110 protein-coding genes and 1 pseudogene (1 of these 111 only partly in view) are annotated in these 112,662 nt (G+C 72.4%); 63 read left to right on the top strand and 48 right to left on the bottom strand.

Annotation, left to right across the window (positions count from 1 at the left end):
• The 5 genes from JT362_RS13630 to JT362_RS13610 form a co-directional block, all read right to left on the bottom strand.
• Positions 1-329, bottom strand: the start of a protein-coding gene (locus tag JT362_RS13630; protein WP_260191536.1) for a DedA family protein. The gene continues 361 nt to the left of window position 1, outside the view; only the first 329 of its 690 coding nucleotides appear in the window; it begins with the start codon at positions 327-329; its stop codon lies off the left edge, out of view.
• A gap of 118 nt (positions 330-447) precedes the next feature.
• On the bottom strand, positions 448-1,452 hold the full coding sequence (gene lipA / locus JT362_RS13625) for a lipoyl synthase (protein WP_260191535.1): 1,005 nt from the start codon (positions 1,450-1,452) through the stop codon (positions 448-450).
• Positions 1,453-1,498: 46 nt separating this feature from the next.
• Positions 1,499-2,305, bottom strand: a complete 807-nt coding sequence (locus JT362_RS13620) for an SAM-dependent methyltransferase (RefSeq protein WP_260191534.1) — start codon at positions 2,303-2,305, stop codon at positions 1,499-1,501.
• Positions 2,306-2,380: 75 nt separating this feature from the next.
• Positions 2,381-2,968 (bottom strand): TetR/AcrR family transcriptional regulator, encoded by a 588-nt coding sequence (locus JT362_RS13615; protein WP_260191533.1) that lies wholly within the window; start codon positions 2,966-2,968, stop codon positions 2,381-2,383.
• A 48-nt stretch (positions 2,969-3,016) separates the two neighbouring features.
• Entirely contained in the window at positions 3,017-3,490 is a 474-nt protein-coding gene (locus JT362_RS13610; protein WP_260191532.1) for a hypothetical protein, read from the bottom strand.
• A 122-nt stretch (positions 3,491-3,612) separates the two neighbouring features.
• Between JT362_RS13610 and JT362_RS13605 the strand changes: the two genes are divergently transcribed.
• A complete protein-coding gene (locus JT362_RS13605; RefSeq protein ID WP_260191599.1) occupies positions 3,613-4,209 on the top strand; it encodes a TetR/AcrR family transcriptional regulator in 597 nt (198 codons plus the stop codon).
• 1 nt (position 4,210) lies between these two features.
• On the opposite strand, the gene lipB is transcribed toward JT362_RS13605, so the two are convergent.
• Genes lipB through lpdA form a run of 4 tightly spaced genes read right to left on the bottom strand, consistent with a single transcriptional unit; the run spans position 4,211 to position 9,049 of the window.
• Positions 4,211-4,948, bottom strand: a complete 738-nt coding sequence (lipB, locus tag JT362_RS13600) for a lipoyl(octanoyl) transferase LipB (RefSeq protein WP_260191531.1) — start codon at positions 4,946-4,948, stop codon at positions 4,211-4,213.
• 42 nt (positions 4,949-4,990) lie between these two features.
• Positions 4,991-5,875, bottom strand: a complete 885-nt coding sequence (locus JT362_RS13595) for a TIGR01777 family oxidoreductase (protein WP_260191530.1) — start codon at positions 5,873-5,875, stop codon at positions 4,991-4,993.
• Positions 5,876-7,648, bottom strand: a complete 1,773-nt coding sequence (gene sucB, locus JT362_RS13590; protein ID WP_260191529.1) for a 2-oxoglutarate dehydrogenase, E2 component, dihydrolipoamide succinyltransferase — start codon at positions 7,646-7,648, stop codon at positions 5,876-5,878.
• Between the two features lie 30 nt (positions 7,649-7,678).
• A complete protein-coding gene (gene lpdA, locus JT362_RS13585; RefSeq protein WP_260191528.1) occupies positions 7,679-9,049 on the bottom strand; it encodes a dihydrolipoyl dehydrogenase in 1,371 nt (456 codons plus the stop codon).
• A 145-nt stretch (positions 9,050-9,194) separates the two neighbouring features.
• On the opposite strand from lpdA, the gene JT362_RS13580 reads away from it, so the two are divergent.
• Both JT362_RS13580 and JT362_RS13575 read left to right on the top strand, forming a co-directional pair.
• Positions 9,195-9,533, top strand: coding sequence for an oxidoreductase (locus JT362_RS13580; protein WP_260191527.1), 339 nt, complete (start codon positions 9,195-9,197; stop codon positions 9,531-9,533).
• 66 nt (positions 9,534-9,599) lie between these two features.
• Positions 9,600-11,411, top strand: coding sequence for a hypothetical protein (locus tag JT362_RS13575; RefSeq protein ID WP_260191526.1), 1,812 nt, complete (start codon positions 9,600-9,602; stop codon positions 11,409-11,411).
• A gap of 210 nt (positions 11,412-11,621) precedes the next feature.
• Here the strand turns inward: JT362_RS13575 and JT362_RS13570 are convergent, their stop codons facing one another.
• A complete protein-coding gene (locus tag JT362_RS13570) occupies positions 11,622-13,106 on the bottom strand; it encodes a leucyl aminopeptidase (RefSeq protein ID WP_260191525.1) in 1,485 nt (494 codons plus the stop codon).
• Between the two features lie 100 nt (positions 13,107-13,206).
• Here JT362_RS13570 and JT362_RS13565 point away from each other — a divergent pair, with 100 nt between their 5' ends.
• Entirely contained in the window at positions 13,207-14,523 is a 1,317-nt protein-coding gene (locus JT362_RS13565) for a hypothetical protein (protein ID WP_260191524.1), read from the top strand.
• Positions 14,524-14,593: 70 nt separating this feature from the next.
• A complete protein-coding gene (locus JT362_RS13560) occupies positions 14,594-15,694 on the top strand; it encodes a branched-chain amino acid aminotransferase (RefSeq protein WP_260191523.1) in 1,101 nt (366 codons plus the stop codon).
• 21 nt (positions 15,695-15,715) lie between these two features.
• Here the strand turns inward: JT362_RS13560 and cobS are convergent, their stop codons facing one another.
• The 3 genes from cobS to cobU all read right to left on the bottom strand — a co-directional run bounded on the left by cobS (position 15,716) and on the right by cobU (position 18,213).
• Entirely contained in the window at positions 15,716-16,459 is a 744-nt protein-coding gene (cobS, locus tag JT362_RS13555; RefSeq protein ID WP_260191522.1) for an adenosylcobinamide-GDP ribazoletransferase, read from the bottom strand.
• A 4-nt stretch (positions 16,460-16,463) separates the two neighbouring features.
• Complete coding sequence (cobT, locus tag JT362_RS13550) at positions 16,464-17,546, bottom strand: nicotinate-nucleotide--dimethylbenzimidazole phosphoribosyltransferase (protein ID WP_260191521.1); 1,083 nt, start codon at positions 17,544-17,546, stop codon at positions 16,464-16,466.
• Between the two features lie 133 nt (positions 17,547-17,679).
• Positions 17,680-18,213, bottom strand: a complete 534-nt coding sequence (gene cobU / locus JT362_RS13545) for a bifunctional adenosylcobinamide kinase/adenosylcobinamide-phosphate guanylyltransferase (RefSeq protein ID WP_260191520.1) — start codon at positions 18,211-18,213, stop codon at positions 17,680-17,682.
• Between the two features lie 25 nt (positions 18,214-18,238).
• Here cobU and JT362_RS13540 point away from each other — a divergent pair, with 25 nt between their 5' ends.
• On the top strand, positions 18,239-18,433 hold the full coding sequence (locus JT362_RS13540) for a hypothetical protein (protein ID WP_260191519.1): 195 nt from the start codon (positions 18,239-18,241) through the stop codon (positions 18,431-18,433).
• Here JT362_RS13540 and JT362_RS13535 read toward each other — a convergent pair.
• The 3 genes from JT362_RS13535 to JT362_RS13525 all read right to left on the bottom strand — a co-directional run bounded on the left by JT362_RS13535 (position 18,430) and on the right by JT362_RS13525 (position 20,949).
• A complete protein-coding gene (locus JT362_RS13535; RefSeq protein WP_260191518.1) occupies positions 18,430-19,410 on the bottom strand; it encodes an aldo/keto reductase family protein in 981 nt (326 codons plus the stop codon). The two genes, JT362_RS13540 and JT362_RS13535, sit on opposite strands and share 4 nt — an antisense overlap.
• Before the next feature lie 85 nt (positions 19,411-19,495).
• Entirely contained in the window at positions 19,496-20,302 is an 807-nt protein-coding gene (locus JT362_RS13530; RefSeq protein ID WP_260191517.1) for an SDR family oxidoreductase, read from the bottom strand.
• Positions 20,299-20,949: a DUF3043 domain-containing protein gene (locus JT362_RS13525; protein ID WP_260191516.1), complete on the bottom strand. Its 651-nt coding sequence runs from the start codon at positions 20,947-20,949 to the stop codon at positions 20,299-20,301. The genes JT362_RS13530 and JT362_RS13525 overlap by 4 nt, the downstream gene beginning before the upstream one ends.
• Positions 20,950-20,987: 38 nt before the next feature.
• Between JT362_RS13525 and JT362_RS13520 the strand changes: the two genes are divergently transcribed.
• From JT362_RS13520 to JT362_RS13510, 3 genes are all read left to right on the top strand, one after another.
• Positions 20,988-22,097, top strand: coding sequence for a glycerate kinase family protein (locus tag JT362_RS13520; RefSeq protein WP_260191515.1), 1,110 nt, complete (start codon positions 20,988-20,990; stop codon positions 22,095-22,097).
• A gap of 98 nt (positions 22,098-22,195) precedes the next feature.
• Positions 22,196-22,558, top strand: a complete 363-nt coding sequence (locus JT362_RS13515) for a HesB/IscA family protein (RefSeq protein ID WP_260191514.1) — start codon at positions 22,196-22,198, stop codon at positions 22,556-22,558.
• Between the two features lie 169 nt (positions 22,559-22,727).
• Entirely contained in the window at positions 22,728-23,666 is a 939-nt protein-coding gene (locus tag JT362_RS13510; protein WP_260191598.1) for a carbohydrate kinase family protein, read from the top strand.
• 6 nt (positions 23,667-23,672) lie between these two features.
• On the opposite strand, the gene JT362_RS13505 is transcribed toward JT362_RS13510, so the two are convergent.
• Positions 23,673-24,296, bottom strand: coding sequence for a TetR/AcrR family transcriptional regulator (locus tag JT362_RS13505; protein ID WP_260191513.1), 624 nt, complete (start codon positions 24,294-24,296; stop codon positions 23,673-23,675).
• Here JT362_RS13505 and JT362_RS13500 point away from each other — a divergent pair.
• Both JT362_RS13500 and JT362_RS13495 read left to right on the top strand, forming a co-directional pair.
• Positions 24,265-25,185: an alpha/beta hydrolase gene (locus tag JT362_RS13500; RefSeq protein ID WP_260191512.1), complete on the top strand. Its 921-nt coding sequence runs from the start codon at positions 24,265-24,267 to the stop codon at positions 25,183-25,185. The genes JT362_RS13505 and JT362_RS13500 overlap by 32 nt on opposite strands.
• Positions 25,186-25,235: 50 nt before the next feature.
• Positions 25,236-26,072, top strand: coding sequence for a hypothetical protein (locus tag JT362_RS13495; protein WP_260191511.1), 837 nt, complete (start codon positions 25,236-25,238; stop codon positions 26,070-26,072).
• A gap of 8 nt (positions 26,073-26,080) precedes the next feature.
• Here the strand turns inward: JT362_RS13495 and asnB are convergent, their stop codons facing one another.
• Positions 26,081-28,009 carry an asparagine synthase (glutamine-hydrolyzing) gene (asnB, locus tag JT362_RS13490; protein WP_260191510.1) on the bottom strand — a complete coding sequence of 643 codons (1,929 nt, stop codon included), beginning with the start codon at positions 28,007-28,009 and terminating at the stop codon, positions 26,081-26,083.
• Between the two features lie 142 nt (positions 28,010-28,151).
• Between asnB and ctaC the strand changes: the two genes are divergently transcribed.
• Both ctaC and JT362_RS13480 read left to right on the top strand, forming a co-directional pair.
• A complete protein-coding gene (gene ctaC, locus JT362_RS13485) occupies positions 28,152-29,120 on the top strand; it encodes an aa3-type cytochrome oxidase subunit II (RefSeq protein WP_375546491.1) in 969 nt (322 codons plus the stop codon).
• A 30-nt stretch (positions 29,121-29,150) separates the two neighbouring features.
• Complete coding sequence (locus JT362_RS13480; RefSeq protein WP_260191509.1) at positions 29,151-29,552, top strand: cytochrome c oxidase subunit 4; 402 nt, start codon at positions 29,151-29,153, stop codon at positions 29,550-29,552.
• Positions 29,553-29,566: 14 nt separating this feature from the next.
• Here JT362_RS13480 and JT362_RS13475 read toward each other — a convergent pair whose 3' ends face one another.
• The 3 genes from JT362_RS13475 to JT362_RS13465 all read right to left on the bottom strand — a co-directional run bounded on the left by JT362_RS13475 (position 29,567) and on the right by JT362_RS13465 (position 31,899).
• Positions 29,567-30,340: a hypothetical protein gene (locus tag JT362_RS13475; RefSeq protein WP_260191508.1), complete on the bottom strand. Its 774-nt coding sequence runs from the start codon at positions 30,338-30,340 to the stop codon at positions 29,567-29,569.
• 76 nt (positions 30,341-30,416) lie between these two features.
• Entirely contained in the window at positions 30,417-31,484 is a 1,068-nt protein-coding gene (gene trpD, locus JT362_RS13470; RefSeq protein WP_375546490.1) for an anthranilate phosphoribosyltransferase, read from the bottom strand.
• A gap of 7 nt (positions 31,485-31,491) precedes the next feature.
• Positions 31,492-31,899 (bottom strand): hypothetical protein, encoded by a 408-nt coding sequence (locus tag JT362_RS13465; RefSeq protein ID WP_260191507.1) that lies wholly within the window; start codon positions 31,897-31,899, stop codon positions 31,492-31,494.
• A gap of 239 nt (positions 31,900-32,138) precedes the next feature.
• Here JT362_RS13465 and ctaE point away from each other — a divergent pair, with 239 nt between their 5' ends.
• Genes ctaE through qcrB form a run of 4 tightly spaced genes read left to right on the top strand, consistent with a single transcriptional unit; the run spans position 32,139 to position 36,314 of the window.
• Positions 32,139-32,684 carry an aa3-type cytochrome oxidase subunit III gene (gene ctaE / locus JT362_RS13460; protein WP_260191595.1) on the top strand — a complete coding sequence of 182 codons (546 nt, stop codon included), beginning with the start codon at positions 32,139-32,141 and terminating at the stop codon, positions 32,682-32,684.
• The gene (gene qcrC, locus JT362_RS13455) at positions 32,681-33,496 is read left to right on the top strand and encodes a cytochrome bc1 complex diheme cytochrome c subunit (protein ID WP_260191506.1); all 816 of its coding nucleotides are present in this window, start codon (positions 32,681-32,683) and stop codon (positions 33,494-33,496) included. The genes ctaE and qcrC overlap by 4 nt, the downstream gene beginning before the upstream one ends.
• A 2-nt stretch (positions 33,497-33,498) precedes the next feature.
• Positions 33,499-34,635, top strand: a complete 1,137-nt coding sequence (gene qcrA / locus JT362_RS13450; RefSeq protein ID WP_375546489.1) for a cytochrome bc1 complex Rieske iron-sulfur subunit — start codon at positions 33,499-33,501, stop codon at positions 34,633-34,635.
• The gene (gene qcrB, locus JT362_RS13445) at positions 34,632-36,314 is read left to right on the top strand and encodes a cytochrome bc1 complex cytochrome b subunit (RefSeq protein WP_311202701.1); all 1,683 of its coding nucleotides are present in this window, start codon (positions 34,632-34,634) and stop codon (positions 36,312-36,314) included. Before qcrA ends, qcrB begins: the two co-directional genes overlap by 4 nt.
• A gap of 236 nt (positions 36,315-36,550) precedes the next feature.
• Here qcrB and iolB read toward each other — a convergent pair whose 3' ends face one another.
• From iolB to JT362_RS13425, 4 genes are read right to left on the bottom strand one after another with little or no spacing between them, the layout of a single operon-like run.
• The gene (iolB, locus tag JT362_RS13440) at positions 36,551-37,396 is read right to left on the bottom strand and encodes a 5-deoxy-glucuronate isomerase (RefSeq protein ID WP_260191504.1); all 846 of its coding nucleotides are present in this window, start codon (positions 37,394-37,396) and stop codon (positions 36,551-36,553) included.
• Positions 37,393-38,262, bottom strand: a complete 870-nt coding sequence (locus tag JT362_RS13435) for a Cgl0159 family (beta/alpha)8-fold protein (RefSeq protein WP_260191502.1) — start codon at positions 38,260-38,262, stop codon at positions 37,393-37,395. Before JT362_RS13435 ends, iolB begins: the two co-directional genes overlap by 4 nt.
• Complete coding sequence (iolC, locus tag JT362_RS13430; RefSeq protein ID WP_260191501.1) at positions 38,252-39,202, bottom strand: 5-dehydro-2-deoxygluconokinase; 951 nt, start codon at positions 39,200-39,202, stop codon at positions 38,252-38,254. The genes JT362_RS13435 and iolC overlap by 11 nt, the downstream gene beginning before the upstream one ends.
• A complete protein-coding gene (locus JT362_RS13425) occupies positions 39,199-40,908 on the bottom strand; it encodes a DEDD exonuclease domain-containing protein (RefSeq protein WP_260191500.1) in 1,710 nt (569 codons plus the stop codon). The genes iolC and JT362_RS13425 overlap by 4 nt, the downstream gene beginning before the upstream one ends.
• A gap of 73 nt (positions 40,909-40,981) precedes the next feature.
• On the opposite strand from JT362_RS13425, the gene JT362_RS13420 reads away from it, so the two are divergent.
• From JT362_RS13420 to JT362_RS13395, 6 genes are all read left to right on the top strand, one after another.
• Positions 40,982-42,355: an NYN domain-containing protein gene (locus JT362_RS13420; RefSeq protein WP_260191498.1), complete on the top strand. Its 1,374-nt coding sequence runs from the start codon at positions 40,982-40,984 to the stop codon at positions 42,353-42,355.
• 98 nt (positions 42,356-42,453) lie between these two features.
• Positions 42,454-42,675, top strand: coding sequence for a hypothetical protein (locus JT362_RS13415; RefSeq protein ID WP_260191497.1), 222 nt, complete (start codon positions 42,454-42,456; stop codon positions 42,673-42,675).
• A gap of 485 nt (positions 42,676-43,160) precedes the next feature.
• The gene (locus JT362_RS13410; RefSeq protein WP_260191496.1) at positions 43,161-44,162 is read left to right on the top strand and encodes a C40 family peptidase; all 1,002 of its coding nucleotides are present in this window, start codon (positions 43,161-43,163) and stop codon (positions 44,160-44,162) included.
• Between the two features lie 97 nt (positions 44,163-44,259).
• Entirely contained in the window at positions 44,260-45,612 is a 1,353-nt protein-coding gene (locus JT362_RS13405) for a hypothetical protein (RefSeq protein WP_260191495.1), read from the top strand.
• A 9-nt stretch (positions 45,613-45,621) separates the two neighbouring features.
• Complete coding sequence (locus JT362_RS13400) at positions 45,622-46,767, top strand: glycosyltransferase family 4 protein (protein WP_260191494.1); 1,146 nt, start codon at positions 45,622-45,624, stop codon at positions 46,765-46,767.
• 46 nt (positions 46,768-46,813) lie between these two features.
• Positions 46,814-47,803, top strand: a complete 990-nt coding sequence (locus tag JT362_RS13395; protein ID WP_260191493.1) for an NAD(P)/FAD-dependent oxidoreductase — start codon at positions 46,814-46,816, stop codon at positions 47,801-47,803.
• Between the two features lie 3 nt (positions 47,804-47,806).
• Here the strand turns inward: JT362_RS13395 and JT362_RS13390 are convergent, their stop codons facing one another.
• A complete protein-coding gene (locus tag JT362_RS13390) occupies positions 47,807-48,934 on the bottom strand; it encodes an AMP-binding protein (RefSeq protein ID WP_260191491.1) in 1,128 nt (375 codons plus the stop codon).
• Positions 48,935-48,976: 42 nt separating this feature from the next.
• Here JT362_RS13390 and JT362_RS13385 point away from each other — a divergent pair, with 42 nt between their 5' ends.
• The 6 genes from JT362_RS13385 to JT362_RS13360 are packed head-to-tail and all read left to right on the top strand — an operon-like array spanning position 48,977 to position 53,050.
• Positions 48,977-49,360, top strand: a complete 384-nt coding sequence (locus JT362_RS13385) for a polyketide cyclase / dehydrase and lipid transport (RefSeq protein WP_260191489.1) — start codon at positions 48,977-48,979, stop codon at positions 49,358-49,360.
• Between the two features lie 10 nt (positions 49,361-49,370).
• Entirely contained in the window at positions 49,371-50,159 is a 789-nt protein-coding gene (locus tag JT362_RS13380) for a metallophosphoesterase family protein (protein ID WP_260191488.1), read from the top strand.
• 19 nt (positions 50,160-50,178) lie between these two features.
• On the top strand, positions 50,179-50,616 hold the full coding sequence (locus JT362_RS13375) for an SRPBCC family protein (protein WP_260191485.1): 438 nt from the start codon (positions 50,179-50,181) through the stop codon (positions 50,614-50,616).
• Between the two features lie 6 nt (positions 50,617-50,622).
• On the top strand, positions 50,623-51,762 hold the full coding sequence (locus tag JT362_RS13370; protein WP_260191483.1) for an ArsA family ATPase: 1,140 nt from the start codon (positions 50,623-50,625) through the stop codon (positions 51,760-51,762).
• Entirely contained in the window at positions 51,759-52,103 is a 345-nt protein-coding gene (locus tag JT362_RS13365) for a hypothetical protein (protein ID WP_260191481.1), read from the top strand. The genes JT362_RS13370 and JT362_RS13365 overlap by 4 nt, the downstream gene beginning before the upstream one ends.
• Positions 52,100-53,050, top strand: coding sequence for an ROK family protein (locus JT362_RS13360; protein ID WP_260191480.1), 951 nt, complete (start codon positions 52,100-52,102; stop codon positions 53,048-53,050). Before JT362_RS13365 ends, JT362_RS13360 begins: the two co-directional genes overlap by 4 nt.
• A gap of 100 nt (positions 53,051-53,150) precedes the next feature.
• On the opposite strand, the gene JT362_RS13355 is transcribed toward JT362_RS13360, so the two are convergent.
• Positions 53,151-53,636: a hypothetical protein gene (locus JT362_RS13355; RefSeq protein ID WP_260191477.1), complete on the bottom strand. Its 486-nt coding sequence runs from the start codon at positions 53,634-53,636 to the stop codon at positions 53,151-53,153.
• Positions 53,637-53,874: 238 nt separating this feature from the next.
• Here JT362_RS13355 and JT362_RS13350 point away from each other — a divergent pair, with 238 nt between their 5' ends.
• The 4 genes from JT362_RS13350 (at position 53,875) to JT362_RS13335 (ending at position 57,687) form a co-directional block, all read left to right on the top strand.
• A complete protein-coding gene (locus tag JT362_RS13350) occupies positions 53,875-54,642 on the top strand; it encodes a lysophospholipid acyltransferase family protein (protein WP_260191476.1) in 768 nt (255 codons plus the stop codon).
• Positions 54,643-54,664: 22 nt separating this feature from the next.
• Positions 54,665-55,168 carry a polyadenylate-specific 3'-exoribonuclease AS gene (locus JT362_RS13345; RefSeq protein WP_260191475.1) on the top strand — a complete coding sequence of 168 codons (504 nt, stop codon included), beginning with the start codon at positions 54,665-54,667 and terminating at the stop codon, positions 55,166-55,168.
• 97 nt (positions 55,169-55,265) lie between these two features.
• On the top strand, positions 55,266-56,291 hold the full coding sequence (locus JT362_RS13340) for a 6-phosphofructokinase (RefSeq protein WP_260191474.1): 1,026 nt from the start codon (positions 55,266-55,268) through the stop codon (positions 56,289-56,291).
• A 16-nt stretch (positions 56,292-56,307) separates the two neighbouring features.
• Entirely contained in the window at positions 56,308-57,687 is a 1,380-nt protein-coding gene (locus JT362_RS13335; RefSeq protein ID WP_260191473.1) for an amidase family protein, read from the top strand.
• Position 57,688: 1 nt separating this feature from the next.
• Here JT362_RS13335 and JT362_RS13330 read toward each other — a convergent pair whose 3' ends face one another.
• Positions 57,689-59,074, bottom strand: coding sequence for a class II 3-deoxy-7-phosphoheptulonate synthase (locus JT362_RS13330; protein WP_260191472.1), 1,386 nt, complete (start codon positions 59,072-59,074; stop codon positions 57,689-57,691).
• 95 nt (positions 59,075-59,169) lie between these two features.
• On the bottom strand, positions 59,170-61,329 hold the full coding sequence (locus JT362_RS13325; RefSeq protein ID WP_260191471.1) for a PASTA domain-containing protein: 2,160 nt from the start codon (positions 61,327-61,329) through the stop codon (positions 59,170-59,172).
• A gap of 92 nt (positions 61,330-61,421) precedes the next feature.
• On the opposite strand from JT362_RS13325, the gene JT362_RS13320 reads away from it, so the two are divergent.
• Positions 61,422-61,790 (top strand): Rv2175c family DNA-binding protein, encoded by a 369-nt coding sequence (locus JT362_RS13320; protein WP_260191470.1) that lies wholly within the window; start codon positions 61,422-61,424, stop codon positions 61,788-61,790.
• Here the strand turns inward: JT362_RS13320 and JT362_RS13315 are convergent.
• From JT362_RS13315 to JT362_RS13300, 4 genes are read right to left on the bottom strand one after another with little or no spacing between them, the layout of a single operon-like run.
• Positions 61,759-62,679 (bottom strand): phytoene/squalene synthase family protein, encoded by a 921-nt coding sequence (locus JT362_RS13315; protein ID WP_260191469.1) that lies wholly within the window; start codon positions 62,677-62,679, stop codon positions 61,759-61,761. The two genes, JT362_RS13320 and JT362_RS13315, sit on opposite strands and share 32 nt — an antisense overlap.
• Positions 62,664-64,073, bottom strand: a complete 1,410-nt coding sequence (locus tag JT362_RS13310) for a hypothetical protein (protein WP_260191468.1) — start codon at positions 64,071-64,073, stop codon at positions 62,664-62,666. The genes JT362_RS13315 and JT362_RS13310 overlap by 16 nt, the downstream gene beginning before the upstream one ends.
• A gap of 47 nt (positions 64,074-64,120) precedes the next feature.
• Positions 64,121-65,644, bottom strand: coding sequence for a phytoene desaturase family protein (gene crtI / locus JT362_RS13305; protein ID WP_260191467.1), 1,524 nt, complete (start codon positions 65,642-65,644; stop codon positions 64,121-64,123).
• Positions 65,641-66,762, bottom strand: a complete 1,122-nt coding sequence (locus JT362_RS13300) for a polyprenyl synthetase family protein (RefSeq protein WP_260191466.1) — start codon at positions 66,760-66,762, stop codon at positions 65,641-65,643. The genes crtI and JT362_RS13300 overlap by 4 nt, the downstream gene beginning before the upstream one ends.
• Positions 66,763-66,868: 106 nt before the next feature.
• Here JT362_RS13300 and JT362_RS13295 point away from each other — a divergent pair, with 106 nt between their 5' ends.
• Positions 66,869-67,768, top strand: coding sequence for a methylenetetrahydrofolate reductase (locus JT362_RS13295; protein WP_260191465.1), 900 nt, complete (start codon positions 66,869-66,871; stop codon positions 67,766-67,768).
• Between the two features lie 6 nt (positions 67,769-67,774).
• Here JT362_RS13295 and JT362_RS13290 read toward each other — a convergent pair whose 3' ends face one another.
• Complete coding sequence (locus JT362_RS13290) at positions 67,775-68,431, bottom strand: DUF3153 domain-containing protein (RefSeq protein ID WP_260191464.1); 657 nt, start codon at positions 68,429-68,431, stop codon at positions 67,775-67,777.
• Between the two features lie 99 nt (positions 68,432-68,530).
• Here JT362_RS13290 and JT362_RS13285 point away from each other — a divergent pair, with 99 nt between their 5' ends.
• On the top strand, positions 68,531-70,186 hold the full coding sequence (locus tag JT362_RS13285; protein ID WP_260191463.1) for a DUF885 domain-containing protein: 1,656 nt from the start codon (positions 68,531-68,533) through the stop codon (positions 70,184-70,186).
• Between the two features lie 113 nt (positions 70,187-70,299).
• Here JT362_RS13285 and JT362_RS13280 read toward each other — a convergent pair whose 3' ends face one another.
• The 3 genes from JT362_RS13280 to JT362_RS13270 form a co-directional block, all read right to left on the bottom strand.
• Complete coding sequence (locus JT362_RS13280) at positions 70,300-71,031, bottom strand: Calx-beta domain-containing protein (protein WP_260191462.1); 732 nt, start codon at positions 71,029-71,031, stop codon at positions 70,300-70,302.
• Positions 71,032-71,098: 67 nt separating this feature from the next.
• Positions 71,099-71,662: a GNAT family N-acetyltransferase gene (locus JT362_RS13275; RefSeq protein WP_260191461.1), complete on the bottom strand. Its 564-nt coding sequence runs from the start codon at positions 71,660-71,662 to the stop codon at positions 71,099-71,101.
• Positions 71,659-72,180 carry a YbaK/EbsC family protein gene (locus tag JT362_RS13270; protein WP_260191460.1) on the bottom strand — a complete coding sequence of 174 codons (522 nt, stop codon included), beginning with the start codon at positions 72,178-72,180 and terminating at the stop codon, positions 71,659-71,661. Before JT362_RS13270 ends, JT362_RS13275 begins: the two co-directional genes overlap by 4 nt.
• Positions 72,181-72,400: 220 nt before the next feature.
• Here JT362_RS13270 and JT362_RS13265 point away from each other — a divergent pair, with 220 nt between their 5' ends.
• Genes JT362_RS13265 through JT362_RS13255 form a run of 3 tightly spaced genes read left to right on the top strand, consistent with a single transcriptional unit; the run spans position 72,401 to position 74,374 of the window.
• Positions 72,401-72,829, top strand: coding sequence for an SAV_6107 family HEPN domain-containing protein (locus tag JT362_RS13265; protein WP_260191459.1), 429 nt, complete (start codon positions 72,401-72,403; stop codon positions 72,827-72,829).
• A complete protein-coding gene (locus JT362_RS13260) occupies positions 72,826-73,593 on the top strand; it encodes a maleylpyruvate isomerase N-terminal domain-containing protein (protein ID WP_260191458.1) in 768 nt (255 codons plus the stop codon). Before JT362_RS13265 ends, JT362_RS13260 begins: the two co-directional genes overlap by 4 nt.
• 31 nt (positions 73,594-73,624) lie before the next feature.
• Positions 73,625-74,374, top strand: a complete 750-nt coding sequence (locus JT362_RS13255; RefSeq protein ID WP_260191457.1) for a VOC family protein — start codon at positions 73,625-73,627, stop codon at positions 74,372-74,374.
• A 19-nt stretch (positions 74,375-74,393) separates the two neighbouring features.
• Here the strand turns inward: JT362_RS13255 and JT362_RS13250 are convergent, their stop codons facing one another.
• Positions 74,394-74,975 carry a TetR/AcrR family transcriptional regulator gene (locus tag JT362_RS13250; RefSeq protein WP_260191456.1) on the bottom strand — a complete coding sequence of 194 codons (582 nt, stop codon included), beginning with the start codon at positions 74,973-74,975 and terminating at the stop codon, positions 74,394-74,396.
• A 106-nt stretch (positions 74,976-75,081) separates the two neighbouring features.
• Here JT362_RS13250 and JT362_RS13245 point away from each other — a divergent pair, with 106 nt between their 5' ends.
• Positions 75,082-76,650: a carboxylesterase/lipase family protein gene (locus tag JT362_RS13245; protein WP_260191454.1), complete on the top strand. Its 1,569-nt coding sequence runs from the start codon at positions 75,082-75,084 to the stop codon at positions 76,648-76,650.
• Positions 76,651-76,687: 37 nt separating this feature from the next.
• The gene (locus JT362_RS13240; protein WP_260191453.1) at positions 76,688-77,134 is read left to right on the top strand and encodes a GNAT family N-acetyltransferase; all 447 of its coding nucleotides are present in this window, start codon (positions 76,688-76,690) and stop codon (positions 77,132-77,134) included.
• A gap of 3 nt (positions 77,135-77,137) precedes the next feature.
• Here JT362_RS13240 and JT362_RS13235 read toward each other — a convergent pair whose 3' ends face one another.
• The 3 genes and pseudogenes from JT362_RS13235 to JT362_RS35755 form a co-directional block, all read right to left on the bottom strand.
• The gene (locus tag JT362_RS13235; protein ID WP_260191452.1) at positions 77,138-77,491 is read right to left on the bottom strand and encodes a DUF1801 domain-containing protein; all 354 of its coding nucleotides are present in this window, start codon (positions 77,489-77,491) and stop codon (positions 77,138-77,140) included.
• Positions 77,492-77,495: 4 nt separating this feature from the next.
• A complete protein-coding gene (locus JT362_RS35760) occupies positions 77,496-77,957 on the bottom strand; it encodes a Clp protease N-terminal domain-containing protein (RefSeq protein ID WP_260191593.1) in 462 nt (153 codons plus the stop codon).
• Positions 77,958-78,011: 54 nt separating this feature from the next.
• Positions 78,012-78,479 (bottom strand): annotated as a pseudogene (locus tag JT362_RS35755) (Clp protease N-terminal domain-containing protein); the annotation flags it as partial.
• A gap of 61 nt (positions 78,480-78,540) precedes the next feature.
• Here JT362_RS35755 and JT362_RS13220 point away from each other — a divergent pair.
• Positions 78,541-78,912 carry an excisionase gene (locus JT362_RS13220; RefSeq protein WP_260191451.1) on the top strand — a complete coding sequence of 124 codons (372 nt, stop codon included), beginning with the start codon at positions 78,541-78,543 and terminating at the stop codon, positions 78,910-78,912.
• Here JT362_RS13220 and JT362_RS13215 read toward each other — a convergent pair.
• Entirely contained in the window at positions 78,895-83,523 is a 4,629-nt protein-coding gene (locus JT362_RS13215) for an ATP-dependent helicase (RefSeq protein ID WP_260191450.1), read from the bottom strand. The two genes, JT362_RS13220 and JT362_RS13215, sit on opposite strands and share 18 nt — an antisense overlap.
• 159 nt (positions 83,524-83,682) lie before the next feature.
• On the opposite strand from JT362_RS13215, the gene JT362_RS13210 reads away from it, so the two are divergent.
• From JT362_RS13210 to JT362_RS13170, 9 genes are all read left to right on the top strand, one after another.
• Positions 83,683-85,635 carry an Hsp70 family protein gene (locus JT362_RS13210; RefSeq protein ID WP_260191449.1) on the top strand — a complete coding sequence of 651 codons (1,953 nt, stop codon included), beginning with the start codon at positions 83,683-83,685 and terminating at the stop codon, positions 85,633-85,635.
• On the top strand, positions 85,635-87,407 hold the full coding sequence (locus tag JT362_RS13205) for an Hsp70 family protein (RefSeq protein ID WP_260191448.1): 1,773 nt from the start codon (positions 85,635-85,637) through the stop codon (positions 87,405-87,407). The genes JT362_RS13210 and JT362_RS13205 overlap by 1 nt, the downstream gene beginning before the upstream one ends.
• A 1-nt stretch (position 87,408) precedes the next feature.
• Positions 87,409-87,795, top strand: coding sequence for a VOC family protein (locus JT362_RS13200; RefSeq protein ID WP_260191447.1), 387 nt, complete (start codon positions 87,409-87,411; stop codon positions 87,793-87,795).
• 136 nt (positions 87,796-87,931) lie between these two features.
• Complete coding sequence (locus JT362_RS13195; RefSeq protein ID WP_260191446.1) at positions 87,932-88,126, top strand: DUF3046 domain-containing protein; 195 nt, start codon at positions 87,932-87,934, stop codon at positions 88,124-88,126.
• A gap of 197 nt (positions 88,127-88,323) precedes the next feature.
• Positions 88,324-89,373: a recombinase RecA gene (recA, locus tag JT362_RS13190; protein WP_260191445.1), complete on the top strand. Its 1,050-nt coding sequence runs from the start codon at positions 88,324-88,326 to the stop codon at positions 89,371-89,373.
• 4 nt (positions 89,374-89,377) lie between these two features.
• A complete protein-coding gene (locus JT362_RS13185) occupies positions 89,378-89,953 on the top strand; it encodes a regulatory protein RecX (protein ID WP_375546487.1) in 576 nt (191 codons plus the stop codon).
• 439 nt (positions 89,954-90,392) lie between these two features.
• Positions 90,393-91,157, top strand: a complete 765-nt coding sequence (sdhC, locus tag JT362_RS13180) for a succinate dehydrogenase subunit SdhC (RefSeq protein ID WP_260191444.1) — start codon at positions 90,393-90,395, stop codon at positions 91,155-91,157.
• 15 nt (positions 91,158-91,172) lie between these two features.
• The gene (locus JT362_RS13175; RefSeq protein WP_260191443.1) at positions 91,173-93,086 is read left to right on the top strand and encodes a fumarate reductase/succinate dehydrogenase flavoprotein subunit; all 1,914 of its coding nucleotides are present in this window, start codon (positions 91,173-91,175) and stop codon (positions 93,084-93,086) included.
• A complete protein-coding gene (locus JT362_RS13170) occupies positions 93,083-93,844 on the top strand; it encodes a succinate dehydrogenase/fumarate reductase iron-sulfur subunit (RefSeq protein ID WP_260191442.1) in 762 nt (253 codons plus the stop codon). The genes JT362_RS13175 and JT362_RS13170 overlap by 4 nt, the downstream gene beginning before the upstream one ends.
• A 59-nt stretch (positions 93,845-93,903) precedes the next feature.
• Here the strand turns inward: JT362_RS13170 and JT362_RS13165 are convergent, their stop codons facing one another.
• The 4 genes from JT362_RS13165 to JT362_RS13150 form a co-directional block, all read right to left on the bottom strand.
• Complete coding sequence (locus tag JT362_RS13165) at positions 93,904-94,821, bottom strand: amino acid ABC transporter permease (RefSeq protein WP_260191441.1); 918 nt, start codon at positions 94,819-94,821, stop codon at positions 93,904-93,906.
• Positions 94,818-95,486, bottom strand: coding sequence for an amino acid ABC transporter permease (locus tag JT362_RS13160; protein WP_260191440.1), 669 nt, complete (start codon positions 95,484-95,486; stop codon positions 94,818-94,820). The genes JT362_RS13165 and JT362_RS13160 overlap by 4 nt, the downstream gene beginning before the upstream one ends.
• Before the next feature lie 86 nt (positions 95,487-95,572).
• On the bottom strand, positions 95,573-96,427 hold the full coding sequence (locus tag JT362_RS13155) for a glutamate ABC transporter substrate-binding protein (protein WP_260191438.1): 855 nt from the start codon (positions 96,425-96,427) through the stop codon (positions 95,573-95,575).
• Between the two features lie 61 nt (positions 96,428-96,488).
• On the bottom strand, positions 96,489-97,217 hold the full coding sequence (locus JT362_RS13150; RefSeq protein ID WP_260191591.1) for an amino acid ABC transporter ATP-binding protein: 729 nt from the start codon (positions 97,215-97,217) through the stop codon (positions 96,489-96,491).
• 174 nt (positions 97,218-97,391) lie between these two features.
• On the opposite strand from JT362_RS13150, the gene miaB reads away from it, so the two are divergent.
• Together miaB and JT362_RS13140 are read left to right on the top strand one after the other, a co-directional pair.
• Positions 97,392-98,861, top strand: a complete 1,470-nt coding sequence (gene miaB / locus JT362_RS13145) for a tRNA (N6-isopentenyl adenosine(37)-C2)-methylthiotransferase MiaB (protein WP_260191436.1) — start codon at positions 97,392-97,394, stop codon at positions 98,859-98,861.
• The gene (locus tag JT362_RS13140; RefSeq protein ID WP_260191590.1) at positions 98,858-99,334 is read left to right on the top strand and encodes an Rv2732c family membrane protein; all 477 of its coding nucleotides are present in this window, start codon (positions 98,858-98,860) and stop codon (positions 99,332-99,334) included. Before miaB ends, JT362_RS13140 begins: the two co-directional genes overlap by 4 nt.
• A gap of 34 nt (positions 99,335-99,368) precedes the next feature.
• On the opposite strand, the gene JT362_RS13135 is transcribed toward JT362_RS13140, so the two are convergent.
• Positions 99,369-100,772 carry a DUF349 domain-containing protein gene (locus JT362_RS13135; RefSeq protein ID WP_260191434.1) on the bottom strand — a complete coding sequence of 468 codons (1,404 nt, stop codon included), beginning with the start codon at positions 100,770-100,772 and terminating at the stop codon, positions 99,369-99,371.
• A gap of 232 nt (positions 100,773-101,004) precedes the next feature.
• Between JT362_RS13135 and JT362_RS13130 the strand changes: the two genes are divergently transcribed.
• The 7 genes from JT362_RS13130 to JT362_RS13100 all read left to right on the top strand — a co-directional run bounded on the left by JT362_RS13130 (position 101,005) and on the right by JT362_RS13100 (position 107,409).
• A complete protein-coding gene (locus tag JT362_RS13130) occupies positions 101,005-101,736 on the top strand; it encodes a class III extradiol ring-cleavage dioxygenase family protein (protein ID WP_260191433.1) in 732 nt (243 codons plus the stop codon).
• Positions 101,733-102,629, top strand: a complete 897-nt coding sequence (miaA, locus tag JT362_RS13125) for a tRNA (adenosine(37)-N6)-dimethylallyltransferase MiaA (protein ID WP_260191432.1) — start codon at positions 101,733-101,735, stop codon at positions 102,627-102,629. The genes JT362_RS13130 and miaA overlap by 4 nt, the downstream gene beginning before the upstream one ends.
• A complete protein-coding gene (dapF, locus tag JT362_RS13120) occupies positions 102,626-103,441 on the top strand; it encodes a diaminopimelate epimerase (RefSeq protein WP_260191431.1) in 816 nt (271 codons plus the stop codon). The genes miaA and dapF overlap by 4 nt, the downstream gene beginning before the upstream one ends.
• A gap of 113 nt (positions 103,442-103,554) precedes the next feature.
• Positions 103,555-104,967 carry a GTPase HflX gene (hflX, locus tag JT362_RS13115; RefSeq protein ID WP_260191430.1) on the top strand — a complete coding sequence of 471 codons (1,413 nt, stop codon included), beginning with the start codon at positions 103,555-103,557 and terminating at the stop codon, positions 104,965-104,967.
• Positions 104,968-105,110: 143 nt separating this feature from the next.
• Positions 105,111-105,350: a helix-turn-helix domain-containing protein gene (locus tag JT362_RS13110; RefSeq protein ID WP_260191429.1), complete on the top strand. Its 240-nt coding sequence runs from the start codon at positions 105,111-105,113 to the stop codon at positions 105,348-105,350.
• Positions 105,351-105,353: 3 nt separating this feature from the next.
• Positions 105,354-106,307: an RNA-guided endonuclease InsQ/TnpB family protein gene (locus JT362_RS13105; protein WP_260191428.1), complete on the top strand. Its 954-nt coding sequence runs from the start codon at positions 105,354-105,356 to the stop codon at positions 106,305-106,307.
• 94 nt (positions 106,308-106,401) lie between these two features.
• A complete protein-coding gene (locus JT362_RS13100) occupies positions 106,402-107,409 on the top strand; it encodes an SdiA-regulated/phytase-like domain-containing protein (RefSeq protein WP_375546486.1) in 1,008 nt (335 codons plus the stop codon).
• Between the two features lie 9 nt (positions 107,410-107,418).
• Here the strand turns inward: JT362_RS13100 and lexA are convergent, their stop codons facing one another.
• The gene (lexA, locus tag JT362_RS13095) at positions 107,419-108,138 is read right to left on the bottom strand and encodes a transcriptional repressor LexA (protein ID WP_260191588.1); all 720 of its coding nucleotides are present in this window, start codon (positions 108,136-108,138) and stop codon (positions 107,419-107,421) included.
• A gap of 254 nt (positions 108,139-108,392) precedes the next feature.
• Between lexA and JT362_RS13090 the strand changes: the two genes are divergently transcribed.
• The 3 genes from JT362_RS13090 to JT362_RS13080 all read left to right on the top strand — a co-directional run bounded on the left by JT362_RS13090 (position 108,393) and on the right by JT362_RS13080 (position 112,570).
• Positions 108,393-108,866: a LysM peptidoglycan-binding domain-containing protein gene (locus JT362_RS13090; protein ID WP_260191427.1), complete on the top strand. Its 474-nt coding sequence runs from the start codon at positions 108,393-108,395 to the stop codon at positions 108,864-108,866.
• Positions 108,867-109,181: 315 nt separating this feature from the next.
• Positions 109,182-109,649 carry a transcriptional regulator NrdR gene (gene nrdR, locus JT362_RS13085; RefSeq protein WP_260191426.1) on the top strand — a complete coding sequence of 156 codons (468 nt, stop codon included), beginning with the start codon at positions 109,182-109,184 and terminating at the stop codon, positions 109,647-109,649.
• A 119-nt stretch (positions 109,650-109,768) separates the two neighbouring features.
• On the top strand, positions 109,769-112,570 hold the full coding sequence (locus JT362_RS13080) for a vitamin B12-dependent ribonucleotide reductase (RefSeq protein ID WP_260191425.1): 2,802 nt from the start codon (positions 109,769-109,771) through the stop codon (positions 112,568-112,570).
• The last annotated feature ends 92 nt before the right edge of the window (positions 112,571-112,662 follow it).

Genomic DNA, 112,662 nt, shown 5'->3' with positions numbered 1-112,662 from the left:
CGCTTGCGCAGGATGCCGGTCGCCTTGTCCCAGCCTTCTACGCCGTACTTCTGGATCAGCTTCGTCTCGCGCAGGGACGGGCCGAACCGCCTGCCGATGGCGTAGCCGATCGAGTCGCCGATGCCGGCGGCAACCGTCACCACCAGCCACAGCAGGATGCCCTTCGGCACGTTGGTCACCACCACCGCCGACGCGATGAGCAGGCCGCTCTCGCCCGGCGCGATGAACCCGAGACCGATGGTGCACTCGAGGAACACCAGCAACCCCGTTGCGCCGAACAGCGCCGGGTGTGGCAGTTCCCGTAGCCACTCCAGGACATCGGTCAGCACAGCGAGCTCCCCTCGACGAAGATCCACAACCCCCGGACGGGTGAAAGTCTGGCAGTTGGACCAACGCTGACACATCGGGGTTCCCCCGGACATCAACCCAGGGACTGACCCGCCGCACCTACTGGCGGCTGAGGACCGCGCCGATCTCCTGGTTCGCCGGGCCGGTCTCAGTGAGGTGCCGCAGTGCCTCCGGGACCTCCTCGCCGCGGTGCGCGATCGCCTGCGCGTACAGCCGCCCGGCCCGGTACGACGAGCGGACCAGCGGCCCGGCCATCACCCCGGCGAAGCCGATGCGCTCGGCCGACTCCTTGTGCTCCAGGAACTCCTCCGGCTTCACCCAGCGGTCGATCGGGTGGTGGCGCACCGACGGACGCAGGTACTGGGTGATCGTGATGATGTCGCAGCCGGCGTCGTGCAGGTCGCGCAGCGCCTCGGTGACCTCGTCCGGCGTCTCGCCCATGCCCAGGATCAGGTTCGACTTCGTCACCAGGCCGAACTCGCGCGCCCTGGTGATCACCTCGAGGGAGCGCTCGTAGCGGAACGCCGGGCGGATGCGCTTGAAGATCCGCGGCACGGTCTCCAGGTTGTGCGCCAGCACCTCGGGCCGGGAGTCGAACACCTCGGCCAGCTGTGCGGGGTCGGCGTTGAAGTCGGGGATCAGCAGCTCGACGCCGGTACCCGGGTTCATCGTGTGGATGCGGCGCACGGTCTCGGCGTACAGCCACGCGCCGCCGTCGGGGAGGTCGTCGCGGGCGACACCGGTGACCGTCGCGTACCGCAGGCCCATCGCCTGCACCGACTCGGCCACCTTGCGCGGCTCCTCGCGGTCGAGCGCCGCGGGCCGGCCGGTGTCGATCTGGCAGAAGTCACATCGCCGCGTGCACTGCTCGCCCCCGATGAGGAACGTGGCCTCGCGGTCCTCCCAGCACTCGTAGATGTTGGGACAGCCGGCCTCCTCGCACACGGTGTGCAGGCCCTCCCGTCGGACCAGGCCCTTCAGCTCCCGGTACTCGGGACCCATCTTGGCGCGGGTCTTGATCCACGACGGCTTCTTCTCGATCGGGGTCTGGCTGTTGCGTACCTCGAGACGCAGCAGCTTTCGCCCCTCCGGCGCAATGGTCACCTCGCCAGGCTACGCCCCCTCGACCGGACGCCAGCAGGCCCGACGCTCACCTCCCGCCCAGCTCGGCCGCGACGAGCCAGGCGCGGGCCGGCGCGGCTTCCGGTGGGGTGGGGCGGCCGTAGCGGGCGGCGATCTCGGCGACGTCGTGCACCTGGGTGGCCCAGCCGCGGGCGGTGAGCCAGTGTGCGAGGTCCTGGTCGGGGCCACCCTGCCAGAGGTCGACGAGCTCGGCGGCGAGTGCGCCGCGGGCGGTGCGAAGCCTGGCGGAGTCCTCGACGTGGTCGAGCGCGAGCACGCTGCCTGGCGTGGACGCGGCGGTGACCCGGTCGATGAGCAGGTCCGCGGCGGCCGGTGGCAGCGCGTAGAGGATGCCCTCGGCGAGCCACGCGGTCGGGCGGTCCGGATCGTGGCCGGCGACTTGCAGGGTGGTCGGCCAGTCCCCGCGCAGGTCGGCGGCGATCTCGACGCGGCGGCAGCGGGCAGTCGCACCCTGCTGGGCGAGCACGCCGTCGCGAAAGGCCAGTACCTCGGCCAAATCGAGTTCGAGGACCGTGGTCGCGGCGGGCCAGCCGAGCCGGAACGCGCGGGTGTCCACGCCGCAGGCCAGCAGCACGACCTGGTCGATCCCGGCGTGGGTGGCGGCGAGCAGCATGTCGTCGAAGAACCGGGTGCGGACGGCGACCTGGTCGGCCATCAGCGCCAGGAAGTGCGGGTCGGCGGTCCACGGGTCGCCGAGGTGCCGGGCGAAGTGCCCGGCGTAGGGGTCCTCGACGATCCGGTCGGGGCGAGCGCTCTCCCTGGCCCGCAGGAGGGCTACGCCGAGGGCGGTCGCGCCGACACCGGTGAGTTCCATGACGCTCCCTTGTAAAAACGAATGTTCGTTCTTTTATTTCACCAGGTTCGTCCGCACGTCGTCAAGGCAGGACGTTCAGGACAGCAGCGCGCGCAACCCGTTCCGGAACGCGTCGGCATCGGCGTCGCCGTACACCGCGCGGCGCACCAGGAATCCGTGGACCAGGGCGATCAGCACGTCCGCCACCTGCTCAGCCGGAACGTCGGTGGGCAGCAGGCCGCGTTCCCGGTGCCGCTCCGCCCAGCGGCCGAGCATCCCGCGGGTGCTGGCCAGGACCTCGCCGAGTCGTGCCGCCAACGCCGGCGAGCGCAGCGCTTCCGTCCAGATCTGCACCAGCAGCCTGGCCGACTCGGTCGAGGTGGCCAGGGGCGGTGTCTCAGTTCCCAGGACCAGGTCGACGATGCCGTCGAGCGGCGGGAGGTCCGTGTCGTCTGGCGCGTCGAAGGCCGCCGTGACCTCGGCGAGCGCTTCCGCCGCGATGGCGTCGACGATGTCGTCCTTGCCCCGGAAGTAGCGGTACACCGCGCCCGCCGACAGGCCGGCCTCGCCGAGCAGGTCCTGCATGGAGGTGGCGTGGAAGCCGTCGCGGGCGAAGCACCGCCGGGCGGCGTCCAGGATCTGGCGGCGCCGGGCGTCGAGGTGTTCCTGGGGCATGCGGGCCATGTCCCGGAGCGTAGAACGACGTTCCGGCGTGCTTGGAGGTCCTGTCGGCTAAGCGGAGGGGACGAGGCGGCGGAGCAATCGCTCGACCGGGTTGCGGCGCTCGGCCCGGCCCGGCCGGCTGCGCACCAGGGCGAGGAACGCCGCGCCGACCGCGGCCTGCTCGGCCGCGCCGTCGGCCTGCTCGGTGAGCCCGGCGGCGCGGGCGAGCATGGCCTGCTCGGCCAGTGTGACGGCACGCAGGGCGGGGTGCTCGGCGTGCTCGTCGAGCAGGCGGCGCAGGTCCGGCTCGGACTCCGCGGTCGCCCGCCAGGCGGCGCCGACGGCGTCCACCGGGTCGATGTCGGGGTCGCGCTCGATGTCGTGCACGGCGAGGTCCACCCGGCCCGCGAGGCGCATCGACCAGCGGTGGTGCAGCGCCAGGAGCACCTCGTCCTCGCCGTCGAACCCGGCCGGGACGGTGAGCCCGTCCGCGACCACCGTGTCGAGAGCCGCCTTGCGTTCGTAGTACTCGTGCCAGCCCATCGTCGCCCCCTGTGCCGGTGAGGTGGGTCATACCGCAGGTCTTCGACATACCATCGGTATGTTCACCACCATACCACCGGTATGTGGGCCGGGTGTGTCGTACGGTTGTGAGCGTGGTGACAATGCGGTCAAGACGCAGCGACTACACCGAGTCCACCCGGCACGCGCTGGTCGACTCGGCCCTGGAGCTGTTCACCAAGCGCGGCTACGCCGGCACCTCGCTCGACGCGATCGTCAAGCGCGCGCGGGTGACCAAGGGCGCGCTGTACCACCACTTCTCCGGCAAGCAGGCGCTGTTCGAGGCGGCCTTCAACCAGGTCGAGACGGCCGCCATGGACCGGCTGTCGGCCGCCATCGACGGCGACGGGCCGGCCTGGGACCGGGCGATGGCCGGCATCCGCGGCTACGTGCGGGTGTGCCTGGACCCGGCCTACCAGCGCGTCGTCATCCACGAGGCGCCGGTGGTGATGGGCTGGGAGCGGTGGCGCGAGGCCGAGGAGCACTTCAGCTACGGGCTGGTGCGCGGGACCGTCGAGGCGCTCGTGCAGGCTGGCGAGATCGAGCCGTTGCCGGTGGAGGTGACCGCGCGGATCCTGTTCGGCGCGCTGTCCGCGGGCGCGGAGGCGATCGCTGGATCGTCCGACCCGAAGGCGACGGCGGCGGACGTGACCCGCACGATCGTCGCGGTGATGACCGGGATGCGGCGCGCCGCTCCCTGACTCAGCGGTGCTGGGCCAGCTCGAAGCTCACCCCTGGCGAGCTCGGCGACCAGCGGGGCAGCCAGCGGTCCTCCACCGGCAGCGCGCCGTCCAGCGCGGCGAGCACGTGCTTCTCCGCCAGCGGCTGGACCTCGGCCACGGTGACGCGGCGGTCCAGCTCCAGTGACAGCGACGTCACGCCGGCGTCGCGGATGCCGCACGGGACGATGTTGTCGAACGGGGTGAGGTCCGCGTCACAGTTGATCTCGAAGCCGTGCATGGTCACGCCGCGCTGCACCCGGATGCCGATGGCGGCGATCTTGCGCTCCGGACGGTGGTCGGCCGGCAACCACACGCCGCTGCGGCCCTCCACCCGGCCGCTGGTCAGGCCGAGGTCGTCGCACACCGCGATCAGCGCCTGTTCCAGCAGGCGGACGAACCGCACCACGTCCACCGGGTCGGCCAGCTTGACGATCGGGTACCCCACCAGCTGCCCCGGGCCGTGCCAGGTGATCTTGCCGCCGCGGTCGACGTCGATCACCGGGGTGCCGTCCTCGGGACGCTCGTCCGGCTCGGTGCGCTTGCCGGCGGTGTAGACCGACGGGTGCTGCAGCAGCAGGAGCGTGTCCTCGGCGTCGGCTGACCCGGCGCGGGTGGCGACCAGGTCGCGTTGCAGCGACCACGCGGCCTGGTAGTCGATCGTGCCTAGGTCGCGGACGTGCACGGGAGCGCTGGACGCGCGGCAGGAAGCGTGAACCACGATGGCGACACTACGCCTTCGTCATCCGGTCGTCGTCCGTCCTCACTGGAGCGCGGCCCGGAAGGCGTCCTCCAGCTTCGGGTAGCCGAAGACGAACCCGGCCTCGCGCAGTGCCGCCGGCACCGTGCGCTGGCTGTAGAGCACCTCGCCGCCGCCGTCGCCGATGGCCGCGCGCAGGGCGAGACCGGGCACGAACCACGGGGTGGGGCGGCGCATCACCCGGCCGAGGAGCCGGGTGAACTCGCGGTTGGTGACCGGGTTCGGCGAGCACGAGTTGACCGCGCCGGCCAGGGACTCGGTTTCGATGGCGAAGCGGATCGCGGCGACGTGGTCGGACAGGGCGATCCACGGCATGAACTGGCGGCCGTCGCCGAGCCGGCCGCCGAGCAGCAGGAACACCAGCGGGCGCAGCGTGCCGAGCAGCCCGCCCCGGCCGGACAGCACGTGTCCGGTGCGCATCCGGACGACCCGCGTCCCGGCCTCCTCGGCGCGCTGGGTCGCCGCCTCCCAGTGCCCGCACAGCGCGGCCAGGAACCCCCGGCCGCGCGGCGCGCGCTCGTCCAGGACCCGGTCGCCACCGTCGCCGTAGTAGCCGACCGCGGACGCGTTGACCAGCACCTTCACCCCGTGCTCGGCCACCGCCGCGGCCAGCACCTCGGTCGGCTCGACCCGGCTGTCCAGCAGGACCTGCTTGCGGGCGTGGCTCCAGCGGCGGCTGCCGATGCCGGCGCCGCACAGGTTCACCGCGGCGTCGGCGCCGGCCAGGGCGTCGTCGTCGATCCGCCCGGCCGGCGGGTCCCAGGTCCGCTCGTCCGGCGCGGTCGCCGGGCGCCGGACGAGCCGGACGACGTCGTGGCCCGCGGCGCGCAGGCCGCTGACCAGTGCCGTGCCGACCAGGCCGGACGAGCCGGCGACCACGACGCGCATCTACAGGCCCAGGTCGCCCTCGAAGTTCCCCTCCTGCAGGCGGTTCTTGATCGAGGTCAGGAACCGGCCGGCGTCGGCGCCGTCGACCAGGCGGTGGTCGTAGGTCAGCGCCAGGTAGGCCATCGACCGGATCGCGATGGTGTCGTTGCCGTCGGCGTCGGTCACCACGACCGGGCGCTTCACGACCAGGCCGACGCCCAGGATGCCGACCTGGGACTGCGGCTGCGGGATGATCGGCGTGTCGAACAGCGCGCCCTGGCTGCCCAGGTTGGTCAGCGTGAACGTCGCGCCGAACAGCTCGTCCGGGGTGACCTTGTTGGCCCTGGTCCGGTCGGCCAGGTCGGCGATCCGGTGCGCGAGACCGGCGACGCTGAGGTCACCCGCGTTGTGGATGGTCGGCGACAGCAGGCCGCGGTCGGTGTCCACCGCGATGCCGAGGTGCTCGGCGCCGTGGTAGGTCACCTCCTTGGTCTCGTCGTTGATCGACGCGTTCAGCTTCGGGTGCGCCTTGAGTGCCTCGACCGTGGCCTTGGCGAAGAACGGCAGGAACGTCAGCTTCACGCCCTCGCGCTGCTCGAACGCCGACTTGGCTCGCGACCGCAGCTTGGCGACCTTGGTCACGTCGACCTCGACGACCTGGGTGAGCTGCGCGGCGGTCTGCAGCGACTCGACCATTCGCCGGGACACCGTCTGGCGCAGGCGGCTCATCTTCTCGGTCTTGCCGCGCAGATCGGACGCGGGCGCGGGCGCGGCAGGGGCCTTGGCCGGCGCGGAGGCCGCCGGAGCCGGCTGCTTGGCGGCCTCGGCGGCGGCCAGCACGTCCTGCTTGCGGATCCGGCCGCCGACACCGGAGCCGGTGACGGTGGCCAGGTCGACCTTGTGCTCGGCGGCGAGCTTGCGGACCAGCGGGGTCACGTAGGGGGCGTCGCCGCCCGCCCGCGCGGCCGGCTTCGACTCCTGGCGGGGAGCGTCCTGCGGCGCCGGCTGCTTCGGTGCCTCCTGCTTCGGTGCCTCCTGCTTCGGCTCCGGCTCAGGGGCCTCCTGCTTCGGTGCCTCCTGCTTCGGGGGCTCCGGCGCTGGCTCGGGCTGGGGCTCCGGTTCCGGCTGGGGCTCCGGCTCGGACTTGGCGGGCGCGGCGTCGCCGGAACCGACGATCGCGAGCTGGCCGCCGACCTGCACGGTCTCGTCCTCGGCAGCGGTGATCTCCAGCACGGTGCCGGCCACCGGGGAGGGGATCTCGGTGTCGACCTTGTCGGTGGACACCTCCAGCAACGGCTCGTCCACCTCGACGGTGTCGCCGACCTGCTTGAGCCACCGCGTGACGGTGCCCTCGGTGACACTCTCGCCGAGCGCCGGCATCTCCACCGGCGTGCCGCCGCCACCACCGCCGCCGCCACCACCACTGGACGACGGCTGCTCGCGCGCCGGCTCGGGCTCGGCCTGCTGCTGGGGTTCCGGCTCCGGCTCTGGTTCCGGCTCCGCCTGGGCGGACTCGTCGGAGCCGCCGCCGGAGTCACCGGAGTCACCGGACTCGGCGCTGTCGCCGATCACCGCGAGCTCGGCGCCGACCTCGATCGTCTCGTCCTCCTCGGCGACGATCTTCTGCAGCACACCGGCCGCTGGCGACGGGATCTCGGTGTCGACCTTGTCGGTGGACACCTCCAGCAACGGCTCGTCCACCTCGACGGTGTCGCCGACCTGCTTGAGCCACCGCGTGACGGTGCCCTCGGTGACACTCTCGCCGAGCGCCGGCATCTGGACGGAGAAGGCCATGGTTTCGCTGACTCCTTGTTCCTCGTGGCTTCAGCCGTGCACGTGCAGTGGCTTGCCGGCCAAGGCGAGGAAGGCCTCGCCGAGCGCCTCGGTCTGGGTGGGGTGGGCGTGGATGAGCGGCGCCACGTCCTCGGGGTAGGCCTCCCAGTTGTAGATCAACTGGGCCTCGCCGACAAGCTCGCCGACCCGTTCGCCGACCATCGTGACGCCCACCACGGGGCCGTCCGGGGCCTTCACGAGCTTCACGCCGCCCGAGGTCTTGAGGATCTGGCTCTTGCCGTTGCCGCTCAGCGCGTAGGTGTAGGTCTGGGCGTCGCCGTAGCGCTCCTTGGCCTGCGCCTCGGTCAGCCCGACCGACGCGACCTCGGGCTTGCAGTAGGTGACGCGTGGGATGCCGGCCTCGTCGACCGGGCGCGGGTCGCGGCCGGCGATCTCCTCGGCGACGAAGATGCCGTGCTGGAAGCCGCGGTGCGCGAGCTGCAGGCCCGGCACCAGGTCGCCGACGGCGTAGACGTTGTCCAGGTTGGTGCGCAGCCGGTCGTCGGTGAGCACGAAGCCGCGCTCCATGGCGATGCCGGCCTCCTCGTAGCCGTGGCCAGCGCTGTTCGGGCCGCGGCCGACGGCGACCAGAAGGGTCTCGGCCTCGATGGTCTCGCCGGACTCCAGCGAGACCGTGACGTTCGAGCCGTCCTGCTCGGCGCCGGTGAACTTCACCCCGGTCTTGTAGGCGATGCCGCGCTTGCGGAAGGCGCGCTCCAGCTGCTTGGACGCCCACTCGTCCTCGAGCGGGACCAGGCGGGGCAGCGCCTCGACGATGGTGACCTCGGCGCCGAACGACGCCCACACGCTGGCGAACTCGACGCCGATCACGCCGCCGCCGAGCACCACGACGCTGGACGGGACGTAGTCGAGGTTGACCGCCTGGTCGCTGGTGATGATCCGGCCGCCGATCTCCAGGCCGGGCAGCGAGCGCGCGTAGGAGCCGGTGGCGAGCACCACGTCGCGGCCGGTGTACCGCTCGCCGTTCACCTCGACGGTGTTCGGGCCGACGAACGTGCCCTGGCCCTCGACGACGGTGACCTTGTTGGCCTTGGCCAGACCCTGGAGTCCTTTGTAGAGCCCGCCGACGACGCCGTCCTTGTAGGAGTTGACGCCGGCGATGTCGACGCCCTCGAGCGAGGACTTGACGCCGAACTGGTCGCCCTCCCTGGCCAGGTCGGCGACCTCGGCGGCGTGCAGCAGCGCCTTGGTGGGGATGCAACCGCGGTGCAGGCAGGTGCCGCCGAGCTTGTCCTTCTCGACCAGGATCACCGACAGGCCGAGGCCGGCGGCGCGGAACGCACAGGCATAGCCTCCCGACCCGCCACCCAGGATCACCAGGTCAGCGGAGGTATCAGTCACGGGTTCTCCTCGACGTACGGCTGGGTCTTGACAGGGCCATGTCGGCGGCCACCACACATCATCTTGTCACTACGTCCTGCAGGCTTGCGAGGTGGCCGGACAGGCACAATGGAGGGGACGACTTTCCGCTACGGAGGTAGCCGCTGTGGGCGTTTTCGACTCGCTGCGCAGGAAGCGCAAGGGTGGGAAGGGCGGGACGGGCCAGGTCCGGACCGCGAGCAAGCAGGACACCGCACACCTCGACGAGTGGGCGTCGCAGCGCCGTGGGGTGGAGGCGTTCGTCGAACCGCGAACCCATGTGACCGAGACGACGGTCCTACTGGTCGCGCACGACGGCGAATGGACGCGACGGCGCATCTCGAGCCCGGACGCGGCGTTCGAGTTCGCCAAGAAGCGCTCCATGCCGGTGTACGAGGTGGAGCGGGTCGGCTACCCGAAGCGGATGCGGGAGTACCAGGCCCGGCAGAAGCGCGAACGCGGTTGAACCCGCACCGCCGATGCCGCCGTATCTGAAGGTCGGTACGACTTTCCGGAGCGGGAAGGGTGTGGCGTGACCGCTGTCACTGTCGTCGTCGACTTCGGCGGTGCCGACACGGTCGTCGTGGCCACCCCGCCGGAGCGGCTGGTCGCTGTGGAGCCGTCGGTCGTGCTGCTCGACCGCGACGACCGGCTGGTCGCCGGCCACGAGGCGACCAGGGCGGCCGACCCGGCCTTCGCGCCGACCTTCGAGCCGACCACGGTGGCCGACCGGCTCGACGAACGCGAGACGCTGGTCGGCGAGACCGTGCTGCCGGTGAACGCCCTGGTGCGGGCGCTGCTCGCCCGTGCCGTCGGGCCGGTCGACCGGATCGACGAGCTGGTCGTTGCGCACCCGGCCGGCTGGCCGCCCGCACGGGTCGAGGTGCTGGCGAGGGCCGCGAGCGGCCTGGCGCCGCGGGTGTCGACGGTCGCCGCGCCGGTGGCCGCCGCGGCCGGCGCGGACCTGGAGCCGGGGGCGACGCTGCTGGTGGTGTCCTGCGACGCGGCGACGTGCGAGGCGACGGCGGTCCGGCGGACGGAGGCCGGTGAGCTGGAGGTGCTGGCGCACGGCGCGGCGGAGCCGGGCGATTCGGGCTCCCTGGTCGAGCGGGTGGTCGCCGAGACGCCGGTGGACCGGGTGCTGCTGGTCGGAGCCGGCCCGCTGCCGGTGGTCGGCCGGCGGGTGTCGGAAGCGGTCCGCCGCCCCGTACGCCTGGCGGCCGACCCGGAGCAGGCCGTGGCCCGCGGCGCGCTGCGACTGGCCACGCCGGTGCCCGTGTCGGTCGAGGAGTCCGTGCCGGCGGCGCCGCGTCCGCTGCGGCTGCGCCGCCGGGTCGTCGTCGCCGCGGCGCTCCTGGTGATGGCGGTGGCCGCGGCCGCGGTGACGGTCGTCGGGATCGGACCGGGCCGGCTGACCGCGGGTCTGCCGGGTCCCGCCGCCGCGTCGTCGTCGCCGGGCCTGCCGCCGGTGGTCGACGGCCGCGAACTGGTGGCCGACGGCCGACAGCCGTTCGCCGGGGGACGGATGGGGACGCCCGTCCGGCACCGGCACCCGTCGGGGACGACGCTGGAGTTGACGGTGTCCGACGTGCGGGTGGAGTCGCGCGCCCCGGCGCCGCTGGGGGAGGCACCGCTCGGCTACCGCTGGGTGACCGTGGTGCTGCGCGGCGTGCACGTGTCCGGCCCGGCGTGGCGGCAGGACGTCGCCGACACCGTGGCGGCCATGGACGACCGGGGCCAGTGGATCCGGCCGCTGGCGGGTACCCCGGTCGGCTGCGCGTCGCCGCTGCCCGACGTCGTCGAGCCTGCGTCGTCGTTCGACGCCTGCGTGCCGCTGCCCGTGCCCGAGTCGACCCCGGTCACGGCGGTGGTCGTCGGCGCGCCGGGAACCACGCCGCCGGTGCGGTTCCCGGCGTCGGTGCCGTCCGCGTCGGATGCGCCGGCGCCCGCCCGGGACGTCGGCCGGTTGGGCGAGCCCCTGGTGGAGGTGGCGGTCGACGGCGTGGACGTCCGCGCGGGTGCCGACCTGGTGCTGACCCCGTCCGGCTATCTGGGTGACCGGAGTCCCGCGCCGGGTCATCGGTACGTCGTCGTCCGCGCGCGGCTTCCGGCCGAACACCTGTACCTGCGCGACGACCGTGGCGTGTTGACCGGGGCCAGGACCGGCTTCGACACCATGCTGGACTGCCCGTCGTTCACGGCGCCGCCCGAACCGGGCACGGCGGTGTACGCGTGCTTCGTGTACGAACTCGCCGCCGAGGCGACGGTCGCCGGCGTGACCCTGGGCGGCCCGCTGACGACCGGCCGCGACGTCGAGACCTGGCCCACGTGGACGGTCGACTGAGTAGTCCACAGGGTTCGCGCGGTCCTGGTTGTCCACAGGCCCGCGCCTCGACGCCCGGAACCGTCGGAACTGCCGGGTAGCCTGAAAACAGGGGTCCCCCATGGCGGTTGCGCATGCCTGTGGCCACGAGTGTTTGCTATCGCACCCGCCGGCGGTGCTGGTTCACATGGTTGTCCGACGGTGGGTGCTTGGCCGCCTATCCGGCTGTAGTCAGCCGTTGTCGGCGATGTCCGCGAGCAGCGCCGCCAGCGTGCGGACCGGGACGCCGGTGCCGCCCTTGCCGTTGTAGCCCCACGGGCCGCCGTTGTTGTAGGCCGGGCCGGCGATGTCGATGTGCGCCCACGGCAGCCCGTCCGGCACGAACTCGCTCAGGAAGTGGCCCGCGGCGAGCATGCCGCCCCACCGGTGGCCCGTCACGTTGGCCAGGTCGGCCAGCTTGGAGTCCAGGTCGCGGCGGAGTTCGTCGGGTAGCGGCATCGGCCAGCCGCCCTCGCCGGTGGCCTTCGCGATGGCGGCGACGCGGTCGCGGAACTCGTCGGAGCCCATGATGCCGGCGGTGCGCCTGCCCAGCGCCACGACCTGCGCGCCGGTCAGCGTCGCGGTCTCGACCAGGTAGTCCGGGCCGTCCTCGCAGGCGCGCACGATCGCGTCGGCCAGGATCAGGCGGCCTTCGGCGTCGGTGTTGAGGACCTCGACGGTCTTGCCGCCGTACATCGTGAGCACGTCGCCGGGGCGGTAGGCCGCGCCGGAGGGCATGTTCTCCGCCATCGGCACCGTCGCGCTGACCTCCAGCGGGTACTTGAGCTTCGCGGCGAGCACCGCGGTCGCGACGATGGCGGCGGCACCGGACATGTCCGAGGTCATCTCGTCCATGTTGGCGGCCGGCTTGATCGAGATGCCGCCGGTGTCGAACGTGATGCCCTTGCCGACCAGCGCCACCTTCTTGCGGGCCTTCGGGCCGCGGTAGGTCATGCGCAGCACCCGCGGCGGACGGGTGGAGCCCATGCCGACGCCGAGCACGCCCCCGAAGCCGGCCTTGCGCAGCGCCTTCTCGTCGAGGATCTCGACGTCGAGGCCGGCTGCCTTGCCCAGCGCGGCGGCGCGCTCGGCGAACGACGCCGGGTACAGGTCGTTCGGCGGGGTGTTGACGAAGTCACGGGCGGTGTTGACCGCCTCGGCGATCGCGGTGGCCGCCTTGACGGTGGCCCGGTGCTCCTTGGCGGTGCCCTCGCCGGGGGACGCGAGGTCGACCCGGGCGAGCGGGGCGTCGCCGGGCTCGGAGCGGTAGGTGTCGAACCGGTAGGCGCCGAGGATCGTGCCCTCGACCGTAGCCTGGAGGTCCACAGTGGACAGCGTGCTGAGTGCGCGGGTCGTCCCGGCGAGCGCGCGGGCGGCGGCACCGGAGGCGCGCCGGACCCGCTCCGCGGTCGCCTCGCCCGACCCGAGCCCGGCGGCGACGAGCACCGGGGCGGCGAGCCGGCCCATGGTGGGGACCTTGACGACCTCGTCGGTCTTGCCGGTGACGCCCAGCGTGGAGAGCACGTCGACCAGCGACCCGTCGAACGCGGCGGCCACCGCCTCGCTGCCCGGTGCCAGCACGAGGTGCTCACCGTCCTGCCGGGTGCCGATGATCACGGCGTCAACGGTGGCCTCGTCCGCCGAGGTGGCGGTCAGGGACAGCTTCGGGGCGGTCAACGATGTACTCCCGTCGGTCGAGTTGCTGACGCATGCTAACGACTTGCCGCGAGGGTGCCCACCGTCAGGTCGGTCCGGCGCGGTCTGCGACGGTTGACCGGTGGTTGCACGGAGAGTGGACTTCCTCGCCGCCGGAGTGGTGTCGACGTTCGGGGCGGGATTGTTCACCGGGCTCGCGCCGGCCGCGTCGCTGGCAGGGCCGTGGTTGCTCGTGGCGCTCGTGGTGGCCGGCGGGCTGGGGTACCTGACCGTTCTGTCCAGTTGGGAACGTCCACTGGCCACGGCGCCGACGCCGGTGCGGCGCGTGCTGTTCGGCGTGGGGGTACTCGGCCGGCTGGCCGCGGCGGTGGCGATCGCGGGGACGTTCGGGCAGTACCTGACACCGGCGCGGGAACGTCTCGGCGCCGTGGTGCTGGCCGTGCTGGTGACGGTGGTGACGGTCGCGGTGCCGCGGGTGCCGGCGTTGGTCGTGCGAGCCGGGGCGGCGGTGGTGCTGGGGTCGCTGGCGCTGGTGGTGCTGGCGTGCTTCGCGATCGAGCCGGTGTCGCCGGCGGTGGCGCTGGAGCAGGGTGGCAGCGCGCTCGGGCTGGTGGCGAGCGCCGGCTTGTTGACGGTGTGCTTCCTCGGGGTGGGGCCGCCGGCGCGCCCGGGCGAACCGGGGATGTCGCCGTTCGGGACGAGGCTGTCGGCACGCGGAGTGGTCGACGTGCACCTACCGGACTCGCCGCGCGGTGTCGCGACCAGACGCACGGGCGAGGACGGCGACGGTGGTTCGGATGCGGGCTCGGTGGGGGCGTCGTCGGGTGGAGACGAGGACGGTGTGAGCGGTCCGCGTGCGGGCTCGGTGGGGGCGTCGTCGGGTGGAGACGAGGACGGTGTGAGCGGTCCGCGTGCGGGCTCGGTGGGGGCGTCGTCGGGTGGAGACGAGGACGGTGTGAGCGGTCCGCGTGCGGGTTCGGTGGGGATGTCGGCGGGTGGAGACGAGGGTGGTGTGATCGACTCGCGTGGTTCCGGGCGGGTTCGGCGGTTGGGGGTGCTCGCCGTCCTCGCGGTGGTGTTGGTGATGTGTCTCGCGGTGGGGGCGGCGGTGTTGCGGCAGCTCGGCGCGCCTCGGTTGGGGTTGTCGCCGGTGCCGGTGCTCGACGCGCTCGCCGCGGCGGACGCGGGGGCGTTGCGGCCGTTGGTGCTCGTGGGGGTGGCCGTCGCTACGGGGTTCGCGTTGTGGGGGATCGTGCGGGGGCTGGTCGCGTCGGTGGGTGGGGTGCCGAGCCTGCGGGTGGCGATCGCGGTGGGGGGAGTGGTGGCGGTGGGCGCGGCTGTCGTGGAGCCGAGAGTGGCGCTTACCGTGGCTGCGGTACTGCTGCTGGGTGACGCGGCGCTTCGTCTGGTCGCGGTGCGTCACCGGCGCGTCCGGTAGCCGGATGGTTGGACGACAGAAGGTCCGATTGCCGATTCTCTGCGCGCCCCACGACAGCTACCGTGCACCTATGACGTCCACATTGTCGTTCACCAGGACCCCGCACCCGTCACCGGCGACCCCGGAGCGGATCGCGGAGGTATTGGCCAACCCTGGGTTCGGGCAGTTCTTCACCGACCACATGGTGACGGTTCGCCACGACACGACCAGGGGCTGGCACAGCGCGACGGTCGAGCCCTACCGCGCGGTGACGCTCGACCCGGCGGCCATGGTGCTGCACTACGGCCAGGCGATCTTCGAAGGCCTCAAGGCCTACCGCCAGCCGGACGGCACGATCGCGTCCTTTCGGCCCGAGGCGAACGCGGAGCGGTTCCGCCGGTCGGCCCGGCGGCTCGCGATGCCGGAGCTTCCGGACGAGCTGTTCCTCGGCTCGCTGCGTGAGCTCCTCGCCGTCGACGGGCGGTGGGTGCCCGAGCAGGACGAGGAGTCGCTGTACCTGCGGCCGTTCATGATCTCCACCGAGGTGGGGCTCGGCGTGCGTCCGTCGGCCGAGTACCTGTACCTGCTGATCGCCTCGCCGGCGGGGTCGTACTTCGCCGGCGGGATCAAGCCGGTGAGCGTGTGGCTGTCCACGGAGTACGTCCGGGCGGCACCGGGCGGCACCGGGGCGGCCAAGTTCGCCGGCAACTACGCGGCCTCGCTGGTCGCCCAGGCGCAGGCGGCTGAGCAGGGTTGTGAGCAGGTCGTCTGGCTGGACGCGGTGGAACGGCGCTGGGTGGAGGAGATGGGCGGGATGAACCTGTTCTTCGTCTTCGGCTCCGGGAAGGACGCGCGGGTGGTCACGCCGGAGCTGTCCGGCTCGCTGCTCGCCGGCATCACGCGCGACTCGCTGCTCAGGCTCGCGGCCTCGCTCGGCCACACCATCGAGGAACGGCGCGTCTCCACCGAGGAGTGGGAGAAGAAGGCCGAGTCGGGTGAGCTGACCGAGGTGTTCGCGTGCGGCACCGCCGCCGTGATCACACCGGTGGGTTCGGTCAAGCACGCCGACGGCGAGTTCACGGTGAGCGGCGGTGGCACCGGTGAGGTGACCTCGCGCCTGCGTGCCGCGCTGACCGCGATCCAGCGGGGCACCGCACCGGACCCCGAGGGCTGGATGGTTCCGCTCGCCTGACGGGCGACCGGGCCCGCTGAGTCAGACGAGGGTGCAGGTGACCGCCACGACGGTGGTGGTCACCTCGCTCGCGGCACCGAGCACGTCGCCGGTGATGCCGTTCAGGCGGCGGCGGGTGTGGGACACGAACGCGGTCGTCACGCCCGCGCCGGCGAGGACGGCGACCGGGCCGAGCCACGGGTGGTCCAGGTCGACGACGGTCGCCGCCATGGTCAGCATGGCCAGCCACACCACCGGCACGGCCGCGGGCTGGGTGCCGGCTACCAGTGCGCCAAGGCCGTCCGGGCGGGCGGCTTGGATGCCGCGGACGCAGCAGGCGGTGAACGCGGCCCGGCCTGCCGTCACCGCGACGACCACGGCCCACCAGTGGTCGCCGGACAGGGCGTCGAAGGCCGCGGCTTGGGCGCCGATCGTCACGATCAGCGTGACCACGGCGAACGGGCCCGTGCCGCCGTCCCGCATGACGGCCAGGGCGCGTTCTGGCGGGCCGTAGCAGCCAAGACCGTCCGCGGCGTCTGCCAGACCGTCGAGATGCATGCCCCTGGTGAGGACGGCCAGCAGACCGACGGTGAGCAGGCCGGCCAGGAGTCCCGGCATGCGGGTGAGGTCCAGGACGAACAGGACGCCGGCGGCGACCAGACCCAGCAGCAGGCCGACGAACGGCGCCAGCGTGATCGCCCGCGTGGCCAGGGCGCGGTCCACCTCGGACTGCCGCACCGGCAGCACCGTGAGCCAGGACAGCGCCAGGCGCGCGCCGGCGAGCACGGGGTCAGGGCCCGGTCGGGCCGCTGATGCCGGCTTCGTCGAACGTCGCCATCTCCGCGAGCACGCGCACCGACATGGACAGCAGCGGGATCGCGGCGGTCGCGCCGGTGCCCTCGCCGAGGCGCATGGCCATGTCGAGCAGCGGGTCCAGGTCGAGCTGCTCGAGCACCAGGGCGTGCGCCGGCTCGGGCGAACGGTGACCGGCGACCCACCACGCGCGGGCGCCCGGCACCAGTTCCTCGGCGACCAGCGCGGCGGCACCGGACACGACGCCGTCGAGCACCACCGGGGTGCGGCGAACGGCGGCCTGGGCGAGGAACCCGGCCATCGCGGTGATGTCCGCGCCCGCGACCGTGCGGAGCAGCGCCACCGGCTCGGCGGTCACCGGCTTGGCGCGCCGCAGGGCGTCCCGGATCGCGGCGGTCTTGCGCATCCAGGTCGCGTCGTCGATCCCGGTGCCCCGCCCGACCACGGCCACCGGCTCGGTGCCGGTCAGCGCGGCGACCAGCACCGCGGCCGCGGTGGTGTTGCCGATGCCCATGTCGCCGGCGACCAGCAGGTCGGCGCCCGCGTCGACCTCCTCGTCCGCGATCGCCCGGCCGGCGGCGAGCGCCGCGTGGGTCTCGTCGTCGGTGAGCGCGTCCTCGGCGTCGATCGAGCCGGAGGAGCGGCGTACCCGGTACGCCGAGCCGGCGGTGTCACCGGCGTCCGCGGCATCCGCGTCCGCGGCATCCGAGTCGACGGCCAGGTCGACGACCCGGACCTGCGCGCCCACGCTCGCGGCGAGGACGTTGATGGCCGCGCCGCCGGCTCGGAAGTTCGCCACCATCTGGGCGGTGACCTCGCTGGGGTAGGCGGACACCCCGCGCGCGGCCACGCCGTGGTCGCCGGCGAACACCACGATTCGCGCGCGCTCCAGCGGCCTCGGCGGGCACTGGCCCTGGCAGGCCGCCAGCCACGCACCGAGCCGCTCCAGCCGGCCGAGCGAGCCCCGTGGCTTGGTGAGCCGCTCGTGCCGGGTGAGCGCGGCCTCGCGGGACGGCTCGTCGGGCGGGCTGACGGTGTCGAACTCGACCGGGTCGGTCATCCGGCTACCTCCTGCGCGACTGATCGCCGAAAGCCTGCCAGAGCGGCTCCCGGTCGCGACGGAGAGGCCGCCGGACAGCCGTGGCGCTGACGATGTTCGGTTGTCCAACCGGCCGCGGGGATCGGACCCACGGTCAGCGCAGGCGCAGCGGGATGCCCGCCACCAGGAGGAACACCTCGGCGCACTGCTCGGCCAGCGCGGCGTTGAGGGAACCAAGCTGATCGCGGAACAGCCGGCCGGCGCGGGTGGCCGGAACCACGCCGAGGCCGACTTCCGCCGACACCAGGACGACCTCCGCGCGGCAGGCGCCCACCGCGGCCGCCAGGCGTTCGCACTCGTCCCGGACCGGGTCCAGGGAGCCGTCCGCCCAGGCGTCGGTGTCGTCGAGCAGAGTCGCGAGCCAGGTGGCGATGTCGTCCACGAGGATGGGGGCAGCTGTCTCGGGTACCTCCTTCAGCAGTCGGGTCAGGTCGTGCGGGGTGGCGAGCTCGATCGTCCGCCAGCCAGGCGGGCGGCGGGCGGCGTGAGTGGCGATGCGGGCCTGCCACTCCGGGTCGGTGGGGTCGGCTCGGGCCGTCGCCACGTAGGTCGCGCGCTCGGCCGGAAGGAGGCCCTCGGCGTGGGCCGACTTGCCGGAGCGGGCGCCGCCGAGCACCAGGGTTGCCACGGCGCGCACGCTATCGTGAACGACCGTGGGATACCGCTGGAGCTGCGACGACAGCCCGTCCTTCGGCGACCAGGGCGACGCCGAGGACTGGCTGCGCGACAACTGGGCGGACCTGCTGGCCCGCGGCGTCGACGACGTCACCCTCGTCCGCGATGGTGATCGCGATGGCGGAGACGGCGAAGTCGTCTACGGGCCGATGAGCCTGCACCCACCCGATTAGCCGCCTAAGCGGGGATCGGTCACGATCGCGCCGTCCAGGACCTTGTCGATCGCGGCCAGGACGTCGGCGTCGAGCGTGACGCCGGCCGCCTTGACGTTCTCGGTGACCTGCTCGGGACGGGTGGCGCCGATGATCGCCGAGGCGACGTTCCGGTTCTGCAGCACCCAGGCCACCGCCAGCTGTGCCATCGACAGGCCGACCTCGTCGGCGATCGGCCGGAGGCCCTGGACCTTCTCCAGCACGTCGTCGCGAAGCAACCGGGAGATGAAGTTCCGGCCGGACTCGTCGGTGGCGCGGGAGCCGGCCGGCACCGGCTGACCGGGCAGGTACTTGCCGGTCAGCACGCCCTGCGCGACCGGCGACCACACGATCTGGCCGATGCCCTCCGCCTCGCTCGCCGGCACCACGTCCGACTCGATGACCCGCCACAGCATCGAGTACTGCGGCTGGTTGGAGATGAACGGGACGTTCAGCTCCCGCGCCAGCTCGGCGCCGCGGCGGATCTGGTCGGCGTTCCACTCCGACACCCCGATGTAGAGGACCTTGCCCTGCCGCACCAGGTCGGCGAAGGCCAGGAACGTCTCCTCCAACGGCACCGACTTGTCGAACCGGTGTGCCTGGTAGAGGTCGACGTAGTCGGTGCGCAGCCGCTTCAGCGACGCGTTCGCCGACTCCATGATGTGCTTGCGGCCGAGCCCGCGGTCGTTCGGGCCGGCGGGGCCGGTCGGGAAGAACACCTTGGTGAAGATCTCCAGGCTCTCCCGGCGTTGGCCCTCGAGCGCGCGACCCAGGACGGACTCCGCCGCGGTGTTCGCGTAGACGTCGGCGGTGTCGAAGGACGTGATGCCGGCGTCCAGTGCGGCACGGACGCAGGCGCGCGCCTGTTCCTCCTCGATCTGGGAGCCGTGGGTGAGCCAGTTGCCGTACGAGATCTCACTGATGTTCAGGCCGCTGCGGCCGAGTCGACGAAATTCCATGGCTCGAAGATATCCATGGAGCGGGTTCGGACCGGGCCAGTGACGTGAGTTGTCCACAGTCGGGTCGGTTGTGGACAACTCGCGGTCACCAGCGCCGGAAGCCACCCTCGGTGTTGACGACCTGCCCGGTGATCCACCTGGCCTCGTCGGTCGCGAGCCAGGCCACCAACCGCGCCGGATCGTCCGGCATGCCCCACTCGCCACCCGGGAAACGCCTGGCCACGGCCTCCCGCACGGCCGGCGGAGCGTAGCCGGTGTCGACCGGCCCCGGGTTGACCGTGTTGACGCCTATACCAGAATCCGCGAGCTCGTCGGCCAGGGTCGCGGTGATCGCGGTGATCGCGCCCTTGCTCGCCGCGTACGCCACCTCGTCGCGCATCGGACCCAGGTCCTGTCCGGAGGTCATGAACAGGATCCGCCCCGGACCGCCGAGCGCGGCGAACGCCTTGGCCAGCAGGATCGACGCCCGCGCGTTCACCGACCAGTGCCCGTCCAGCTTGTCCGCGTCCATCTCCGACAACGGCCCGTCGCCGCCGCTGCGGGCCTGGTTGCACACCAGGACGTCCAGGCGCCCGAACGCCGCCACGGCGGCGGTGACCAGCGCGGACGGGGCGTCCGGCGCGGTCAGGTCCAGCGACAGGTGGTCCACGCCGGCGCCCGGCGCGGCCAGCGCCTCGGTCACCCCGGCGACGACCGCCTCCGCCCCGCCCGGGTCCGCGCCCCACGGCTGCTCGGCGTCGTGCGGACTGAAGTGGTGCACGAACACGCTCGCGCCGTACGCGGCGAGCCGCCGGGCGATCGCGTAGCCGATGCCGATCCGCCTGCTCGCGCCGGTGACCAGCGCCACCCGTCCGCGCAGCGGCAACGGGTCACGCCGCAGCTCCTCGGTCACACCTTGGCACCGGGTCGCACCCGCGGCTTCGGCACCCGCAGCTTGCGGATCTGCGAGGCGCGGATGAACGCGTACCAGCCCACGGACAGGCCGCGCACGTGCTCCTTCGGGTACTTCTCGCGCACCAACCGGGTGATCCGCCGACCCTGCAGGATGCCCTCGAAGATCATCGCCAGCAGCATCAGCAGGCAGACCAGCGTGGTCAGGCTCTGCACCTCCGGGCTCGGGGACAGCAGCGCGACGAAGATCACGATCGCGAGCGGCATGAACAGCCCGAGCAGGTTGCGCTTGGAGTCGACCAGGTCACGGATGTAGGCCTTGACCGGACCCCGGTCCCTCGGCATCAGGTACTGCTCGTCGCCGGCCATCATGCGTTCGCGCTGCTTGGCGCGTATTTCGCGGCGCTTGGCGGCGAGTTCCTTGCGCTCCTCCTTGTTGCCCCGCGCTCGCTTCATCGCCTCGCGGGTGGTGCGCGGCGGCGGCGCGACCGGACCCCGCCTGCGGCCCTCGGCTTCGCGGCGCTTCGGCGTCGGACGGCCCTTGCCCGGGGTGTGCGCCTTGTTCCTCGGCTCGTCCAGCACGGTGTCGTCGCCGGTGTCGATCTCGGCGTCGGCGGACTCGGCGTCTTTGCGTCGAAGGAACCTCACAGAGGAGAGACTAAGGCAGAGCCAACTAGTCTCTGACCATGCGGGTCCTGATCGCTCCTGACTGTTTCGGCGGCACGTTGACCGCGCCGGAGGCCGCCGAGGCCATCGCGGCCGGGTGGCGCGGCAGCGCGCCGGACGACGAACTCACCCTCTGCCCGCTCGCCGACGGCGGGCCGGGCTTCGTCGACGTGCTGCACTCCGCCCTCGACGGAACCCTGCACCGCGTCTCGGTGACCGGTCCACGGGGTGAAGCCGTCGACGCGGTCTGGCTCGAGCACGACGGTACCGCCTACCTGGAGTGCGCGCAGGCGTGCGGGCTGCACCTGGTCCCGAAGGGGGAACGGGACGCCCTCACGGCGACGACGCTCGGCGTCGGCGAACTGGTGGCCGACGCCCTGCGGGCGAACGTGCACACGATCGTCGTCGGTCTCGGCGGCTCGGCGACCACGGACGGTGGAGCCGGCCTGTTCCACGCCCTGGGCGCGGTGCCCACCGGTGAGAACGGCGGGCCGCTGCCGCCGGGCGGGGCGGCGCTGGTGGACGCCGTGCGGCTCGACGGCGGCGTCGACCTCGGCGGGGTGACCCTGGTCGCAGCATCCGACGTGGAGAACCCGCTGCTCGGCAAGGACGGCGCGGCGCGCGTGTTCGGCCCGCAGAAGGGCGCCGACGACCTCGCGGTGCGGCGGCTGGAGCGCTCGCTGACCCGCTGGGCGGACGTGCTCGCCGAGGTCGCGGGCCGGGACGTCCGTGACGAGCCGGGAGCGGGAGCGGCCGGTGGCCTCGGTGCCGCGCTGATCGCCCTCGGCGCGACCGTCGAGTCCGGTGCCGGCATCGTCCGCCGGCTGACCGGCCTGGACACCGCCCTGGACACCGCCCAGCTGGTGATCACCGGTGAGGGCAGCTTCGACTTCCAGTCGCTGCGGGGCAAGCTCGTCACCCGGGTCGCCGCCGCGTCGTCCGAACGCGGGACGCCGTGCCTGGTGCTCGCCGGCGTGGTCAGCGTCGGGCGGCGGCGGGCCGCGGCGGCCGGGGTCGACCGCGCGTACTCGGTCGCCGAGCACGTCGGCTCGCCGGAGGCCTCGCTCGCCGACCCGGAGGGCACCCTCACCGCGCTGGCGAAGCATGTTTCGGCGCAGTGGCGTCGGTAACACCGTCCCTTGAGCGACGTGTGCGACCATGGGTGGAAGAAAAGGCGGACGATCCCGGTTGTCCACAGGTAGTAGGAGTCCAAGGTCGAGGGAGAACCATGACGACCGCACAGGAGAACACCACGGCGACCGAGACCCACGGGGTGACGTTGTCCGACGCCGCGGCCAGCAAGGCCAAGGCCCTGCTCGACCAGGAGGGTCGGGACGACATGCACCTGCGCATCGCCGTCCAGCCGGGTGGCTGCGCGGGCCTGCGCTACCAGCTGTTCTTCGACGAGCGCGCGCTCGACGGCGACCTGTACCGCGACTTCGGTGGCCTCAAGGTGGCCGTTGACCGGATGAGCGCCCCGTACGTGCAGGGCGCGACCATCGACTTCGTCGACACGATCGAGAAGCAGGGGTTCACGATCGACAACCCCAACGCCGGCGGGTCCTGCGCCTGCGGCGACTCGTTCCACTGACGAGCCGGAGCGCACGAGAACGGGGTCCGAAAACAGGGCCCCGTTCTTGGTGAGCGCGGAGCACTGCGACTAATCTTGACGACTTCCGTTCACTCCATCTGACGACAACCAGACAGGGGAAGCCCTCGTGCCCGTCGCCGTCTCCGGAAGTATCGCCACCGACCACCTCATGCACTTTCCCGGCAAGTTCGCCGACCAGCTCGTGGCCGAGCAGCTGCACCGGATCTCGCTGAGCTTCCTCGTCGACGACCTGGTCGTCCGCCGCGGCGGGATCGGGGCCAACATCGCGTTCGGCATGGGCGTGCTGGGTGCGTCGCCGGTGCTGGTCGGCTCGGTCGGCAACGACTTCGGCGACTACCGGTCCTGGCTGGAGCGGCACGGGGTGGACTGCGCCGGCGTGCGGGTGTCGGAGAACGCCCACACCGCCCGGTTCGTGTGCACCACCGACGACGACATGTGCCAGATCGCCTCCTTCTACGCGGGGGCGATGGCCGAGGCGCGCCTGATCGAGCTGGCCCCGGTCGCCGCCAAGGTCGGCGGCTTCGACCTGGTGCTGATCAGCCCGGACGACCCGGACGCGATGATCCGGCACGCCGACGAGTGCCGCCAGCGCGGCTACCGGTTCGCCGTCGACCCGTCCCAGCAGCTCGCGCGCATGGACGGCGCCCAGATCCGGGCGTTCGTGCAGGGCGCGGACTACCTGTTCAACAACGACTACGAGTGGGAGCTGCTGCGCCGCAAGACCGGCTGGACCGAGCGCGAGGTGATGGACCGGGTCGGGATCCGGATCACCACGCTCGGCGAGAAGGGCGCGGAGATCGTGCACAAGGACGGCACGTCCGTCAGCGTGAACGCGGTACCGGAGACGGTGAAGGCGGACCCGACCGGTGTGGGCGACGCCTTCCGTGCCGGTCTGCTCGCGGGCCTGGAGAAGGGGCTCGGACTCGAGCGGGCGGCGCAGCTCGGCAGCTACATCGCGGTGCTGGTGCTGGAGACGGTCGGCCCCCAGGAGTGGACGTTCGACAAGGCCCAGGCCGTCTCCCGGATCGGCGAGGCGTACGGGCCGCAGGCCGCCGAGGAGATCACGCCCGTCCTGCCGGACGCGTAGGCGCGCTCAGCGGAGGTCCGCGAGCGCCAGCAGCGCACGGGTGAGGACCTCCGCGGCGTCGTCCCGGTCGAGCAGTACGCGGTGCAGCTGCGCCTCGGCGGCGTGTACGAGCAGGGCGGCCGTCCGCTCCGGCTCGGGACGGCCGAACCGGCGCAGCTGACCGGTGACCTCGGCGACCAGCGCGTCGTGCAGCGCGTGCAGCCTGGCGACGCCTTCCGGGGCGCGGGGCGCGTACTCGTACATCAGCGTTTGCAGCCGGGGCCGGTCGCGGTGCAGGTCGACGAACGCGGTCACCAGTGCCCGGACGGTCTCCTCCCAGCCGGGCCGTTCCGCCCGGAGCCTGGCCGACACGGTGGCCAGCGTGCGGTGGGCGGCGTCGAGGTGCCGTTCGGCGAGTGCGTACAGCAGCGCCTGCTTGTTCGGGAAGTACTGGTACAGGGTGCCGATCGAGACCCCAGCACGCTCGGCGACGCGGTTGGTGGTCGCGGCGAGGCCCTCGCGCTCGAAAAGCTGAGCAGCCGCCTCGACGACCGCGTCGACGGTCTCCCGGGATCGCTGCTGACGGGGTGTTTTCCTGGGCGTGTCGATGGGCGTGCCAATGCGAGTTGTCGTGGGCGTCGAGGCGGCCAAGACTACCGGTGTGCACGACGTCTACCTGGCCCAACTGCCCGCCGAGCTGCGTCCGAGCCCGTTGCCGGCCCGGGTGTCCACCTGGTGGCGCTGGCGGGACGTCGACGTGCACGTGGAGCGGGTCGGCGAGCCGGACGCGCCCCGGGTGCTCCTGCTGCACGGCGCCGGCGGGCACGCCGCCGCGCTGTGGCCCTACGCCGCGCTGGCGGCCGAGCGCGGCTACCACGTGGTCGTGCCCGACCTGCCCGGGTACGGCCGGACGCGGGTGCCCCGGCGGCGTGACGTGCGCTACGGCGACTGGGTGGAGCTGGCCCGCGCGCTCGCCGTCGCCGAGCGGCCGTCGCTGCTGATCGGCGCCAGCATGGGCGGGATGCTGGCCTACGAGGTCGCCACCCGGGCCGGGGTCGTGGACCGGATCCTGGTGACGTGCCTGCTCGATCCCCGGGACCCGGTGGCCCGCCGGCACATCTCGCGGCACCGGTGGCTGGGTGCCGCCGCCCGGCCGCTGCTGCGGGTGGCCGCGGGCCCGCTGGCCGGCGTGTCCGTGCCGATGCGCCGGCTGGCGAACATGCGGGCGATCGCGAACCGGCCGGAACTGGTCGACGTCGTGCTCGCCGACCGGCGCGGCGGCGGCACCCGAATGCCGCTCGGCTTCCTGCGGAGCTTCCTCGACTCTGCGCCGGCGGTCGAGCCGGAGGACGCCACCGGGGTGACGGTCGTGCTCGCGCACCCGGCGGAGGACCGGTGGACGCCCACCGAGGTGAGCCTGCGGTTCTTCGACCGCATCGCCGCGCCGAAACGGCTCGTGCCGCTGCTCGGTGCCGGGCACTACCCCGTGGAGCTGCCGGGTGCGCGGCAGCTGGTCGACGCCATCGGGTCACCGCGCTGACCCTCGGACGTCGGTACCGCGCGGCGTCACGGTCTGGTAGCTGTGAGTGCATGCGCGCACTCGCGGCGGCGGCCGCCCTGTCGTTGACCCTGCTCTCCGCCGGTGTGGCCGGCGCGTCGACCGGCCCGTGGCAGCCGGTCGGCTCGGACGTCGCCCGGCCACTGGACGAGTCGCAGGGCCTGGCCGTGGTGGAGCGGCCGGACGGCACGACCGTCCGGTACACGGGCGTCGGCACGATCCCGCCCGACGTGGCGGCGCGCGGGTGGAACCACGTGGGCGACCCCGGCGCCGGGCACGGGTACTACGTGGAGCCGTACCAGCGCGACGACCGGGGCGCGAAGCTGTTCCGGGTGCAGGCCCCGGACGGCTCGTGGGCGGAGTACACGCACGCGCTGGAGTCCTGGGAGGCCCCGAACAACTCGTTCGCCGCGGTGTCGCCGGACGGGCGGTGGCTGGTCGCGGGCGAGTGGGGCACCATGGACCGCCTGCTGGTGCACCCGATGCCGGGCGTCGCCCACCAGGATCCCGCCGCGAACCTGCCGTACGCGTCCTCGGTGCGGCTGGACCGGCCGGTGCGGGACGTCCAGGGCTGCGACTTCGTGACCGACCGGCGGCTGCTGTGCTCGTCCGACGACCCGGCGGGCGACCTGTTCGGGATCACGAAGCCGCTGCTGCGGGTCGACCTGTCGGCCCCGGTCGGCGCGGCGGACGTGACCGGCACGGTCACCGCGCTGGGGCAGCTGCCACTGGAGAGCGCGTGCTCGGGCGAGTTCGAGGCGGAGGGCATCGACTACGACGAGCGGGACGGCACCCTGCGCGTGGTGGTGCTGTCGCCGAGCGTCTGCCTGCTGTTCGACAGCAAGACCTGGCGGTTCCAGCGCGGGTGAGGAGGACCTCAGAGCTTCACCGGGTAGTGCGGCTCCGGGATCCTCGGCTGGATCGTGCGCTCGACGAAGATGCCGTGCCAGATCATGTAGACCAGCAGCGCCCAGATCCGCCTGCTGTGGTCGAGCGTGCCGGCCCGGTGCTCCTCGAGCAGTCGCAGCACGGCGTTCTTGTCGATCTCCTCGTCGGTCTGCGACTTGAGCACGATCTGCCTGGCCCAGTCGTACATCTCGTCGCGCAGCCACAGCCGGATCGGCACCGGGAAGCCGAGCTTGCGCCGGTTCAGCACGTGTGCCGGCACGATCTGGCGCAGCGCCTGACGCAGCGCGTACTTCGTGGTCTCCTTGGTGACCTTCTCCTCCATCGGGATGGTCGCCGCGACCCGGAACACCTCGGTGTCCAGGAACGGCACCCGCAGCTCCAGCGAGTTCGCCATGGTGACCTTGTCGGCCTTGACCAGGATGTCCCCGCGCAGCCAGGTGAACAGGTCCACGTGCTGCATCCGGGTCACCGGATCCCAGCCGGCCGACTCCCGGTACGGGCCGGCCGTCACGTCCATGTGCCCGACGGCCGGGTCGAACGTCCGCAGCACCTGGCGCAGCTGGTCGTCCCGGAAGATGCGGGCGTTGCCGTAGTAGCGCTGCTCCAGGTTCAGCGCGCCCCGGCGCAGCAGGTCCTTGCCCCGGGTGCCCTCGGGGATCTTCGTGGACAGCGAGCCCATGGCCTTGCGCAGGGCGCCCGGCACCTTCTCGAACGCCGCCAGCGACAGCGGCTCCCGGTAGATCGTGTACCCGCCGAACAGCTCGTCCGCGCCCTCACCGGACAGCACGACCTTCACGTGCCGGCGTGCCTCCCTGGCGATGAACCACAGCGGCACCAGCGCGGGGTCGGCCACCGGATCGTCGAGGTACCAGACGATCAGCGGCAGCGCCTCCATCATCTCCTGCGCGCTCACCGTGCGGACGACGTGCTTGACGCCGATCGCCGCGGCCGACTCCGCCGCCACGTCGACCTCGGAGTAGCCCTCGCGCTCGAAACCGGTGGTGAACGTGATCAGGTTCGGGTTGTGCTCGCGGGCCAGCGCCGCGATGGCGGTCGAGTCGATCCCGCCGGACAGGAACGCGCCGACGGTCACGTCCGCCCGCATGTGCTTGGCCACCGAGTCGCGCATCACGTCGGCGATCCGGTCGTACAGGCGCTCCGGGGTGTCCTTGCCGCGCAGCGCGGTCGGACGGAACGTGTGGAAGAAGTAACGGTCCGTGGTCAGTCGGCCGCCGGGGGAGATGGTGAACGACGTTCCGGACTCGATCCGCCGGATCTCCTGGTGCATGGACTCCGGCTCGGGCACGTACTGCAGCGTCAGGTAGTGCTGCAGGGCCGTGCGGTCGAGCGTCGCCGGCACCCGCAGCCGGTGCGCCAACTCGAGAAGCGACTTCTTCTCGCTCGCGAACGCGACCCCGCCCGGGCCGGCCGAGTAGAACAGCGGCTTGATCCCGAACGGGTCCCGCGCGCCGAACACGACCCGCCTGCGCCAGTCCCAGATCAGGAACGAGAACATCCCGCGCAGCTTCGACACCGCGGCCGGGCCGAGGTAGTGGTACAGCGCGACGATGACCTCGCCGTCGCCGTGGGTGCGCATGGTGGCGCCGTGCTGCTCGATCAGCTCCTGGCGCAGCTCCAGGTAGTTGTAGATCTCCCCGTTGAACAGCAGCGTGTAGCGCTCCTGCACACCCTCCGGGCTCCAGTGCAGCGGCTGGTGGGAGTTGTCGACGTCGATGATGGACAGCCGGTTGAAGCCGAAGACGACCTCGTCACCGGCCCACGTGCCGCTCTCGTCGGGGCCGCGGTGCCGCTGGCAGCGCATCGCGGAGGCCACCGCCTCCCGGCTGGCACTGGCATCGGCTTCGGTGGGGCAGACAAGGCCAAGCAGACCGCACACGTCTCCGGCACAACCTCTCGCGTCGAGTGCTCGTCGAGTCCAAGTATGGCCCGGGCGGACAGGACCGCCCCTACGCGGTGCGGCCTGTACCGCTCGGCTAGGCTCCGGGACCAGATCACGGAAGTCTGAGGAGGGGCGCGCAGTGGGCGACAAGAGGCGCACGCCGACCAAGCGGGTCGCGGGTCTGGTAGGCCTGATGGTCCTGGTGTCCGTCGTCGTTTCCGGGTGCTCCACCAGCGAGGTGTTGAACTTCGGCTGGCCGGAAGGCGTCACCCCGCAGGCCGACCGGATGCGTGAGTTCTGGACGTGGACGGTGATCGCGTCGCTGGTCGTCGGTGTGCTGGTCTGGGCACTGATCCTGTGGCCGGTCATCGCGCACCGCAAGCGCGACGACAAGCTGCCCAAGCAGTTCCAGTACAACCACTTCCTGGAGTGGGTCTACACCGGCATCCCGGCCGTCATCGTGGTGGTGCTCTTCTACTTCACGATGACCACGCAGAACTACGTGCTGGCCGAGGAGGAGCCGGAGGACGTCGACGTCACCGTCAACATCCTGGCCTTCCAGTGGAACTGGCAGTTCGAGTACGAGTCGTACAAGGACACCACCGGCGCCTCGGTCGCGCCGCGGGTGCCCGAGGGTCCGCTGGTCAAGACCACCGGCACCTCCGACATCATCCCGCTGCTCGTGCTGCCCACCGAGAGCACCATCCACTACAACCTGCGGGCGCGGGACGTCATCCACTCGTTCTTCGTGCCGGAGTTCAACTTCAAGCGGGACGTCTTCCCGTACCCGGAGAAGAACAACCAGGACAACACGTTCCAGAACGAGATCGACCAGGAGGGCTCGTTCGTCGGCCGCTGCGCCGAACTGTGCGGGACCTACCACTCGGCGATGAACTTCGAGGTCCGCGCGCTCAACCCGGAGCGGTTCGACCGGTACATGATCCTGCGGCGCACCGTCAACGAGGACACCGGCCAGCCGTACACCGCGGGTGAGGCGCTCGCGGTGATGGGTCAGGAGGACCCGAGCTGCGGCGACCTGTGCAGCCCGACCGCCAACACCACGAGCCCGTTCAACACCGACCGCACGGCCCGTACCTCGTCGAACTGAGTTCCTGAGGTCTTCGAGAGTGAGGACAGCATGAAGGTCGAAGCCAGGCTCTTCGACGTGACGACCGCGTTCTTCTTCCTTGCCGCGATCGTCTACGGGTTCTGGGCGAAGGAGCCGGTCGGCCTCGTGGCGCTCATCCTGACCGGTGGGCTGTCGCTGATCGTCGGCTCCTACTTCCACTTCGTCGCGCGGCGCGTCGAGCGGCGGCCGGAGGACAACCCGGACGCCGAGATCAGCGACGGCGCGGGCGAGGTCGGGTTCTTCAGCGCCGGCTCGTACTGGCCGGTGGGTATCGCGGCCGCCGGCGGGATCGCGGCCATCGCGCTCGCGTTCTGGCAGATCTGGCTGCTGGTCATCGGGCTGGTGCTGGTGCTGGTCGCGGTCGGCGGCCTGGTCTTCGAGTACCACACCCGGCCGAACGTCACCGACTGACGCTCAGCCAGCCCTCAGCCCTCCGCGCGCAGGTGCGGAGCCTGCGCGGCGAGCATCTCCAACTGGGCGCGTACCCGCACGAAGTCGGTCTCGTCGCGCAGGTCCAGGGCGATCGACGCGGCCCGCTCGGTGGTCTCCGCGAACGACCGCTCCGCCGCCCGCAGCAGGTCGGCGGCCTCGAGCGCGGCACCGGTGAGCCGGGCGCCGTTCGAGACGTCCGGCGCCAGGCCCTCGCCGAGCCGGGCCAGCCGCAGCGCCTCCGCCAGCTCGAGGTCCAGGGTGTCGCCGATACCGGTGAACCAGTCCTGCCCGGCGCCGTGCCGCAGCGTGCCGACCACCGCGTGGAACGCCGTGACCGACTTCGCGCACCGCTCGTAGGCGCCGGCCCACCAGCCGGACGCGCGCAGGCCGTCGGCGACGAACCGGGTGGCGTGTTCCTCGGCCGCCCGCGCGGCGCGCCGCTCCAGCTCGGTGGGGGTGCGCAGCCACGACCGGACGGCGAACTGCGCCGGCAGCCCGAGCAGCGCACCGATGGCGGCCCCGATCGGCACGAAGGCGATCATGCCGCCGATGAAGTTCGCGCCGGTGGAGTTGTCCGCGCCGTTCTCGCCGGGGTTCGCCGCGTACAGCACGGCCACGCCCACCATGAGCACGGCACAGAGCACGGCGAACACTCCCCAGCCGGCTCGCGCGATCATGTGCGTCACCGGGCCGCCGCGCAGGGCCATCCTGGCTCGCCAGTCCCCGAACGCCGGGGCCGCCTGCTCGCCGTTCGCGTGCCGTCCCATGGTCACCTCCGCCGCCGCCGGTAGCCTCTGGTGGGACGGCCGCGCGCCGGCGCGGGTTCCTGGTGACCGGATGTCGTCAGCTCACCGCGGCGGGGCTCCGCTCCTCGCCGGCGCGCAGTGTCGTCGACAGCGTCGCCCACTGCTCCAGCAGGCCGGTCGCCGCGCCGCTGTCCACCGCTTCGGCCGCGCTCGCCAGCGCCGCGCCAAGGTCGGCGTGCAGGTCGTCGGACAGGCCGCGGAAGGCCGCGATCGCGCCGGCGGCGTTCAGCAGCACCGTGTCGCGCACCGGGCCGGGCCGGCCGGACAGCACCTCCCGCAGCACGGTGGCGTTCCGCGCCGCGTCGCCGCCGGTCAGCTCGTGCGGCTCACACGTCGCCACGGACAGGCGGGCGGGGTCGATCTTCTCCACCCGGACCGTGCCGTTCGTCACCACCCAGGCGGTGGTCGTCGTGGTCGTGGTGATCTCGTCCAGGCCGTCGTCGCCGCGGACCACCAGGACGCTGAAGCCGCGGGCGGCCAGCACCTCGGCCACGACCGGGGCCAGCCGCTCGTTCGCGCAGCCGACCAGGGCCGCCCTCGGCTGCGCCGGGTTGGTCAGCGGGCCGAGGATGTTGAACGCCGTCGGGATGCCCAGCTCCTTGCGGGCCGGGCCGACGTGCCGGAACGCCGGGTGGAACGCCGGCGCGAAGCAGAAGCCGATGCCCAGGGTCCGCACGCACTCGACCACCGACGCGGGGGACAGCTCGATGGCCACCCCCAGCTCGGCGAGCACGTCGGCGGCACCGCAACGCGACGACGCCGCACGGTTGCCGTGCTTGACCACCGGCACCCCGGCCGCCGCGGTGATCAGGGCGCTCATCGTGGAGATGTTCACCGTGCCGGACTGGTCGCCGCCGGTACCGACCACGTCGGCGGTCGCGATGTCCAGGTCGACCAGGCGGGCGTGGGACAGCATCGCCTCGGCCATGCCGGCCACCTCGGCGGCGGTCTCGCCCTTGGCCCGCAGCGCGACCGCGAACGCGCCGATCTGCGACGCGGTGGCGTTGCCGGACATGATCTGGTCCATCGCCCAGGAGGTGTCCTCGGCGGAGAGGTTCGTGCCCGTCACCAGTGCGCCGAGCAGGGCCGGCCAGGTCTTGCCCACGATCGGATCACCCCTGGTGGACGGGTAGCCGCTTGTTGCGCAGCACGTCGGCGACGGTCTCGGCGGCGGTCAGCGGGTCGAGCGGGTGCACGATCACCGCGTCGGCCTGCGACCAGGTCGCGAGCCAGCGGTCGTCCTTGCGCCGGATCGCGATCACGATCGGCGGGCAGGCGTTGATCTCGTTCTTGAGCTGCCGGCACAGGCCGATGCCCCCGGTGGGCTGGGCCTCGCCGTCCAGGATCGCCAGGTCGACGGTGCCGCTGTCCATCTCCATCAGCACCTCGGAGATGGTGGCCGCCTCGTGGTAGTCGACCCGGCCGATGTCGGTCGCCGGGCGGCGGCCGACCGCTGTGACAATCGTCTCCCGGACCTCGGGCCGGTGGCTGAACACCAGGATCTTCAGCGGCGTGCTCATCTCGGGGGCCTCCGGAAGACGGAAACGGGACGACCCGATGCTATCCGGAAGCCCCTGGTGACCATCAGGTGCCCGGTGGTTCGCCGGTAGTTCCCCCGGCGGTTCTCGGAGATCACTCGAGGACCCGGGCGCGCCGTGGACCCGATCAGGTGCACCACGTCGCGACAGGCCATAATGCCCGCGTGACGACAGCAGCGCCTTCCATCAGCCAACGTGTGCACTCGCTGAACCGGCCCAACATGGTCAGCGTCGGCACGATCGTCTGGCTGGCCAGTGAGCTGATGTTCTTCGCCGGCCTGTTCGCGATGTTCTTCACCGTCAAGGCGCAGAACGAGACCGAGCACTGGCCGCCGGAGCCGACGCACCTCAACGTGCCCTACGCGCTCGTTGTCACGATCATCCTCGTCGCCTCGTCACTCACATGTCAGCTGGGAGTGTTCGCGGCGGAGCGAGGTGACGTGTTCGGACTTCGGCGGTGGTACACGATCACCCTGGCCATGGGCACGATCTTCGTGCTCGGCCAGGCCTACGAGTACTACCAGCTGATCCAGGACGGCACCACGATCCCGTCCTCGGCGTACGGCACGGTCTTCTACCTGACCACCGGGTTCCACGGTCTGCACGTGACCGGGGGGCTCATCGCCTTCGTGTACCTGCTGATCCGCACGAGGATGAGCAAGTTCACCCCCGCCCAGGCGACGTCCGCGATCGTCGTGTCCTACTACTGGCACTTCGTCGACGTGGTCTGGATCGGCCTGTTCAGCGTGATCTACTTCGTGAAATGACGGTGGCCGCACAGATGATGAAGAAACGCAGGGCGCGCACCAAGCTCCGCCGCCGCGTGGCGGGGATGCTCGCGATCGCCGTGGCGCTCGTCGGCGTCGGCACGCTGTACAGCGTGCTCGTTCCCGAGCCGCAGACCGCGCAGGCGCAGGACGACCCGATCATGGTGCGGCAGGGCGAGCAGATCTACAACACCACCTGCATCAGCTGCCACGGCGCGAACCTCGAGGGTGTCGAGGACCGCGGTCCCAGCCTGATCGGCATCGGCGAGGCGTCCGTCTACTTCCAGACGTCGACCGGGCGGATGCCGGCCGTGGTGCAGGGCGCCCAGGCCGAGGAGAAGCCGCCGGTGCTCACGCCGGAGGAGATCGAGCAGATCTCGGCGTTCATCCAGGCCAACGGCGGCGGCGTGGAGATGCCGGAGGAGAGCGGCGCGGAGCTCGTCGGCGACAACCCGGCCCGCGGCGGTCAGCTGTTCCGGCTGAACTGTGCCTCCTGCCACAACTTCACCGGTCAGGGCGGCGCGCTGTCCTCCGGCAAGGCCGCCCCGCCACTGGAGGGCGCGACCGAGGACCAGATCTACGCGGCGATGCTCTCCGGCCCGCAGAACATGCCGCGCTTCTCCGAACGACAACTGTCGCCGGAGGAGAAGAAGGACATCATCGCCTACGTCAAGTCCGTGGCGGACGGGGACAACAGCCCCGGCGGCAACCCCCTGGGCGGCCTCGGCCCGCAGTCCGAGGGTCTGATCAGCTTCATTGTGGGGATGGCCGCGCTGCTCGGCATCACGTTGTGGATCGGGGCTAAGCAATGAGCGTGGACTATCCGGAGCACCCACCCAAGACGCCGAGCGACGAGGAGCTCGGCCGGATGAGCCGGGACGAGCTGAGCAAGCTCGGCATGAAGCTCGACGGCGTCGAGCTGGTGGAGTACCCGGACCCGTGGCCGGTGAAGGGCACTCGCGCGGAGAAGCGGGCCGAGCGGGCGGTGGCGTTCTGGTTCGGCCTGTCCGGCCTCGCCGGCCTGGCGTGCGTGGCGGCGTTCATCTTCTGGCCCGCGCAGTACGTCGCGGCGAACGAGCCGGGCCACTTCTGGTACTCGCTCTACACCCCGGTGCTCGGCCTGACCTTCGGTGTGGCGGTCCTCGCGATCGGCATCGGCGTGCTGGTCTACACCCGCAAGTTCATCCCGCACGAGATCGCGGTCCAGGAGCGCCACGACGGCGGCTCGGCCGAACTGGACAAGGCGACGATCACCGCGCAGCTGGCCACCGCGGGCAACGACAGCACCTTCGCCCGCCGGCCGATGATCAAGCGGTCACTGGCGTTCGGTGGTGGCGTGCTCGGCCTCGCGCTCACCGTGATCCCGCTCGGCGGGTTCCTGCGCAACCCGCACGCCCAGTCCTCGAACGAGGACGGCCTGCTGCACACCGGCTGGATGCAGCACGGCGACGAGAAGGTCTTCCTGCGCCGCGACACCGGCGACTCCAGCCAGGTCGAGCTGGTCCGCCCGGGCGACCTCGACGCCGGCGCGATGGAGACGGTGTTCCCGTTCCGCGAGTCCGAGCGGGGTGACCACCATGCGCTGGTGCACGGGCTCAAGCGGGCCGACAACCCGGTCATGCTGATCCGGTTGCGGCCGGAGGACGCGGCGAAGGTCGTCAAGGCCGAGGGCCAGGAGGACTTCAACTACGGCGACTACTACGCCTACACCAAGATCTGCAGTCACCTGGGGTGCCCGACGTCGCTGTACGAGCAGCGCACCAACCGCATTCTGTGCCCGTGCCACCAGTCGCAGTTCGACGCGCTGCAGTACGCGAAGCCGGTCTTCGGCCCGGCCACCCGCAAGCTCGCGCAGCTGCCGATCACGGTCGACCCGGACACCGGCTACTTCATCTCGACCGGCGACTTCACCGAGCCGATCGGACCGGCCTACTGGGAGCGGAAGTCATGAGCGGACTGACGACACCGACGAAGCCGGACAACCTGCTGATGCGGGCGACCGGCGGCGCGGCGAAGTGGGCCGACGACCGGTACCACATGGCCGGCGGCATGCGGCGCCAGCTGAACAAGGTCTTCCCGACGCACTGGTCGTTCCTGCTCGGCGAGATCGCGCTGTACAGCTTCATCGTGCTGCTGCTGTCCGGCACGTACCTGGCCCTGTTCTTCGACCCGTCGATGGCCGAGGTCACCTACCAGGGTTCGTTCGTGAACCTGCGTGGCCTGGAGATGTCGCGGGCGTACGAGTCGACGCTGTACATCTCGTTCGACGTGCGCGGCGGCCTGTTCGTCCGGCAGGTGCACCACTGGGCGGCGCTGCTGTTCATGGCCGCGATCGTCGTGCACATGTTCCGCACGTTCTTCACCGGCGCGTTCCGGCGGCCGCGTGAGGTCAACTGGGTCATCGGCGTGGTGATCTTCATGCTGGGCGCGCTGGAGGGGTTCGCCGGCTACTCGCTGCCGGACGACCTGCTCTCCGGTGCCGGCCTGCGGATCATGTCCGGCCTGATCCTGTCGATCCCGGTCATCGGCACCTGGTCGCACTGGCTGGTCTTCGGCAGTGAGTTCCCCGGCATGGAGATCATCCCGCGGCTCTACACGGTGCACATCCTGTTGATCCCGGGCATCCTGCTCGCGCTGATCGGCGTGCACGTCGGTCTGGTCTGGTACCAGAAGCACACCCAGTTCCCCGGTGTGCGGCGCAAGGAGACCAACGTCGTCGGCGTCCGGATCATGCCGACGTTCGCGCTCAAGGCCGGCGGCTTCACCGCCGTCGTCATCGGCGTGACCGCCCTGCTCGGCGGCCTCTTCCAGATCAACCCGATCTGGAACCTCGGCCCGTACAACGCGGCGCACATCTCCGCGGGAACGGTGCCCGACTGGTACATGGGCTGGACAGACGGTCTGATCCGACTATGGCCGGCGTGGGAGGTCTACCTCGGGAACTACACGATTCCCGCGCCGTTCTTCCCGTTCATGGCCGGACTACCGTTGCTCATCGGGCTCGCGGCGGTCTACCCGTGGCTGGAACGGATGTTCACCAAGGACTACGCACACCACAACCTGCTGCAGCGGCCGCGGGACGTGCCGGTGCGCACCAGCCTCGGCGTCATGGCGATCACCTACTTCATGGTGTCGCTGCTGTCGGCGGCCAACGACGTCCTGGCGGAGAAGTTCGACATCTCGCTGAACGCCACCACGTGGATCGGCCGGATCACGCTGCTGCTGGCGCCGCCGGTGGCCTACGCGATCACCTACCGCCTGTGCCTCGGGCTGCAGCGGTCGGACCGGCAGGTGCTCGAGCACGGCGTGGAGACCGGCATCATCAAGCGGCTTCCGCACGGTGAGTTCATCGAGGTGCACCAGCCACTGGGTCCGGTGGACGAGCACGGCCACCCGATCCCGCTGGAGTACCAGGGCACCCCGGTGCCGAAGAAGATGAACAAGCTGGGCTCGGCCGGCGAGCCGGTGGCCGGGTCGCTGCTGCGGGCCGACCCGCCGGAGGAGACCGCGGCGCTCGCCAAGGCCCGGGCCGCGCAGCACGGCCACGCGCCGGAGCAGCTCGAGTCGGGCGAGACCGAGACCGGGTCCACGGTGGCCACCAGCCAGGAGGACCCGACCAAGAAGCTGTAGCCAGCCCGTACGAGGAGGGCCGTCGCGTTCGCCGCGGCGGCCCTCCTTTTGCCGTGATCGTCGGGGGCGTGTGCGAGGGGCGCCTGGTGCGGGGCGCCGACCGGCCGGTGGACCTCGCGCTGCCGCGCGGGCTCATCGTCGACGGCGAGGTCACCCCGGTCGTCGGCCGCACCTACCCGCTGGCCGACCCGCGCTGCGGTACGTGCGTGCCGGACACGCCACCGGCGAGGTCGCCGTCACGATGTGAACGGCAGCCTCGGGTCGACCTCCTCGTCGGCCCAGGTGTCGCGGATCCAGGTGTGCGCCGGGTCGTCGCTGATCCGCCAGGCGCGTTCGGTGCCGGGCCCGGCCATCACGTTCAGGTAGTACAGGTCGTAGCCGGGCACCGCCATCGACGGGCCGTGCCAGCCGTGCGGGATCAGCACGACGTCGTCGGTGCGGACCTCGGCCAGTACGTCGATCGAACCGGCGGTCGAGGCGTAGACCCGCTGGTAGCCCATGCCGCCGCCGGCCACCTGGAAGTAGTAGATCTCCTCCAGCTCGCACTCGTCCGGCCCGGCCTCGTCGTGCTTGTGCGGCGGGTAGGACGACCAGTTCCCACCCGGGGTCAGCACCTCGCAGGCGATGAGCTTGTCCGCCTCGAACGCGTCCGGGATGCAGAAGTTGTTGACCTGGCGGCTGCACCGCCCGGCGCCGCGCAGCTCGACCGGAACGCCGGTGGCGGACGCGTACCGGGCGGGGAGGCGGCGGGTGCACACCGCGGACGGCAGCGCCAGGGTGGCCGGCGCGGGGGCCGACAGGGTCGCGGTGGCCTCGCGCGGCAGGTACACGAAGTCGGTGGGGCCGGAGAAGACGTCGGGCCGGCCGGTGACCTCGAAGGTCTCACCGCCGGTCTCGACCACGCAGCCGCCGGACAGCGGCAGTACGAGCGTCTCGGCCTCCCCGGTCTCGACCACGCGGCGCTCGCCCGGCGCCAGGTCGAGGACGGCGAGCCCGCAGTGCGCCCAGCCGGCCGACTCCGGCGTGACGGTCACCCGGTCGGACCCGGTCGACCCGGCGGGCAGGTAGTGGTGCCCGGTCACAGCAGCCCCGCGGCGGTGTCGACGGCCTTCAGGTGGTCCCCGTCCGGCGGGTAGAGCAGGGAGCGGCCGACGACCAGGCCCCGCACGTTCGGATGGGCCAGTGCCCGTTGCCAGCGTGCGTACGTGGCGTCGGCGTCGGTGGAGACCTCGCCGCCGAGCAGGAGGGTCGGCAGGGTGGTGGCGGACAGGACGCGGGCCATGTCCTCGCCGCCGTCGCCGATCACCGGGACCTTGAGCCAGGTGTAGGCGGACGTGTGGCCGAGGCCGGACGCGATCGTGATCGCCTTCGTGGCGGCCTCGACCGACAGGTCGTTGCGCAGCCGCCCGTCGACCCGGCCGGACACGAACGGCTCCACCATGGCGATCAGGCCGTGGTCGGCCAGTTCGTTGACCGCTCGGGCGCACGACTCCAGCGTGTCCGCCGTCCGGTCGTCGGACAGGTCGACGCGCAGCAGCATCTTGCCGCCGTCGAAGCGGAAGCGGCTCAGCGCGGGCGCGGTGTAGCCGGTGAACCGGTCGTCGAGCTCGAACGCCGCTCCGGCCAGGCCGCCGCGGTTCATCGAGCCGAACACGCTCCGGTTGTCCAGGGCGCCGAGCAGCAGCAGGTCCTCCAGCACGTCGGCGGTGCCGAGTACCCCGGCCACCCCGGGGTGCGCCAACGCCTCCCGCAGCCGGCTCAGCAGCTCGCCCCGGTCGGCCATCGCCATCGGGTCCGCGCCAGCGGCGAGCGAGCCGCGTGCGGGGTGGTCCGCGGCGATGATCAGGCCGCGGCCGAGCGGGGATTCGGGGCGCCGGCGGGCGATGGCCAGCTCGGCGATCTCTCTCGGCCGGCGCAGCCGCCGGTCGGTGATCTCCTCAGTCCACACCGGACATCAGCTCCTCGACCTCTCGACTGGTCGGCATGGCGTCCGAACACGACAGCCGGGACGCCACGATGGCCCCGGCCGCGTTGGCGAACCGCATCGTGCGCTCAGTGTCCCAGCCGGACAGTAGCCCGTGGCACAGTGCGCCGCCGAACGCGTCGCCCGCACCGAGGCCGTTGACCACGTCGACCGGCACCGGCGGCAGCGTGACCTCGCCATCGTCGTCCACGGCGAGCACGCCCGCCGGACCCTGCTTGACCACCGCGAGCCGCACGCCCATGTTCCGCAGCGCGGCAGCGGCCGCCCTCGGCTCGCGGGTGCCGACGGCGATCTCGCACTCCGCCAGGTTGCCGACCGTCACGTTGACCTGCGCGAGCGCGGTGCGCACCCAGTGCCGCGCGTCGTCCCTGGACGTCCAGAACATCGGCCGGTAGTCCAGGTCGAGCACGGTGATCGCGTCCGGGTCGTCGGCCTGCCGGGCGGCCAGCGCGGCGAGCGTCGCCGAGCGGCTCGGTTCCTGGCACAGGCCGGTCACCGTGGCCCAGAAGATCCGCGCGCCGCGCACCGCGTCGAGGTCCAGCTCGCGGGTGTAGATCTCCAGGTCGGGGGCCTTGGGATAGCGGTAGAAGTAGATCGGGAAGTCGTCCGGCGGGAAGATCTCGCAGAACGTCACCGGGGTCGGCAGGCCGGACACCCCGGTGACGAACCGGTCGTCCACGCCGAACTCGCGCAGCGCCCGGTGCAGGTACGCGCCGAACGGGTCCTCCCCGGTCCGGCTGATCAGCGCCGTCCGGCGCCCGTGCCTGGCCGCCGCGACGGCCACGTTCGCCGCGCTGCCCCCGAGGTACTTGGCGAACGAGGTCACCTCGGCCAGCCCCACCCCGGTCTGCTGGGGATAGAGGTCCACCCCCAACCGCCCCATGGCGACAACTTCGAAGGTCAACCCGGCACCTCCACCCGGCTCGACAGTGCGGCGTCGGCCCTGGCAAGCCAGCCACGCCAGCTCGCGGCGGCCAGTGCCGGCTCCGCCCAGGGCTGCGAGCATCGAACCATCCGGGTGCCCGGCTGATCCAGCCAGCGCAGCACGACGCCCACCTCCTCGGCCGGGGCGCCGGCCAGCGGGCCCGGCCCGGGCAGCACGGTCTCGGCCGACGCGGCGAGCAGGTCGACCACCGGCATCGGCGGCACCCCTCGGCGGGCGACGCCGGCGGAGGCCAGCCTGCCGTGCCGGACCACGGCGAACTGCCAGCCGCCGGCACCGTCCGGGCGGGCGGCGATGAGCTCGGCCACCGACGCGAGCGCGGCCAGCCGCTGTCCCCGGTCCAGCGCGCGCACGAGCACCCGCAGCCGGTCGCGGTCGAGACCGGCCTGCTCGAACCGCTCCGCCTCGGCCAGCGCGGTGAGCCGGGCCACCAGCCGGGCCAGCGGGTCGGTCCGCCGCCCGGCGACCAGGCCGAGGAACGCGACCGGTGCCGGCGCGTACTCCTCGACGCTCTGCCGGCCCGCGCACGGCGCCGCGCACCGGCCGAGCTCGGCCAGCGCGCACGGCCGCGCCCGCGCGTGCCTGGCCGGGATCCGGACCGTGCACGGCCGGATGCCGGTGGCGTCCTGCAGCGCGATCATGGCGTCCTCGGCCAGCCCTCGGGAGCGGAACGGGCCGACCGCGCGATCGCGGGGCTCGCGCACCAGCGACAGCCGGGGGAACGCCTCGTCGGTGAGCGCGACCCACCACGCCTGCCTCGGGTTCTTCGAGCGCCGGTTGTAGGCGGGCTTGTGCGCCGCGAGCAGCCGCAGCTCCCGCACCTGCGCCTCCAGCGCGTGCGCGCACACCACGTGGTCGACGCGGGTCGCGAGCGCCACCATCTCGCGCAGCCTGCGGCGGGTCTCGCTCGCGGTGAAGTACTGCCGGACCCGCCGCCGCAGGTCCGACGCGGTGCCGACGTAGAGCACCTCGTCGCCCGGCCCGCGGAACAGGTACACGCCCGGCTCGGTCGGCAGGTCGGCGGCCAGGGTGCGCTTGCGCCGCTGCTCGGGGGTGACCTCGGGGATGTAGTCGAGCAGTTCCTCGAGCGACTGCACGCCGAGCGAGCCGACCCGTTCCAGCAGCGCGTGGAACACGTCGACCGTGGCGCGCGCGTCGGCCAGCGCGCGGTGGATCGGTTTGGTGCCGGCTCCGAACAGCTCGGCGAGCGCGGACAGCCGGCAGCTCGGCGCCTCGTCCCTGGTCAGCACCCGGCGGGCGAGCTGGACGGTGCACACGACGGCGGGGCGGCGCCACCGGTAGCCGTGCCGCTGGCAGGCCTTGCGCAGGAAGTTGACGTCGAAGCCCGCGTTGTGCGCGATCAGCACCGTGCCGGAGGTGAACTCCAGGAACGCCGGCAGCACGGCGTCCAGGCGCGGCGCCGTGTGCACCATCGCGTCGGTGATCCCGGTCAGCGACACCACTTCCGGCGGGATGCCGCGACCGGGGTCGACCAGCGTGGCGAACTCGCCGAGCACCTCGCCGCCGCGGATCTTGACCGCGCCGATCTCGGTGATCGTGTCCTCGTCGCTGGTGCCCGTCGTCTCCAGGTCGAACACCACGAACGTGGTGGACCGCAGCGGGGTGCCCAGCTCGTCGAACGCGAGTTGGCCCTGTCGTTCCGGCATGCCGGGCAAGGTAGGGGAGGGCACCGACAAAGTTGGTCGGGTGGCCTCGAGCACGCCCGGCTAGCCTGTGGGGATGACACCGTCGCTGCACCCGATCGGACCGGACGGGCCGGGGGACTCTCCCGAGCCGGCCGAGTCCCATGGGTCCGACGGGTCTGAGTCCACTGTGGACTGGACGGCGTTGCCGGACGCGGTTCGCGCGCGTGTCGCCGAACTGGGTGCCGGGGCGATCGGCGCGCTGCCGCCGGTGGACGTCCCGCAGCAGCTCCGCGCGGTCGCCCGGTTCACCCCGGCCAAACGCGCGCGGCTGGGCAGCGGGCCGATCATCGCGAACCTGCGCGACTCGACGGCGTTCCGCACCGCCGTGGTGGAGTGGTGCCGCAAGCACCGGCCGGCCGCGCTGGACCTGAGCGCCGACGACCCGGTGGCGGTGGCCGCGGCGGCCGTCCTGCTCGGCGAGGAGTCCGCCGGGCACTACCTCGAGCTGGTGGCCCGGCGCGCCTCCGACGCGAGCTTACGGGCGCAGCGGGACGCGGCGGTCGTCCGCGCCGACCGGGCGGAGGCGGAGCTCGCGGCGCTGCGTGGCGAGCTCGAGTCGGTGCAGGACGCGGTCGCGAAGGCCCGCCAGGAGGCCGAGGTCGAGCTGGAGCGGCTGCGCAAGCGGTTGCGCGAGCAGGGCGTCCGGGTGCGGGAGGCCAAGGACGAGGCGGCGCGGGCGTCGTCGGAGATCGAGCGGGTGCGGGCCGAGGCGGCGGCGGAGGTCGCGGCACTGACCGAGCAGCGCGACCGCGAGCACGACCGCGCCGAGGCCGAGCGCGGCCGGGCGGGCCGGGCGGAGGCGGACGCGGAGATCGCCCGCCAGTCGGCGCGCGAGGCGCGGCAGGCCGACGAGGTGCGGCTGGCCCTGCTGGTCGACACGCTGGACGGCGCCGTCACCGGGCTGCGCCGCGAACTCGCGCTCGGTGGGGCCGGGCCGCGGCCCGCCGACCTGGTGCGCGGCGCGACCGAGGCGCAGGGCTCGGTGAGCCGGGTCGAGGACCCCGCCGCGCTGGAGCGGCTGCTCGCGCTGCCGTCGGTGCACCTGGTGGTCGACGGGTACAACGTCACCAAGACCGGCTACCCGGAGCTGTCGCTGTCCGACCAGCGCGAGCGGCTGATCCGCCAGCTGGCCGCACTGGCCGCCCGCACGTCGGCGGAGGTCACGCTGGTGTTCGACGGCGCGGGCGTGGTGGCGGTGCCGACCACGTCGCCGCGCGGGGTGCGGGTGCTGTTCAGCGATCCCGGCGTGCTGGCCGACGACGTGATCCGCGCGTTGGTCACCGCCGAACCGGAGGGCCGCCCGGTGGTCGTGGTGACCTCCGACCGCGCGGTCGCCGACTCGGTCCGCCGCCGGGGCGCGCACCCGGTGCCGTCCGCGGTGCTCCTCGCCCGGCTCGGTCGTTCCTAGTCGAATTCACCCGTCCGGGTTGCCCGGACGCGCCGAAACTGTCGGTGCCTCCTTCTACCGTTGTCTCCAGTGGGACATCTGTTCGAAAGGAGTGGGACATGGTCATCGACTGCGACAGCTGTGTGGTGCGGGGGCTGGCCTGTGACGACTGCGTGGTGAGCGTGTTGCTCGGCGCGCCGCCCGCTGTCGAACTCGACGCCTCGGAGCGGCGGGCCATCGACGCCCTCGGCCGGGCCGGCATCGTGCCCCGGCTCCGCCTCGAACCCCGCCTCGAGCCCCGCCTCGAGCCCCGCTTGGGGAGGATGGACAAATCGGCCTAAGGCGGCGAAACGACGCGCCGGGTCGGCCAGTCGCCGAACGGTCGTTCCCGGTCGCCGAACGGGCGACACTAAACATCATGACCGGGTGAACTGCGGTGTTGTGATCGTCACAGACGGGAGTTAAGACTGCTCCATTCGGGTTCCAAGGGGTCGGAACCACTTTTTCGGGTTGCCCCGGTAGACGCGCGGACTCACTTTTCGTAACCTGTCCGAGATCTCGCGGCCGGCAGGGCCCACCCCGAGGGCCCGACGCGGGATCACCGCCGAGTCAGCCTTGTCGGGGGGCTGGACCGGATACCCCCAAATCGGTGGGGTGAACGCATCGATCGCGGGCCGTTGTTGCGGCCCCACGCGGTCCGGAGAGATGCGGGCGCCCCGGCGGCGGTCGAGGAAACGAAGGAGACCCGCGCGACGTGGCGTCGCATCGAATGAAGCGCGCGTTTCGGGCTGCAGCCAGTGTCACCGCCGCCATCGCCGTGGTGACCGTGTCCCCATCTCCGGCCCTCGCGCTCCCCCCAGCTCCCCATCAGCAGCCCCCACCGGACACCGCGTCCGAGGCCCTAGAGCAGTACCAGAAGCTGACCGACCGGGCCGAGAAGGTGAACGAGGACCTGCTGGCCGCCAAGGACGACCTGCGGAAGAAGCAGGACGCACTGAAGAAGGCCAACGCCGACCTCGCCAACGCGAAGAAGGCGCAGGAACAGGCGGAGGCCGACGAGGAGGCCTTCCGAGGCAGGGTCGACCAGCTCGCCGCCGCGTCGTTCCAGGGCGCCCGGTTCAACAAGCTGTCCGCCCTGCTCACCGGCTCCTCGTCCGAGGACTTCCTCGAGCGCGCCGCCGCACTGGGCGTACTCGCGTCGGACAGCGAGCAGGCCCTGACCAAGCTGACCAACGCGGTCGACATGGCCGCCGGCGCGAAGGCCAAGGCTGCCGACGCGACGTCCCGTGCCGAGCAGGCCACCGTCGCCGCCCGCAAGCTGCGCGACAAGATCCAGAAGAAGGCCGACGACCTCGACGCCCGGGCCGACGAGGTCAAGGAGGCCTACGACGAGCTGAGCGGCGCCGACCAGGAGACCCTGGCCGGTGGCGGTGACAACAGCGTCTTCCTCGGTGGTCCTGGTCTCGGCGGTGCTGCCGCCAAGGTCGCGATGGACCAGCGCGGTGACATGTACGTCTACGGCGCCGAGGGTCCGGACGAGTTCGACTGCTCCGGCCTGACGATGTTCGCGTACAACGCGGTCGGCATCTCGCTGCCGCACTCCAGCCGCGCGCAGTACGGCTACGGCGTCGCCGTGGGCTACGGCGAGTGGCAGATCGGCGACCTGCTGTTCTACGGCAGCAGCCCGGGCTCGATCCACCACGTGGCGATGTACATCGGTGGCGGCCAGCTGGTGCACGCCTCCCAGTCGGGCACGCCGGTGCAGACGGCCTCCGCGCCCGACGGCGGCGGCTCGGACTACCTGGGCGCCCGCCGCATCGCCGGCTGAGCGCTTGGACCAACGGACCGGGGGCCGGTACGCGACACCCGCGTACCGGCCCCCGGTCCGTTGTGGCCCCGGCGCCGGATGGACCTAGCATCTACTCGTGACCAACCGGGCTGGTGTGCGGACGTGGCTGGCTGCCGCGATCGCCGCGATCTTCCTGCTCGGACTCGCACTGGTCTCCGTGCCGGGCACCGGCGAGCCGCCGCCGGCCGGCCCCGCGCAGCCGCTGGGCGCGCCAGCCCCGCCCACCGAGGCCGACGTCCGGGACGCCGATACCCGCGCCGCCGCCGTCACCGACCTGCTCGACCGCCGCGCGGCGGCCCTGCGTGACCGGGACGAGCAGGCGTTCCTCGCCACCCTCGACCCGGAGGCCGACGAGGCGTTCGTCACCACCCAGCGCGAGCTGTTCGACAACCTCGCCGGGGTCCCGCTCGACGAGTGGTCCTACCGGCTGCACCCCGGCGACGCGCTCGACCTCACCGACCTGCCCGACGAGGCCGCCGCCGGCGCCGACGAGGTCTGGGCGCCCGGCGTCGACCTGCGATACGCGTTGCGCGGCGGCGACGTCGTGCCGACCAGCCGCGCGATGGGCTACCTGTTCGCCCGCCACGACGACTCCTGGTACCTGCGGTCGGACACCGAGCTGGACCGGCTCGGCCGCCGCACCTGGCGCGGGCCGTGGGACTTCGCGCCGTGCCAGGTCGCGGCCACCGGGCACGGCATCGTGCTGAGCCACCCCGGCAGCGAGCCGATGGTGGAGCGGCTGGTCGGCGAGCTGGACTCGTCCGTGCGCGCGGTCAGCGAGCTGTGGCCGACCTCGTGGTCGGAGCGGGTGGTGCTGATGCTGCCGGACTCCGCGAGCGAGATGCGCGCCCTGGTCGGCGCGAAGGACTTCCCGGTCGACTCGGTCGTCGCGGTCGCGGTCGCCGACCGGGTGAACAACGCCAGCCGCGAGGTCACCGGCCAGCGGGTGGTGCTCAGCCCGACCGGCGTGCGGGCGCTGTCGCTCACCTCGCTGCGGGTGGTGCTGCGTCACGAGATCACCCACGTCGCGGCCAGGGCGGACACCGTCGACGGCTCGCCGACCTGGCTGCTTGAGGGCTTCGCGGACTACGTCGGCTACCGGGACAGCGGCGTCACCCTGGACGAGGGCGCGCCGGACCTGATGCGGCAGGTCCGCGACGACGGGCCGCCCGGATCGCTGCCGGAGGACCGGTCGTTCTCCTCCAGCGGCCCCGAGCTGGACCGGGCGTACCAGGAGAGCTGGTCGGTGGCCAGGTACATCGCCGCCGAGTACGGCGAGGACACCCTGATCGACCTGTACCGCACGCTCGCCGCGGCCGGTGCGGTGTCCGCACGGGAGACCGACGACCTGCTGCGCGACGTGCTCGGCGTGGACCGCGCGGAGCTGGTGCGGGGCTGGCAGGACTACCTGCTCGGGGCGCTCGAGTAGGGTTCGCTGGTGCCCCGGACCCTGCTGGTGACCAACGACTTCCCGCCCCGACCCGGCGGGATCCAGTCCTACCTGCACGCGCTGGCGACCCGGCTGCCCGACCACGACCTGGTGGTCTACGCGCCGTCGTGGGAGCAGCACACCGGCTCGGACCGCGCGTTCGACGCGGCGCAGCCGTTCCAGGTGGTGCGCCACCCCGGCGGGCTGATGCTGCCCACCCCGGACGTCGCCCGCCGCGCGAAGGAGATCCTGCGCGGCGAGGGCTGCGACACGGTGTGGTTCGGCGCGGCGGCGCCCCTCGGCCTGCTCGGCCCGTCGCTGCGCGCGGCCGGCGCCGAGCGGGTGATCGCGAGCACGCACGGCCACGAGGTCGGCTGGTCGATGCTGCCGGTCGCGCGGCAGGCGCTGCGCCGGATCGGCCGGGGTTCCGACGTGGTGACGTTCGTCAGCAAGTACACCCGCTCGCGGTTCGCCGCCGCGTTCGGCCGAATGGCGGCCCTGGAGTACCTGCCGTCCGGCGTGGACACCGAGCAGTTCCAGCCGAACCACTCGGCGCGCAAGGAGATCCGCACCCGCTACGGCCTCGGCGACCGGCCGACCGCGGTGTGCGTGTCCCGGCTGTGGCCGCGCAAGGGCCAGGACATGCTGATCCGGGCGCTGCCGATGATCCGTCGTCGGGTGCCGGAGGCCGCGCTGCTGCTGGTGGGCGGCGGTCCGTACGCCGACCGGTTACGCGCGATGGCCGACCAGCTCGGGGTCGGCAAGGACGTGATCCTCACCGGCCGCGTCCCGTGGGAGGAGCTGCCGGCGCACTACGCGGCGGGCGACGTGTTCGCGATGCCCTGCCGCACGCACGGCCGCGGCCTGGACGTCGAGGGCCTGGGCATCGTCTACCTGGAGGCGTCGGCGGCCGGGCTCCCGGTGGTCGCCGGCCGGTCGGGAGGAGCCCCGGAGACCGTGCTGGAGGACGTGACTGGGCACATCGTCGACGGCCGGGAGGTGGAGCAGATCGCCGACCGGGTCGCCACCCTGCTCGCCGACCCGACCTGGGCCACCGAGATGGGCGAGGCCGGCCGCCGCTGGGTCTCCCGCCACTGGCGCTGGCAGGACATCGCCCGCCGCCTGTCCCGCCTCCTGGACGGCTCCGCGTTCTAGTTGCCAGAACGGCAACAAGGTTTGCGCGTTCCGCGGGTGCGGGCGCATGGTTGCCGTGGAGGTGGTCACGGTGACCGATTTGTTGGGTGATGGCTACGACGTGGTGGTGGTCGGCGGTGGCGCCGCCGGCCTGAGCGGGGCGCTGATGCTGGCCAGGTCGCGGCGCTCGGTGGCGGTGATCGACGCGGGCGCCCCGCGCAACGCCCCGGCCGACGGCGTGCACGGGCTGCTGGCCCGCGACGGGACGCCGCCGGCCGACCTGCTGGCGCGCGGCCGGGCGGAGGTCCGTGGCTACGGCGGCCACGTGGTGACCGGCGAAGTCGAGTCCACGCGTCGTGACGGCGACGGGTTCGCGGTGGCGCTCGCCGACGGCCGGGCGGTCCGGGCGCGGCGGCTGCTGGTCACGACCGGCCTGGTCGACGAGCTGCCGGATGTGCCGGGGCTGGCGGAGCGGTGGGGCCGGGACGTGGTGCACTGCCCGTACTGCCACGGCTGGGAGGTCCGCGACCAGGCCATCGGCGTGCTGGGGACCGGTCCGATGTCGGTGCACCAGGTGATGCTGTTCCGCCAGCTGAGCGCGGACGTCGTGTTCTTCCCGAACGACGTGGTGAAGCCCACGGACGAGGAGACCGAGCAGTTGGCCGCCCGCGGCGTCCGCGTGGTGCCCGGCGCGGTGGCGGCCGTGGAGGTCGTCGACGACCGGATCGCCGGCGTGCGGATGGTCGACGGCTCGCTGGTCGAGCGCGCGGTGCTGGCGGTCGGGTCGCGGATGGTGGCGCGCGGCGGGGTCCTGGCCGGTCTCGGCCTGCGGTCGGTGCCGCACCCGTCCGGCATGGGGGAGCACGTGCCGGCCGACCCGACCGGGCGGACCGAGGTGCCCGGCGTGTGGGTCGCCGGCAACGTCACCGACCTGGGTGCGCAGGTCGGGCTCGCGGCGTCGGCGGGGGCGACCGCGGGGGCGCACATCAACGCCGATCTGATCGCCGAGGAGACCAGGGCGGCGGTCGCCGCCCACCGGGAGACGGCCGTCGCGTGAGAATCAGGCGGGCGACTCGATCAGCGACACCGCCGGCAGCGCGTGCACGCGGATCCCGATGCCCCGGTAGAACCGCTCCAGCTCCGGCTCGAGCGGTGTGCCCGAGGTGATCGCCGCGACGCAGCGTCCGCCGAACCGCGCCCGCAGCTTCGGGTACACCACGGCGTCGGCCACCGCGTGCCCGAGCCGCAGCGCGAACGACCGCCGGCCGGTGCCGTACGCGACCGCGACCGACTCGGCCGCACCGAACACGCGGGTGCGGCCCTCGGCGGCGGCCTTCTCCTTGGCCGAGGCGTGCAGCGCCCGGAGCAGGTCGGTGCCGGCGACGATCACCCTCGGCCGGAAGATGCCAAGGTCGGTGCTCAGGTGCTCGGTGTCGGGCACGTGCCCCAGCGTGGTCCTGGTGTAGACGCACGCGATCGACAGGATCCGCGCCGCAAGGTCGGCCGGCGGGAGCAGCACCAGCAGTGAGCTCCCGGACCGCAGCATCGGCGCGCTCGCCGCGATCGTGGCCCGCACCTCGGCGAGCAGCTCGCCGTGGGTCAGCTCCACCCGCTTGGGCCGGTCGACCCCGGCCGGGTAGACCAGCGTCGCGACCGCGTCGGCGCCGACCGCGAGCCGGCGCGCGTGCGCGGTGTGGTCGTCGACCTCAGCACCCAGCTCGGTCAGCTCCGCCACCGCGGGCACGACCTCGTCGGTGTCGTCCGCGCCGTCGGCGTCCAGTTGCCAGACCCAGCCGATCTCGGGCAGCCGGTCGACCATCCGGCGCAGCGTCTCCCGGTGCCCGGAGTGTTCGAGCACCACCGCGCACGCGCCGGAGTCGGACAGGATCCACTCGATCTCCTCCGGCGACGCCGCCGGGTCGACCGGCACCGTCTGGCAGCCGGCCGACCACACCGCGAAGTCGAACAGCGTCCACTCGTACCGGCTGCCGGCGAGCAGCGCCACCCGGTCGCCCGCCCGCAGCCCGGCGGCGATCAGCCCGCGAGCGAGGTCGTGCACCTGCCCGGCGAACTCCCGGGTGGTCACGTCCACCCACGAGCCGCCCCGCCGTCGGCGAACGCCGACAGCTCCCCCGAACCGCTCCGCGTTCGCCCGGACCATGTCGGTCAAGCTCTCCTGGTCGGTCACACCGAAAAACTAGCGCGTCCCGGTCCGTGACATGCTGCACGGGTGCCCGAGGTGGACGTGATCGACGAGACCTTCCTCGCCGTGCCGCCCGCGACCGTGGCCAGGGCGTTCACCGATCCGGGCGCGTGGCGGCGGTTCTGGCCGGACCTGCGGCTGGAGGTGTACGCCGACCGGGGCGACGAGGGCCTGCGCTGGACCGTCGGCGGCGCGCTCGTCGGCACCATGGAGGTGTGGCTGGAGCCCGTGCTGGACGGCACCGTGCTCCACTACTTCCTCCGTGCCGACCTCCCTGCGGGCACCGCGACCCGCCGCGGCCGCCTGACCAGGGAGAAGACCCGTCGCCAGCTCGCGGCGAAGGCCGTCGCGCTCGATCTGAAGGCCCTGCTCGAGGACGGGCGCCGCCCGGGATGCCCGCCGGGCAACTAACCTCGACTCCGTGCGGGTACACGTGGTGTCAGACGTGCACGGCAACGCCGAGGCGTTGGCCAAGGCCGGGGACGGCGCGGACGCGCTGGTGGTCCTCGGCGACCTGATCGACTTCGTCGACTACCACGACCACACCGGCGGGATCATGGGCGCGGTGTTCGGCCCGGACACGGTCGCGGAGTTCGCCCGGCTGCGCAGGCGGGGCAGGCCGGGGGAGCTGGCCGAGTACACCAGGACCCTGTGGACCGGCCTGGCCGACCCGGCCGCGGTGGTCGAGGAGGCCGTGCGCGACCAGTACCGGCGGCTGTTCGACGCGCTGCCGGCGCCCGCCTACGCCACCCCCGGAAACGTGGACGTGCCCGCGCTCTGGCCCGAGTTCGCGGGCGAGGGCGTGCGGGTGCTCGACGGCGAGGTGGTCGAGCTCGGCGGGCTGCGCTTCGGGTTCGTCGGCGGCGGACAGCTCGCTCCCGGCGTGCCGAGGCGGCGGGCCGGGGTGTTCCGCGCGTACATGCGCACGCCGGAGGAGTTCGCGGCCGGGGTCGACCGGCTCACCGACGTCGACGTGCTGTGCAGCCACATCCCGCCGGACGTGCCGGAGCTGACCTACGACGTGGTGGCCAGGCGGACCGAGGTCGGCTCGGCCGCGCTGCGCGAGCTGATCACGGCGCAGAAGCCGAGGTGGGCGCTGTTCGGGCACGTGCACCAGCCGCTGGCGCCACGGATGCGCGTGTCCAGGACCGAGTGCGTCAACGTCGGACACTTCCAGCGCACCGAGCGCCCCTACGTGCTGCGCTGGTGACCCGGGTAACCTCCCCCGCATGGCCGACGAGTCCACCCAGTCCATCGAGGTCGACGCGTTACCGCAGGAGATCATGGCGGTGATCGCGGACTTCCCCGCGTACCCGGAGTGGGCCAACGCGGTGAAGAAGACCGAGGTCCTCGAGGACGGGCCGGACGGCAGAGCCCGGCAGGTGCGGTTCACGCTCGACGCCGGCGCGTTCAAGGACGTCTACACGCTGGCCTACGACTGGGCCGGCGACGGGCTGTCGGTGAGTTGGACGCTGGTCAAGGGCCAGATGCAGCGTGCGCAGAACGGCCGCTACCTGCTCACCCCGGCCGGCGAGCGGACCAGGGTCACCTACACGCTGTCCGTGCAGCTCGCGGTCCCGATGATCGGGCTGTTCCGCCGCAAGGCCGAGAAGATGATCATGGACATCGCGCTCAAGGAGCTCAAGCGCCGGGCCGAGGGCGACTAGGCGGCGGTGGAAGGCCGGTCGCGCGTCCTGCTGTTCACCGGCAAGGGGGGAGTCGGCAAGACCACCCTTGCCGCGGCGACCGCTGCCCGCCTGGCGGTCGGCGGGCGCAAGGTCCTGGTGTGCTCGGCGGACCCGGCGCACTCCCTCGGCGACGCGTTCGACCTGTCGCTGACCGGCGAACCGTCCGAAGTGGACACCTGCCTGTACGCGGCGCACGTGGACGCCAGAGGGCTGGTCGACAAGGCGTGGCAGGACATCCGCCGGCACCTGCGGCACGCGCTCGCCGGCGCCGGCCTCGACGAACTGGACGCGGCCGAGCTGACCGTGCTGCCCGGGGTGGACGAGCTGCTCGCGCTCACCGAGGTCGCCCGGCTCGCCCGCGAGGGTCAGTGGGAGGTCGTGGTCGTCGACTGCGGCCCGACCGCGGAGACGCTGCGGCTGCTGGCCCTGCCCGAGGCGGTCGCCGGCTACCTGGCCCGGCTGTCCACCGTGGACGCCACCCACCGGCTGGCCGAGCACCTCGCCGGGCTGCGTGCCCTGCTCGTCGACCCGGCCACGACGAGCGTGCGGCTGGTGCTCACCCCGGAGCGGCTGGTGGTCGCCGAGACCAGGCGGACGCTGACCGCGCTGGCACTGCGCGGGATCCAGGTCGACACGCTGGTCGCGAACCGGCTGGTGCCCAGGGCGAGCCGGTGGCGCGGCCCGGCGGCGAGCTGGCTGCGCACCCGCCGCGCCGAGCAGGACGCGGTACTGTCCGAACTGGACGCGTCGACGCCGCTGCCGGTGCGGGTGGTGGAGCACCGTCCGGTCGAACCGGTCGGCCGGGGCCCGCTGCTGTCGCTGGCCGAGGAGCTGTACGGGGACGCCGACCCGCTGGCGGTCCCGTTAGGGGACGCCCGGCCGCTGATGAGCATCCGGACGGTGTCGGATACCGCGCACGAGCTGCGGATCGCGCTGCCGCTGACCGACGCCAGCTCGCTGGACCTGGCGCGGGTCGGCGACGAGCTGGCGATCACCGTCGACGGGGTGCGCCGGCTGGTGGCGCTGCCGGTGCTGCTGTGCCGGCACACCGTGGTGGACGCGACCGCCGACGGCGACGGGCTGGTGCTGCGGTTCGAGTCGGGGAAGTCAGGAGGGCCGGCGTGACCGACCGCGCCGAGCCGGGGAGCCGGCTGGTGGAGGAGCTGCGGCTGCTGCTGGATTCGGTGGCCGAGCGGGCCGGGCCGTGGCTGGACCAGGTGGCCGCGGAGCCGTCCGGGTCGTGCGACTGGTGCCCGGTGTGCGCGGTGGTCGCGCTGGTGCGCGGGGAGCCGAACGCGCTGGCCGCGCGCGGCCTGGAGCACGCCGCCGAGCTGGTGGCGTTGCTGCGCGCGGTGCTGGCCGACCGGTGGGAACCGGGCGCCCCGCACATGCCAGGGTTCACCCCGCCGCCCCGGCCCCGCGGCGACGGGCCGACCGTCCAGCCGATCCCGGTGCGACGCACGTGAGGGCCAGGACGACGATCGGGGTCGACATCGGGGGGACGAGCGTGCGGGCCGGGGTCGTCGACCGGTACGGCACCGTCCTGGACACCGCGCGCGCTCCGACCCCGACGAGCGAGGCGGCGCTGGAGGCCGCGATCGTGTCGGCCGTCGGGGGGCTGGCGGCGCGGCACCGGGTGACGGCGGTGGGCCTGGCCGTGGCTGGCTTCGTCGCGACGGATCGCCGCTCGGTGATGTTCGCGCCGCACCTGGCGTGGCGCTCGGCGCCGGTCGCCGACCGGATCGCGTCCCGTCTCGGGCTGCCCGTGGTGCTGGAGCACGACGCCAACGCGGCGGTGGTCGCCGAACAGCGGTTCGGGGCGGCCCGGGGAGCGCGGGTGGCGCTGCTGGTCGCGATCGGGACCGGGATCGGCGGCGGCCTGCTGCTGGACGGCAAGGTCTTCCGCGGCGCGTACGGCGTGGCCCCCGAGCTGGGTCACCTGTCGCTGGTGCCGGGTGGGCGCCCGTGCCCCTGCGGGAAGACCGGCTGCTGGGAGCGCTACTGCAGCGGCACCGCCCTGTCCACCACGGCCGTCGAGCTGCTGGCCCGCCACCCCGGCCGCTCCACCGTCCTGGACCGCGAGGTGGCCGGCGACAAGCGGGCCGTCACCGGCCGGAAGGTCGCCGCCGCCGCCCGCGAGGGCGACCCCCTCGCCCAACGCGCCATGGCCGAGCTGGCCACCTGGCTCGGCGAGGGCCTGGCCCTGGCCGCGGACATCTACGACCCCGAGATCATCGTGATCGCCGGCGGCGTGTCCGAGTCCGCCCCCCTGTTCCTGGACGACGCCCGCGACCACTACAAGAAGCGCGTCACCGGCGCCGGCTACCGCCCCCTCGCCCGCATCCGCACCGCCCAACTGGCCGACGACGCCGCCCTGGTCGGCGCCGCGGCCCTGGCCGCCGACCCCCGCTGACGCTCCCGGAACGTACGACTCACCGGCCCGGAACGTACGACTCGCGGGCTTCGCGAGTCGTACGTTCCCGTTGCGCGAGTCGTACGTTCCCGGTGGCCGGTCAGATCTGGGCGCCGTCGTCCCGGCCGTCGTTCGGATCCTCGGGGGTCTTGCGCACACGGAGCAGCAGCAGTACGCCGCCGCAGGTCAGCGCGATCAGCGCGATCGGGGTACCGACGCGGGGCGCCAGGCCGATCACGCCGGGCACGATCAACAGCACCACCGACACCACGATCAACACCAGCGCCACGATCGTCATCGGGCGAAGCCTCGGCAGTGGCGGCGGCTCCGGCGGGACGTAGTGATCCTCGTCGGTGCCCCAGGTCCAGTCCCACTCGGTGTCCGAGCCGCGCCACGCGGTCGGCGGCGGCTTCGGCGGCTGGGTCGGCGGTTCTGGCTCGGCGCGCTCCTCGGCCGCCACCACCCCGCCAGGGGGAGTGTCGTCCGGATCGTCCAGTTGGGGCGGTCGGCTGCCCACGCCTTCGCGTTCGAGCCCCGCCACGATCTCGGCGAACGCGGCGTCGACATCCTCCGGCCGGTCGGGCACCTGGACCTCCTCGCCTCAGGCACGTACAGGTGGTGTGGCCATCGTCGCACGAACTGGATGGGCTGTGGCCGGATCCCACCGCCTTGTTTACTCGTTGGGTACCGTGGCGTCGAAGAAATCTGTCACACCGTGGCCGCTGTTACAGGTTCCGACATTCGGGTGGCGCGGCATTGTGCCGGTCGGACACCCTTCGTACGCTCGACGAACGGCCGGGAGAACTCAGGAGGCGCGGGTAGCGGTGCTGTACTGGTTGATGAAGCACGTGTTCCTCGGACCACTGCTCAAGCTCTTCTTCCGCCCCTCGATCGAGGGCGAGGAGAACGTTCCGGCCACCGGCGGAGCGCTGCTGGCCAGCAACCACCTCGCCGTCGCCGACTCGTTCTTCCTCCCGCTGATGCTCAAGCGCCGGGTGACGTTCCCGGCGAAGCTGGAGTACTTCACCCAGCCCGGGATCAAGGGCCGGTTCAAGAAGTGGTTCTTCACCGGCATGGGCCAGATCCCCATCGACCGGTCGGGCGGCGCCGCCGCGCAGGCCGCGCTCGACACGGGCGTCCGGCTCCTCGGCGAGGGCCACCTGCTCGGCATCTACCCCGAGGGCACCCGCTCGCCCGACGGCCGGCTCTACAAGGGCAAGACCGGTCTCGCGCGGATGGTGCTGGAGTCGCGCGTCCCGGTGGTCCCGGTGGCCATGTTCGACACCGACAAGGCCAACCCGATCGGCTCGAAGATGTGGCGGCCGCGCAAGATCCGCATCAAGATCGGCAAGCCGATGGACTTCTCCCGGTACGAGGGCCTGTCCGGCGACCGGTTCGTCGAGCGGTCGATCACCGACGAGATCATGTACGCGCTGATGGAGCTCTCCGGCCAGGAGTACGTCGACATGTACGCGGCGAAGGCCAAGGAGCTGCTGGCCGCGCAGGACGCGGGCGAACCGGCCGCGCTGCCGACCCAGCAGCGGCACGCCGCCGACGACGCCGACCGGATCCCCGAGACCGAGGCGGGCTGAACGCCACCACTACCCTCGCCGGGTGCGGTACTTCTACGACTGCGAGTTCATCGAGGACGGGACCACCATCGACCTGGTGTCGATCGGTGTCGTCGACGAGGACGGCCGCGAGTTCTACGCCGTGTCCACCGAGTTCGACCCGAACCGGGCCGGCCGCTGGGTGCGTGAACACGTCCTGGACAAGCTGCCGCCGCCCTCCGACCCGTCCTGGTGCGACCGGCAGGCGATCCGCGACCGGCTGCTGAAGTTCCTCCGGCGGGGCAAGGACCGCATCGAGCTGTGGGCGTGGTTCGCCGCCTACGACCACGTCGTGCTCGCCCAGCTCTGGGGTGACATGCCGGCCCTGCCGCGCGAGCTGCCCCGGTTCACCCGCGAGCTGCGCCAGCGCTGGGAGGACGTGGGGAAGCCGGTGCTCCCGGACCCGCCGGCGGACGCCCACGACGCGCTCGCCGACGCCCGGCACAACCTCGCCCGCTGGAAGGTCATCGAGGCCGAGTGGGTCAGGCGAGGTTTCCCGGAACGTTAGCCGGGGGCGGTTGCTGCACCGATCCAGAGGATGGAAGGCTACGGGCGGACCTGCCCGTAAGACCCAGAGCTCAAGCAGCCGGATGGAGGATCAGCACATGCGCGTCGGCCTGCTCACCGGTGGCGGTGACTGTCCAGGACTCAACGCGGTCATCAGGGCCGTCGTCCGCAAGGGGATCGAGGCCCACGGTTGGGAGACCGTCGGCTTCCGCAACGGCTGGCTCGGGCCGATCGAGGGCCTGGTCAAGCCGATCGGACTCGACGACGTCGAGGACATCCTGACCCGCGGCGGCACGATCCTCGGCTCGTCGCGCACCAACCCCTACAAGGTCGACGGCGGCGTCGACCGGATCAAGGCGACGCTCGCCGAGCACGGCGTGGACGCCCTGGTCGCGATCGGCGGCGAGGACACCCTCGGGGTCGCCAAGCGGCTCACCGACGACGGTGTCGGCGTGGTCGGCGTGCCGAAGACGATCGACAACGACCTCGGCGCCACCGACTACACGTTCGGCTTCGACACCGCCGTGCACATCGCGACCGAGGCCATCGACCGGCTGCGCACCACCGCCGAGTCGCACCACCGTGCCCTGGTCATCGAGGTCATGGGCCGGCACGCCGGCTGGATCGCGCTGCACTCCGGCCTGGCCGGCGGCGCGAACGTGATCCTGGTGCCGGAGCGGCACTTCAACGTCGACCAGGTCGTCGAGTGGGTGGAGCGCCGGTTCGAGCGCGAGTACGCGCCGATCATCGTGGTCGCCGAGGGCGCGCTGCCCGAGGGCGGCGAGGAGAAGCTGCTGACCGGCGAGAAGGACGCGTTCGGGCACGTCCGGCTCGGCGGCATCGGCAACTGGCTCGCCGACGAGATCGCCCACCGCACCGGCAAGGAGTCCCGGGCGGTCGTGCTCGGCCACACCCAGCGCGGCGGCACGCCGACCGCCTACGACCGGGTGCTCGCCACCCGCTTCGGCCTGCACGCCGTGGACGCGGTGCAGGACGGCGACTTCGGCGTGATGGTCGCGCTGCGCGGCACCGACATCGTGCGGGTCAAGCTCGCGGAGGCCACCGCCGAGCTGAAGACCGTACCGCTCGAGCGGTACCAGGAGGCCGAGGCTTTCTTCGGCTGAGCACTAGAGTTCCGGCATGGAACTCGAGGAGCTGCTCTGGGCCGGCGCGGACGCACAGGCCCAGGCGTTGCGTGACGGCACCGTCTCGGCACCGGACCTGCTCGAGGCGGTGCTGCGCCGCGTCGAGGCGGTCGACCGTCGGCTGAACCTGTTCCGCGTGGTCTACGCGGAGGCGGCGCGGGCCGCGGCCGCCGACGCCCAGCGCAGGATCGACGCGGGTGAGCGCACCCCGCTGCTCGGCGTGCCCGTCGCGGTCAAGGACGACCTCGACGTCGCGGGCGTCGCCACCGGCGTGGGCGGCCGCCCGCAGTTCGCGCCGGCCGAGCAGGACGCCCCCGCGGTGGCCCGGCTGCGCGCGGCCGGCGCGGTGCTCGTCGGGCACACGCACGCGCCCGACCGGTGCCTGTGGCCGTTCACCGAGTCCCTCGCCCACGGCGCGACCCGCAACCCGTGGCACCTCGACCACACCCCGGGCGGCTCGTCGGGCGGCTCGGCCGCGGCGATCGCGGCCGGCGTGGTCGGCGTCGCCACCGGTTCGGACGGCGGCGGCTCGGTACGCATCCCGGCGAACCACTGCGGGGTGTTCGGGCTCAAGACCACCCGCGGCCTGGTGGACATGGGCCCCGAGGAGCACTGGCACGGTCTGGCCGTGCTCGGCCCGCTCGGGCGCAGGGTGGCCGACGCGGCCGCGATGCTCGACGTGCTCGCCGACGACGACCACCCCGGCGGGCTGTACCGCGACTCGGCGGCCGCGGACCCCGGACCGCTGCGGATCGCGCTGTCCTGGCGCACCCCGCTCGGCAGGCCGCCGATCGAGGCGGAGCGCAAGCGGGCGGTGCTGACCGTGGCCGACCGGCTGCGCGCACTCGGCCACCAGGTCACCGAGGCCGACCCGCCGCTCGGGATCCGGCCGAACCCGCAGTTCCTCACCCGCTACCTGCGTGGCGTGGCCGACGACGTCGCCGCGCTGCCCCATCCGGAGTGGGTGGAGCCGAGGACCCGCCGGATCGCCGCGGTGGGACGGCGGATCCCGGACAGCGTGCTGGCCAGGGCGCGGGCCGCGGAGTCCGGCCTTGACGGCGTGATGCGCACCTTCTTCCAGGACCACGACCTGCTGCTGCAGCCCGGCTGGACCGGCCGGCAGCCGAGGATCGGGCGCTACCACGGCAGCGGGGCCGCGCACACCCTCGGCGGGGTCGCGCTGGGTATCCCGTACTACCCGACCTGGAACGTGCTGGGCTACCCGGTGGCCGCCGTGCCGGCCGGCCGGGACAAGGTGGGGCTGCCGATGGGCGTGCAGCTGGTCGGGCCCGCGTTCGGCGAGCACCTGCTGCTCTCGCTGTCCGGCCAGTTCGAGCGCGCCCACCCGTGGGCGGACGCCCGACCGGCCGGCTAGCTCAGTTACGCAGCATCTCGGCGACCAGGAAGGCCAGCTCCAGGCTCTGCTGGGTGTTCAGCCGCGGGTCGCAGGCGGTCTCGTAGCGGCTGTTCAGGTCCGCGTCCGAGATGTCCTGGGCGCCGCCGAGGCACTCGGTGACGTCCTCGCCGGTCAGCTCGACGTGGATGCCGCCCGGGTGGGTGCCGATGCGCCGGTGCACCTCGAAGAAGCCCTGCACCTCGTCCACGATGCGGTCGAAGTGGCGGGTCTTGTAGCCCGTCGACGACTCGTGGGTGTTGCCGTGCATCGGATCGCACTGCCAGATGACCTGGTGCCCGGACGCGGTGACCTTCTCCACGATCGGCGGCAGCGCCTCCCGTACCTTGCCGTTGCCCATCCGGCTGATCAGGGTCAGCCGGCCGGGGGTGTTGTGCGGGTCGAGCCGCTCGACGTACTCCACCGCCATCTCGGGCGTGGTCGTCGGGCCGATCTTGACGCCGATCGGGTTCGACAGCATCTCCGCGAACGCGACGTGCGCTCCGTCGAGCTGACGGGTCCGCTCGCCGATCCACAGGAAGTGCGCAGACAGGTCGTAGAGCCGCGCCTCGTCGCGGGTGTCCAGCCGCAGCATCGCGCGCTCGTAGTCCAGCAGCAGCGCCTCGTGGCTGGCGAAGATCTCCGTCGAGTGCAGCGAGTAGTCCTCGACGCCGCAGGCCGCCATGAACCGCAGGCCGCGGTCGATCTCGGTGGCCAGCGCCTCGTAGCGCTCACCGGCCGCCGAGTTCTTGACGAAGTCCTTGTTCCACTCGTGCACCTTCGTCAGGTCCGCCATGCCGGCGGCGGTCAGCGCGCGCACCAGGTTCATCGTCGCGCCGGCGTTCGCGTAGGCGCGGAGCATCCGGCCGGGGTCCGGCACCCGCGCCTCGGGCTTGGGAACCAGCGAGTTGATGATGTCGCCCCGGTACACCGGCAGCCCGAGCGCGTCGAGCGTGTTCGAGCGCGGCTTGGCGTACTGCCCGGCGATCCGGCCGACCTTGACCACCGGCAGGCTCGCGCCGTAGGTCAGCACGATCGCCATCTGCAGCAGGGTGCGGATGTTGCCCCGGATGTGCGGCTCGGTGTTGTCGACGAACGTCTCGGCGCAGTCGCCGCCCTGCAGCAGGAACGCCTCGCCGCGCGCGACCTCGGCGAGCTTGTCGTGCAGCCGGTCGATCTCGTTGGGCACGGTGATCGGGGGCACGCTCTCGAGCAGCGTCCGTACCTGGCGCACCTGCTCGGCGTTCGGCCACTCCGGCTGCTGCGCCGCCGGCCGGGCCAGGGCGTGGTCCAGGCGCGCGCGCATCTCACGCGGCAGGGGCGGCAGCTCGGGGAGGGTGTCCACCGGGACGTCGACAGTCCAGTTCACGACCCCCAGCGTATCGGTGCGGCCCGCGGCGTCCGCGTGGTGGCCCGCCGCGTCCGCGTGGTGGCCCGCGGCGTCCGCGTGGTGGGGGCGAACCGTCAGGGGATCGTGAACACGGTGATCGTGGCGCCGGCCTCGACCCGGTTGCCGGGGGACGGGCTCTGGCCGAACACGCGACCGGTGCCGCCCAACGCCTGGACGTTGATCTGCAGGCCGAGCTCGGCCAGCGCGGCGGTCGCGTCCTCGGCGCTGCGGCCGCTGAGGTCCGGCACCGTGATGGCGTTCGACAGCACCACGCCCACGTCGGTCCCGGCCTCCAGCACCTCGCCCACCGCCGGCTCGGTGCGCACCACCGCGCCGCCGTCCACGCCGGGGTCGAACTCCTGGCCCAGCTCGACCGGGTTGAAGCCGAGGTCCTCGAGCGCCTGGAACGCCTCGTCGCGGGATTTGCCGCGCAGGTCGGGCACCGGCTTGGGGGCCGGGCCCTTGCTGACCACGATCTCGACCCGCTGGTTGACCGACACCGGCGTACCGGCCGCCGGTTCGAGCCGGATGACCCTGCCTTCCGCCACGTCGTCGCTGTGCTCGTTGATCCCGTCGTCCAGGCCGGGTTGCAGCTGCGCGTCGCGGATGGCCTGTTCGGCCTCCTCGACCGTCGCGCCCGGTCGCACGTCGGGCACCTTGGGCTTGCCGGAGGACACCACCAGCGTCACCGGCTCGCCGCGCAGCACGTCGGTGCCGCCGGCCGGTTCGGTGCCGATCACGACCCCGGACTCGATCTCGTTGTCCGCCCGGTACTCGACCTTCGGTTGCAGGTCGTTCTCGCGCAGCACCTCCTGCGCCTCGCTGTTGAGCTGGCCGGACACGTCCGGCACGGTGCTCCACCGGCCGTCGACGAACCACCAGGTCGTGACCGCGACGATCGCCACCACCAGGAACGCGGCGATGCTCCACAGCACGACCGTGCCGCGCCCGCCGCGCGGCTGCCCGTTCGGCGCGGTCGGGCGAGGTCGCCGGGGCGGTGGGGGCATCGGCGGGGGTAACGGCGGTGCCAGCTGCTGGTGCATCTGGGGTATGCCGGCGCTCGGCGGCCCCTGCTCCTGCTGGGCGAGCTGGTCGAGGTCGGTCCGCAGCATCGCGCGGGTGCCCTGCGGCCCGGCCGCCTGGAACCCCGCCGGCACCTGCCGCACGACCGTCGCGTTGCCGAGTGCGGCGGCCGCGGGCACCGGGGTCGCGGGCCGGGTCGACTCCGCCAGGTCGAGTTCACCCGATCGGGCGGAGTCGTCGGCCGGTGGCGTCCACGCGCGGGCCCGTTCCAGCTCCACCGGGGTCACCGGGACCGTCCGGTCGGCCAGCGTGGGTTCCGGCACCGGGATGCCGACCGCCGGGACCCCGAGCTGGGTGCGCAGATGGGTCAACTCCGCCAGGAACGCGGCACCGTCGGCCGGGCGTGCCACCGGGTCGCGCCTGGTCGCGCGGACCACCAGCTCGTCCAGCGCTGGCGGCAGGCCGGGCACGGTCCGGCTCGGCGGCGGCACGTCGTCGTTCACGTGCCGGTAGGCCACGGAGAGCGGATTGTCGCCGGTGTACGGGGTGACGCCGGTGAGCATCTCGTAGAGCAGGATGCCGGCCGAGTACACGTCGCCGCGGGCGGTGGCGTTGCCGGTGGTGACCTGCTCGGGGGACAGGTAGGCGACCGTGCCGAGGATGACGTTCGCACTGGTCGTCCCGGCACTGGACACGGCCCTGACCAGGCCGAAGTCGCCGACCTTCACCATGGTCCCGTGCTCACCGGAGTGGCCGATCAGGACGTTCTCCGGCTTGACGTCCCGGTGCACCAGTCCCACCCGGTGCGCGGCGGCCAGCGCGGACAGCACCGGCTCGAGGATCGCCAGTGCCAGCGGGACGTCCAGGGCGCCGCGGGCGGACACCAGGTCGCGCAGGGTGCCGCCGTCGACCAGTTCCATCACCAGGTACACCAGGTCACCGCCGGCACCCCGGTCGACCCCCTGGTCGTGCACCGCGACCACGTTCGGGTGGTGCACCTTGGCGGCGGAGCGTGCCTCCCGCTCGAACCGGTCGACGAAGGAGCGGTCGGCGGCGAACCGCTCGTCCATCACCTTGATCGCCACGCGGCGGTCCAGCCGGGTGTCCAGGCCGCGGTACACCGACGACATCCCGCCGCGCGCGAGCAGCGCGTCCACGCGGTAACGCTGCTCGAGCAGCGCACCGATCAGGCCGACTCCCCTTTCCTCCACGCCCGTGATGGTACGGAGGGGAACGAGCGCGCGTGGTGAAGCCGCCCAACTCGGCCCCGCACGGCGGCCCGGTCTGTGGCATCGTGATGGTCGTGAGTGCGACACCCTCCGCCGACGACGTGCTCGATCCCCAGGTTGAGGTGCTCGCTCTGCCCGACGTGGCGGAGCGGCTCGGGCTGCCGGTCACGAAGGTCAGGCAGGCGTTGCGGGACGGTCAGCTGGTCGCGGTCCGCCGCGACGGCGTGCTGTGCGTCCCGGCCGCCTTCCTCACCGACGACGGCGCGATCGTCAAGGGCCTGCCCGGCACGATCACCGTGCTGGCCGACGCCGGTTTCACCCCCGAGGAGATGGTCCGCTGGCTGTTCACCGCGGACGACACGCTCCCCGGCCGTCCCGTCGACGCCCTGCGGGCGACCGGCGGGCGGGAGGTCAAGCGCCGCGCGCAGGCACTGGCCCTGTAGTCCCCACCCGACTGGCGTAGGCGCTGACCAGACCGGGCAGCGCCACGCCGAGTCGCCGGTGGGCCGGGACCACGACCCGGTGGCCGAGGACGCGGTAGTCGCGGTCGACGATCTCGTCCAGGATCCGCCGGTAGAGCGTGCGCGCCACCCGCACGCACGGACGTGACTCCCGGCGCAGTAGCGCGATCCCCGGCTCGGCCCGCCGGTACACCGACCGCGTGTACGACACCAGGTGCGCGAGCGCGCGCCGCACCGCCGGGTCGTGCCGGCCGGTGCGGTGCGCCCACTCCAGCCGCGCCCGGTCGACGCCGAACGCGGCCAGCTCGTCGGCCGGCAGGTACACCCGTCCCCGGTCGAGGTCCTCGCCGACGTCACGCAGGAAGTTGGTCAGCTGGAACGCCTCGCCCAGCGCCTCCGCGAACGGTGCCGCCTCCTCGGTCGGGCCGTCGGTACCGAGCACCGGCAGCAGCTGCAGGCCGATCACGCCGGCCGAACCCCGCATGTAGGCGGCCAGGTCGGCGAAGCTCGCGTAGTCGGTGACGGTGAGGTCCATCCGCATGGACGCGAGGAAGTCCGCGAACAGCCCGCGCGGGATCCGGTACCGCGCCACGGTGTCCGCCACCGCGACTAGCACGGGGGTGGCAATGCCATGAAGGTCACCGTCGAGGCATTCGGTCAGGGCGTGCTCCAGGCCGGTGAGGGTGTCGGCGCGGTGGGGCACGTCGGCGGCGTCGACGATCTCGTCGGCGAGGCGGGCGAAGGCGTACAGGGCGTGCACGGCGGGGCGGCGGTCGGCCGGGAGCAGGCGGGTGGCCAGGAAGTACGTGCGGCCGTGCCGTGCGTTGATCCGCCGGCACTCCCGGTAGGCGTGGCTCAGGCCGGGACGCAAGCGACCCACTGTCCCGCCGGGCACTCGCCGTTCTCGTCGCGGTAGTCCGCCACCAGCTGGGTGAGCAGCGCGTGCGCCGACGCCGACCCGTCCGCGGCGGTCACCAGGGACGCCGAGCACGCCGACTCGGTCTGCGTCAGACAGCCGGGGAGCTGACCGTCGGTGTGGTCGCGCCAGAACTGCTGGGACACCACTCCGTACTTCCACACCGTGCCCGCGTGCACGATCTGGTAGACCGCGTGGCTGCCCTCGGTCCTCGCCGGGTCCGCGGTCGCCGGTTCGGCCCGCGCGGCGGCGGTCAGCTCGGTGGCCTTCGGCGGCTCGGCCAGCACCAGCGCCGACCACTGCGCGCCGTACGGGTGCGTCCCGGGCACCGAGTTGGCCCGCTGGTAGAAGTCCACCCACGCCTGGGTGGTGATCTTGCACCCGATCGTGCTCGCCGCGCCGGGTGCCACCGGCCCGACCTTGGCCTCGCAGCTGCCGAGCGGGGCGCTGTCGCCGGTCCAGTCGGCCTTGAGGTGCACCCGGACCGCGCTCTTGCCGGTGTTGCGGATGTCCACGCGCAGCGTGCAGCTCGGCGCGCCGCACGCCTCGAACCGGTGTTCGCCCTGCTCGATGCCGACCAGCGCGTCGACGGCCGTGGTCAGCTCGGTCCTCGCGCGCTTGGCCAGGTCCCGGTAGATGGTCGGTGCCGAGGGCGAGGCGTCCGCGACGTCCAGCACCACGTCGGTGACCGCCGTGGTGTCCGCGCTGCCGATCCGGTCGAGCTCGAAGCGCAGCGGGCCGTGCGGGGCCTCGGCGGCGAGGTAGATCTTCCCACCGTCGACCTGGACGACGTACACCTCGGTCCCGGCGACGCTCTCCCTGGGGTTGGCCGACAGCTCGCTCCGCGCGTCCGACTCCACCACCGGGCCCGCCGTCCGGCTGATCACGTCGGGGGCGAAGACCTCGCCGAACTCGACGCCGATCAGCGACGTCGGCAGCTTCACCCAGCGGTCGGCGAACGCCTCGCCGTTGCCGCCGGCGACGCCGAACCTGGCCGCCATCCCGTTCCAGAACCGCCCGTCACCCTTGAGGTAGAGCACGTCGTCGATCACGGTGACCGCGGCGCTCATCCCGTTGACCGAGATCCGGCCGAACACCGCGCCGGTGGCCAGCGCGTGCACGTCCACGGTGAACGCGGCGCCGTCGGCGGCCACCAGGCTGCCGGTGTAGTGCACCGCGCCGACCTCGGTGAAGTCGAGCAGTGCCTGGGCGGTGCCGGCCTCGGTGGTCAGCGGTCCGATGTCGACGCCGTCCGGCGTGCCGGCGACCGTGCTCGTACAGCCGGTGACCAGCAGCACGAGCCCGACCAGCAGGCCCGCGAGCGTGGCCCGGCCCGGTCGTGAACGCATGCTGTCCCCCATCCGGCTGGCGCGAGTCTGCGTTGGAGTATCGCAAGTCACCGAACGGACATGTGGGGCGCACGCCTGACGGATTCGCTACGAATCGGTGTCCCCACGATCCGCGCCGCGGCGAGCCGGCCGGACACCAGCACCGGCGGCACGCCCACGCCCGGCGTCGTGCCGCAGCCGGCGAGCACCACGTTCCCGGCCCCGCGCACCAGGTTGCGCGGCCGGAACGGCCCGGTCTGGCGGAACGTGTGCGCCAGGGAGAACGGGGTGCCCGCGGCGAGCCCGGCCGCCTCCCAGTCGGCCGGCGTGACCAGCAGCTCGGCCTCCACCGCGTCGTCGAACCCGGTGAGCCCGCGCGCCGCGAGCACCCGGCCGAGCTCGGCGCGGTAGGCCGGCCCGACCCTGGCCCAGTCGATCGGGCCGACCTCGGTGTTCGGGCACGGCGCGAGCACCGACACCAGTTGCCGGCTGGCCGGCGCGAGCCCGGGGTCGGTCGCGGTCGGCCGGCTGACCAGCAGCGACGGGTCGCTCATCAGCCTGCCGTGGTCGAGGATCTCGTCGAACGTGCGCTGCCAGGCGGCGCCGAAGAACACCGTGTGGTGCGCGAGCTCCGGCCACGTGCGGTCCAGGCCGGCGTGCAGCACCACCGCCGACGGCGACCAGCGCGGCCGCACCGGCCTGCGCGGCGCGCCGCCGAGGAGCCGGTAGCTGACCGGCAGATCGGGGGTCAGCACCACCGCGTCGCACGGGATCCGCTCGCCGTGGCTGGTGCGCACCGCGGTGACCCGCTCGCCGGTGCGCTCCAGCCAGGCCGCGGCGGTGCGGTAGTGGATCCGGCCGCCGGCGCGCACGGCCGCGGCGGCCATCGCCTCGGCCACCGCGCCGATTCCGCCCTGGGGGAACCACACGCCGGCGACGGTGTCCATGTAGGCGATCACGCCGTACGCGGCGAGTGCCTGCCGCGGGGCGAGCCCGGCGTAGAGGGCCTGGAAGGAGAACACCCGGCGCAGCCGCTCGTCGCGCAGGTACCGGCCGACGGTCGGGCCGAGCCGGCCGAACCCGCCGATCGCGGCGAGCCGGGCGAGTTCGGGGGAGACGATGCCGAGCGGGTTGTCGAAGTTGCTGCCGATGAACTTGTCCCGCTGGAGCCGGTACAGCTCGGTGAGCCAGCGGCGCAGCCGCAGGTAGCCGTCGGCCTCGCGCGGGCCGGCGAACCGGCGGACCTCGTCGGCCATGGCCTCGGCGTCGCTGCGCACGTCGAGGCTGGTGCCGTCGGCGAAGTGTGCCCGGTAGGCGGGGTCGAGGCGGGTGAGCGTGACCCGGTCGGTCATGGACTCGCCGACCGCGGCGAACGCCTCGTCGGCCAGCTCGGGCATGGTGAGCACGGACGCCCCGGTGTCGATCCGGTAGCCGTCCAGACGCGCGCCGCCCGCGCGCCCGCCCGCGGTCTCGCCGGCCTCCACGACCGTGACCGAGCGGCCCGCGCCGAGGAGGTGCAGCGCGGCCGAGAGCCCGGCCAGACCCGCCCCGACCACCACCACGTGGTCGGTGGGTCCGGTGACCTGCCTCACCGGTCCCGCCGGGTCGCCGCAACCGCCAGGTCGGCGAGCCGGGTGACGCCAGGCTCGGCCAGGCCGGCGCCGGTCAGCGCGGTCATCGCCGACGTGGTCAGCGCGTCGATCCGGCGCTCCAGCTCGGCCACCGCGCCGACCTCGACGAGCAGGTCCCGTACCCGCTCGATGGTCACCTGGGGCAGGTTCTGGTCGCCGAGGGCACCGCGCAGCATCGCCGCGTCCGAGTGCCGGCCGTCCCGCTCGGCGTAGGCCAGGCCGAGCGCCACGAGCAGGGTGCGCTTGCCCTCGCGCAGGTCGTCGCCGGCCGGTTTGCCGGTGACCTCGGGGGCGCCGTACACGCCGAGCACGTCGTCGCGGAGCTGGAACGCCACCCCGATGTCGGTGCCGAACGTGCGCACCGCGTCCACGGTCGCCTGGTCGGCACCGGCGAACGCGATCCCCATGTGCAGCGGCCGCTCCACGGTGTACGCGGCGGTCTTGAGCCGGGCCACGCCCAGGGCACGCTCCTCGGACTCGTCGCCCTCGGCCTGCGCGAGCACGTCCAGGTACTGCCCGGCGAACATCTCCGCGCGCATCGCCTGCCACGGCCCGCGCGCCGCGTCCCGCATCTCCGGGGTGAGCGGGGCGCTCTCGAACAGGTCGTCCGCCCAGGCCAGGGCCAGGTCGCCGAGCAGGATCGCGGCCGCGGTGCCGAACCGCTCCGGTTCGCCGAGCCAGCCGCCCGCGCGGTGCGCCTCGGTGAACCGCACGTGCACGGTCGGCTGCCCCCGGCGCAGCTCGGAGGCGTCCATGATGTCGTCGTGCACCAGCGCGCAGGTCTGGATCAGCTCCAGCGCCGACACCGCGCGCAGCACCGCCCGCGCCTCCGGCCCGTCCGCGTCCCCGCCCGCCGCGCGCCAGCCCCACCAGGCGAACGTCGGCCGCAACCGCTTGCCGCCGCGCAGCGCGAAGTCCGACAGGTGGTCGACGGCCTTGGCGAACGTGCGCGCGAGCTCGGGCAGCTCGGCCCGCCGTTCGGCGAGGTAGGTGGACACGACGTCCTCGACGTGCCGGTGCACGGCGGCGTCGATGGGAGCGTCGATGGGATCGTCGACGGACTGGTCGGTGGTCGGCACGCGACCAATGGTGCGTGGTGGCGTGAACCCGCATACCAGCGGGGGTCGACTGGGACTTGCTCGGGAGTCTGGTTGGACCGGACGCGTCCTCATTACCCTGGTTGTCATGACTTCGGTGGTGGATCGGATCCCGGGTGACCGGCCGGTGTTCTCCGTCGAGTTCATGCCCCCGCGGGACGACGCGGACGAGCAGCGGCTGTGGAACGCCATCCGCTCGCTGGAGGGCCTGGACCCGGCGTTCGTCTCGGTGACCTACGGGGCGGGCGGGTCGAGTCGTGACCGGACGATCCGCACCACCGGGCGCGTGGTCAAGGAGACCACGCTGGTGTCGATGGCGCACCTGACCGCCGTCGACCACTCGGTCGCGGAGCTGCGCAACGTCATCGGCTGGTACGCCTCGCTGGGCATCCGGAACGTGCTCGCGCTCCGCGGCGACCCGCCCGGCGACGTGATGGGCGAGTGGGTGCGCCACCCGGAGGGCCTGGAGTACGCCGAGGAGCTCGTGCGGCTGGTGCGCGAGCTGGGTGACTTCTGCGTCGGCGTGTCGGCGTTCCCCTACGGCCACCCGCGCTCGAACGACCTGGACACCGACACCGAGTACCTGGTGCGCAAGCTGCGCGCGGGGGCGGACTTCGCGATCGCGCAGTTGTTCTTCGAGGCCGACGACTTCCTGCGGATGCGGGACCGCGTGGTCGCGCGCGGGTGCGACGCGTTGCTGCTGCCCGGCGTGATGCCGCTGACCACGCCGAGGATCCTGGCGAAGACCGTGGAGCTTTCCGGGGCGCCGGTGCCCGCGTCGCTGGCCGCCCGGCTCGACCCGCTGGCCGACGACCCGAAGGCGTTCCGCGCCGAGGGCATGGACGCGACCGCGGAGCTCGGTGAGCGGCTGCTCGCGGAGGGTGTGCCGGGGCTGCACTTCTACACGTTCAACCGGGCGAAGGCGACCAAGGAGATGGTGGCCCGGCTCGGCCTGCTGGACACCCGCCCGGCGACCGCCGTGGGCTGAGTCCGGCTATCGCCTCGCCGCGGCGAGGCGTTCGGCGCGGAGCGTGCGCCGGTGGGCGGACAGGGCCAGCACGACCACCAGCAGCGCCACGAGCACGGCGCCGCCGCCGACCATGGCCACCCACTGGATCCAGGAGACGCCGGAGGAGTTCGCGTACTGGGTGGTCGCGTTGAACTCGGTCACCGCGCCCGGCTTGGGCTCCCAGGTGACCGTGCCGTCGGTGTTGTCGCCGGTCGTGCGGGTGACCGTGCCCGGGAAGGCGACCTTGAGCTGCACGTCCGCGCGGTCCGCCGGGACCCGGGTGAGGTCGATCGAGCCGGCGAGCGACACCAGGCTCCCCGAGCGGTGGAACGCGATCCGGTACTGCTCGGCCGTGGAGATCGACTCGACGAGCACGGCGAACTCGGTGAACCCGACGTTGTTCAGGGTGAGCTTCTGGCCGACGTACCCGTCCGCCGAGTACGGCTCCATGGTGACCTTGTCCGCGAGCTCCGGCGGGATCGTCAGCGTCGGGCCCTTGTCCTCCCGGTCCCGGGGCAGCGCCGAGACCACGACGTCACCGGAGACCACGTCGTCCTGGGAGACCGCCAGCGCCGCGTGGATCCGCAGGCAGCCGGTCAGCGACGTGGTCAGGAGCCCGAGCAGCACGAGGAGCCCGAGCACTCTGCGGACATGGTGTCGGCCGGCGCTGCGCACCGCGCCATCCTGCCAGAACCGCACCGAGGGGAAATTCGGGTGACGGGTTGGGTAGCGTCGCCAACCATGGACACCCCCGTGCACCGCGTCTGCGACTCCTATGTGGACTCCTACGTGCGGCTGGAGCCGACCGTGGCCACCGAGCTGGGCATCCCCGGCCACGACGACCGGCTGCCGGACTTCTCCGCCGCCGGCCACGCCGCCCGCGCCGAGCTGGCCGCCGCCGCGCTGCGGGAGGTCGCCGCACTGGAGCCGGTAGACGACGGGGAGCGTGCCGCCAAGGCGGTGTTCACCGAGCGGCTGGGGGTCGAGCTCGAGGCGCACGAGGCCGGCCTGATGGCCGGGTCGCTGAACGTGCTGGCCAGCCCGCCGCAGGGCATGCGCCAGGTGTTCGATCTGATGGCGACCGAGACCGTCGACGACTGGCGCACGATCGCGCGCCGGATGGCGGCCATGCCGGAGGCGATCGCCGGCTACCGCGAGGGCCTGCGGCACGCCGCGAGGAACGGAGTGGTGTCCGCCGCGCGGCAGGTGTCGAAGGTCGCCGAGCAGTGCGACACCTGGTCCGGCCGGGGCGCCGAGCCCGCGTTCTTCACGACGTTCGCCTCGGGCGGGCCGGACGAGGTCCGCGCGGAGCTCGACGCGGGTGCCGCCGCGGCCGACCAGGCCTACGCCGACCTGGCCGACTTCCTGCGCGGGGAGCTGCTGGCGAAGGCGCCGGCCGAGGACGCGGTCGGCGAGGACGTCTACGGCCTGTGGTCGCGGACGTACCTTGGCGCGCGGCTGGACCTGCGCGAGGCCTACGAGTGGGGGTGGGCGGAGTTCACCCGGATCGAGACCGAGATGACCGAGGTCGCGAACCGGATCAAGCGCGGCGCGACCATCCCCGAGGCCGCCGCCGCGCTCGACGTCGACCCGAGATACCTGGTCAGCGGCCGGTCGGAGTTCCGCGACTGGATGCAGCGGCTGTCCGACCAGGCGGTCGCCGACCTGCGCGGGACGCACTTCGACATCCCGGACGAGATCGTCCGGCTGGACTGCCGGATCGCACCGCCCGGCGGCGGGGCGGGCGCGTACTACACGAACCCGTCCGACGATTTCACCCGTCCGGGGACGATGTGGTGGGCGCTGCCGCCGGACAAGGACGAGTTCTCCACGTGGCGTGAGGTCAGCATCGTCTACCACGAGGGTGTGCCGGGGCACCACCTGCAGATCGCGACCGCGCAGCACACGTCGGACCTGAACAAGTTCCAGCGCATGCTGGCGTGGGTGCCGGCCCACAGCGAGGGCTGGGCGCTGTACGCGGAGCGCCTGATGCAGGAGTTCGGCTACCTGTCCGACGACGGCAACCTGTTCGGCATGCTGAACGAGAACCTGTTCCGGGCGGCGCGGGTGATCATCGACATCGGCATGCACCTCAAGCTGGAGATCCCGCGCGGCACCGGCTTCCACGAGGGCGAGCGGTGGACCCCGGAGCTGGGCCTGGAGTTCATGCTGACCCGCACGATCAGCGAGGAGGCCCACGTCCGCGACGAGATCGACCGCTACCTGGGCTGGCCCGGCCAGGCTCCGGCGTACAAGCTCGGCGAGCGTCTGTGGCTGTCCGCCCGCGAGGAGGCCAGGTCCCGTCCCGGCTTCGACCTCAAGGACTTCCACATGCGGGCGCTGCGCATGGGCCAGATGGGCCTCGACACCCTCCGCGAACGCCTGGCCGCCCTGTGACCCGTGCGCGGGCGCGGGCGGCCGGAGCCACCCACGCCCGCGCGGGGAGGGTCGTCAGCGGTTGACCTGCCAGTGCAGGTCGACCTGGTAGCGGCCGTCGAAGCCGTCGTAGGTCAGGGTGCGGGACGGCAGGCGGTAGTCGGATTCGGCCGGCCCACCGATGATCTTGATCGGCAGCTCGGCCTTCTCGACTCCCTCGGCGAAGGTGACGGTCGACCGCACGGGTCGTAGTGCTTCCCGGCCACCGCGGTCCCGTCCTTGGCGTACAGCCGAACCGTGATCGGCGCCTTCGGGGAGACGTTCAGCCGGAGCGGAAGCGCGACCTGGTCGTCCGGCCACCAGCAGATGCCTCCCTGGGCGATCGCGGTCTCCACCCCGGGGAAGTCCGCCTCGATGAGCTTGTCGTCGTTGAACACGGTCGCCGTGGCGCTCGAACCGGCGATGACCGCGTTCCACGGCGCGGACAGCTCGACGCTGAAGTCCTCGGTGTACTCGGGCTGGTCGTCCCGCGCGACCGGCACCACGAGCTCGTGCGACCCGGGGCTTTTCCAACTGACGGTGCCGGCCTCGGCGGTGTAGTCCGACCCGGCTTCCGCACTTCCGTCACGCGTTCGGTACCGCACCGACCCCGGCATGGAGCAGTCCTCGCCGGACGCCGTGACCCGGACGGTGAACGTGAACTCGTTCGTACCACCGCCGGAGCCTTCGTACCGGTCCGTGGTCGCCACCGACACCCTCGGCAACGCGCACTCCGCCGCGGCGGCCGTGGGCGTCGAGGCACCGCCCAGCAGGGCGACGACGGCGGTGACGACGGTGGTGACGACGAGCAGAGCCGCTGATCTCATGTCTCTGGCACACATGCGGTCTGTGTAGCCCGGCCTGGTTGTGGTCCGGTTGTGCGCGCGGCCCCCGTTACAGCGGCAGGGTCCGGCCGAGCACGCCGAACGGGCGCGGGTCCCCGGTGAACCGGTAGTTCCGCAGCACGTCGGTGAAGCCCACCCGGTAGTACAGCCGCCACGCGCGCGACGGGCCCTCCGGGGTGGACAGCAGCACCTTGCTCGCCGGCACCGTGGCCAGCAGCCGCCGCAGCAGGTCCTCGCCGACCCCTCGGCCCTGGGACGCCGGGCGCACGTGCACCTCGGTCAGCTCGAAGTAGTCGTCGAGCCAGCTGTCCGCGAACTCCTGGCCGGAGCGTTCCACGACACCGCGCCGCACCTGCTCGTGCCACCACTGCCCGGCCGCCCCCCGGTAGCCGTAGGCGATGCCGACCATCGTGTCGTCGGCGTCCAGCGCGGCGACGCAGCGCCAGTCCGGGCGCAGCATGTGCGCGAGCCACATCGGCGCGCGCTGCTCCGCCGTGCCGGCGGGGTAGCGCATCGCCGTGACGTACAGCGACAGCGCTTCGTGCAGCCGACGGCGCAACTCGTCCTGGTTGAGGTCGACGAAGCGTTCGACCCGTGGCGGAACCGAGGTCACACCACGGAATTGTCCTCCTCGCCCGCCACGTCCGCAGCCACGCCCCCCGTCAGCTCCACCAGATCGGCGAACGTCGTCGGGAACACCGCCTTCGGATGACCGGCGGCGGCCCACACCACCTCGTACCGCGCCAGCGCGGTGTCGACCAGCGTGCGCACCGGCCGGGGGTGGCCGACCGGCGCCACGCCGCCGATCGCCTGCCCGGTGTGCTCGCGCACGAACGCCGGGTCCGCACGACCCACCGCGCTCGCTCCGGCCAGCCGGGCCAGCGCGTCGGTGTCGGCCCGGTGCGCGCCGGAGGTCAGCGCGAGCAACGGGAACACCCGGTCACCCTCGGTAGCCCGGAACACGAGGCTGTTCGCGATCGCGCCGACCGGCACCCCGACGGCCTCGGCGGCGGCCGCCGCGGTGCGCACGTCGTCGGCCAGCACGCGGATGCCGTCGGCGGCGGCGGTGAGGCCGGCCTCGCGCAGGGCGGCGGCGGTCTTGCTGATCGCGGGGTGGTCCAGAGAGCTCATACGCACATCAGAGCACAGGTGTGGCCCGCGTCGCCGCCCAAATTCCGTACCGAGGTTGAGTCTGCCGGTGGCCGGAGTTAAGCTCGGAACGTGTTCGAACATGCGTTCGAGCACAGGCTCGGTGGCGGGGCGGGGGAAGCGCCTCGCCACCGAGCGCGCCGGCTTCCCCACGGCATGACGTCACGCCCAGTGACGATCTCGGACCGCGAGGAGGAGTCAGGTGACCACAACCCTGGACCATCGGGACCAGCTGCCGAACGCGCCGGAGTCCGCGCTCACCCTGCTCTCCCAGGCCGAACGGGGGCTCGCCGAGGCCGAGGTCGACCCCGACGCCGCGCAGCGGTTCGCCCAGGCCTACCTGTCCGCCCTGCGTGCCGCGGCGGCGCTGCTCGCCATGCGCGGCCGTCCGCACCGGGCCAGGGCGCGGCCGATGAGCGTGTGGACGCTGCTCGCGTCGGTGGCGCCGGAGATGCGCGAGTGGGCGGCGTTCTTCGCGTCCTGCTCGGCCACCCGCGCGTCCGTGCAGGCCGGCATCACCCGCGCGGTCACCGCCCGGTCCGCCGACGACCTGGTCCGCCAGTCCGGCCAGTTCCTCGAGCTGGTCACCCGCGCGATCCGCGGAAGCGGCACCCGATCCGGTTCACGATGACGGGTCGGGCACTGGCCGGCTACGGTCGCCTGCTCGAGGTGCTGGTCTCCGAGGGGGAACTGCTCGCGTCGTCGGCCCACGGCGCCGACCCCGGTCTCGCCGTGCCGAACGCGCCCGGGATGACGCTCGGCGGCACCGTGCGGCACGTCGGCAGCGTGTACCGGATGGTCACGGCGTGGCTGCGGGCCGGCGACCAGCCGACCAGGTGGCAGCGCGCGCCGGCGCCGGGGGAGTCGCTCGAGGACTACCTGCGTGCCGGGCACCGCGAGCTGGTCGCCGAGCTGGCCGCGCACGACCCGGAGGAGGGCTGTCCGACCTGGTGGCCGGTGCACCAGGCCTACGGGTTCTGGTACCGCAGGCTCGCGCACGAGACCACGGTGCACCGGATCGATGTGCAGCAGGCGGCGGCGCGGATGACCGTGGGCGGCATCGACGACGAGGTGGCGCTCGACGGCGTCGACGAGGCGCTGACGCTGTGGTTCACCCACCGGCTCGGCGTGCTCGGCGTGACGAACGCGTGGCGCGGACAGGTCGCGGTGCTCACCGGGCGCCGGCGGTGGATCGCCAGCATGACCGCCACCGGCACGTCGGCCTGGCGGGCGGGGGAGGACGAGGTCGACGGCGTGGACGCGACCGTGGCGACCGACCCGACCGGTATGTACCTGTGGCTGTGGGGCAGGCGGCCGATCCGCACGGTCACCCCCGCCGGCGACCGCACGGGCATCGGGCAGCTGTGGCACCTGCTGCGGCTCGCGACGCACTGAACTGTCGGTGCCGTCGGCTAGCGTCTGGATCATGTCCACGCGACTGGTCAACGTGGTCGTCGACGCGGCGGATCCGGCGGCGCTGGCGGAGTTCTGGTGCGCCCTGCTCGGCTGGCGGGTCAGCCTGTCGGCCGGGGAGGTCGACGGGGAGGTCGACGGGGAGGTCGAGGTCCAGGCCCCGCCCGGCGACGGCTGGCGCTGGGACCTGGTGTTCGTGCCGGTGTCCGAGCCGAAGACGGTCCGGAACCGGCTGCACCTCGACCTGGCGAGCGCGTCGGCGGACCAGCAGATGGCGATCCTCGACCGCGCGCTCGCACTCGGGGCGAAGCGGGTCGACATCGGCCAGCGCAACGTGCCGTGGTTCGTGCTCGCCGACCCCGGCGGCAACGAGTTCTGCGTGCTGGAGCCGCGTCCCGAGTACGCCGACACCGGCGCGGTCGCCGCCGTGGTCGCCGACGCCGCGGACCCGCCCGCGCTGGCCGGGTTCTGGTCGGCGGCCAGCGGGTGGCCGGTCGTGCGGGCCGACCCTGCGCTGGCCTCCCTGCGCGACCCGGACGGCCGGGGCCCGTGGCTGGAGTTCGTCCGCACGACCGAGCCGCACACGGTGAAGAACCGGGTGCACCTGGACGTCGCGCCGCCTCCGGACGGCACGATCGCGGCCGAGGCCGACCGCCTGCGCGCCCTCGGCGCCGAGCCGGCGGACGTCGGGCAGACGGGCGTGCCGTGGCGTGTGCTCGCCGACCCGGAAGGCAACGAGTTCTGTGTGCTGACCCCGCGCTGAACCGACCGCGCGGGCCGGGTCAGTCCGCGCGCACGCCGAGCAGGGCGCGGAGGCCGGCGAGCACGTCCGCGCCGGTCGGCGCCGTGTCCGGGTCGCTGAGCCACTGGACCGCGATGCCCGAGATCAGCGCCAGCTGCACCGCGCCGACGGTGCGGGCCGCGTCGTCGGGGACCTCGTCCTCCGGGACGCCGAGCACCATCGCCGCCAGCCCGCGGCGTCCGTCCGCCTGACCCGTCGCGAGCTGTTCCCGCAGTTCGGGGGACCGCTGTGCCTGCATGAACGCCTCGAAGCTGGCCAGCCAGAACTGCCGGTTCTCGCCGAGGGACTCCGTCATCCGCGCGATCCTGGCCGCGAACCGCTCCGCCGACGAACCCTCGTCCCCCGAGTCGGGCGCGAGTGCCCGGCCGACCCGGTCGCCCCAGTCGTCCATCGCCTCGAACAGGGCTTCGTTCAGCAGGGCCTCCCGCGAGCCGTAGTGGTAGCCGATCGCGGCCATGCTCACCTTGGCCGCCGAGGCGATGTCCCGGACCGTCGTGCGGTCGTACCCCTTCTCGAGCAGGCAGTGCTTCGCCGCGGCCAGCAGGTCCTCCCGGTTTCCCATGCCGGCAGCCTAACAAGCGCCTGACGCATTCGCCTTAGGCAAACGTCTTGCTCGATTGCCTAAGGCGTTTGTACAGTCCTCGTCGTCAACAACCGGTGGAGGGGACATGAAGAAGATCGGACTCGGCCTGGCGCTCGCCGCGCTCGTCGCGGGCGGTGTCTACGGAACGGCGGCGGCGTTCGGCGAAGCGCCGCCGGCCGGGGACCAGGTGAACGCGGGGAACGTGCTCGTCGACACGACCAGCGGCACGGTGCGCGGCTCGCGTGCCGACGGGGTACGCACCTTCCAGGGCATCCCGTACGCCGCCGCCCCGGTCGGCGAACGACGATGGGCGCCGCCCGCGTCACCGGCCGACTGGACCGGCGTGCGCGACGCGACCAGGCAGGGCAACGCCTGCCCCCAGCCAACGGACCTGCCGATCGCCGCCGAACCGCAGGGCGAGGACTGCCTGAACCTCAACGTCACCGCACCCACCCGCGGCCGGGACCTACCGGTACTGGTGTGGGTCCACGGCGGCAGCCTCGTCTACGGCGCGGGCGACAGCTACGGCGCCGCCGACATGGCGTCCCGAGGTGACGTCGTCGTCGTGACGGTCAACTACCGGCTCGGCACGCTCGGCTTCCTGGCCCACCCGGCGCTGCCCGACTCGGCCAACCTGGGCCTGGCCGACCAGCAGGCCGCGCTGCGCTGGGTGCGGGACAACATCGCCGCGTTCGGCGGCGACCCGGACGACGTCACGCTGGCCGGCCAGTCCGGTGGCGGCTACAGCGTCTGCGCACAGCTGACGTCACCGGCGGCCGAGGGCCTCTTCGACCGGGCGATCATGCAGAGCGCGCCCTGTACCGGCGGCACCACCCACACCCGGGCGGCGGCCGAGCGGCAGGGCCTCGCGGTGGCCGAGGAGGTCGGCTGCGACGACGTGGCGACCGCCGCGCGCTGCCTGCGGGAGACGTCCACCGACGCGCTCGTCGCGGCGGGCGGCAACGCTCACGACGACTTCCACCCGGTCGCCGGCACCCCGCTGCTGCCGCGCGACCCCGCCGCCGCGGTGCGTACCGGCCGGTTCCACCGGGTGCCCGTGCTGGTGGGCGCCAACCACGACGAGGACGGCGGTCGGCTCGGCGGCCTGGAGCTCGTGCCGGGGGCGGAACCGCTGACCGCCGAGGACTACGTGCGCGAGGTGCGGGCGATCGCCGGCCGGCACGCGCACGAGGTGTTCGAGGCGTACCCGCTGTCGGCCTACGGGTCGCCGAGCGAGGCGTTGACCGCGGTGCTCACCGACCGGAACTGGGCCAGGTCCACGTACGACACGCTGCGCGCGTTCTCCCGCCGGGTACCGACGTTCGGCTACGAGTTCGCCGAGCGGGACACGGGGTGGTTCCCCGGCCTGCCGCGTCCGAGCTTCCCGGTTGGCGCGAGTCACATGGCGGAGCTGCCGTACCTGTTCGAGGTCGACTACATCGAGCCGGCCACCCGGACCTACCTGCGCGCCACGATGATCGACTACTGGACCGGCTTCGTCGCCGACGGCGACCCGAACGGCCGCGACGACCTGCCCGGGTGGCCGTCGTTCCGGCGGGGTGAGTACGTGCAGTCCCTGGCCGCCGAGCGCATCGGCCGGACCGACTACCCGGAGGACCACAACTACGTCCTCTGGCGCCGCCTGTCCCGTTGAACGGGTTAACCTGATCTTCGAGCGACCAGGGAGGTTGATGACCATGGCTGCCAGCGGCCGTTCCTCAGCCTGCCCTCTCCCGGTCCGCGCGACGCTGAAGCGCGGTCCGGGGTCCGACGGCGACCAGGTCGTCGCCGGCCTGTTCGCCGAGCACCCGGCCTGGCTCGGGGAGTTCGGCCACCGGCAGCTCGTCGAACGGGCCACCGGCCTCGTGGTCGGGTCGATCGGCCTGTTCTGGCCGCCGACCGACGGCGCCCTCGAACTCGGGTACCGCGTCGTGCTCTCCCGGTGGGGACGTGGTCACGCCACCGAGGCCACCCGCGCGCTGACCGCGTTCGCCCTCACCGCACCCGGTGTGTCCTCGGTCTCCGCCACCGTGGAGCCGGCCGACCTCGCCTCGGTGCGGGTGCTGGAGAAGGCCGGCTTCCGGCTCGCGGGCACCGACGTGCAGCAGGGCACGGCCCGGTACCACCGCACGGCCTGAGCGTCAGCCGATCCTCGCGACGGCGGCGGCGACCAGGGCCGTCAGTTCCGGGCGGTCCAGGTCCGCCTCGTCGTGGATCTTGACGTGGCGGTGGATCTTCCCCGATCCGGCCAGCACGCCGGCCGGGTCGGGGAGGTCCACGCCGCGCGCGAAGCCGATCGTCACGTGGCGGCTGTGCGGGAGCACGGTGAACACCAGGTGCCGATAGCCCGGACCGGTGCCGAGCCCGATGCTGTCGGCGTCGGCGGTGACCACCGCCTCGGGCAGTGCGGCGTGCAGGCGGTCGAACACCGTGCGGGCCAGCGGGCGGATGTCCTCCGCGCAGGTGGACAGCACGGTCTCCGCCGGCTCAGTCACCGGCTCAGTCCTCGGCCGGGGGGTTGTGGCGGCGCAGCCGGTCGTGCAGCACGCGGCGGACCAGCATGGTCGCCCTGCTGACGTCGCGGGTCTCGGCCTCCGCCTCGGGCCGCAGCGACTGGACGAGGGTCAGCAGGGCCTCGTTCGTCTGGGTCCACAGGGGCACGAACCGGCCGGCCAGCGGGCCGGTGGCGCGGATCGGCGCCGTGGTCAGCTCCTGCACCGTCCGCGCGAGCGCCAGCGTCGCCTGGTCGCGGAAGACCAGGTGGACCTCGTCGCCCTCGACCCGGAGCTCCATCTTGCGCGCGGCGGTCTCCTCCGGCGTGGCGTCGGTGGTGGCGTCGGAGTCCATCGCGTCCACCTTGCTGGCGACGGCTTCCGGGTTGACGCCGAGCTGGGCGAGCACGGTGGCGGCCATGCTGCCCTCGGCCCGGATCAACGCCTCCAGGAGGTGGTGGCTGCCCATCGGTGCGTCGCCGGCCAGCGCCTCCGCCGCCGCGACCACCTCGTCCGCCGCCGTGGTGCGCGTCGGCCGCGCGGCGCCCTGCGTCGACTGGCCGGCCAGCATCGCCTTCACCGTCCGCCGGATCTCGCCCAGGTCCGGCACGTGCCTGGCGAGCACCTTCGCCGCGAGGCCGCCGCCCTCGCGTTCCAGGGCCAGCAGGATGTGCTCGGTGCCGATGTAGTTGTGGTGGAGCTGCAACGCCTCCCGCAACGACAGCTCTAGCACCTTCTTCGCTCGCGGGGTGAACGGCGCGCGTCCCGACGGGTCCTCCGCGCCGGTGCCGACGACCTCCTCGATGTCCGCCCGCACCTGCTCGGCGCTGATGCCGAGCTGTCGCAGCGCGTGCGCGCCGATCCCGGTGGGCACGGCGAGCAGACCGAGCAGCAGGTGCTCGGTGCCGATCCGGTTGTGCCGCAGGCCGCGGGCTTCCTGCTGGGCCTGGACGACGACGTTGCGGCTGTCCTCGGTGAGGCGCTCGAACATGTACTCATGCTCGACCTGCGCACAAAGCCTGTCAATACCATGTCAGTGATAGGGTATCCAGGTGACGACCTCGGACTGGGACGACCGCGTCGCCCGCTGGCAGGACGAGCTGGAGCTGTTCGCGCAGCTGGCCGACACCCCCTGGGTCACCCTCGCCAGGGCCGAGCAGGAGACCGGGGTCTCCCGCTCCGCCCTGCGCTCCTGGTACCGCACCGGCGAGATCCGCTCCCGCCTGGTCGACGGCCCCAACGGACCACAGCGCCTGGTGCCGCTCGACGCCGTGGTCGAACGGGCCGCCCGCTCACCCCGGATCCAGCGCCGCGCCGAACGCGAACTCGGCCTCGAAGCCCAGGTGACCCTGCTGCGCAGCCGCGTCGACCAACTCGAACTCCGCCTCGCCGCGCTGGAGAACGGTTCAGGCGCGCAGGCGTAGCCCGTTGGGCGTTGCGCGGAAGCCGGCGTCGCGCAGGATGGCGGACAGGTTCGAGGTCAACGCGACCTCGCCGTCCGCCTTCCGCACCGCCAACTGCCCGAGCCAGCCCTCGCGCACCGCCCTGGACAGCGCCTCGGCCGCCGCCCGCAACGCCGCGTCGTCCTCGGTGAACGACAGCAGCGACCGCCCGCCGCGCTCCACGTACAGCGCGGGCTCCCCGTCGACCAGCACGGCGAGCGCCCCGGCCTTGCGCCCCGGCCGGTGCTTCCCGTCCCCGACCGGGTCCGGCCACGGCAACGCCGCCCCGTACGGCTGCGCCGGATCGGCCGCCGCCAGCACCCTGGCCACCAGGTCCGCACCCGGCGCGGGCGTGCCGTCGGACCGGGACAGCGCACGCAGCCGGTCCACCGCCCCCCGGGCCGCGAACTGCGCCGCGCCGAGCCCCTCCACCACGTAACCGCGCACGATCTGCCCCGACTCCTCCATCGCGCGCAGCACCTTGTACACCCCGCTGAACCCGCCCGACACCCGCTCGGTGTCCAGCGCACCCCTGGTCAGCACCCCGTGCCGCTCCAGGAACGACTCCGCGCGGGCGTGCGCGCGCCGCGTCGGATCCAGCTCGCGCGGCGTGACCAGCGACCACCGCCCCGCCGCCGTCGGCGGTCCGGTCCGGCTCGGCATCGCCGGCCGGGCCCCGCGCAGCCGCGCGTACCGCCCACGCGGCGCGGACGCGCGCGGCTTGTGCGCCGCCCCGCGCCCGGCCACCAGCGCACGCAGCGGCGCGATCGTGTCGTTGGTGACCAGTCCCGCCCACACCAGGTCCCACAACGCCGCGACGACCTCCGCGTCCGCCGGGACCTCCGCGCCGCCGTCCACCAGCGCCGCGCCCACCCGCTCGGCGAGCTGCCGGAAGAACAACGCGCCTCCGTCCATCGCCGCCAGCACCGCCGTGTGCAGCGGCGTGTCCGGCACCGCCTCCTCCACGTCCGGCAGCAGCAGGTCGGCGACGTCCGTCGGGGCCACCGCGACCCAGCCGTCGCCGCCCGCGAGCGCACCCGTGCCGCACCAGGTGACCTCGCCGGCCGTGGTCAGCTCGTCCAGCAGCGCCGGGGTGTACCCGGGCAGCCGCGACGGCAGGACCAGCGACTCCAGCGCGCTCGCCGGCAGCGGCGCCCCCGCCAGCTGCTCCACCACCGACAGCACGTCCTCGGCGCTCGGCGCCGCCCGCAACCGCTTGCCCACCCCGTGCCACACCGGCAGGAACCGGCCCAACGCCGCCGGCTCCACCGGCTCCACCTCGGCTCGCAGCCGGGCCAGCGACGCCCGCCGCAGCCGCCGCAGCACGTCGGCGTCGCAGTACTCCATGTGCGTCCCGCCCGGCCGCAGCTCCCCGCGCACCATCCGGCCGGTGCCGACCATCCGCTCCAGCACGCCGGTGACCACCGCGACCCCCAGCCCGAACCGCTCCGCCGCCACCGTGGCCGGGAACGGCCCGTGCGTCCGCGCGTACCGGGACAGCAGGTCACCCAGCGGGTCGGCGACCGGCTCGGTGAACGCCTCCGGCACCCCGACCGGCAGCGCCGTGCCCAGCGCGTCCCGCAGCCGCCCGGCGTCCTCGACGATCGCGAACCGCTCCTCGCCGGCGATCCGCACCCGGATGATCCGCCGCTGCCGCTCCAGCTCCGCCAGCCACTCCGGCCGCACCCCCCGCGCCCGCGCCTCCGCCGCCGACAGGTCACCCAGGAACCGCAGCAGGTCGGCCGCGTCCTCGGCGTGCCGGGCCGCCCGCTCCGGCTCCAGCCGCTGCAGCGACCGCTCCACCTCGGCCAGCACCTCGACGTCCAGCAGCTCCCGGATCGCCTCCGAGCCCAGCAGCTCCGCGAGCAGCGAGCTGTCCAGCGACAACGCCGCCGCCCGCCGCTCCGCCAGCGGCTGGTCGGCGTCGTAGAGGAACATGCCCGCGTACCCGAACAGCAGGCTCCGCGCGAACGGCGACGCCGACGGCGTCTCCACCTCCACCACCCGCACCCGCCGCGCCCGCACGTCGGCCATCAGCTCCCGCAGGCCGTCCACGTCGTACACGTCCCGCAGGCACTCCCGCATGGCCTCCAGCACCACCGGGAACCGCTCGTACTTCGCCGCCACCGACAGCAGCTGCGCCGACCGCTGCCGCTGCCGCCACAGCGGGGTCCGCCGGCGAGGATCACGCCGGGGGAGCAGCAGCGAGCGCGCCGCGCACTCCCGGAACCGCGAGGCGAACAGCGCCGAGCCGCCCACCTCCGCGACCACGATCTGCTCCACCTCCTCCGGGTCGAGCAGCACGTCCTCCGCGTTCGCCACCACCTCGCGGCCCTCGTCGTCGACCGTGTCCGCCAGCTGGATCACGATGCCGTCGTCGGAGTGGGCCACCCGGCCCTCGACCCCGCGCCGCTCCCGCAGCCGCGCGCCGATCGCCAGCGCCCACGGCGCGTTGACCTGCGCCCCGAACGGCGAGTGCACCACCAGCCGCCAGTCGCCAAGCTCGTCGCGGAACCGCTCCACCAGCACCGTGCGGTCGTCCGGCACGTGCCGGGTGGCCGCCTTCTGCTCCGCCAGGTACGCGATCAGGTTGTTCGCCGCCAGCGGGTCCAGCCCCGCGTCGCCGGCCCGCGCCCGCGCCGCCGGCTCGGCCATGCCGGACACCTCGCGCAGGAACCGCCCCAGCGCGCGCCCCAGCTCCAGCGGCCGCCCCGGCGAGTCGCCCTTCCAGAACGGCATCCGCGCCGGCTCGCCCGGCGCCGGCACCGCGATCACCCGGTCGTGGGTGATGTCCTCGATCCGCCACGCCGACGTGCCGAGCAGGAACGTGTCGCCCACCCGCGACTCGTACACCATCTCCTCGTCCAGCTCGCCCACCCGCGAACCGGGCCCGCTCTCGCCCGGCGGCGTCATCACGGTGAACAGGCCACGGTCGGGGATGGTGCCGCCCGAGGTGACCGCCAACCGCTGCGCCCCCGGCCGACCGCGCAGCTCCCCGTTGATCCGGTCCCAGGTGATCCTCGGCCGCAGCTCGCCGAACTCCTCGCTCGGGTACCGCCCGGCCAGCATGTCCAGCACCGAGTGCAGCGCGTTGTCCGGCAGCCCCGCGAACGGCGCCGCCCGGCGCACCACCGCCGCCAGCTCCTCGACCGGCCACGGCTCCAGCGCCACCATCGCCACCACCTGCTGGGCCAGCACGTCCAGCGGGTTGCGCGGGTACCGCATCGACTCGATGGCGCCCTCGGCCATCCGCTCCGCCACCACCGCGCACGACACCAGGTCACCGCGGAACTTCGGGAACATCACCCCGCGCGACACCGCCCCCACCTGGTGCCCCGCCCGGCCGATCCGCTGCATGCCGGACGCCACCGAAGGCGGCGCCTCGATCTGCACCACCAGGTCGACCGCGCCCATGTCGATGCCCAGCTCCAACGACGACGTGGCCACCACGCACGGCAGGCGCCCCGACTTGAGGTCCTCCTCCACCGAGGTCCGCTGCTCCCGCGACATCGAGCCGTGATGCGCCCTGGCCACCGTCGGGTTCGCCACCCCCGCCGCCCAGCCCGACTCCGCGATCGCCTCCGCCGGGAACCGCCCCACGTCGGCCGGGTACACCGCACGCTCGGTGGTCTGCTCACTGGCCAGCTCGTTCAGCCGCGACGTCAGCCGCTCCGCCTGCCGCCGCGAGTTCGTGAACACGATCGTCGACCGGTGCTCGCGGACCAGCTGCAGCACCCGCTCCTCGACCGCCGGCCAGATCGACGGCCGGCGCGGCGGCTCCGGATCGTCCGGGTCGAGATCCGGGTCCGGTGTGCGGGGCCCGTCCGGCGGTGGCCGGGTGTCCAGCTCGGTCATGTCCTCGACCGGCACCACCACCCGCATCTCGATCGTCTTGCCGATCGACGGCGCCACCACCGTGACCGGCCGGGGCCCGGCCAGGAACGAGCTCACCTCGTCGATCGGCCGCACCGTCGCGGACAGCCCGATCCGCTGCGCCGGCGCCGGCAGCAGCTCGTCGAGCCGCTCCAGCGACAACGCCAGGTGCGCCCCGCGCTTGGTGCCGACCACCGCGTGCACCTCGTCCACGATCACCGTCTCCACGCCGCGCAGCGACTCCCGCGCCGCGGACGTGAGCAGCAGGAACAGCGACTCCGGTGTGGTCACCAGCACGTCCGGCGGCGTGCGGGCGAACGCGCGCCGCTCCTCGGCCGGCGTGTCCCCGGTGCGCATGCCCACCGTGATCCCCGGCTCGCCGAGCCCGAGACGGTGCATCGCCTGCCCGATGCCGGCCAGCGGCGCCCGCAGGTTCCGCTGCACGTCCACCGCCAACGCCTTCAGCGGCGACACGTACAGCACCCGGCACCGCCGCGTCCGCTCGGCCGGCCGGGGGCTCGACGCCAGCCGGTCGAGCGCCCACAGGAACGCCGCCAGCGTCTTGCCCGACCCCGTCGGCGCCACCACCAACGCGTGCTCACCCGCCGCGGCCGCCCGCCACGCACCGGCCTGCGCACCGGTCGGCGCGGCGAACGCGCCGGTGAACCACTGCCTGGTCGCCGGCGAGAACAGCTCGAGCACGTCGTCGGAGGAACTCACCAGACCATCATGACCCCACCCACCGACAGTTTCCCGAACAGCACCTCGTCACGTTTCGTAGCGCATCCGCGACACAGTGACGGATGTGCGGGACCCGTCCCACCGCTTCGGCCCCGCATGGCAGCATCTTCCCCACATGACGGGGACGAGGGGAGAGACGTGAACGTCCTGTCGGTGGACCTCGGCACCTCCAACACGGTCGCCGTGCTGGCCGCCTACGGCCGGCCCCCGCGGGTGGTCGACGTGGACGGAGCGTCGATGATGCCGTCCGCGGTGTTCGCCGCCGAGGACGGGAACCTGGTCGTCGGCCGGGACGCCGAACGGCGCGCCCGACTCGACCCGGCCCGGTTCGAGCCCAACCCGAAACGGCGCGTCGACGAGGGCACCCTGCTGCTCGGTGACCAGGTCGTGCCGGTCACCGACGCGCTCGCCGGCGTGCTCCGCCGCGTCGCCGACGAGACCTCCCGCCAGCTCGGCGGCGGCAAGCCGGACGAGGTGCGGCTGACCCACCCCGCCCAGTGGGGCCCGGTCCGGCGCAACGTGCTGCTGTCCGCCGCCCGCCAGGCCGGCATGGGCGCCAACCTGGTGCTCGTCCCCGAACCGGTCGCGGCCGCCGCGCACTTCGCCTCCTTCCCCGGCCAGACCCTCGCGCCCAACCAGGCGCTCGCCGTCTACGACCTCGGCGCCGGCACGTTCGACGTCGCCATCGTCGGCGCCACCCAGAAGGGCTTCGTCGTCCTCGCGGAGGCGGGTCTGCCCGACCTCGGCGGCCTCGACGTCGACCAGGCCCTGCTCGAACACGTCGGCCGCCAGGTCTCGCACCGCGAACCGGGCCGCTGGCAGAGCCTCCTGCGCCCGGTGTCCACCGCCGACCGCCGTGCCCAGCGGGCGCTGCGCGAGGACGTCAAGGCCGCCAAGGAGTCGCTGTCCCGGCACCCGCAGACCGAGGTGCCGCTGCCGGAACCGTTCGACGACGTGCTGGTCACCCGGGTCGAGCTGGAGGCGCTGATCCGCCCCGGTCTGCTGCGCAGCGTCGAACTCCTCGCCGGCACCATCCGCTCCACCGGCATGACCGCCGACCGGCTCGTCGGCATCTACCTGGTCGGCGGCTCCAGCCGGATCCCGCTGATCGCCACCCTCATCGCCGAGCAGCTCAAGGTCGTGCCCACCTCGCTCGACCAGCCGGAGACCGCCGTCGCCCTCGGCGCCCACCACGTGCCCCGCGACGGCGCCACCATGCGCACCAGCGACATCAGCAACACCATCGAGGACGTCCAGCGCACCGCCAAGGTCGTCCCCCCGCCGGCCGCGTTCGCCGCGCCACCCACCGGCGCCACCCCGGCACAGAACCCGTTCCCGGCCAGCGGCCCCCAGCGCGTGCCGACCGGTCCGCCGTCCGGTCCCCAACAGCTGCCGCCCCGCCCGCCGACCGGGCCGACCCCCGCCTTCGGCCCGCCGCCCCCGCAGCCCGCCGCGACGGGGTCGAACAACAAGCCCTGGTACATCGCCACCGCGGTGGTCGCGGTCGTCGTGGTCGCGGTGGTCAGCATCCTCATCGCCACCTCCGGCGGCGGCGAGGGCGAGGGCGACACCGCGGCCGGCGCCTGCTCCGACCGCAAACCAGACGACCAGGGCTTCAGCCCGTGCATGCGCGACCTCGCCGGTTCCGTGCCGGAGCACAACGACTGCCAGGAGGGCGCGACCAACCCGATGGGCGGGGGGAACCTCGAGACCCCCGGCGCGACCGTGGCCTCCTGCACCATGCAGGACGACTACACGGTCATGTACATGCACTTCGGCTCCTCGGAGAACGCCGACGGCAGCGAGCGGTCGGGCGTGGACAACGCCAAGACCTACGTCGACACGTTCAACCAGCAGTTCGAGAACCTCGGCATGGGCACCGACCCGACGAAGGGCGACTGGGACGGCAACGGGCTCAACGGCACCTACACCGCGTACGAGGCGGGCGGCGCCGGTGTGCTGCTCTTCCAGGTCGACGACGCCCCGCTGCTCGGCGTGCTCATGCGCGTCGACCTGACCAGCAGCGGCGGCGGCTCGCTCACCGACTTCTACGACGAACACGTCAAGCCGGGCAGCGACGGAGGGGCCTAGTGACCGTCCTGTCGGTCGATCTGGGCACGTCCAACACCGTCGCCGTCCTCGCCGCACACGGCCGCCCGCCCAGAGTGGTCGAGGTCGACGGCTCCGCGACCATGCCCTCCGCGCTGTTCGCCGACGACGACGGCGGTCTCGTCGTCGGCCGGGACGCCGAGCGCCGCGCCCGACTCGACCCCGCGCGGTTCGAGCCCAACCCGAAACGGCGGGTCGACGAGGGCACCCTGCTGCTCGGGGACAAGGTCGTGCCGGTCACCGACGCGTTCGCCGCCGTCCTGCGCCGGGTGGCCGACGAGACCTCCCGCCAGCTCGGCGGGGCCAAACCCGACGAGGTGCGGCTCACCCACCCCGCCCAGTGGGGCCCGGTGCGCCGCAACGTCCTGCTCGCCGCCGCCCGGCTGGCTGGCCTCGGCCCGAACCTGGTGCTCGTACCGGAACCGGTCGCGGCCGCAGCGCACTTCGCCTCCTTCCCCGGTCAGGCGCTCGCGCCCAACCAGGCCATCGCCGTCTACGACCTGGGTGCCGGCACGTTCGACGTCGCCATCGTCGGCGCCACCCAGACCGGGTTCGCCGTGCTCGCCGAGGCGGGCCTGCCGGACCTCGGCGGCCTCGACGTCGACCAGGCCCTGCTCGAACACGTCGGTCGCCAGGTCTCGCACCGCGAGCCCGGCCGCTGGCAGGCGATGCTGCGGCCGGAGACCACCGCCGACCGGCGCGCCCAGCGTGCGCTGCGCGAGGACGTCAAGGCCGCCAAGGAGTCGCTGTCCCGGCACCCGCAGACCGAGGTGCCGCTGCCCGAGCCGTTCCCGGACGTGCTCGTCACCCGCGCCGAACTGGAGGCGCTGATCCGGCCAAGCCTGCTGCGCAGCGTCGAGCTGCTGGCCGGCACCGTGCGCACCACGGGCCTGTCCCCGGACCGGCTCGCCGGCATCTACCTGGTCGGCGGTTCGAGCCGGATCCCGCTGGTGGCGACCCTGATCGCCGAACAGCTGAACGTCGTGCCGACCTCGCTCGACCAGCCGGAGACCGCCGTCGCCCTCGGCGCGCACCACGTGTCGCAGGAAGGCATGAGCATGCGCACCCGCGACATCGGCGGCATGCCGGCGCCGCCACCGCAGCTGCCGCCCCCGGCCACGCCGACCGGCCCGCCCACCCCGCCGACACCCCGGCCACCCCTCGCGTACCCGACGACCCCGCAACCCGCCCCGCAACCCCCGGCTCGCCCCCGGCGCAACCGGGCACTGCTCGGCGTCGCCGCCGTCGTGGTGGTCGCGGCCGTCGCCGTGGCAGCCGTGTTCCTGCTCCGCCCGGACAGCGACCTGCCCACCGCGGAGAGCTGCCAGCAGAAGGGCGAGACCGACGAGAACGGGTTCAGCTCATGCCTGCGCCAGCTCGCCGGCCAGGTCGCCGACACCGAAGAGTGCCAGCCGGCGGGCGACGACTCCAACGCGGACGTGGTGTGCGCGCTGCCGGAGGACTACCGGGTCAACTACGCCCACGTGGCGTCGGTGGACGACGCCAGCCAGGTGGCGAACGCCCAGCTCGGCAGCATGAACGAGGGCGAGCACGTGACGGCGCGGTGGCGCGGCAACGGCCTCGACGGCAGCTACCGGGCCGGGGTCAGCGGTGGCACCGGCGTGCTGGTGTTCACCGTCGAGGACCGGCCGCTGGTCGGCTGGCTCACCAAGACCGACCTGCGCGCCGGCGACGACTTCACCCCGGACGTGCTGGCGGACTTCTTCGAGGCCAGCGTCCAGCCAGGAACCTGACGTGCCACACCTCGGACTGGTGACGCTCGTCGTCCGCGACTACGACGAGGCGATCGAGTTCTACACCCGCGCGGTCGGGTTCGAGCTGCGCGAGGACACCCCGCTGGGCGACGGCAAACGTTGGGTCGTGGTCGCCCCGCCCGGTGCCCGGGAGACCGGCGTCCTGCTCGCCAGGGCCGTGGGGGCGGCGCAGGAGGCCCGCGTCGGCGACCAGACCGGCGGACGGGTCGGCCTGTTCCTGCACACCGACGACTTCGCCCGCGACCACGCCAGGATGCTGGCCAACGGCGTGCGCTTCGACGAGCAGCCGCGCCGGGAGCCGTACGGCACGGTCGCGGTGTTCCGGGACCTCCACGGCAACGCCTGGGACCTGATCCAGCCCGCCTAGCGGCGGTTCCGCAGCGCCCGGATGCCGAGCACGATCGAGGTCACCAGCACCGCGATGATCGCGATGTCGAGCAGGATGGCCTCGAGGCTGGTCGGCTGCATGCCCGGGATTCTCCAGGTCTCGTAGGCTGGTGTCGATGCGTATCACCGTCTTCCGCAAGATGATGGCCGACGAGTTCGGCGAGATCCGGGCCGACGTGCTGGCCCGCGACCACGTGTTCGGCGTACTGGGTGGCCGCACGGTCGACCAGGCCCTGGAGGCCGGCGTGCCAACCAAGGAGATCTGGCGCGCCGTGTGCGACGCGTTCGAGGTCCCGCCGGACCGCCGCTGAAGCCCCTGATCCGAGCCGGCGCATCATACGCCCCGGCGTGTCGCGTGAGCCTCGAACAAGCGTTCGGCTAGCCTGGTTGTCCACAACCGGGTCGACTGTCCACAGGCCGCCGCCCGCGGCCCGAAATTGTCGCCCCTTCCAGATAGCGTCGAAGCGTGAGTTCGAAACGGCCTCGAAGCAACCAAGGTGGATCCCAGATGGCACCAGCAGCACCCGATCGCGCGAAGGCGCTCGACCTGGCCCTCGCGCAGATCGACAAGAACTTCGGCAAAGGCTCGGTCATGCGCCTCGGCGACGAGAGCCGGGCACCGATCGAGATCATCCCGACCGGCTCCATCGCCCTGGACGTGGCGCTGGGCATCGGCGGCCTGCCCCGCGGCCGCGTGGTGGAGATCTACGGCCCGGAGTCGTCCGGTAAGACGTCGCTGGCCCTGCACGCGGTGGCCAACGCGCAGAAGGCGGGCGGCATCGCCGCGTTCATCGACGCCGAGCACGCGCTCGACCCCGAGTACGCGAAGGCCCTCGGCGTCGACACCGACGCGCTCCTGGTCTCCCAGCCCGACACCGGTGAGCAGGCACTGGAGATCGCGGACATGCTCATCCGCTCCGGCGCCCTCGACATCCTCGTCATCGACTCGGTCGCCGCGCTCGTCCCCCGCGCCGAGATCGAGGGCGAGATGGGTGACAACCACGTCGGCCTCCAGGCCCGCCTGATGAGCCAGGCCCTCCGCAAGATCGCCGGCGCCCTGAGCAGCTCCGGCACCACCGCGATCTTCATCAACCAGCTCCGCGAGAAGATCGGCGTCATGTTCGGCTCGCCGGAGACGACGACCGGTGGCAAGGCGCTGAAGTTCTACGCGTCGGTCCGGCTCGACGTGCGGCGGATCGAGACGCTCAAGGACGGTGGCGAGCCGGTCGGCAACCGTACCCGGGTCAAGGTCGTCAAGAACAAGGTCGCGCCGCCGTTCAAGCAGGCGGAGTTCGACATCCTGTACGGCAAGGGCGTGTCCCGCGAGGGCTCGCTCATCGACATGGGCGTCGAGCAGGGCATCCTGCGCAAGTCCGGTGCCTGGTACACCTACGAGGGCGACCAGCTCGGCCAGGGCAAGGAGAACGCGCGGAAGTTCCTGCGCGACAACCCCGACGTCGCCAACGAGATCGAGAAGCGGATCAAGGACAAGCTGGGCATCGGCGCCAAGCTCGACGCGGAGTCGGAGCAGCCGGCTCCGGCACCGGTCGACTTCTAGGCCCGTGGCCACCCCGCGCCGCCGGAGGACGAGCGGCGACGACTCGTCCTCCGGTAAGGCCCCCGAGCGGCCCGCGTCTCCCGAGGAGCAGGCCCAGCGGGCGAAGGACACCTGCCTGCGCCTGTTGACCGCCCGCCCGCGCACCCGGGCGGAACTGCGCCAGGCGTTGCTGCGCAAGGAGGTCCCCGAGGACATCGCCGACCAGGTGCTCGGCCGCCTCGACGAGGTGGGCCTGATCGACGACGCCGCCTTCGCCGAGGTGTGGGTGCGCTCCCGCCACACCTACCAGGGCCTCGGCCGCCGCGCGCTGGCCGTGGAACTGCGCCGCAAGGGCGTCGACGACGAGGTCGCCGCGGAGGCGGTGGCCACAGTGGACCCCGAGGCCGAGGAGGAACGCGCGCGCCAGCTGGTGCGCAAGCGGATCCGCTCCCTGACCACCGCCGACGAGGCCGCCCGCATCCGGAAGCTGGTCGGCATGCTCGCCCGTCGCGGCTACCCCGAGGGTCTGGCCTTCCGTGTCGTCCGCGACGAGCTGCGGGCCGCGGGGGAGGAGACCGACCTCCTCGACGGCCCGCTCTGAACCATCCGCTCCCGGTCTGATGTGGACACGGCGACCGACGGGTTACTGCAGCGATTCAGTTCGCCGTTCGGGCGGTGCCGGCGAAATCGCCGACTAATCAGCGGCACTGTATACAAAACCGTCATTCGAGTGGGCTGCGCAACACCCGGACGGAGGCCGTCTCCGGGCGTCCGCACGCAGGGAGTACGGTCAGCGGGTGACCAGCCGGACGTGCCGCACACCACTCCGATGCGGGCCGCCCACCGGCGGATTTCCACCATGTGGTAGTTCTGCACGCGCCACCGACGGCACCGTTGGCGGCATGGCGCCGTCCTGCCGGTGTGACACGCGGAACGCCGCCATCCACGCTGATCACCGTTAGTCTCGAACAAACAAATCTGTCGTTCTGGAGTCGAGGACAACCATGAAGGCTGGCGTCGGTGCCCCCGGTCGGGCGCAAATGTCCGAGCGCACGTTTCGAACCGACCGCTGGCGAACCTACCCGATAACCACCGGCGCCATCCTGCTGTTCTTCATCGCCTACGCGACGGTTCGCATCTTCATGAACCAGTGGTACTGGGCGCCCGAGGAGCACTACCTCACGCCCCTGTACTCACCCTGTCTGAGTGACTCGTGCGTGCCGGGATCCAGTCACTTCGGCACCCCGCTGCCCGAGATCCCGTCCTTCATCCCGATGGCGTTCATCACGTTCATCATTCTCGCCGGGTTCCGCGGCACCTGTTACTACTACCGCAAGGCCGGGTACCGGTCGCTGTTCCTCGCGCCGGCCGCCTGCGCGGTCCCGGAGCCGCACAAGAAGTACACCGGGGAGAGCAAGTTCCCGCTGGTGATCCTCAACTCGCACCGGTACTTCTTCTACGGCGCCCTGATCTTCGCGCTCATCAACATCTACGACATGGTTCTCGCCTTCCACGGCAAGGACGGCGGGATCGGGATGGGCCTGGGCACGCTGATCATCGTGATCAACGTGGCGATGCTGGTCTGCTACACGCTCTCCTGCCACGCCTGCCGGCACATCGTCGGCGGCAGGCTGAAGAACTTCTCCAAGCACCCGCTGCGCTACCGCTACTGGACCTTCGTGTCCAAGCTCAACGCGCGGCACGGCCAGTACGCCATGATCTCGCTGGTCACGGTGATCCTGACCGACGCGTACATCATGTCGGTGGCCGCTGGCTGGATCACCGACCTGCGTATCTTCAACTGAGACTGAGAAGGACTCATGGTTCAGGTTCAGGTCGAACGGTTCGACTTCGACGTCGTGGTCATCGGTGCCGGCGGTGCCGGCCTGCGGGCCGCCATCGAGGCCCGGCAGCAGGGCAAGCGCACCGCCATCGTGAGCAAGTCGCTCTTCGGCAAGGCGCACACGGTGATGGCCGAGGGCGGCTGTGCCGCCTCGATGGGCAACGTCAACGCCAAGGACAACTGGGAGGTCCACTTCCGCGACACCATGCGTGGCGGGAAGTTCCTCAACAACTGGCGGATGGCCGAGCTGCACGCCAAGGAGGCGCCGGAGCGGGTCTGGGAGCTGGAGACCTACGGCGCGCTGTTCGACCGCACCAAGGACGGCAAGATCAGCCAGCGCAACTTCGGCGGCCACACCTACCCCCGCCTGGCGCACGTCGGTGACCGCACCGGCCTCGAGATGATCCGCACCATGCAGCAGAAGATCGTGTCGCTGCAGCAGGAGGACTTCGAGGAGCACGGCGACTACGAGGCCATGCTCAAGGTCTTCCCCGAGTGCACGGTCACCGAGCTGATCAAGGACGGCGACCGGATCGCCGGCGCGTTCGCCTACTGGCGCGACAGCGGCAAGTTCCTGCTGTTCCGGACGCCGGCGATCGTGCTCGCCACCGGCGGCATCGGCAAGTCCTTCAAGGTCACCTCGAACTCCTGGGAGTACACCGGGGACGGGCACGCGCTCGCCCTGCGCGCCGGCGCGACCCTGATCAACATGGAGTTCGTCCAGTTCCACCCGACCGGCATGGTCTGGCCGCCGAGTGTGAAGGGCATCCTGGTCACCGAGGGCGTCCGGGGCGACGGTGGCGTGCTCAAGAACTCCACCGGCGAGCGGTTCATGTTCGGCTACATCCCCGACGTGTTCAAGGGGCAGTACGCCGAGACCGAGCAGGAGGCCGACGGCTGGTACAACGACCAGGACAACCACCGCCGGACGCCCGACCTGCTGCCGAGGGACGAGGTCGCCCGCGCGATCAACTCCGAGGTCAAGGAAGGCCGCGGCTCACCGCACGGCGGTGTGTTCCTGGACATCGCGAGCCGCCTGCCGGCCGACGAGATCCGCCGCCGGCTGCCGTCGATGTACCACCAGTTCAAGGAACTGGCCGATGTGGACATCACCGCGCAGCCGATGGAGGTCGGGCCGACCTGCCACTACGTGATGGGCGGCGTCGAGGTCGACCCGGACACCACGTCCTCGACCGTGCCCGGCCTGTTCGCGGCCGGTGAGGTCGCCGGCGGCATGCACGGCTCCAACCGGCTCGGTGGCAACTCGCTGTCCGACCTGATCGTGTTCGGCCGCCGCGCCGGGCTCGGCGCGGCGACCTATGTGGACTCGCTGGAGCGCAGGCCGACGGTCGCCGAGTCCGAGGTGGACGCGGCGGCGCACCGCGCGGTGTCGCCGTTCGACTGGCCGTCCGACGGCCAGGCGGAGAACCCGTACACCATCCACGCCGAGCTCCAGCAGTCGATGAACGACCTGGTCGGCATCATCCGCAAGGAGGACGAGATCCAGCAGGCGCTGGACAAGCTCGTCGAGCTGCGGGAGCGGGCCAAGTTCGTCGCGGTGGAGGGCCGCCGCGAGTTCAACCCGGGCTGGCACCTGAGCCTCGACCTGTGGAACATGCTGCTCGTCAGCGAGTGCGTCGCGAAGGCCGCGCTGATGCGCACGGAGAGCCGAGGCGGCCACACCCGCGACGACTTCCCGAGCATGGAGTCCCGGTGGCGCAACAAGCTGCTGGTCTGCTCCTCGGACGAGCGCGGCGAGTACGCCGTGGTCGTGGAGAAGCCGCAGGAGCCGATGCGCGAGGACCTGCTCGAGCTCTTCGAGCTCTCGGAGCTCGAGAAGTACTACACCGACGAGGAGCTGGCGCAGCACTCGGGGAGGGCCGGTCAGTGAGTTACAAGGGCAACTTCAAGATCTGGCGGGGCGACGACGAGTCCGGTGGGCTGGAGGACTTCATCGTCGAGGTGAACGAGGGCGAGGTCGTCCTCGACATCATCCACCGGCTGCAGGCCACCCAGGCGCCCGACCTCGCGGTCCGCTGGAACTGCAAGGCCGGCAAGTGCGGCTCGTGCTCGGCGGAGATCAACGGCAAGCCGCGCCTGCTGTGCATGACCCGGATGTCGGTGTTCACCGAGGACGAGACGATCACCGTCACCCCGCTGCGCACGTTCCCGGTGGTGCGCGACCTGGTCACCGACGTGTCGTACAACTACCAGAAGGCACGGGAGATCCCGTCGTTCGCGCCGCCGAAGAACCTCGGCCTCGGCGAGTACCGGATGAAGCAGCAGGACGTCGAGCGCTCGCAGGAGTTCCGCAAGTGCATCGAGTGCTTCCTGTGCCAGGACACCTGCCACGTCATCCGTGACCACGAGGAGAACAAGGAGAACTTCGCCGGCCCCCGGTTCCTGATGCGGGTGGCCGAGTTGGAGATGCACCCCCTCGACACCGAGGACCGCGTGCGGGAGGCGCAGGACGAGCACGGCCTCGGCTACTGCAACATCACCAAGTGCTGCACCGAGGTCTGCCCGGAGCACATCAAGATCACCGACAACGCGCTGATCCCGATGAAGGAGCGCGTCGCCGACCGCAAGTACGACCCGATCGTCTGGCTCGGCAACCAGCTCTTCCGCCGCGGCAGCCACAAGCGCTGATCCGCCGACGAAAAGAGGGCGGCTCCCCGAGTGGGGGCCGCCCTCTTCCGCGTTCGGTGCTAGTTCATTCTGTGGCCGGTGCTCTCGTCGGTGAGGTGCATGCCGGGTGCCTGCTCCTCGACCATGTCTCCGCCCACGACCGCTCCCGTGCTCTTCTTGCCTCGCCGCAGGCGGCGCTCCAGCCAGTTCGCGAACGACGTGAGCAGGTAGTTGAGCACGATGAAGACGACCGCGATGACCACCAGCGTGGCGATGGTGTTCGCCTGGTAGAACGACGCGGCCGGCCTGGCCTGCGCGAGCAACTCGTCGAAGCCGAGGAGCGCGCCGCCGATCGTGGTGTCCTTGACGATCACCACGATCTGACTGACGATCGCCGGCAGCATGGCGGTGACTGCCTGTGGCAGCAGCACGTTCGTCATCAGCTGGCCCTTGCGCATGCCGACGGCGAGCGCCGCCTCGCTCTGGCCCTTGGGCAGGGAGAGGATCCCGGCCCGGACCACCTCGGCGAGCACCGACGAGTTGTAGATCACCAGTCCGGTCACGACCGCGTACAGCGGCCGCACGTCCGAGTCGATGTCGGTGAACTCGGCGTAGGCCGCGTTCGCGAAAAACATCATGACCAGCACCGGAACCGCGCGGAAGAACTCCACGATCATCCCGGCCGGCCGCGCGATCCACCAGTGGTCGGACATCCGGGCGATGCCGAACAGCGCACCGATGGGCAGCGCGATCAGGATCGCCAGCCCTGCCCCCTTGAGGGTGTTCACCAGCCCGGGCAGCAGGTACGTCGTCCACGCCTCGGTGCCGGCGAGGTAGGGCTCCCACTTGGCCCAGTCGAGCTGACCCTTCTCGTCCATCGCGCCGATGACCCACCACATCAACGCGGCGAACGCCACCACGAACAGCACGGTGTAGAGCAGGTTGCGCCGCTTGGCGCGGGGACCGGGAGCGTCGTAGAGGACCGAGGGCGCGCTCATCGCTTCACCGCCACCTTCTTGGCCACCCAGCCGAGCAGCAGCCCGGTGGGCAACGTCAGCACCACGAAGCCGAACGCGATGACCAGGGTGATCAGGAACAGCGCCTGGCTCTCGATCTCGATCATCTCGTCCATCAGCAGTGCGGCCTCGTCGACCCCGATCGCGGCGGCCACCGTGGTGTTCTTGGTCAGCGCGATCAGCACGCTGGCCAGCGGCGCGACCACCGAGCGGAACGCCTGCGGCAGCACCACGATGCCGAGTACCTGGGAGAAGCCGAGGCCGAGCGCGCGCGCCGCCTCCGCCTGCCCGACCGGAACCGTGTTGATCCCCGCACGGAGCGACTCGCACACGAAGGTCGAGGTGTAGACGATGAACCCCAGCACGGCGAGCCGGAAGCCCATCTGGTCGAAGTCCTCACCGCCCAGGGTCACGCCCAGGGTGGAGTTCAGTCCGAGCGAGGTGGCCACGATGAGGACCGTCAGCGGCGTGTTGCGGAAGACGTTGATGTAGGCGGTACTGAACGCCCGCATCACCGGGACCGGGCTGACCCGCATCCCCGCCAGGATCGTGCCCCAGATCAGGGAGCCGATGGCCGAGTAGACCGTGAGCTGCACGTTCGTCCAGAACGCACCGAGCACGTCGTACTCACTGAGGAAGTCGAACACGGGCTATCGCACCCTCACCCTCTGTGTGAGAACGGTGGCGCGCCGCGAACCGCGACGCGCCACCGCGTGTCTTTCGAACCGGCCGGTCAGGAAGCGGAGGTCTCGGTGATCTCCGGGGGCTCGGGGGCCTCGAAGCCGGCCGGGCCGAGGTGCTTGTCGATGGCCGCCTTCCACGCGCCGTCCTCGAACATCTTCGTGATGGCGTCGTTGATCTGGGTCTGCAGCTCGGCGTCGCCCTTCGGGATGCCGACGCCGTAGTTCTCGTCGCTGAAGCCCTCACCCACGACCTTGAACTTGCCGGGGTTGGCCGCGGCCAGGCCCGCCAGGATCACGTCGTCGGTGGTGATCGCGTCGACCTGCCCGTTCTCCAGGGCGGTGAGGCACTCCGAGTAGCCGCCATACTCCAGCAGGTCCACCTGCTGGGCGTACTCGTCCTTCACCCGCTGCGCCGAGGTGGAGCCGGACACCGAGCAAAGCTTCTTGCCGTTCAGCGAGTCCGGGCCGGTGATCGCGCTGTCGTCCTGGCGGACCAGCAGGTCCTGGTGCGCGATGTAGTACGGGCCGGCGAAGCTGACCCGCTCCTTGCGCTCGTCGGTGATCGAGTAGGTGGCGACGATGAAGTCCACGTCCCCGTTGTCGATCATGTTCTCGCGCTCGGCGGAAGGTGTTTCCTTCCACTCGATGCTGTCCTCGCTGACGCCCATTTCCTTGGCGATGTAGGTCGCGACGTCGACGTCGAAGCCCTCGTAGCCGTCCGGCGTCTGCTGCCCGAGGCCCGGCTGGTCGAACTTGATGCCGATGGTGAGCGAGTCGCCAGAACCGCCCTCGCCGCCACCGCCGCCGTTGCCGCCCTCGTCGTCACCGCCGCCGCCGCAGGCAGCGAGCGCGAGGCTCGTGGCCGCGACGAGCGCGCCGGCGCGCAGTACTCGGCTGAACCGCATCTTCCGTTCCTTCCGATCGGTCACCCGCGAACGCGGGTCGTCCCTGTTTCCGTACTTTTCGTCAGTGCGTGAGGATCTTGCTGAGGAAGTCCTTCGCGCGGGCCGACTTGGGCGCGGTGAAGAAGTCCTGCGGGGTGGAGTCCTCGACGATGTCGCCGTCGGACATGAAGACCACGCGGTTGGCCGCGTTGCGGGCGAACCCCATCTCGTGGGTGACCACGAGCATGGTCATGCCCTCCTCGGCGAGGGTGCTCATCACGTCCAGCACCTCGTTGATCATCTCCGGGTCGAGCGCCGAGGTGGGCTCGTCGAAGAGCATGACCTTCGGGCGCATCGCCAGCGCGCGGGCGATCGCGGCCCGCTGCTGCTGACCGCCGGACAGCTGCGCCGGGTACTTGTCGGCCTGGTTGGCGATGCCCACCCGCTCCAGCAGCTCCATCGCGGTGCGGCGGGCGTCCGCCTTCGGCGTCTTGCGGACCTTCACCGGCCCGAGCATGACGTTGTCCACGATCGTCTTGTGCGCGAACAGGTTGAACGACTGGAACACCATGCCGACGTCGGCGCGCAGGCTGGCGAGCTCCCGGCCCTCGGCGGGCAGCGGCTTGCCGTCGATCTCGATGCTGCCGGAGTTGATCGGCTCCAGCCGGTTGATCGCCCGGCACAGTGTGGACTTGCCCGAGCCGGACGGCCCGAGCACCACCACGACCTGGCCTCGCGGCACCTCGATATTGATGTTCTTGAGCACGTGCAGCTGCCCGAAGTACTTGTCCACCTCGACCATCCGGATCATCGGTGGAGCGGTGTTCGCTTCGGTCATCTATCTCCTCCACACGCGCGCATCAGGTCAGGGGTGCAGACTAGCGGCCGGTTAATGGCGGAAACCTACCCTCCTTCGCGGCCCGAATCATGCGGTCGGACCACATCCAAGGTTTCAACTAGGTCACACGTACCCTTGGCGGTTGAGATGAGCACGCGCACTTACCAGGTCCGCACGTTCGGTTGCCAGATGAACGTGCACGACTCCGAGCGGCTGGCCGGCCTGCTGGAGGACGCGGGCTACGCGCCGGCCACCGACAACGCCGTGCCCGACGTCGTGGTGCTGAACACCTGCGCCGTCCGGGAGAACGCCGACAACAAGCTGTACGGGAACCTTGGCCACTTGCGGCCAACGAAACTCGCGAACCCGGGCATGCAGATCGCCGTGGGCGGCTGCCTCGCGCAGAAGGACCGCGGCGACATCGTGCGGAAGGCGCCGTGGGTGGACGTCGTGTTCGGCACGCACAACATCGGCTCGCTGCCGGTGCTGCTGGACCGCGCCCGGCACAACGAGCGCGCCGAGGTGGAGATCCTCGAGTCGCTCGACGTGTTCCCCTCGACGCTGCCGGCCCGGCGCGACTCGGCGCACTCCGGCTGGGTGTCGATCTCCGTCGGCTGCAACAACACCTGCACGTTCTGCATCGTGCCGTCGCTGCGCGGCCGGGAGAAGGACCGCCGGCCGGGTGACGTGCTGGCCGAGGTGGCAGCCCTGGTCGCGGAGGGTGTCCTCGAGGTCACCCTGCTCGGGCAGAACGTGAACTCCTACGGGGTCGAGTTCGGCGACCGGTTGGCGTTCGGGAAGCTGCTGCGCGCGTGCGGCGAGGTCGACGGCCTGGAGCGGGTCCGCTTCACCTCGCCGCACCCCAAGGACTTCACCGACGACGTGATCGCCGCGATGGCCGAGACCCCGAACGTCTGCCACCAGCTGCACATGCCGCTGCAGTCCGGCTCGGATCGGGTGCTCAAGGCGATGCGCCGGTCCTACCGGCAGGCGCGCTACCTGTCGATCATCGACAAGGTGCGGGCGGCGATGCCGGACGCGGCGATCACCACCGACATCATCGTGGGCTTCCCCGGCGAGACCGAGGAGGACTTCGAGGAGACGCTGAACGTGGTGCGGGCGGCCCGGTTCTCCAGTGCCTTCACCTTCCAGTACTCCAAGCGACCGGGCACCCCCGCCGCCGTGCTGCCGGACCAGCTGCCGAAGGAGGTCGTGCAGGACCGCTTCGACCGGCTGATCGCGGTGCAGGAGGAGGTGTCCTGGGCGCAGAACAAGGAGCTGGTCGGGTCGACGGTCGAGGTGCTGGTGTCGGTCGGCGAGGGCCGCAAGGACGCCGACACCCGGCGGATGAGCGGCCGGGCGCGGGACGGGCGACTGGTGCACTTCGCACCGTCCGGACTGGACGTGCGGCCCGGTGACATCGTGGAGACCACGGTCACCTACGCGGCGCCGCACCACCTGGTGGCCGACGGTGCGCCGCTGTCGCACCGGCGGACCAGGGCCGGGGACCACCACGAGGCCGGGGTGCGACCGAAGACGTCCGGGGTCGGGTTGGGGCTGCCGTCGTTCGGGCCGCCCGAGGTGAGCGAGCAGGTGACCGGGTGTCCGACGCCATGACCGAGCCGGAGGACGAGCTGCGCCGGGAGATCGACCAGGTGGAGCGCAGGGCCGCCCGGACCGTCGACCTGGGCGCCCGTGCGGTCGTCATCGCCGTCGCCGTGTTCGTGTTGATCGTGGGCCTGGTGCTGCCGTGGCTGGGCGGCGCGTCGGGGTTCGAGGTGCTACTGGGCATCGGCGACGCCACCGGCCGGGCGAGCTGGGTGCCCCGCCTGTTCGCGGCGACCTCGGTGCTGTTCGGGGTGCTGGCCTCGGCGCTCGCGCTGATCACCCGGCTGTGGGCGGTGACCTGGGTGTGCGCGCTGGGCGGCTGGTTCGCCTGCGTCGACGGCGTGCTGGCGATCTGGTCCCGCCAGTCCTCCGACGGCGACCTCGGCATCGGCATGGTCATCGCCGAGGTCGCGATGATCGTGGTCGCGGCCCAGTGGTTCCGCACCGCCTGGTCCCGTCCATCCACGGACCCGACGCCCTGACGGTCCCCGACGCGCGGGGACCGTCAGGAGGGAACTAACGGCTGGCGACCGCGTTCTCGGCGGCGGCGAGCCACTCGCGCCACTGGGCGGCCTGCGCCTCGGCCTGCTCGGCGCGGCGCTTGTCGCCGGCCGCGCGGGCCTTCTCGGCCTGGGCCTCGAACTGCTCGACCCGCTCGCGGAACTGCGCCGCCCGCGCCTCGGCCTCCGGGTCGGTGCGGCGCCACTGCGCGTCGGCGGCGTTGCGGACCCGGTCCTCGATCGCGCGGAGCTTGCCCTCCAGTTCGCGGATCCGCTCGCGCGGGACCTTGCCGATCTCGTCCCAGCGCTCCTGGATCCGGTGCAGCTGGCTGCGCGCGGCGTCCAGGTCGGAGCCAGGGTTGATCTTCTCGGCCTCCGCCAGCAGCGCCTCCTTGCGCTTGGCGTTCTCCACCAGCTCGGCGTCCCGCTCGTTGAACACCGCGGACCGGCGGCTGAAGAAGGTGTCCTGTGCCGCCCGGAACTGCTGCCACAGCGCGTCGTCGGCCTCCTTGGGGGCCCGGCCGGCCGCCTTCCACTCGGTCATCAGCTCGCGGTAGCGCGCCGCGGTGGCGCCCCAGTCGTCGGAGCCGGAGATCTCCTCGGCCAGGCGTACCAGCTCCTGCTTGCGCTCCTTGGCGGCGCCGCGCTGCCGGTCCAGGTCGGCGAAGTGCGAGCCGCGCCGCCGGTTGAACGTGTCCCGTGCCTTGGAGAACCGCTTCCACAGCTGGTCGTCGGTCTTGCGGTCGACGCCCTTGATCGTCTTCCACTCGTCCAGGATGGCGCGCAGCCGGTCGCCGGCCGCCTTCCACTGCGTGGACGACTCGGCGATCTGCTCCACCTCGGCGACCAGCTCCTGCTTGCGGGCCAGCGCCTGGTTGCGTGCCTCGTCCCGGGCGTGCTTGACCGCCTCGACGGCCTGCTGCGCGCGGGCCAGCACATGGTCGACCCGGTCCGACAGCCCGGCCAGGTCACCGACCAGCGCCGCGTCGGTCAGGCTCTCCTTGATGTGCTTGGCGCTGGTCTGGGTGTGCTTCGGGTCGCCGGAGCCCGCGGTCAGCCGCGCCTCCAGCAACTCGACCTCGGTGCGTACGTCGTCGAACCGGCGGGCGTAGTGCGCCAGGCCCTCGGCCGGGTCGCCCGCCTGCCAGGAGCCGACCGCACGCTCGCCGTCGGCGGTCTTCACGTACACCGTGCCGTCGGCGTCGACCCGCCCCCACTTGCCGGGGTCCGCCGACGCCTCCGCCACCGGACCGGCGTGCGCGGTCGCCAGGGGAGCGGCCGGCATCACCGCGGCGGGTGGCGGCGCAGCGGGGGCGGCTGCCTCCTCCGCTGCCGGCGCCGTGGTCCGCGCCGTGGTCTGCGCTGTGGCCTCCGGCTCCGGGGCTGCGCTCGTGTCCTGGCTCGTGTCCCTGTCCGTCATGGCCGGCTCCTCCCGCCTGCGTCGCCCGCTACCGTGCGGGCGCCCCGCTCCCACGGGGCCTGGCAACGTCGGTACCCGACCCGCCCAGGGTCGTAGAAACTCGCGCGGTACCCGCGCGCATTCAAACAGGTCATGGCCCGGCCCGGTACTCCATGGTGGGCACCGACAGCACAGGGTGACGCCTCGAGTCCGGAGCGTTCACCTTCCGGGGGAATGGGTAGCCTCGAACACCGTGATCGCCCGCGTCGCCGTCGTCCCGCACCCGCCGCTGCTGGTGCCCGAGCTCGTCGGCGGCGACCACCCGGAGGTGCGCGTCGTCCGCGACGCCACCGTCGCCGTGGCCGCCGAACTGGCCGCCGCCGCGTCCCGCTGGGTCGGGCTCGGCGCCGACCCGGCCGGTGCCCGCGACCTCGACGCGCACCAGGCCGGCACGTTCGCCGGGTTCGGCGTCGACGTCGTCGCCCGGTTGTCCGCGAACCCCGCGCGTACCGCGGTGCCGGACCCCGCCATGCCGCTGCCCGCGCTGGTCGCCGGCTGGCTCCGCGAGCGAGCGGGGGCCACCGAGGTACCCGTCCGGCTCGTCCCGCCCGACCTGCCGGCCGCGGCCTGCCGCGAGTACGGCGAGCGCCTCGCCCGCGAACTCGCCGGCCCGGAACCCGTCGGCCTGCTCGTCCTCGGCGACGGCTCGCACCGGCACGGTGAGCGCGCGGTCGGCCGGCCCGACCCGCGAGCCGCCGCGTTCGATGACGCCGTGCACGCCGCCCTCGCCGCCGCCGACCCCGCCGCCCTGGCGGCCATCGACCCCGCCCTGGCCGCCGAGCTTGGCGCCGAGGGGCGCGCACCGTGGCAGGTGCTCGCCGGGCTCGCCGCAGGCGACCCGCGCGGCTGGAAGAGCACCGACGCCCGCCTGCTGGTGCCGTTCGGCGTGGCCTACCACCTCGCGGTCTGGGAGCCGTCCCGATGAGGCCCGTGGCGATCGTCGGACCCACCGCGACCGGCAAGTCCCGGCTCGGCATCGCCCTGGCCGAGGCCCTGGGCGGCGAGGTCGTCAACGCCGACGCCATGCAGCTGTACCGGGGCATGGACATCGGCACCGCGAAGGTCACCGACGCCGAGCGCCGGGGCGTGCCGCACCACCTGCTCGACGTCCTCGACGTCACCGAGACCGCCTCGGTCGCCGCGTACCAGCGCGACGCCCGCGCCGTCGTCGAACGCCTGCTCGCCGCCGGCCGGCGCCCGATCCTCGTCGGCGGCTCCGGGCTCTACGTCCGCGCCGTCCTGGACGACCTGGAGTTCCCCGGCACCGATGCCGGCATCCGAGCCCGCCTGGAGGCCGAGCTGGCCGCGACCGGCGCGGAGACCCTGCACGCGCGGCTGACCGAGCGCGACCCGATCGCGGCCGCCGCGATCCTGCCGAGCAACGGTCGCCGCGTGGTCCGCGCGCTCGAGGTCATCGAGCTGACCGGCCGCCCGTTCTCCGCGACCATGCCCCGCCCGGGACCGGCCCGCTGGGACACCGTCCAGCTCGGCCTCGACCTGGACACCGACACCCTGGACGCCCGGGTCGACGAGCGGGTGACGGGGATGTTCGCCGACGGCCTGGTCGACGAGGTCCGCCGGCTGGAGAAGGAGGGCCTGCGGGAGGGTCGCACCGCCGCCCGCGCCCTCGGGTACCAGCAGGTCCTCGACGCCCTCGACGGCCACCACGACCTCGCCGAGGCGGCCGACGCCACCGCCAGGGCCACCCGCCGGTTCGTCCGCCGCCAGCGCTCCTGGTTCCGCCGCGACGAGCGCGTCCAGTGGCTCGACGCGACCAGGAGCGACCTCGTCGCCGCTGCTCTAGGCTCTGCCGGGTGAGCATCCCGTTCGTCAAGGGGCACGGCACCGAGAACGACTTCGTCCTGCTGCCCGACCCCGACGACGCCCTCGACCTGACCCCCGCGCGGGTGCGCGCGTTGTGCGACCGGCGCGCCGGCATCGGCGCCGACGGCGTGCTGCGGGTCGTGCGCGACGAGACGCAACAGCCGGACGGCACGTGGTTCATGGACTACCGCAACGCCGACGGGTCGATCGCCGAGATGTGCGGCAACGGTGTGCGGGTCTTCGCCAGGTACCTGCTCGACCAGGGGCTCGTCGAGCGCCGGGAGTTCCCGGTCGGCACCCGCGCCGGCGTCCGCGACGTCCGGGTGGACGAGCGCGGCGAGGTCACCGTCGACATGGGGCCGGCCCGGGTGACCGGCGAGTCGGCCGCGACCCTCGACGGACGCCGGTTCCCCGGGGTCGCCGTCGACGTCGGCAACCCGCATCTGGTGTGCGTCACCGACCGGATCCACGATCTCGACCTCTCCGTGCCGCCGGTACACGATCGGGTGGTCTTCCCGGCCGGGGTGAACGTGGAGTTCGTGGTGGTGGAGGCACCGGACCGGATCCGGATGCGGGTGCACGAGCGCGGCGTCGGCGAGACCCGCTCCTGCGGAACCGGCACCGTCGCGGCGGTCGCCGGGGTCCTGCACCGTGCCGGGCACAAAACGGGCACCGCGGACGTTGACATACCAGGTGGGCGGGTGCGGGTCGTCGTCGACGAGGACACCTGCACCCTCACCGGCCCGGCGGTGTTCGTCGCGCGCGGCGAGCTGGATCGCGGCTGGTGGGACTCGGTCGGCGGGTAAAACTGGTCGATCCGCCCGCCGAACCGTGCGACCATTTCCGGTACACGGATCGACCAACGGGAGGAATTCACCACGTGACAGAGAACCTCAATCAGCGGCAAACCGAAGACGGGTTGACTGACCTGGCTGAGCTCTCTGCGGGTGAACTCGAGCTCTCCGACCGCGCCGCGCTGCGGCGGGTCTCCGGTCTGTCGACCGAACTCGCGGACATCACCGAGGTCGAGTACCGGCGGCTCCGACTCGAACGGGTCGTACTGGTCGGCGTGTGGACCGAGGGCAGCGCCGCGCAGTCCGAGGCGTCGCTCGCCGAGCTCGCCCGGCTCGCCGAGACCGCGGGCTCGGAGGTGCTCGAAGGCCTCGTGCAGCGCCGCGACCGCCCCGACCCGGCCACCTACGTCGGCTCCGGCAAGGTCACCGAGCTGGGTGACGTGGTCGCCGCCACCGGCGCCGACACGGTCATCTGCGACGGGGAGCTCTCGCCGTCCCAGCTGCGCCAGCTGGAGGCGCGGCTCAAGGTCAAGGTCATCGACCGCACGGCGCTGATCCTCGACATCTTCGCCCAGCACGCCCGCTCCAAGGAGGGCAAGGCCCAGGTCGAGCTGGCCCAGCTGCAGTACTTCCTCCCGCGCCTGCGCGGGTGGGGTGAGGCGCTGTCCCGGCAGGCCGGCGGCCGGGCGGGCGGCGCGACCGGCGGTGTCGGTCTGCGCGGTCCAGGTGAGACGAAGCTGGAGACCGACCGCAGGCGCATCCGGACCAGGATCTCCAAGCTCCGCAAGGAGATCACCGCGATGAGCACCGTGCGGGACACCAAGCGCGGCCGTCGCGTGGCCAACGCGGTGCCGAGCGTGGCCATCGCCGGCTACACCAACGCCGGCAAGTCGAGCCTGCTCAACGCGCTGACCGGGGCCGGGGTCCTGGTGGAGGACGCGCTGTTCGCCACCCTGGACGCCACCACCCGCCGCGCCGCGACGCCGGACGGGCGCACCTACACGCTCACCGACACCGTCGGCTTCGTGCGGCACCTGCCGCACCAGCTGGTCGACGCGTTCCAGTCCACCCTGGACGAGGTGGCCGACGCCGACCTCATCGTGCACGTCGTCGACGGTTCCGACCCGAACCCGGAGTGGCAGGTCGAGGCGGTGCGCGAGGTGCTCGGCGAGATCGCCGACCGCCGCGAGGAGAAGCTGCCGACCGAGCTCGTGGTGGTCAACAAGACCGACGCCACCGACGAGCTGGCCCTTGCCAGGCTGCGGCACCTGCTGCCGGGCGCGGTGTTCGTCTCCGCGCACGCCGGCACCGGCGTCGACGCGCTGCGCGAGCGGATCGCCGAGCTGCTGCCCCGGCCGGAGGTCGAGGTCGAGGTGCTGGTCCCGTACGCGCGCGGCGAGCTGGTGGCCCGCGTGCACCGGGAGGGCGAGGTGCTGGCCGAACGGCACACCGAGCAGGGCACCGTGATGGCCGCGAAGGTCAAGGCGGACCTCGCCGGGATGCTGGAGGGCTACGCGGTCAACGGCACTTCCGCCTGACACCCGCTCCGGCGCCTGGCGCTGCGGGAATGCGGGCCAGTGCGCCGGGCTTCAGTCCGGTGGTGAAGGCCGCGCGGGAGGCCGGTTACGGTCGAGCGTGCTCTAGATCGGGCGGTTTTTGCTGCTCGATATAGGGTGGGGTGGTGCGGCTCCGGTACAACTACCGTGTCGAACCGACACCGGCCCAGCGGCAGGCGTTGGCGCGGGCGTTCGGGTGCGCGCGGGTCGTGTTCAACGACGGGTTGCGCGCACGTCAGGACAACCACCGGTCCGGGTTGTCTTATCTCTCCGATGGCGAGCTGTCCAAGCGGGTGATCACCCACGCCAAGGCCACGCCGGAACGGGCGTGGTTGGGTGAGGTGTCGGCGGTGGTGTTGCAGTAGGCCTTGGCCGATCTGAACGTGGCGTACCGTAATTTTTTCGCCTCCGTGTCGGGCAAACGCCGGGGCCGCCGGGTGGCACCACCACGGTTCCGGTCACGCAAGGACAACCGGCAGGCTGTCCGGTTCACCGCGAACGCTCGGTTCCGGGTGCTGGACAATGGCAGGTTGCGGTTGCCGAAGATCGGGGATCTGCGGGTGCGGTGGTCTCGGGAACTCCCGGCCCCGCCGTCGTCGGTCACGATCGTCCGGGATGCGGCGGGCCGGTACTTCGCCTCGTTCGTCGTCCAGGCCCCTGACGCCTCGCTTCCGGCGGTCGAGCCGGAGGTCGGGATCGATCTGGGGTTGACTCACTTCGCGGTGCTGTCCGACGGTACGAAGATCGCCGCGCCGAAGTTTCTGCGCCGGGCCGCCCGGAAGTTGCGTCGTTTGCAGCAAGCTCTGTCCCGTAAGCAGCGGGGTAGTCAGAACCGCAGAAAAGCCGTTGTGAAGGTCGCCAGGGCGCATGCCCGGGTCGCCGACACTCGCCGGGATTTCCACCACAAACTGTCGACCAGGATCATCCGTGACAACCAAGCGGTGTTCGTGGAGGACCTCGCGGTGGCTGGCCTGGCGCGTACCCGGCTGGCCAAATCGGTTTACGACGCCGGTTGGACGTCGTTCACGGCGATGTTGGGGTACAAGGCCGCCCGGCACGGCCGCGTGTTCGGCCGGGTGGACCGGTGGTTTCCCTCCACTCGCCGGTGTTCGACCTGCGGGGTGATCGGCGAGAAGCTGTCGTTGAATGTCCGGTCGTGGACGTGTCCGTGTGGGACCGTTCATGACCGGGACGTCAACGCGGCGGTGAACATTCTGGCGGCCGGACGGGCCGACAGACCAACGCCTGTGGAGCCGGTGTCAGTCTCGGGGCGACCCGAGCAGTCGGCTGCGAAGCAGGAACCCACCGGAAGCGCGGCCTAGACCGCATTGACCGGAATCCCCCACGTTCACGTGGGGGAGGACGTCAACGTTGACGCGGGAGGTGCCAAGCCAGGTGCGGGGAGCTCTACTCGGGGTGTTGCTGCTGTCGGGGCTGGTGTCGGCCACCCCGGCGGCCGCCGCGACCGCGGAACCGGCAGCACCGGTGGCGCGGTGCACCATGACCGACCCGAGGCTCGCCGAGCTGTCCGGTCTCGTCGCCGACGCCGACGGGTGGTACGCGGTCAACGACGGTGGCACCTCGGTCACCGTGTACGCGGTCGGCCGGGACTGCGTGGTCCAGCGGGAGATCGGCGCCGACCTCGACCCCTACGACGTCGAGGACCTCGCCCGCGCGCCGGACGGCACCTTCTGGCTGTCCGACACCGGAGACAACGACCGGGACCGGGAGACGATCGCGCTCATCGCACTCACCCCGGACGGCGACGGGACGCTGTACCGGCTCACCTACCCCGACGGCGCGCACGACGCCGAGGCGCTGCTGCTGGACCGCGCCGGCACCCCGTACGTGGTCACGAAGTCGACCTCGGGCAACGCGAAGGTGTACCGCCCGGCGGCGGAGCTCACGAGTCCCGGGCCGACCCCGCTGGAGCTGGTCGGCTCGGTGCGGATCAGTCCGACCACGACGTCCGGCGGACCGGTGCCGGGGTTCGTCGGCTCGGTCACCGTCACCGGCGGGGCCACCAGCCAGGACGGCTCGGTGGTCGCGCTGCGCACCTACACCGACGCCTACCTGTGGCACGTCGACGGCGACCTGGTGGCCGCGCTGTCGACGGAGGCGACCCGCGTGCCGCTGCCCGACGAGGCCCAGGGCGAGGCGATCGCGTTCGAGCCGGACGGCACGCTGGTGTCGGCCTCGGAGGGCACCGGCGAGCCGGTGCGGGTCGTACCGGGGGCGGCCGACCTGGTCGCACCGCCCCCGCCGTCGTCCCCACCAGCGCCGTCGCCGGAGCCCGAGCCGGTCGCCGAGGACCCCGCCGACGATCCCACCGACCCGGGGCTCCCGGTCCTGCCGGCCGCCGTGGTGGCCGTCGCGCTGGTGGGTGGCGTGTTCCTGCTCCTGCGCCGAGGGTCCCGGCGCTAGCGGGCCAGGTCAGAGGCGGCGCAGGACCGCGACGACCTTGCCGAGGATCGTGGCCTCGTCGCCCGGGATGGGCTCGTAGGCGTCGTTGTGCGGCATCAGCCAGACGTGGCCGTCCCGGCGCTTGAACGTCTTCACCGTCGCCTCGCCGTCGATCATCGCGGCGACGATCTCCCCGTTGTCGGCGGTCGGCTGCTGGCGCACCACGACCCAGTCCTGGTCGGTGATGGCCGCGTCGACCATCGAGTCACCGGTGACCCGCAGCAGGAACAGCGAGCCCTCGCCGACGATCTCCTTCGGCAGCGGGAAGACGTCCTCGACGGCCTCCTCGGCCAGGATCGGACCACCGGCGGCGATCCGGCCGAGCACGGGCACGTACGCGGCCTGCGGGGAGGTGTCGCGTTCGGCGGCGGCGGCGCCCTCGGTGGCCTGGTCACCGACCAGCGCGGCGGCCACCTCCGGCTCGGCTGGCACGGGGATCGCGTCCGGCGGCAGCACCCCGATGGCCCTCGGCCGGTTGGGGTCGCGGCGCAGGTAGCCCTTCTGCTCGAGGGCACGCAGCTGGTAGGCGACCGAGGAGGTGGAGGTCAGGCCGACCGCCTCGCCGATCTCCCGGACGCTCGGCGGGTAGCCGAAGCGCTCCACCCAGGTGCGGATGACCTCGAGGACCTCCCGCTGCCGGACCGGCAGCTCCGTGTCGTCGCCCGGGTTCACCTCCGGGAAACTGCGCAGGTTGCCCCGCAGCGGCTTCCGCTTGGGTACGCCCTTGGGTATTCCTCCGGGTTTGCGTGGCACTGCCCTGCCTCCCTGCGCGCCGGACCTTGTTCCGGTCCGGGTGTTTTCACTGCTACTTCGACGTTAACCGTCCACCAGGTGGAGATCAAACACCTGTTCGACGACACGCCGGGTGGGTGTCGTTTTCCGTCGGTGTCCTGTGCTACAAATTCGCACGGAGGTTCGATCGAACGACTGTTCGAGGAGACGGCATGAGCGTGACGGCCCACAGGACCGAACACACAGATCAACGCCCGGCCGGGGTGCCCGCGCCGCGCGTTCGTCCGGCGGCCGAGCGGGTCGCCGCGCCACCGCGCCGGGTCCGGGTGCACGGCTACTCGGGCCCACCGACCCGCCGGCGCGTGGCCGGCGCGCCCAGGGTGGTCAGGCACCGCGCGTGCCCGCCGAGGCAGCGCCTGTCGATCCCGGCGATGCTCGCCGTCGGCGCGTCGGTGTGCCTGGCGGTCGTCGGGCTCGGCCTGCTCGCCGACTCCGGTGCCGGCGCGGTCCCCGAACGGACCGAGGTCGTGCGTGTCCAGCCGGGCGAGAGCCTGACCGAGCTGGCCGCCCGGATGGCTCCGTCCAGCGACCAGGCCGCGGTCGTCGATCGCATCCGCGACCTGAACGGCGCCCTCGCCGAAGACCTCCAGCCGGGCCGTCCCCTGCGCGTCCCGTCCGAAGGCTGACCAGCGGCATTTTCGTCCCGCGCCGAGCGCTCGCTCGCGCGTCACCGAGCCACGCCCGTGCTCCGGTCTCCCTGGTACGGACCGTGCTTGACGTCGCCGCCGCCCGCCGTCCCGCGGCCGCGACTCGCCGGTCCGTCGCCCGACTTGCATCATGTGGCGTCTAGGCATACCGTCGACCCCAACATCTAGTAGTTACAGCGCTGTAGTTAGTCCACAGGTTGGGGCAACTTGTCCACGGGTTGTCCACCGCGCATCCACAAGATGATCACCAGTTGGGTTGACGCGCGCCACGAGGGGTACGAGGGGTGGTTCGACATGCGGTGCCCGTTCTGTCGTCATTCGGACTCCCGGGTCGTCGACTCACGTGAGGTGGACGAGGGCCAGGTCATCCGCAGGCGGCGTTCGTGCGCCAAGTGCAGCCGGCGGTTCACCACGGTCGAGGAGGCCGTGCTCGCGGTGGTGAAGCGGTCCGGGGTCACCGAGCCGTTCAGCCGGGAGAAGGTCGTCACCGGCGTGCGCCGGGCCTGCCAGGGCCGGCCCGTCGACGAGGACGCGCTGCAGCAGCTGGCCCAGCGGGTGGAGGACGCGATCCGCTCCACCGGGGCCGCGGAGATCCCGAGTCACGAGGTGGGCCTGGCGATCCTCGGCCCGCTGCGAGAGCTCGACGAGGTGGCGTACCTGCGGTTCGCCAGCGTCTACCGCTCGTTCTCCTCGATCGAGGACTTCGAGAAGGAGATCGCGGGACTGCGCGAGGCGATCGCGAGGAAAGCGGAGCAGGAGTGAGCCGGACGAGGCGGCGGGCCGTAGTCAGGCAACGCGCACGGCAAGAGGCAAGACAGCAGGCACACCGAGCAGTGCGGCCGGTGGCGGGGAGAGCGAACAATGAGGGAGAGGGACTGGTCATGACGGAAACCGTCGACGCGTCGGAGAGTGGGCTGGTTGAGCGGGGGCTCACCGTGCGCCGGGTACACACCACCGAGGGGGTGCACCCCTACGACGAGGTGACCTGGGAACAGCGCGACGTGGTGATGACCAACTGGCGTGACGGGTCGGTCAACTTCGAGCAGCGGGGCGTCGAGTTCCCCGAGTTCTGGTCGGTCAACGCGACCAACATCGTCACCAGCAAGTACTTCCGCGGCGCCGTGGGCACCCCGGTCCGCGAGCACTCCCTCAAGCAGCTGATCGACCGCGTGGTCAAGACCTACGTCACCGCCGGCGTCGAGCACGGCTACTTCGCCACGCCCAAGGACGCCGAGATCTTCGAGCACGAGCTGATCTGGATGCTCATGCACCAGGTGTTCAGCTTCAACTCCCCGGTCTGGTTCAACGTCGGCACCAGCTCTCCTCAGCAGGTCAGCGCGTGTTTCATCCTCGCCGTCGACGACACGATGGACTCGATCCTGAACTGGTACCGCGAGGAGGGCCTGATCTTCAAGGGCGGCTCCGGTGCCGGCCTCAACCTCTCCCGGATCCGGTCGTCCAAGGAACTGCTGTCCTCCGGCGGCACCGCGTCCGGCCCGGTGTCGTTCATGCGCGGCGCCGACGCCTCCGCCGGCACGATCAAGTCCGGCGGCGCGACCCGGCGCGCGGCGAAGATGGTCGTGCTGGACGTCGACCACCCGGATGTCGAGGAGTTCATCGAGACCAAGGCCAAGGAGGAGGAGAAGATCCGCGTGCTGCGCGACGCGGGCTTCGACATGGACCTCGGCGGCTCCGACATCACCTCGGTGCAGTACCAGAACGCCAACAACTCGATCCGCGTCTCCGACGAGTTCATGCACGCCGTCGACGCCGGTAACGAGTTCGGCCTGCGCGCCCGCACCACCGGCGAGGTCATCGAGAAGATCGACGCCAAGACCCTGTTCCGCAAGATGGCGCAGGCCGCGTGGGAGTGCGCCGACCCGGGTGTGCAGTACGACGACACGATCAACGACTGGCACACCTGCCCGGAGTCGGGCCGGATCACCGCGTCCAACCCGTGCAGCGAGTACCTGCACCTGGACAACTCGAGCTGCAACCTGGCGTCGCTGAACCTGATGAAGTTCCTGCGCGAGGACGGCATGTTCGACGCGGAGCTGTTCGCCCGCTCGGTCGAGCTGGTCATCACCGCGATGGACATCTCGATCTGCTTCGCCGACTTCCCGACCGAGCCGATCGGCGACACCACCCGCAAGTTCCGTCAGCTCGGCATCGGCTACGCCAACCTGGGCGCGCTGCTGATGGCCACCGGCCACGCCTACGACTCCGAGGGCGGCCGCGCGCTCGCGGCGAGCATCACCTCGCTGATGACCGGCACCGCCTACCGGCGTTCCGCCGAGTTGGCCGGTGTGGTCGGCGCGTACGAGGGCTACGCCCGCAACGCCGACGCGCACCAGCGGGTCATGCGCAAGCACGCCGCGGCCAACGACCTCATCCGCACCTACCACCACAACGACGTCGCCGTGCAGCGCCTGGCGACGCGCGAGTGGCAGGAGGGCATGCGGGTCGGCGCCGCGAACGGGTGGCGCAACGCGCAGGCGTCGGTCCTCGCGCCGACGGGCACGATCGGTCTGATGATGGACTGCGACACTACCGGCATCGAGCCCGACCTGGCGCTGGTGAAGTTCAAGAAGCTGGTCGGCGGCGGCTCGATGCAGATCGTCAACCAGACCGTGCCGCGCGCGCTCAAGGCCCTGGGCTACCAGGACGAGCAGATCGAGGCGATCGTCGAGTTCATCGCCGAGCACGGCCACGTCATCGACGCGCCCGGCCTGCGTCAGGAGCACTACGAGGTGTTCGACTGCGCGATGGGCGAGCGCTCGATCGCGCCGATGGGCCACGTCCGGATGATGGCCGCGGTGCAGCCGTTCATCTCCGGCGCGATCTCCAAGACGGTGAACATGCCGGAATCGGCGAGCGTCTCCGACGTCGAGCAGATCTACTTCGAGGGCTGGAAGCTGGGCCTCAAGGCGCTGGCGATCTACCGCGACAACTGCAAGGTCGGCCAGCCGCTGTCGGCAGGCAAGGGCGCGAAGGGCGCGGCCGAGCCCGAGAAGGTGGTCGAGTACCGCCCGGTCCGCAAGCGCCTGCCGAAGAAGCGCCCGTCGCAGACCGTGTCGTTCACCGTGGGCGGTGCCGAGGGCTACCTGCACGCCGGCTCCTACCCGGACGACGGTCTGGGGGAGATCTTCGTCAAGCTCGGCAAGCAGGGCTCGACGCTGTCGGGTGTGATGGACGCGTTCTCGATGTCCATCTCGGTCGGTCTGCAGTACGGGATTCCGCTGGAGTTCTACGTCTCGAAGTTCCAGAACCTCCGCTTCGAGCCGGCCGGTATGACCGACGACCCGGACGTGCGGATCGCGACGAGCGTGCTGGACTACCTGTTCCGGCGGCTGGCCCTGGACTACCTGCCGTACGAGAAGCGTGCCCAGCTGGGCATCTTCACCGCCGACGAGCGCTCGGCACAGGTCAACAACGACTACGGCACGCCGTCCGATGTGGACCTCGAGGGCATGCGCAGCTCGGTCGAGGCGACCCCGTCCCGTCCCGCGGTGGCGGCGGCGGAGCCGGAGGTCGTCGAGGCGCACAGCTCCACGGAGCTGCTGGAGCTCCACCTGGGCAAGGCCGCCGACGCCCCCCTGTGCATGACCTGCGGGACGAAGATGCGCCCCGCCGGCTCGTGCTACGTCTGCGAGGGCTGCGGCTCCACCTCGGGCTGCAGCTGATCGGAACCCTCCGCGCCAAGTACGTCACGTACTTGACGTACATTGCGCGGCGGGGGGGGCAGGGGGGAGACCCGGGGGGCTGGCGCTTACGC

It is taken from the genome of Actinophytocola gossypii (assembly GCF_025165815.1).
GTDB lineage: Bacteria > Actinomycetota > Actinomycetes > Mycobacteriales > Pseudonocardiaceae > Actinophytocola > Actinophytocola gossypii.
This window is presented reverse-complemented; position numbering and strand designations above follow the sequence as displayed.

What these genes read in the sequence shown, in the direction of transcription:
- JT362_RS13140 (WP_260191590.1), top strand. Translation starts at nt 98,858, where the DNA reads ATGACCGAGCCGGAGGACGAGCTGCGCCGGGAGATCGACCAGGTGGAG.
- JT362_RS13495 (WP_260191511.1), top strand. Translation starts at nt 25,236, where the DNA reads ATGCGCGCACTCGCGGCGGCGGCCGCCCTGTCGTTGACCCTGCTCTCC.
- JT362_RS13150 (WP_260191591.1), bottom strand. Translation starts at nt 97,217, where the DNA reads ATGATCCGGATGGTCGAGGTGGACAAGTACTTCGGGCAGCTGCACGTG.
- JT362_RS13425 (WP_260191500.1), bottom strand. Translation starts at nt 40,908, where the DNA reads ATGCCGGAACGACAGGGCCAACTCGCGTTCGACGAGCTGGGCACCCCG.
- JT362_RS13135 (WP_260191434.1), bottom strand. Translation starts at nt 100,772, where the DNA reads ATGACGGACAGGGACACGAGCCAGGACACGAGCGCAGCCCCGGAGCCG.
- JT362_RS13270 (WP_260191460.1), bottom strand. Translation starts at nt 72,180, where the DNA reads ATGAGCTCTCTGGACCACCCCGCGATCAGCAAGACCGCCGCCGCCCTG.
- miaA (WP_260191432.1), top strand. Translation starts at nt 101,733, where the DNA reads ATGAGGCCCGTGGCGATCGTCGGACCCACCGCGACCGGCAAGTCCCGG.
- JT362_RS13515 (WP_260191514.1), top strand. Translation starts at nt 22,196, where the DNA reads ATGACGACCGCACAGGAGAACACCACGGCGACCGAGACCCACGGGGTG.
- JT362_RS13475 (WP_260191508.1), bottom strand. Translation starts at nt 30,340, where the DNA reads ATGGGACGGCACGCGAACGGCGAGCAGGCGGCCCCGGCGTTCGGGGAC.
- JT362_RS13340 (WP_260191474.1), top strand. Translation starts at nt 55,266, where the DNA reads ATGCGCGTCGGCCTGCTCACCGGTGGCGGTGACTGTCCAGGACTCAAC.
- JT362_RS13605 (WP_260191599.1), top strand. Translation starts at nt 3,613, where the DNA reads ATGCGGTCAAGACGCAGCGACTACACCGAGTCCACCCGGCACGCGCTG.
- JT362_RS13375 (WP_260191485.1), top strand. Translation starts at nt 50,179, where the DNA reads ATGGCCGACGAGTCCACCCAGTCCATCGAGGTCGACGCGTTACCGCAG.
- recA (WP_260191445.1), top strand. Translation starts at nt 88,324, where the DNA reads ATGGCACCAGCAGCACCCGATCGCGCGAAGGCGCTCGACCTGGCCCTC.
- JT362_RS13335 (WP_260191473.1), top strand. Translation starts at nt 56,308, where the DNA reads ATGGAACTCGAGGAGCTGCTCTGGGCCGGCGCGGACGCACAGGCCCAG.
- JT362_RS13195 (WP_260191446.1), top strand. Translation starts at nt 87,932, where the DNA reads ATGCGTATCACCGTCTTCCGCAAGATGATGGCCGACGAGTTCGGCGAG.
- JT362_RS13465 (WP_260191507.1), bottom strand. Translation starts at nt 31,899, where the DNA reads ATGAGCACGCCGCTGAAGATCCTGGTGTTCAGCCACCGGCCCGAGGTC.
- qcrC (WP_260191506.1), top strand. Translation starts at nt 32,681, where the DNA reads ATGACGGTGGCCGCACAGATGATGAAGAAACGCAGGGCGCGCACCAAG.
- JT362_RS13620 (WP_260191534.1), bottom strand. Translation starts at nt 2,305, where the DNA reads ATGGAACTCACCGGTGTCGGCGCGACCGCCCTCGGCGTAGCCCTCCTG.
- JT362_RS13510 (WP_260191598.1), top strand. Translation starts at nt 22,728, where the DNA reads ATGCACTTTCCCGGCAAGTTCGCCGACCAGCTCGTGGCCGAGCAGCTG.
- nrdR (WP_260191426.1), top strand. Translation starts at nt 109,182, where the DNA reads ATGCGGTGCCCGTTCTGTCGTCATTCGGACTCCCGGGTCGTCGACTCA.
- JT362_RS13285 (WP_260191463.1), top strand. Translation starts at nt 68,531, where the DNA reads ATGGACACCCCCGTGCACCGCGTCTGCGACTCCTATGTGGACTCCTAC.
- sucB (WP_260191529.1), bottom strand. Translation starts at nt 7,648, where the DNA reads ATGGCCTTCTCCGTCCAGATGCCGGCGCTCGGCGAGAGTGTCACCGAG.
- JT362_RS13310 (WP_260191468.1), bottom strand. Translation starts at nt 64,073, where the DNA reads ATGCGTTCACGACCGGGCCGGGCCACGCTCGCGGGCCTGCTGGTCGGG.
- JT362_RS13090 (WP_260191427.1), top strand. Translation starts at nt 108,393, where the DNA reads ATGAGCGTGACGGCCCACAGGACCGAACACACAGATCAACGCCCGGCC.
- JT362_RS13280 (WP_260191462.1), bottom strand. Translation starts at nt 71,031, where the DNA reads ATGAGATCAGCGGCTCTGCTCGTCGTCACCACCGTCGTCACCGCCGTC.
- JT362_RS13535 (WP_260191518.1), bottom strand. Translation starts at nt 19,410, where the DNA reads ATGGAATTTCGTCGACTCGGCCGCAGCGGCCTGAACATCAGTGAGATC.
- JT362_RS13240 (WP_260191453.1), top strand. Translation starts at nt 76,688, where the DNA reads ATGACCATGGCTGCCAGCGGCCGTTCCTCAGCCTGCCCTCTCCCGGTC.
- JT362_RS13155 (WP_260191438.1), bottom strand. Translation starts at nt 96,427, where the DNA reads ATGCGGTTCAGCCGAGTACTGCGCGCCGGCGCGCTCGTCGCGGCCACG.
- JT362_RS13615 (WP_260191533.1), bottom strand. Translation starts at nt 2,968, where the DNA reads ATGGCCCGCATGCCCCAGGAACACCTCGACGCCCGGCGCCGCCAGATC.
- JT362_RS13245 (WP_260191454.1), top strand. Translation starts at nt 75,082, where the DNA reads ATGAAGAAGATCGGACTCGGCCTGGCGCTCGCCGCGCTCGTCGCGGGC.
- qcrB (WP_311202701.1), top strand. Translation starts at nt 34,632, where the DNA reads ATGAGCGGACTGACGACACCGACGAAGCCGGACAACCTGCTGATGCGG.
- miaB (WP_260191436.1), top strand. Translation starts at nt 97,392, where the DNA reads ATGAGCACGCGCACTTACCAGGTCCGCACGTTCGGTTGCCAGATGAAC.
- JT362_RS13175 (WP_260191443.1), top strand. Translation starts at nt 91,173, where the DNA reads ATGGTTCAGGTTCAGGTCGAACGGTTCGACTTCGACGTCGTGGTCATC.
- JT362_RS13250 (WP_260191456.1), bottom strand. Translation starts at nt 74,975, where the DNA reads ATGGGAAACCGGGAGGACCTGCTGGCCGCGGCGAAGCACTGCCTGCTC.
- JT362_RS13595 (WP_260191530.1), bottom strand. Translation starts at nt 5,875, where the DNA reads ATGCGCGTCGTGGTCGCCGGCTCGTCCGGCCTGGTCGGCACGGCACTG.
- JT362_RS13395 (WP_260191493.1), top strand. Translation starts at nt 46,814, where the DNA reads ATGGTTGCCGTGGAGGTGGTCACGGTGACCGATTTGTTGGGTGATGGC.
- JT362_RS35760 (WP_260191593.1), bottom strand. Translation starts at nt 77,957, where the DNA reads ATGGGCAGCCACCACCTCCTGGAGGCGTTGATCCGGGCCGAGGGCAGC.
- JT362_RS13520 (WP_260191515.1), top strand. Translation starts at nt 20,988, where the DNA reads ATGCGGGTCCTGATCGCTCCTGACTGTTTCGGCGGCACGTTGACCGCG.
- JT362_RS13295 (WP_260191465.1), top strand. Translation starts at nt 66,869, where the DNA reads ATGACTTCGGTGGTGGATCGGATCCCGGGTGACCGGCCGGTGTTCTCC.
- ctaE (WP_260191595.1), top strand. Translation starts at nt 32,139, where the DNA reads ATGGTCAGCGTCGGCACGATCGTCTGGCTGGCCAGTGAGCTGATGTTC.
- cobT (WP_260191521.1), bottom strand. Translation starts at nt 17,546, where the DNA reads ATGACCGACCCGGTCGAGTTCGACACCGTCAGCCCGCCCGACGAGCCG.
- JT362_RS13500 (WP_260191512.1), top strand. Translation starts at nt 24,265, where the DNA reads ATGCGAGTTGTCGTGGGCGTCGAGGCGGCCAAGACTACCGGTGTGCAC.
- JT362_RS13480 (WP_260191509.1), top strand. Translation starts at nt 29,151, where the DNA reads ATGAAGGTCGAAGCCAGGCTCTTCGACGTGACGACCGCGTTCTTCTTC.
- JT362_RS13255 (WP_260191457.1), top strand. Translation starts at nt 73,625, where the DNA reads ATGTCCACGCGACTGGTCAACGTGGTCGTCGACGCGGCGGATCCGGCG.
- sdhC (WP_260191444.1), top strand. Translation starts at nt 90,393, where the DNA reads ATGTCCGAGCGCACGTTTCGAACCGACCGCTGGCGAACCTACCCGATA.
- JT362_RS13610 (WP_260191532.1), bottom strand. Translation starts at nt 3,490, where the DNA reads ATGGGCTGGCACGAGTACTACGAACGCAAGGCGGCTCTCGACACGGTG.
- JT362_RS13415 (WP_260191497.1), top strand. Translation starts at nt 42,454, where the DNA reads ATGGTCATCGACTGCGACAGCTGTGTGGTGCGGGGGCTGGCCTGTGAC.
- JT362_RS13080 (WP_260191425.1), top strand. Translation starts at nt 109,769, where the DNA reads ATGACGGAAACCGTCGACGCGTCGGAGAGTGGGCTGGTTGAGCGGGGG.
- JT362_RS13165 (WP_260191441.1), bottom strand. Translation starts at nt 94,821, where the DNA reads ATGAGCGCGCCCTCGGTCCTCTACGACGCTCCCGGTCCCCGCGCCAAG.
- JT362_RS13560 (WP_260191523.1), top strand. Translation starts at nt 14,594, where the DNA reads ATGACGTCCACATTGTCGTTCACCAGGACCCCGCACCCGTCACCGGCG.
- JT362_RS13260 (WP_260191458.1), top strand. Translation starts at nt 72,826, where the DNA reads ATGACGGGTCGGGCACTGGCCGGCTACGGTCGCCTGCTCGAGGTGCTG.
- JT362_RS13420 (WP_260191498.1), top strand. Translation starts at nt 40,982, where the DNA reads ATGACACCGTCGCTGCACCCGATCGGACCGGACGGGCCGGGGGACTCT.